The sequence below is a fragment of the Streptococcus parasanguinis genome, from assembly GCF_000963275.1.
Taxonomy (GTDB): domain Bacteria; phylum Bacillota; class Bacilli; order Lactobacillales; family Streptococcaceae; genus Streptococcus; species Streptococcus parasanguinis_B.
The window spans coordinates 1-90668 of record NZ_JYOW01000002.1 but is presented as its reverse complement, the minus strand read 5'-3'; the positions used below and the strand labels follow the sequence as shown (position 1 = coordinate 90668).

83 protein-coding genes, 1 tRNA gene, 3 rRNA genes, 1 other RNA gene and 3 pseudogenes are annotated in these 90668 nt (G+C 41.3%); 16 read left to right on the top strand and 75 right to left on the bottom strand.

Annotated features, from left to right (window positions below; all coding sequences use genetic code 11):
• The 4 genes from TZ97_RS10030 to TZ97_RS10015 all read right to left on the bottom strand — a co-directional run.
• Window positions 1–347: ribosomal RNA gene (locus TZ97_RS10030) — 16S ribosomal RNA — on the bottom strand; the annotation flags it as partial.
• A gap of 301 nt (window positions 348–648) precedes the next feature.
• Window positions 649–1191 carry a ribosome hibernation-promoting factor, HPF/YfiA family gene (gene hpf, locus TZ97_RS10025; RefSeq protein ID WP_003010301.1) on the bottom strand — a complete coding sequence of 181 codons (543 nt, stop codon included), beginning with the start codon at window positions 1189–1191 and terminating at the stop codon, window positions 649–651.
• Between the two features lie 81 nt (window positions 1192–1272).
• Window positions 1273–1938 (bottom strand): ComF family protein, encoded by a 666-nt coding sequence (locus tag TZ97_RS10020; RefSeq protein WP_045760280.1) that lies wholly within the window; start codon window positions 1936–1938, stop codon window positions 1273–1275.
• Window positions 1935–3233 carry a DEAD/DEAH box helicase gene (locus TZ97_RS10015; RefSeq protein ID WP_045760279.1) on the bottom strand — a complete coding sequence of 433 codons (1299 nt, stop codon included), beginning with the start codon at window positions 3231–3233 and terminating at the stop codon, window positions 1935–1937. Before TZ97_RS10015 ends, TZ97_RS10020 begins: the two co-directional genes overlap by 4 nt.
• A gap of 55 nt (window positions 3234–3288) precedes the next feature.
• Between TZ97_RS10015 and TZ97_RS10010 the strand changes: the two genes are divergently transcribed.
• Both TZ97_RS10010 and cysK read left to right on the top strand, forming a co-directional pair.
• Complete coding sequence (locus tag TZ97_RS10010) at window positions 3289–3930, top strand: YigZ family protein (RefSeq protein ID WP_045760278.1); 642 nt, start codon at window positions 3289–3291, stop codon at window positions 3928–3930.
• A 123-nt stretch (window positions 3931–4053) separates the two neighbouring features.
• Window positions 4054–4977 (top strand): cysteine synthase A, encoded by a 924-nt coding sequence (gene cysK / locus TZ97_RS10005; RefSeq protein ID WP_003004014.1) that lies wholly within the window; start codon window positions 4054–4056, stop codon window positions 4975–4977.
• Between the two features lie 50 nt (window positions 4978–5027).
• Here cysK and TZ97_RS10000 read toward each other — a convergent pair whose 3' ends face one another.
• From TZ97_RS10000 to TZ97_RS09940, 13 genes are all read right to left on the bottom strand, one after another.
• Window positions 5028–5393: a S1 RNA-binding domain-containing protein gene (locus TZ97_RS10000; RefSeq protein WP_003012561.1), complete on the bottom strand. Its 366-nt coding sequence runs from the start codon at window positions 5391–5393 to the stop codon at window positions 5028–5030.
• Window position 5394: 1 nt separating this feature from the next.
• The gene (locus TZ97_RS09995; RefSeq protein WP_045760277.1) at window positions 5395–6795 is read right to left on the bottom strand and encodes a bifunctional Cof-type HAD-IIB family hydrolase/peptidylprolyl isomerase; all 1401 of its coding nucleotides are present in this window, start codon (window positions 6793–6795) and stop codon (window positions 5395–5397) included.
• Window positions 6796–6839: 44 nt separating this feature from the next.
• Window positions 6840–7472, bottom strand: a complete 633-nt coding sequence (locus TZ97_RS09990; RefSeq protein ID WP_045760276.1) for a response regulator transcription factor — start codon at window positions 7470–7472, stop codon at window positions 6840–6842.
• Complete coding sequence (locus TZ97_RS09985) at window positions 7469–8485, bottom strand: envelope stress sensor histidine kinase LiaS (RefSeq protein ID WP_045760275.1); 1017 nt, start codon at window positions 8483–8485, stop codon at window positions 7469–7471. The genes TZ97_RS09990 and TZ97_RS09985 overlap by 4 nt, the downstream gene beginning before the upstream one ends.
• A complete protein-coding gene (gene liaF / locus TZ97_RS09980) occupies window positions 8482–9177 on the bottom strand; it encodes a cell wall-active antibiotics response protein LiaF (protein ID WP_003003865.1) in 696 nt (231 codons plus the stop codon). The genes TZ97_RS09985 and liaF overlap by 4 nt, the downstream gene beginning before the upstream one ends.
• A 119-nt stretch (window positions 9178–9296) precedes the next feature.
• Window positions 9297–11165 carry a Stk1 family PASTA domain-containing Ser/Thr kinase gene (gene pknB, locus TZ97_RS09975; protein ID WP_045760274.1) on the bottom strand — a complete coding sequence of 623 codons (1869 nt, stop codon included), beginning with the start codon at window positions 11163–11165 and terminating at the stop codon, window positions 9297–9299.
• Window positions 11162–11902 carry a Stp1/IreP family PP2C-type Ser/Thr phosphatase gene (locus tag TZ97_RS09970; protein ID WP_021154558.1) on the bottom strand — a complete coding sequence of 247 codons (741 nt, stop codon included), beginning with the start codon at window positions 11900–11902 and terminating at the stop codon, window positions 11162–11164. Before TZ97_RS09970 ends, pknB begins: the two co-directional genes overlap by 4 nt.
• A gap of 21 nt (window positions 11903–11923) precedes the next feature.
• Window positions 11924–13237, bottom strand: a complete 1314-nt coding sequence (gene rsmB, locus TZ97_RS09965; RefSeq protein WP_042759762.1) for a 16S rRNA (cytosine(967)-C(5))-methyltransferase RsmB — start codon at window positions 13235–13237, stop codon at window positions 11924–11926.
• Complete coding sequence (fmt, locus tag TZ97_RS09960; protein ID WP_045760273.1) at window positions 13227–14162, bottom strand: methionyl-tRNA formyltransferase; 936 nt, start codon at window positions 14160–14162, stop codon at window positions 13227–13229. The genes rsmB and fmt overlap by 11 nt, the downstream gene beginning before the upstream one ends.
• 11 nt (window positions 14163–14173) lie before the next feature.
• Complete coding sequence (locus TZ97_RS09955; RefSeq protein ID WP_045760272.1) at window positions 14174–16582, bottom strand: primosomal protein N'; 2409 nt, start codon at window positions 16580–16582, stop codon at window positions 14174–14176.
• Window positions 16583–16646: 64 nt separating this feature from the next.
• Window positions 16647–16961 (bottom strand): DNA-directed RNA polymerase subunit omega, encoded by a 315-nt coding sequence (rpoZ, locus tag TZ97_RS09950; RefSeq protein WP_003010339.1) that lies wholly within the window; start codon window positions 16959–16961, stop codon window positions 16647–16649.
• Window positions 16962–16986: 25 nt separating this feature from the next.
• A complete protein-coding gene (gmk, locus tag TZ97_RS09945; RefSeq protein WP_045760271.1) occupies window positions 16987–17619 on the bottom strand; it encodes a guanylate kinase in 633 nt (210 codons plus the stop codon).
• A 107-nt stretch (window positions 17620–17726) separates the two neighbouring features.
• Window positions 17727–19334 carry a ribonuclease Y gene (locus TZ97_RS09940; protein WP_045760270.1) on the bottom strand — a complete coding sequence of 536 codons (1608 nt, stop codon included), beginning with the start codon at window positions 19332–19334 and terminating at the stop codon, window positions 17727–17729.
• A gap of 234 nt (window positions 19335–19568) precedes the next feature.
• Between TZ97_RS09940 and TZ97_RS09935 the strand changes: the two genes are divergently transcribed.
• Entirely contained in the window at window positions 19569–20051 is a 483-nt protein-coding gene (locus TZ97_RS09935; RefSeq protein ID WP_045760269.1) for an S-ribosylhomocysteine lyase, read from the top strand.
• 231 nt (window positions 20052–20282) lie between these two features.
• Here TZ97_RS09935 and TZ97_RS09930 read toward each other — a convergent pair whose 3' ends face one another.
• From TZ97_RS09930 to TZ97_RS09915, 5 genes are all read right to left on the bottom strand, one after another.
• Window positions 20283–21707, bottom strand: coding sequence for a cell division site-positioning protein MapZ family protein (locus TZ97_RS09930; RefSeq protein WP_045760268.1), 1425 nt, complete (start codon window positions 21705–21707; stop codon window positions 20283–20285).
• Window positions 21708–21718: 11 nt separating this feature from the next.
• Window positions 21719–22876, bottom strand: coding sequence for a THUMP domain-containing class I SAM-dependent RNA methyltransferase (locus TZ97_RS09925; protein WP_045760267.1), 1158 nt, complete (start codon window positions 22874–22876; stop codon window positions 21719–21721).
• 66 nt (window positions 22877–22942) lie between these two features.
• Window positions 22943–23308: RNase P RNA component class B (rnpB, locus tag TZ97_RS10385), an RNA gene on the bottom strand.
• A 19-nt stretch (window positions 23309–23327) separates the two neighbouring features.
• Entirely contained in the window at window positions 23328–23666 is a 339-nt protein-coding gene (gpsB, locus tag TZ97_RS09920) for a cell division regulator GpsB (RefSeq protein WP_045760266.1), read from the bottom strand.
• 69 nt (window positions 23667–23735) lie between these two features.
• Window positions 23736–24263, bottom strand: a complete 528-nt coding sequence (locus tag TZ97_RS09915; RefSeq protein WP_023920293.1) for an SLOG family protein — start codon at window positions 24261–24263, stop codon at window positions 23736–23738.
• 64 nt (window positions 24264–24327) lie between these two features.
• On the opposite strand from TZ97_RS09915, the gene recU reads away from it, so the two are divergent.
• Together recU and pbp1a are read left to right on the top strand one after the other, a co-directional pair.
• Window positions 24328–24921, top strand: a complete 594-nt coding sequence (recU, locus tag TZ97_RS09910) for a Holliday junction resolvase RecU (protein ID WP_045760265.1) — start codon at window positions 24328–24330, stop codon at window positions 24919–24921.
• On the top strand, window positions 24922–27036 hold the full coding sequence (gene pbp1a / locus TZ97_RS09905; RefSeq protein WP_021154545.1) for a penicillin-binding protein PBP1A: 2115 nt from the start codon (window positions 24922–24924) through the stop codon (window positions 27034–27036).
• A gap of 434 nt (window positions 27037–27470) precedes the next feature.
• Here the strand turns inward: pbp1a and pepC are convergent, their stop codons facing one another.
• The 13 genes from pepC to rsmH form a co-directional block, all read right to left on the bottom strand.
• Window positions 27471–28805 carry an aminopeptidase C gene (gene pepC, locus TZ97_RS09900; RefSeq protein ID WP_045760264.1) on the bottom strand — a complete coding sequence of 445 codons (1335 nt, stop codon included), beginning with the start codon at window positions 28803–28805 and terminating at the stop codon, window positions 27471–27473.
• Between the two features lie 67 nt (window positions 28806–28872).
• Entirely contained in the window at window positions 28873–29424 is a 552-nt protein-coding gene (locus TZ97_RS09895; RefSeq protein ID WP_031575284.1) for a GNAT family N-acetyltransferase, read from the bottom strand.
• Between the two features lie 209 nt (window positions 29425–29633).
• Window positions 29634–30458: an ammonia-dependent NAD(+) synthetase gene (gene nadE / locus TZ97_RS09890; protein ID WP_031575281.1), complete on the bottom strand. Its 825-nt coding sequence runs from the start codon at window positions 30456–30458 to the stop codon at window positions 29634–29636.
• The gene (locus TZ97_RS09885) at window positions 30455–31915 is read right to left on the bottom strand and encodes a nicotinate phosphoribosyltransferase (protein ID WP_045760263.1); all 1461 of its coding nucleotides are present in this window, start codon (window positions 31913–31915) and stop codon (window positions 30455–30457) included. The genes nadE and TZ97_RS09885 overlap by 4 nt, the downstream gene beginning before the upstream one ends.
• Before the next feature lie 140 nt (window positions 31916–32055).
• Window positions 32056–32967, bottom strand: a complete 912-nt coding sequence (trxB, locus tag TZ97_RS09880; protein WP_045760262.1) for a thioredoxin-disulfide reductase — start codon at window positions 32965–32967, stop codon at window positions 32056–32058.
• 58 nt (window positions 32968–33025) lie between these two features.
• Complete coding sequence (locus tag TZ97_RS09875; protein ID WP_003003995.1) at window positions 33026–33253, bottom strand: DUF4059 family protein; 228 nt, start codon at window positions 33251–33253, stop codon at window positions 33026–33028.
• Window positions 33254–33334: 81 nt separating this feature from the next.
• A complete protein-coding gene (locus TZ97_RS09870; RefSeq protein WP_003003991.1) occupies window positions 33335–34078 on the bottom strand; it encodes an amino acid ABC transporter ATP-binding protein in 744 nt (247 codons plus the stop codon).
• Window positions 34078–34878 (bottom strand): amino acid ABC transporter permease, encoded by an 801-nt coding sequence (locus TZ97_RS09865; RefSeq protein WP_024054761.1) that lies wholly within the window; start codon window positions 34876–34878, stop codon window positions 34078–34080. Before TZ97_RS09865 ends, TZ97_RS09870 begins: the two co-directional genes overlap by 1 nt.
• 196 nt (window positions 34879–35074) lie before the next feature.
• Complete coding sequence (locus TZ97_RS09860) at window positions 35075–36418, bottom strand: DEAD/DEAH box helicase (protein WP_045760261.1); 1344 nt, start codon at window positions 36416–36418, stop codon at window positions 35075–35077.
• Between the two features lie 134 nt (window positions 36419–36552).
• Complete coding sequence (gene mraY, locus TZ97_RS09855) at window positions 36553–37545, bottom strand: phospho-N-acetylmuramoyl-pentapeptide-transferase (RefSeq protein WP_003014926.1); 993 nt, start codon at window positions 37543–37545, stop codon at window positions 36553–36555.
• A 1-nt stretch (window position 37546) separates the two neighbouring features.
• Window positions 37547–39829 carry a penicillin-binding protein PBP2X gene (gene pbp2x, locus TZ97_RS09850; RefSeq protein WP_045760260.1) on the bottom strand — a complete coding sequence of 761 codons (2283 nt, stop codon included), beginning with the start codon at window positions 39827–39829 and terminating at the stop codon, window positions 37547–37549.
• A complete protein-coding gene (ftsL, locus tag TZ97_RS09845; RefSeq protein ID WP_003010374.1) occupies window positions 39822–40157 on the bottom strand; it encodes a cell division protein FtsL in 336 nt (111 codons plus the stop codon). The genes pbp2x and ftsL overlap by 8 nt, the downstream gene beginning before the upstream one ends.
• An 11-nt stretch (window positions 40158–40168) precedes the next feature.
• Window positions 40169–41119 carry a 16S rRNA (cytosine(1402)-N(4))-methyltransferase RsmH gene (rsmH, locus tag TZ97_RS09840; protein WP_045760259.1) on the bottom strand — a complete coding sequence of 317 codons (951 nt, stop codon included), beginning with the start codon at window positions 41117–41119 and terminating at the stop codon, window positions 40169–40171.
• Between the two features lie 150 nt (window positions 41120–41269).
• On the opposite strand from rsmH, the gene TZ97_RS09835 reads away from it, so the two are divergent.
• A complete protein-coding gene (locus TZ97_RS09835; protein WP_003014929.1) occupies window positions 41270–41449 on the top strand; it encodes a hypothetical protein in 180 nt (59 codons plus the stop codon).
• Window positions 41450–41553: 104 nt separating this feature from the next.
• Here TZ97_RS09835 and TZ97_RS09830 read toward each other — a convergent pair whose 3' ends face one another.
• The 20 genes and pseudogenes from TZ97_RS09830 to TZ97_RS09740 form a co-directional block, all read right to left on the bottom strand.
• On the bottom strand, window positions 41554–42936 hold the full coding sequence (locus tag TZ97_RS09830; protein ID WP_045760258.1) for an amino acid permease: 1383 nt from the start codon (window positions 42934–42936) through the stop codon (window positions 41554–41556).
• Window positions 42937–43100: 164 nt separating this feature from the next.
• Window positions 43101–43358 carry a DUF896 family protein gene (locus TZ97_RS09825; protein WP_003012632.1) on the bottom strand — a complete coding sequence of 86 codons (258 nt, stop codon included), beginning with the start codon at window positions 43356–43358 and terminating at the stop codon, window positions 43101–43103.
• 33 nt (window positions 43359–43391) lie between these two features.
• The gene (glyS, locus tag TZ97_RS09820) at window positions 43392–45428 is read right to left on the bottom strand and encodes a glycine--tRNA ligase subunit beta (RefSeq protein ID WP_045760257.1); all 2037 of its coding nucleotides are present in this window, start codon (window positions 45426–45428) and stop codon (window positions 43392–43394) included.
• A 207-nt stretch (window positions 45429–45635) separates the two neighbouring features.
• Window positions 45636–46553 (bottom strand): glycine--tRNA ligase subunit alpha, encoded by a 918-nt coding sequence (gene glyQ, locus TZ97_RS09815; RefSeq protein WP_002886077.1) that lies wholly within the window; start codon window positions 46551–46553, stop codon window positions 45636–45638.
• A gap of 511 nt (window positions 46554–47064) precedes the next feature.
• On the bottom strand, window positions 47065–51483 hold the full coding sequence (locus tag TZ97_RS09810) for a S8 family serine peptidase (protein WP_045760256.1): 4419 nt from the start codon (window positions 51481–51483) through the stop codon (window positions 47065–47067).
• 269 nt (window positions 51484–51752) lie between these two features.
• A complete protein-coding gene (locus TZ97_RS09805; protein ID WP_045760255.1) occupies window positions 51753–52595 on the bottom strand; it encodes an aldo/keto reductase in 843 nt (280 codons plus the stop codon).
• The gene (locus TZ97_RS09800; protein ID WP_003018530.1) at window positions 52592–52810 is read right to left on the bottom strand and encodes a hypothetical protein; all 219 of its coding nucleotides are present in this window, start codon (window positions 52808–52810) and stop codon (window positions 52592–52594) included. The genes TZ97_RS09805 and TZ97_RS09800 overlap by 4 nt, the downstream gene beginning before the upstream one ends.
• 131 nt (window positions 52811–52941) lie before the next feature.
• On the bottom strand, window positions 52942–54099 hold the full coding sequence (nagA, locus tag TZ97_RS09795; protein WP_042760248.1) for an N-acetylglucosamine-6-phosphate deacetylase: 1158 nt from the start codon (window positions 54097–54099) through the stop codon (window positions 52942–52944).
• Between the two features lie 153 nt (window positions 54100–54252).
• On the bottom strand, window positions 54253–55884 hold the full coding sequence (locus tag TZ97_RS09790) for a Na/Pi cotransporter family protein (RefSeq protein WP_037608308.1): 1632 nt from the start codon (window positions 55882–55884) through the stop codon (window positions 54253–54255).
• Between the two features lie 449 nt (window positions 55885–56333).
• The gene (rbfA, locus tag TZ97_RS09785; RefSeq protein WP_003003976.1) at window positions 56334–56684 is read right to left on the bottom strand and encodes a 30S ribosome-binding factor RbfA; all 351 of its coding nucleotides are present in this window, start codon (window positions 56682–56684) and stop codon (window positions 56334–56336) included.
• Window positions 56685–56757: 73 nt separating this feature from the next.
• Window positions 56758–59253 (bottom strand): annotated as a pseudogene (gene infB / locus TZ97_RS09780) (translation initiation factor IF-2); the annotation flags it as partial.
• Between the two features lie 95 nt (window positions 59254–59348).
• Window positions 59349–59472, bottom strand: a pseudogene (locus tag TZ97_RS11090) (translation initiation factor IF-2 N-terminal domain-containing protein); the annotation flags it as partial.
• A gap of 16 nt (window positions 59473–59488) precedes the next feature.
• Window positions 59489–59788, bottom strand: coding sequence for a YlxQ-related RNA-binding protein (locus TZ97_RS09775; protein ID WP_045760253.1), 300 nt, complete (start codon window positions 59786–59788; stop codon window positions 59489–59491).
• Window positions 59781–60077: an RNase P modulator RnpM gene (gene rnpM / locus TZ97_RS09770; protein WP_003010401.1), complete on the bottom strand. Its 297-nt coding sequence runs from the start codon at window positions 60075–60077 to the stop codon at window positions 59781–59783. Before rnpM ends, TZ97_RS09775 begins: the two co-directional genes overlap by 8 nt.
• Window positions 60078–60091: 14 nt before the next feature.
• On the bottom strand, window positions 60092–61234 hold the full coding sequence (gene nusA, locus TZ97_RS09765; RefSeq protein ID WP_003010402.1) for a transcription termination factor NusA: 1143 nt from the start codon (window positions 61232–61234) through the stop codon (window positions 60092–60094).
• 44 nt (window positions 61235–61278) lie between these two features.
• Entirely contained in the window at window positions 61279–61758 is a 480-nt protein-coding gene (gene rimP / locus TZ97_RS09760) for a ribosome maturation factor RimP (protein ID WP_023920253.1), read from the bottom strand.
• A 97-nt stretch (window positions 61759–61855) separates the two neighbouring features.
• Entirely contained in the window at window positions 61856–62491 is a 636-nt protein-coding gene (gene trmB / locus TZ97_RS09755; RefSeq protein ID WP_024056398.1) for a tRNA (guanosine(46)-N7)-methyltransferase TrmB, read from the bottom strand.
• Window positions 62488–63282 (bottom strand): cell cycle regulator CcrZ, encoded by a 795-nt coding sequence (ccrZ, locus tag TZ97_RS09750; protein ID WP_003003852.1) that lies wholly within the window; start codon window positions 63280–63282, stop codon window positions 62488–62490. Before ccrZ ends, trmB begins: the two co-directional genes overlap by 4 nt.
• A gap of 40 nt (window positions 63283–63322) precedes the next feature.
• Complete coding sequence (locus tag TZ97_RS09745) at window positions 63323–64378, bottom strand: ABC transporter permease (RefSeq protein ID WP_045760252.1); 1056 nt, start codon at window positions 64376–64378, stop codon at window positions 63323–63325.
• On the bottom strand, window positions 64375–65106 hold the full coding sequence (locus TZ97_RS09740; RefSeq protein WP_045760251.1) for an ABC transporter ATP-binding protein: 732 nt from the start codon (window positions 65104–65106) through the stop codon (window positions 64375–64377). Before TZ97_RS09740 ends, TZ97_RS09745 begins: the two co-directional genes overlap by 4 nt.
• 67 nt (window positions 65107–65173) lie before the next feature.
• On the opposite strand from TZ97_RS09740, the gene TZ97_RS09735 reads away from it, so the two are divergent.
• Both TZ97_RS09735 and TZ97_RS09730 read left to right on the top strand, forming a co-directional pair.
• A complete protein-coding gene (locus TZ97_RS09735) occupies window positions 65174–65587 on the top strand; it encodes an HIT family protein (protein ID WP_003012582.1) in 414 nt (137 codons plus the stop codon).
• A gap of 12 nt (window positions 65588–65599) precedes the next feature.
• Entirely contained in the window at window positions 65600–65890 is a 291-nt protein-coding gene (locus TZ97_RS09730; protein WP_003012641.1) for a hypothetical protein, read from the top strand.
• A 21-nt stretch (window positions 65891–65911) separates the two neighbouring features.
• Here the strand turns inward: TZ97_RS09730 and lytR are convergent, their stop codons facing one another.
• The 4 genes from lytR to TZ97_RS09710 form a co-directional block, all read right to left on the bottom strand.
• Window positions 65912–67105 (bottom strand): glycopolymer--peptidoglycan transferase LytR, encoded by a 1194-nt coding sequence (gene lytR / locus TZ97_RS09725; RefSeq protein ID WP_045760250.1) that lies wholly within the window; start codon window positions 67103–67105, stop codon window positions 65912–65914.
• 13 nt (window positions 67106–67118) lie between these two features.
• Window positions 67119–67649 (bottom strand): GNAT family N-acetyltransferase, encoded by a 531-nt coding sequence (locus TZ97_RS09720; RefSeq protein WP_045760249.1) that lies wholly within the window; start codon window positions 67647–67649, stop codon window positions 67119–67121.
• On the bottom strand, window positions 67642–68097 hold the full coding sequence (gene tsaE, locus TZ97_RS09715; RefSeq protein WP_045760248.1) for a tRNA (adenosine(37)-N6)-threonylcarbamoyltransferase complex ATPase subunit type 1 TsaE: 456 nt from the start codon (window positions 68095–68097) through the stop codon (window positions 67642–67644). The genes TZ97_RS09720 and tsaE overlap by 8 nt, the downstream gene beginning before the upstream one ends.
• Window positions 68098–68273: 176 nt before the next feature.
• Window positions 68274–69695 carry an NCS2 family permease gene (locus tag TZ97_RS09710; RefSeq protein WP_045760247.1) on the bottom strand — a complete coding sequence of 474 codons (1422 nt, stop codon included), beginning with the start codon at window positions 69693–69695 and terminating at the stop codon, window positions 68274–68276.
• Between the two features lie 175 nt (window positions 69696–69870).
• Between TZ97_RS09710 and TZ97_RS09705 the strand changes: the two genes are divergently transcribed.
• The 7 genes and pseudogenes from TZ97_RS09705 to serS all read left to right on the top strand — a co-directional run bounded on the left by TZ97_RS09705 (window position 69871) and on the right by serS (window position 76964).
• Complete coding sequence (locus tag TZ97_RS09705; RefSeq protein WP_045760246.1) at window positions 69871–70683, top strand: Cof-type HAD-IIB family hydrolase; 813 nt, start codon at window positions 69871–69873, stop codon at window positions 70681–70683.
• A 189-nt stretch (window positions 70684–70872) separates the two neighbouring features.
• On the top strand, window positions 70873–71895 hold the full coding sequence (adhP, locus tag TZ97_RS09700; RefSeq protein ID WP_045760245.1) for an alcohol dehydrogenase AdhP: 1023 nt from the start codon (window positions 70873–70875) through the stop codon (window positions 71893–71895).
• A 373-nt stretch (window positions 71896–72268) separates the two neighbouring features.
• A complete protein-coding gene (locus TZ97_RS09695) occupies window positions 72269–73258 on the top strand; it encodes a PTS sugar transporter subunit IIB (protein ID WP_003010431.1) in 990 nt (329 codons plus the stop codon).
• 27 nt (window positions 73259–73285) lie between these two features.
• Window positions 73286–74089: a PTS mannose/fructose/sorbose transporter subunit IIC gene (locus TZ97_RS09690; protein WP_045760244.1), complete on the top strand. Its 804-nt coding sequence runs from the start codon at window positions 73286–73288 to the stop codon at window positions 74087–74089.
• Window positions 74090–74107: 18 nt separating this feature from the next.
• Window positions 74108–75020, top strand: a pseudogene (locus TZ97_RS09685) (PTS system mannose/fructose/sorbose family transporter subunit IID).
• 80 nt (window positions 75021–75100) lie between these two features.
• Window positions 75101–75469, top strand: a complete 369-nt coding sequence (locus TZ97_RS09680) for a DUF956 family protein (protein ID WP_023920226.1) — start codon at window positions 75101–75103, stop codon at window positions 75467–75469.
• A 217-nt stretch (window positions 75470–75686) separates the two neighbouring features.
• On the top strand, window positions 75687–76964 hold the full coding sequence (gene serS / locus TZ97_RS09675) for a serine--tRNA ligase (RefSeq protein ID WP_045760243.1): 1278 nt from the start codon (window positions 75687–75689) through the stop codon (window positions 76962–76964).
• 42 nt (window positions 76965–77006) lie between these two features.
• On the opposite strand, the gene TZ97_RS09670 is transcribed toward serS, so the two are convergent.
• From TZ97_RS09670 to fabM, 13 genes are all read right to left on the bottom strand, one after another.
• A complete protein-coding gene (locus tag TZ97_RS09670; RefSeq protein ID WP_023920222.1) occupies window positions 77007–77777 on the bottom strand; it encodes an acetyl-CoA carboxylase carboxyl transferase subunit alpha in 771 nt (256 codons plus the stop codon).
• Window positions 77770–78636: an acetyl-CoA carboxylase, carboxyltransferase subunit beta gene (gene accD / locus TZ97_RS09665; protein WP_045760242.1), complete on the bottom strand. Its 867-nt coding sequence runs from the start codon at window positions 78634–78636 to the stop codon at window positions 77770–77772. Before accD ends, TZ97_RS09670 begins: the two co-directional genes overlap by 8 nt.
• Window positions 78637–78739: 103 nt before the next feature.
• Window positions 78740–80104 (bottom strand): acetyl-CoA carboxylase biotin carboxylase subunit, encoded by a 1365-nt coding sequence (locus TZ97_RS09660; RefSeq protein ID WP_045760281.1) that lies wholly within the window; start codon window positions 80102–80104, stop codon window positions 78740–78742.
• 13 nt (window positions 80105–80117) lie between these two features.
• Entirely contained in the window at window positions 80118–80543 is a 426-nt protein-coding gene (gene fabZ, locus TZ97_RS09655) for a 3-hydroxyacyl-ACP dehydratase FabZ (RefSeq protein WP_003004019.1), read from the bottom strand.
• Window positions 80540–81028, bottom strand: a complete 489-nt coding sequence (gene accB, locus TZ97_RS09650; protein ID WP_045760241.1) for an acetyl-CoA carboxylase biotin carboxyl carrier protein — start codon at window positions 81026–81028, stop codon at window positions 80540–80542. The genes fabZ and accB overlap by 4 nt, the downstream gene beginning before the upstream one ends.
• A gap of 3 nt (window positions 81029–81031) precedes the next feature.
• Complete coding sequence (gene fabF / locus TZ97_RS09645; protein WP_003010454.1) at window positions 81032–82264, bottom strand: beta-ketoacyl-ACP synthase II; 1233 nt, start codon at window positions 82262–82264, stop codon at window positions 81032–81034.
• Window positions 82265–82325: 61 nt separating this feature from the next.
• A complete protein-coding gene (gene fabG / locus TZ97_RS09640) occupies window positions 82326–83060 on the bottom strand; it encodes a 3-oxoacyl-[acyl-carrier-protein] reductase (protein ID WP_003010456.1) in 735 nt (244 codons plus the stop codon).
• Between the two features lie 12 nt (window positions 83061–83072).
• Window positions 83073–83993, bottom strand: a complete 921-nt coding sequence (fabD, locus tag TZ97_RS09635; RefSeq protein ID WP_045760240.1) for an ACP S-malonyltransferase — start codon at window positions 83991–83993, stop codon at window positions 83073–83075.
• A gap of 22 nt (window positions 83994–84015) precedes the next feature.
• Window positions 84016–84981 carry an enoyl-[acyl-carrier-protein] reductase FabK gene (gene fabK / locus TZ97_RS09630; protein WP_045760239.1) on the bottom strand — a complete coding sequence of 322 codons (966 nt, stop codon included), beginning with the start codon at window positions 84979–84981 and terminating at the stop codon, window positions 84016–84018.
• 114 nt (window positions 84982–85095) lie between these two features.
• The gene (locus TZ97_RS09625) at window positions 85096–85320 is read right to left on the bottom strand and encodes an acyl carrier protein (RefSeq protein WP_003003892.1); all 225 of its coding nucleotides are present in this window, start codon (window positions 85318–85320) and stop codon (window positions 85096–85098) included.
• A gap of 58 nt (window positions 85321–85378) precedes the next feature.
• Window positions 85379–86353: a beta-ketoacyl-ACP synthase III gene (locus TZ97_RS09620; protein WP_045760238.1), complete on the bottom strand. Its 975-nt coding sequence runs from the start codon at window positions 86351–86353 to the stop codon at window positions 85379–85381.
• Window positions 86353–86787: a fatty acid biosynthesis transcriptional regulator FabT gene (gene fabT, locus TZ97_RS09615; protein WP_003003993.1), complete on the bottom strand. Its 435-nt coding sequence runs from the start codon at window positions 86785–86787 to the stop codon at window positions 86353–86355. The genes TZ97_RS09620 and fabT overlap by 1 nt, the downstream gene beginning before the upstream one ends.
• Before the next feature lie 96 nt (window positions 86788–86883).
• A complete protein-coding gene (gene fabM / locus TZ97_RS09610; protein ID WP_045760237.1) occupies window positions 86884–87675 on the bottom strand; it encodes a trans-2-decenoyl-ACP isomerase in 792 nt (263 codons plus the stop codon).
• A gap of 240 nt (window positions 87676–87915) precedes the next feature.
• Here fabM and TZ97_RS09605 point away from each other — a divergent pair, with 240 nt between their 5' ends.
• A complete protein-coding gene (locus tag TZ97_RS09605) occupies window positions 87916–89271 on the top strand; it encodes an aspartate kinase (RefSeq protein WP_045760236.1) in 1356 nt (451 codons plus the stop codon).
• A gap of 95 nt (window positions 89272–89366) precedes the next feature.
• Here the strand turns inward: TZ97_RS09605 and TZ97_RS09600 are convergent.
• From TZ97_RS09600 to TZ97_RS09590, 3 genes are all read right to left on the bottom strand, one after another.
• Window positions 89367–89440: transfer RNA gene (locus tag TZ97_RS09600), tRNA-Asn, on the bottom strand.
• Window positions 89441–89445: 5 nt separating this feature from the next.
• Window positions 89446–89561, bottom strand: a 5S ribosomal RNA gene (gene rrf / locus TZ97_RS09595).
• Window positions 89562–89640: 79 nt separating this feature from the next.
• A 23S ribosomal RNA gene (locus tag TZ97_RS09590) occupies window positions 89641–90668 on the bottom strand; the annotation flags it as partial.

The following is a 90668-nucleotide window of genomic DNA, read 5'->3' as shown; positions in this document are numbered from 1 at the left end:
GAGTCTGGGCCGTGTCTCAGTCCCAGTGTGGCCGATCACCCTCTCAGGTCGGCTATGTATCGTCGCCTTGGTGAGCCGTTACCTCACCAACTAGCTAATACAACGCAGGTCCATCTCTTAGTGATGCAATTGCACCTTTCAAATCAATATCATGCGATATCGACTTTTATGCGGTATTAGCTATCGTTTCCAATAGTTATCCCCCGCTAAGAGGCAGGTTACCTACGCGTTACTCACCCGTTCGCAACTCATCCGCTCGGTGCAAGCACCAAGCTTCAGCGTTCTACTTGCATGTATTAGGCACGCCGCCAGCGTTCATCCTGAGCCAGGATCAAACTCTCATTAAAATAATTGTTTGTCTTAAACTCATTCTGTCACTGACAGATTTATTGTTTTTTCATTGTTCAGTTACTATAACCTTAGTTATAGCGCCCTGCACATTGGTTCGTCTTGTTCAGTTTTCAAAGGTCTTTGTCGCTCTCGCGCGACAACTATATTAGTATATCATGACCTACCCTTACTGTCAACACTTTTTTCCAAAAAATTTTATTTTTTTGAAAGTTTTTAAGTTATATAAAAAATCAGGAGCACAGATGCTCCTGATTCTTCTATAATTTATTTGATGTTTTCAATCTCTTTTTTTGATCTCTATTCTTTTACTTCCAATAGACCGATGTCTCCATCTTCTCTACGGTAGATCACATTTGTTGTGTTATCCTCTGCATCACGATAAATGAAGAAATCGTGTGCTAATAGATCCATTTGAAGGATCGCTTCATCTAAATCCATTGGTTCTAGATCAATTGTTTTTGAGCGAACAACTTTTTCTGTGGTTGCTGCTTCTTCTACAACTGCATCGGTAAACAATTTACCTGCACCAGATTTAATACGATTTTTCTTTTCGATTTTTGTTTTATTCTTACGAATTTGACGTTCAATTTTATCTACAACTAGATCAATTGAACCGTACATATCTTGAGAGACATCTTCTGCGCGCAGTGTGATAGATCCAAGCGGAATGGTTACTTCTACTTTTGCGGTCTTTTCACGGTAAACTTTTAAGTTTACTCGAGCGTCTAGCTCTTGATCTGCCTGAAAATATTTTTCAATCTTTTCGAGTTTAGAAACGACATAGTCGCGAATGGCTTCTGTTACTTCTAGGTTTTCACCACGGATACTATATTTAATCATATTAGTACCTACTTTCTAAACATTATGTTTTTATTTATATGTATATTATAACGCTTTCATAAACTTTTTGCAAATCTTTTTTTACCTTGCGATTGAAAATGTCTTTATTTCTTTCACACCTTTTTCAATTAGTAGGCGCTTCATTAATTCGATTGTTTTGCCCGTTGTGTAGATATCATCGAATATAAGATATTTCTGCTTTTTTGAAACTTCTCCTTTTAATTGAAAGTGTTGAGAGGTTTTTAATCTTTCTTCTCTTGTTTTTTTTGATTGAGCTAAAGTGTCTTCTTTTTGGAATAGACTGTTGTATTTTATCTCTGCAAAATCTAGTATAGTCGAGACTTGATTGAATCCTCTCTCCTTCTTTTTTTCGTGGCTGATTGGAGTCGGTATTATCGTATAGCTTTTATACTTTTTCAAGGCTTTTTTGATATCACATGCAAATACCATTCCTAATAAACGATCGCCTTCAAATTTATATCGCTTGAAATAGTCCTTCATTGCTGCATTATATTTATATAATGCTTCATGTTCTACTATATTCCCCTTTTGTATCCAGTATTCGCAATCTTTACATACTTTCTCCTCCTTATCTTTATAACATCTAGGACAATGGATTTCGCCAATTTGTTCGAAGTCTTCTTTGCATTCTTTACAAATCCATTCTTCTTGTTGTTTCATAAAAATAAGGTCTGTAAAATGTTCACCAGTTTTCAACTCTTTAGTACAAAGCAGACATTCTTTCAAAATCCAGCCTCCTGATTCATTTCCTTTATTTCTTTGATCGCTTTCTTCATTTCTCGTGTTATACCATCTGATAGAAAAAGTAGTTTACCTGTTGGTCTTTCTTTACTTCGACCGACCCTTCCTGAAATTTGTACGAGGGCACTTTTAGTAAATAATTTGTGATTACTTTCTAAAACAAAGACATCTACAAATGGAAAAGTCACTCCTCTTTCTAAAATTGTTGTCGAGACTAGCATGGTTATGGCTTTGTTTCTAAACTCTTCTACCATTCGTAGGCGGTCTGTTGTCTGTGAGGATACAAAACCTACTGTTTCTTTGGGAAAGTATTTTTTTAAGTTCTCAGTGAATTGTTGTCCTAATTCTATTTCAGATACAAAGATTAACAATGGGTAGTGAGTCTGTCTTTGTTTCTTGATCAGTTGCAATAGTTCGTAAGGGATTCTTCCTTTTTCTATTTTTTCTCTCATTTTCGGCACCCATTTTATTTCAGGGACCACTAGTGGGTTCCCATGAAATCTTCTTGGAAGACTATAACGAATGATTTCTTTTTTCTTAACCTTTTTATCTAGCTCATCTGTAGAGGTTGCTGTCAAATATAGGGTATTCCCCTCTTTTTTTATTGCATTCTGAGCTGCTTTATATAAGATTGGATTATCCACATAGGGAAAAGCATCTACCTCATCTATAATAAGGAGATCAAAGGCCTGATAAAACTTTAGCAATTGGTGGGTTGTAGCGATCACTAAAGGCGTTCTAAAATAGGGCTCTGATTCTCCATGAAGCAAAGAGATGGGGCAGGAAAAATCTTCCTTCATTCTTCCGTACAATTCTATACAGACATCGATTCTTGGAGTAGCAATACAGACTGCTTTTCCTGCCTTGATCGCTGTTGCTACAACCTGGTACATCATTTCCGTTTTCCCAGCGCCTGTCACAGCATGTACCAAGGCATGTTTTCCTGCTTTAACTGCTTGGATAAGCCCTTCAGATACCTCTTGTTGATAGGAAGTCAAGGTTCCTTTCCAGTTTAGCACCTCTTGTCCTTCAAATTCTTGCTGTGCAATAGCATAAAGTTTTTGATCACTCCGGATCCTTCCCAATTGGATACAGGCTCTACAATACAGTACCTCCTCACTCAACTTCCAAAGCTTTTGATCAATCAAACTGCCACATCGAAAGCATTGGTACCTTCCATTCTGTTTTTCTATAGCGGGAAGTTCTTGGGCAATTTCTTTTAAATCATTTGTCATTTGACTCTCCGTTAAGAGTCTTCCATAAGATTCTTCTATCTTCATACTTATTAATTCGCAAAAGTTGGAGAAAATCATTCTTTTTTTGTAAAATAAGAATATGGAATATGTTACATTTAAAGAGAACGGCACTGTTCAAGAAGAAATCAAAAAATCAAAATTCATTTGTCATGTAAAGCGAGTCTCCTCTGAAGAGGAAGCTAGAGATTTTATCAATGCCATCAAAAAGGAACACTATAAGGCTACACATAACTGCTCTGCTTTCATCATTGGGGAACAAAGTGACATCAAACGGACCAGTGACGATGGAGAGCCTAGTGGAACCGCTGGGGTACCGATGTTAGGAGTTTTGGAGAATCATCGCATCACTAATAGTTGTGTCGTGGTTACCCGCTATTTCGGAGGTATTAAATTAGGCGCTGGCGGTCTGATTCGTGCTTATGCTGGAAGTGTGGCACAAGCAGTTCGAGAAATTGGACTGGTAGAAATCAAAGAGCAAGTGATTCTTGGGATCACACTTTCTTACTCCCAATACCAAGAATTTGCTAATTTCTTAAAAGACCATCAATTGGCGGAACAAGATCCGATGTTCACAGATCAGGTGATGACAACTATTTTTGTGGATAAAGAAAACACAAACTCTATCACAGCAGCTTTAGTCGAATTTTACAATGGCAAAGTCATTATTGAGGATCAAGGAATTCGTGAGGTTGAAGTACCCCTACTTTCTGTAGAAAAATAACCAAAGAAGCTATCGGCAACGATAGTTTTTTTTTATCACACCCATAAAATTTCTATATTTTACATTCTTCCCGCAAGGGACTATACTTGTTAGTATCAAGAAAACCTAGAACTGAGGTATATTATGGCTATTTATGAAAATATTACAGAATTAATTGGGAACACTCCGATTGTCAAATTGAACCGTCTTGTTCCTGAAGGAGCTGCAGACGTCTATGTCAAACTCGAAGCTTTCAATCCTGGATCATCTGTTAAAGACCGGATTGCTTTGAGCATGATTGAAAAAGCTGAAGCGGATGGCTTGATCAAACCAGGTGATACCATTGTCGAAGCAACTAGTGGGAACACAGGGATTGGCTTGTCATGGGTTGGCGCAGCTAAAGGCTACAAAGTTGTGATTGTCATGCCTGAAACCATGAGTGTGGAACGTCGTAAAATCATTCAAGCCTATGGAGCTGAACTCGTTTTGACTCCTGGAAGTGAAGGAATGAAAGGCGCTATCGCTAAAGCTGAAGCAATCGCTGCAGAAAGAAATGGCTTCCTTCCTCTTCAATTTGAAAACCCTGCTAACCCAGAGGTACATGAAAGAACAACAGGACAAGAAATCGTTGATGCCTTTGGAAAAGATGGTTTAGATGCTTTTGTCGCAGGTGTTGGTACTGGTGGTACTGTTTCTGGTATTTCTCATACTTTGAAAAAGAATAATCCTGCTGTCAAAGTCTATGCCGTTGAGGCCAATGAATCTGCAGTCCTTTCTGGTGAAAAACCTGGACCACATAAAATCCAAGGGATTTCAGCAGGCTTTATCCCAAATACTTTAGACACTAATGCATATGATGGTGTTCGTCGCGTATCTTCAGAAGAAGCTTTCGAACTTGCACGCGCTATCGGTGGAGCTGAAGGATTCTTAGTCGGAATCTCAAGCGCAGCTGCTATCTATGCTGCTATTGAAGTCGCAAAAGAATTGGGTAGCGGTAAAAAAGTTCTTGCTCTTGCACCAGATAATGGAGAACGTTACCTTTCTACTACCCTTTACGAATTTGAATAATTCTCTATATTAAAAAAACTTCGGTAGGTTTCATCAACCTATCGAAGTTTTTATTTTTTTTCTTGTTTGCTAAAGAATACCTTTCCTTCTTTGACCCAGGTCGGCATCTGTTGAGCTAAGGGCGCAAAACCACTCTTGTGGCGGTCATTTGAAAAACGATGGTGTCGAATACTTCGTTGTGGTGTTTCTTCTAGTGTTCTCAGAGAGAGGCTAGCTTTCTTAGAATATTCATCAACATCGATGACTTGAACAAAGACCTTCTCCCCAATCGACAGAATATCCTGAATATTACTTACATAACCACTTCTAATCTCTGAGATATGAATCAAGCCCGTCACACCCGACTCCAGTTCGACAAAAGCGCCGTAAGGTTGAATTCCTGTGATGGTTCCTTCTAACTTATCTCCAATTTTCATATTAGTCCTCAATTTCGATGGTTTCAATCACGACATCTTCTACTGGCTTATCCATCATCCCTGTCTCAACAGCCGCGATCTCATCCAACACAGCAAAAGAAGCTTCATCCATCAATTGTCCAAATACTGTATGACGTTGATCTAGGTGAGGAGTTCCCCCTTCTGTCGTATAGATTTCTGCAATTTTTTCAGGCCAGCCACCGCGGACCAATTCCTTTTTCGAATATGGAAGATGTTGATTTTGTACAATAAAGAATTGGCTGCCATTTGTGTTTGGTCCAGCATTTGCCATTGAAAGGGCTCCGCGAATATTGTACAATTCTTTTGAAAACTCGTCTTCGAAGCTCTCCCCATAGATGGATTCACCACCCATACCTGTGCCTGTTGGATCTCCCCCTTGGATCATAAAATCTTTAATAATCCGGTGGAAAATGACACCATCATAATAGCCGGATTTAGCAAGAGCTACAAAGTTTGCAACTGTTTTTGGCGCTTGATCCGGGAACAATTGAATGTTCATCTCACCGTGATTGGTTTTGATCACAGCGACAGGACCGTCAACCGTAGCAAGTTCTAACTGTGGTAATGTCAATTCTTTTTCAACCATATTTAACTCCTCTAAGGCATAGAATATGCCATCTTCTTCTAAATTCTTAGTGATATAATCAGCTTTTTCTTGTAACTCTGGGGCAGATTTTCCCATTGCGATACTAATTCCAGCATAATCAAACAGTTCTAGATCATTTAATCCATCCCCAAATACTAAAACATTCTCTGGCTTCAAGCCCAAATGATTTACAAGATGAGAAACTCCTGAAGCTTTTGAAGCTTCAAAACGAACAACATCTGACGAATGGGGATGCCACGAAACTAGGCGCAAGTCCTCTTGCAAAGAAGGGGGCAACTCTAGCTCACTATCCTGTTCATCAAAGGTCCACATTTGGAAAATAGGTTCTTTCAAATGCAGATCTGGATCTACGGGTAAGTTAGGATAAATGATGTCAATAGCATCACTGATCAAGGGTGTCCGATTAGACAGGGCAGCTTGATGACTAGCCACTAACCCATAATCAATCTCGGATTCTTTGGCCCAATCTACAAAAGAAGAAACGATTGCTTCATTGATTGGTGATTGGTAGATCACAGTTCCTTTTGTATCTTCTATATAGGCACCGTTTAAGGTTACTAGAAAATCAGGCTTTAAGTCCATGATTTCAGGAACAACCCCAAAAATCCCTCTGCCGGTTGCAATCCCTGTTCGGATTCCTTTTTCTTTCAACTGATGAAAGACGTCTTTGACAGATTCTGGGATCAATCCTGTTTCTTTTGCACGTAATGTATCATCAATATCAAAAAAGACGATTTTAACTTTTTTGGCTTTATAACGTAATTTTGCGTCCACTTGTCTCCCCCTTATGATCACGCTCTATTATAGCATGTTTCCTTTTAAAAATCTTCTTGATTCACCAGATGGTGTCGAAAGGCATAGACGACTGCTTGCGTCCGATCACTGACTTCTAATTTCGATAAGATGTTGGAGACATGGGTCTTCACTGTTTTTAAAGAAATGAAGAGTTCATCTGCTATTCGTTGATTTTCATATCCTTTCGTCAATAAAGCCAGAATATCTCGTTCTCTAGCTGTCAAATCATCATGCAATTCAGCATGGTTCTTTCGTGACTCAACTTTTTGACTAACTTCTGTCTCAATTGCAAATTCTCCCTTTGCAACCTTTCTGACAGCCTGTAAGATCTCAGTTGCTGACGAGGTCTTTAAAATATACCCTTTTGCACCGGCATCTAAGACAGGGTAAATCTTTTCGTTATCTAAATAAGACGTCAAAATGACAATTTTAGCTTCCGGCCACTCTTTTAGGATGGCTAGAGTCGCATCGATTCCATTTAGCTCTGGCATCACAATATCCATGATGATGACGTCTGGTCTTTCTTTCAGCGCCAACTCCACCCCTTCATGCCCATTTTGTGCCTCTAAGACTTGCTCAATATCGGTTTGCATGGACAAAAAGCTTTTCAATCCCAATCGGACCATTTCATGATCATCTACTAATAATACTTTCATACAGTTTCCTTTTCATTTTTATCTTTTACAAGGAGGGGAACGCGAATATCTACAGCCACTCCCTTTTGAGGACTTGTTCTTATTTTAATGGTTCCCGCCATGTCTTCTACACGTTCTTGAATATTTTTCAACCCATAACTCAATCGTTCCAATTTTTCCTGCTCAAAGCCGATTCCATCATCTACCATCCGTAAATGAAGTTGTTTTCCTTCCTGATGCAAAAAGACATCCATTTGTTGAGCTCTAGCGTGTTTCAAGGTATTGCTGACAATTTCTTGGACGATTCGAAATAGATGTTCTTCCATTTCTTTTGGAATGCTCACGTCATTATGATGGAAGACAACTGTTAGGTCACTCTTTTCCTTCAATTCTCTAAAAATCATCTCCATCCCTTCTACCAAACTTTTTCCTTCCAATTCTGTAGGACGAAGATGTAGGAGCAAGACGCGTAAATCATTTTGGGCTGTACCCAGAATATCTGATACACCATTAAGTTGCTGCTGGATCTGACTTTTCTCTAACTCAAGGGCCTGGGCTGCCACTCCAGATAAAATCATATTGGCTGCAAACAATTCTTGACTAACCGTGTCATGTAGATCACGCGCAATTCTCTTACGCTCGATTTCCACAATTTCTTCCTCATTTCGCATCACACGATTTTCACTTTTTTGTAAATTTTCTTCTAGTCGAAGCAATTTGCTGTCCAATAAATCTAACTGTTGATTCAATTCTTTGGGGGCAATTTCTTTTCGCTGTGAAGCAGTCAGGATCGCTTCTACCTTTTGTTGTACTGCATGAACCGTTACAAATTGCGTGATTTTAATAATTAAGACAACCAAAGCCGTCAATGCAAGCGTCAGACTAAAAACCAAAAATAGGAATGACTGAAGCAAGGAAAGATCTGAAAGAAGTTTGCCCCACTGAAAACCAACAAAATGGAAAATGGTATGACAAATGACCGCAACCACCATTAGGGAATAGAAATACAATAGGAGATAGTCTAATTTCTTCATGCGCGAATCACCTCAACATCCCCAACAATACCAACTAACACAATTTTTATAGAACGGTGCGATCTCCGATAATGTGCCGTTTCAATGTCTATGGTTTCATTCCTCATTTTACGGACAGGAAGATCCAAAAACTTCAGATCTCCATACAGGGTGTTAATTTGTAAATGCAATTCCAAATCAATCGGTAAGATAATTTTTGTATTTCCAAACCCTTTCCGAATGATCACTACATTGTCCCAATTGCAAATGGCTACCTCCTCTAAATGGAGGGTGTCATTCCCAAAAACTCGGATCACATTCAGATCTCGATACCCTCGACTTTGCTTTGAAAAATGTTGTAAATCACCAATCCATCGAGTTTTTTCCTGACGAATTTTCGTATCCTCTTCAACATCAAACACAACGGCTTCATTTTCCTTATACATATAAGGGTAGGCAATCAATAAACCATAAACCACCGCAAATAAAATGGCTGCAATCACAAAAGGATTCAGCATCACGATAAAAAACAATAGCACACTCAGCGCGATTAATAGAAAATTCGCTTTTTGTTTGCCAAAATAGTAATACAAAAGGAGCAAAAAGAGAACCATCAAGACAACAAATCTGGAAAAATCGATTGATAAAATGGTGATCGCTGCTAATGTTAACAAAACGGCTTCAACGAAAATAAAAATTTGTATTTTCCACATAGTCTACCTCATCTTTTCCTATTTTATCAAATTTTTCCTCATTTGACTTCCGTCTGTGGTTGGATAATAGCAGACAATCAAAAAGACCCAGAAATCCATCTGAGTCTTAGACTGATTTATTAATCTCCACTAGTTGCACTACTGCTTGAACTTTCTGTATCTGATCGTTCACCAGAGGATGAACTAGATGTATCAGAACTTGATGAGGCTTTCGTACTTGAAGAAGCTGTCACTTTAGGCTCATATACAGTCAAAACAATTCGTGTTCGGTTAATATCCACCGTACTCGAAACTTCTGGAGTTTGACTGACAATTTGACCTGCAGAAACAGATACCCCATCAGGGAGATGTTCTGTTTTTCTTAATTCGATATTGGCTTCTTTAATACCATAGATCTCAATCAAATTACTTCTAGCAAAATCATAAGTTGATCCAACATAGTTTGGCATTTCAATTGAAGTCGTTTCTTTCGCTACTTTCAAAACAATCTTAGTTTTTGAATTCAGAGAATATTGCTCTCCTGGAGCTGGAGTTTGTTCAAGAACTGTCCCTGCAGCATAATCGAAGGTCTCAACTTCTTCAATCGTGATCATTTTGCTTGATACTTTATAAGTATTTTTCAAATCTTCTTCTGCTTTTGCCCGTGTTTCACCCACGTAATTTGGCATTTCAAAGCTGTTTGGTCCTTTTGAAACAATCAAATCAATTCGACTTTGTTCTTTCTTTTGGGCCCCTGCATTTGGATTGGTTCGAATGACATAGCCTTCTGCAACCGAATCACTGTACTCTTCTTTCTCTTCACCGACTTGAAGGTCTTGTCCCTCAATAACCGCTCTAGCTTCGGCAATGGTTTTGCCGGAAACATCTGGAACGGTTTTATTGGCTGGGCTCATATACAACAAGAAAGTAAAGGCAGCAAGAACTAGGGCAATAGCAACAAACAAGACCTTGTAGCGCGCCCGCAAGCGTCTTCTTGGCTTTTTACTTGGTGCCATGGTCTGCTGGTCAGATAATGGTCGATTAGGATCTACCGAACTGATTTCACTGCGTACCTCAGAGATTGGAACAGGAGCCGTCTTTGGAGTTGGACTCACTTTTGGAAGAGTCTTTGTATCAGCTTTCGCTTGGTCTTCAAAAATCAGTTTTTTCTCATTTCTTCTCTCGTAGGACAAGCAACTTGAAAGGTCCACATACATCTCTGCCACTGATTTATAGCGATCCGTCAGTTTTTTAGCTGTCGCTTTGATCACCACATTTTCTAAAGCTTGTGGAACATTCTTATTTTCTTCACGAATAGATGGGAGTGGCTTTTGAAAATGCTGCAAAGCAATTGTGACTGCACTATCTCCATCATAAGGAATGTGTCCTGTCAACATCTCATAGAAAATGATCCCCATAGCGTAGATGTCACTTTGCACTGTAGCTTTTGAACCACGCGCCTGCTCAGGGGACAAATAATGAACCGACCCCAACATCGAGTTGGTCTGGGTCAAGCTAGTCTCTGCAAAGGCCACTGCAATCCCAAAGTCTGAAACTTTTGCTGTTCCATCTGGTGTCAAGAGGACATTCTGTGGTTTTAAATCTCTATGGATAATGCCACGCGTATGGGCAAGACGCATAGCTAGAAGGATCTGCCCCATCAAACGAACAGCTTCTTCATTTGATAAAGGAGCATTTTCTTTGATATAGCGTTTCAAGTCTAAACCTGCAACATATTCCATTGCAAGGTATTGTTGTCCTTCTTCTTCGCCAATATCTGTAATCCGAACGATATTTGGATGGTCCAGCTCTGCCATCGCCTTTGCTTCACGCTGAAAACGCGCAACTGCAATGGGATCCGTCTGGTAATTCGTACGCAGTACCTTGACTGCAACTTCTTCCCCATCTAAAATCAAATCACGCGCAAGATAAACATCTGCCATCCCGCCGCGTCCAATTTGTTGGATGATTTTATATCGCCCGGCAAAAATTTTGCCGATTTGAATCATGCTGCGTCCTCCTCAGTAAAGTGGAGCAGTACAACAGTGATATTATCCAAGCCTCCAGCATTATTGGCAAAACGAATCAAGGTTTGAGCTTTTTCTTCCAGTGAAACATCACTCAAGACAATATCTCTGATTTCATCCGGACCAATCATATTAGTTAAACCGTCACTATTGATCAAAATATAATCATCTGCTTCAACCGTCACCAAACCATAATCCGGCTCCAACTCATCTTTTTGGCCAATGGACTGAGTGATGATGTTACGTTGAGGATGATGGGCTGCTTCTTCCTCTGTGATTTGACCTGCTCGCAAAAGAGCATTTACAAGAGAATGATCACTGGTCAACTGCTGATATTCGCCCTGACGAATGAGGCCAATCCGCGAATCTCCAACATGGGCATAAATCACTTGCCCTTCTACAAAAGCCAAGGCTTCCAATGTCGTTCCCATTCCTTTGTGCTCATCATCTTGCCCAGCTAAATGGATCCGACGGTTCACAGCTTCTAAATGTTCTGCAAACCATTCCCGTACTTGATTAACCGTCTCGATCTCAGAAGAAACCCAAGCCGCACCTAAGTCTGTGACTGCCATTTCACTAGCAATATTTCCGGCACGGTGTCCTCCCATACCATCAGCAAGTAAAACCATAGATTTTCCTGCCTTGTTTTTATATTGATTTGCATAGTCTTGGTTATTTGTCCGTCTTTGACCTACATCGGTTAAGATCGTAATATCCATACTGTCAGTTTCCTCCTGATATTATGAGATTCTCTTAAAACGACTGATAAAGAAGCCGTCGCTTCCATATAATTCGGGTGTAATAAGGATACAATCATTTTTAAGAATATCTTTTCTTTCGTGATCCAATGGGACTTGTTCGAAATTTGGATGGTTTTTCAAAAATTGGTCCACCACTTCAAAATTCTCTTTACCCATAATTGTACACGTACTGTACACTATTATACCACCTTTACGCACACTTTGACAAACACTATCCAGAATGTCCAATTGAATAGCTTGTAAAGATACAAAATCTGCACTCTCTTTATTGTACTTGATATCAGGCTTTCTCCGTATCAAACCAATCCCTGAACAAGGCGCATCCACCAAAATTTTATCGAAAGCATCAGGTCCAAATGTTTCAAAGACTTTTGTCGCATCTAACTTCTTTGTCAAAATTTTGTCCGCAACATGGAGCCGATTAGCATTTTCTTGAATCAATTTGAGCTTATGGTCATAGAGATCCAAGGCTGTGACTTTCCCAGTTGTGAGATAAGAAGCCAGGTGAGTCGTCTTTCCACCTGGCGCCGCACAGGCATCTAAAACCCACTCATCTCCTTGCAAATCCAAAGCCGGTGCCACCAATTGACTGGACTCGTCTTGAATAGTAATGCGCCCTTCTTTGAACAAGGAATGCGCTGCAAAATGTCCCTGTTCTTTCACGAGAGCGGACGGAGCAAGTAGAGAGGAGGTTGCTTCGAGTAGCTGAGCCAACTCTTCTTTTTCGTCTAGATCAATCACACGAATACTGGATTTATTACGCTGATAGAGACTCTTAAAAATAGCGCAAGCACGTTCCTCACCGTATTCTTCGATCAATGCTTTGACCAACCATACAGGTAGGGAATACTCTACCGAATAACGTTTATTCTTTCGCTTGATCGTATCAATAGCTGGTAGTCCCTCGCGGAGGAGCTTTCTAAGAATAGCATTGACAAACTTCTCACTGCCTTCTTTTCGACGTTTTGCTATCCGGACAGCTTCATTGACGATGGCATGATCAGGAATGCGGTCTAAATAGACAAGTTGATACAAGCTCATCATCAAAAGATAATAGAGCCAAGGATCCAATTTCGTCCGGTCTTCAATCACGTGGGCGAGATACCACTCGAGCGTTATCTTCCGTGCTACAGTACCGTATACAACTTCCGTGACAAAGCTTCTATCTTTATCTGAAAGTTGAGAGTGTTCTAGCGCTTGATTTAGGGCAATATTAGAATAAGCCCCCTGTTCAAAAACCTCTTCTAATACTCGAACGATCTGTTCACGCGCATTCATTTGTTTAACTTCCAAAGTGATCTCCTACTTTCAATTGACGGCCAGCGCCATTCAAAAAGTCTGTGATGGACATTTTGGGTTTTCCTGCCGGCTGCACAACTTTGAGGGACAGCGCTCCTTCTCCTGCAGCGACCACCAACTCTTTTTTAGTCAAAGCAATCACTTCTCCTGGATTTCCATTTCCTTCGCATAGCTCTGCTTCATAAACTTTAAAGCGCTGACCATTTAATAACGTATGAGCGACTGGCCAAGGATTCATCCCCCGGATCTGGTTAAAGACTTGGCGATTGGTTTTGGTCCAGTCCAAAACCTCTTCTTCCGGTAAAATATTCGGTGAAAATGTGACCAAACTTGGATCTTGTGGACTTGGCTTGATCTCCCCTGCCAGGTAAGCTGGCAAAGTATCTAGGAGTAAGTCACGTCCAAGAACAGCCAATTTTTCAAACAAAGTTCCCACATTGTCCTCATCTAAAATTGGGAGAGAACGAGCTGCAATCATGTCTCCGGCATCCATTTCCTTGACCATTTCCATAATTGTAACTCCAGCTTCTTCATCACCATTGATCAGGGCATAGTGAATGGGAGCTCCACCTCTATATTTAGGCAATAAAGACGCGTGGATATTCACCGCAAATTGGAAGTTCTCCAACAATTTTGTCGGTAAAAATTGTCCAAAAGCAGCGGTCACAATTCCATCTGCATCTAGGGATAAGAGAGTTTCCATTTCTGGACTACCCGATAATTTCTCCGGCTGAAGAACCGGTAGTTGATGTTCCAAAGCTACCTGCTTCACTGGGGTCATTCGAATCTCTTTTTTGCGACCTACTTTGCGGTCCGGTTGCGTCACAACTGCCAAAATTTCATAGCGCGAATCTGCTAACAATCCCTTTAAAACCGTCGCTGAAAAATCAGGCGTTCCCATAAAAATTAATTTTGTCATTTCTTTCTTCCTTACATAAAACTTTGAGGTTCATTATCAATACTGACACGGAGATCTTGGTTGCCTCTTTCTTGTGTAAATTCTAAGATTTGATTCAAGACCTGAGTCATGCCTTCTTCAAAACGATATTTCACAATGATTTGATAATGATACAAATTATGTGTGCGTGCAATTGGTTTAGGAGTTGGTCCTAAGATTTGGACCTGATCGGATAAGCCAGAACGGAGGATTTCCATAACCTGATGTGACTTCTCCATCACAATTTCCTCACTCTTATGGGATAGGGTTAACCCAACTGTGAAGTAATAAGGCGTATAGCCTAACTGCCGGCGAATTTGCATTTCATAGGCAAAAAAGCCTTCATAATCTTGGTCTTTGGCAAATCGAATCGCATAATGATTGGGGTTGTAGCTCTGAATGATAACCTCTCCTTCTTTCTCTGCTCGTCCGGCCCTTCCTGCCACCTGAGTCAAGAGTTGAAAGGTTCGCTCTGAGGATCGATAATCCGGTAAATTTAAAGAAGTATCCGCATTCAAGACACCCACTAACGTCACATTTGGAAAATCCAAGCCCTTCGCAATCATTTGCGTCCCTAATAAAATATCCGCTTCTCCATTCCCGAAAGCATCTAATATTGCTGCGTGGCTCCCTTTTTTTCGGGTAGTATCCACATCCATACGCAAAATTTTAGCCTCAGGAAAGATCTCTTGTAATTCATCATAGGCTTTTTGTGTTCCTGTCCCGTAATAACGAATGGAAGGACTTTGGCAATTTGGACAGTGTCGAGGAATCGCTTTGCTATAGCCACAATAATGACAGTTCATGGTTTTAGTATCCATGTGGAGGGTCAGTGAGATATCACAATTGGGACAAGTATCCACAGTTCCACACTCGCGACACATGACAAAGCTGGAATAACCACGGCGGTTCAACATCAAGACGACCTGCTCTTTTTTCTGCAAGCGATCAGCAATAGCTTCCACTAGAACCGGAGTGAAGTTACCAGCTTCATTTTGGCCAATATAATCACGGAAATCAACGACTTTAACTTCTGGAATTTTGGCTGCCGGATTGGCCCGTTGGGTGAGACGAATTAATTCATAAACCCCTTTTGTTGCACGAGCCCTCGATTCTAAACTTGGTGTAGCAGATCCAAGAAGCAAGACTGCTTGATTGTACTGAGCCCTTAGGACTGCGACTTCCCTTGCGTGGTAGCGTGGATTACTATCTTGTTTGTAGGAAGCCTCATGCTCCTCATCAATGATGATGGCTCCGATGTTTTTTAAAGGGGCAAAGATGGCTGAGCGCGCTCCAACGACTACCTTGGCCTCCCCACGTTCAACTTTTCGCCATTGATCATACTTCTCACCATTTGATAAGCCCGAGTGCAGAATAGCTACTTCCTGGCCAAAACGCGAGATAAAACGATCCGTCATCTGTGGCGTCAGGGAAATCTCAGGAACCAACATAATAGCCGTTTTCCCCTTATTTAGAACTTCTTGAATAATCTGCAGATAAACTTCTGTTTTCCCACTTCCAGTCACACCTTCTAGTAAAAAAGGTTTTGATGTTTTCCCAATTTGAGAAACTACTGTTTCGACAGCTTTTGCTTGCTCTGAATTTAAAAGCAGAGCCTGGGTCTGTTCTTTGCCTTCATAATATGCAGCCGCCCGATTCACTTCTCGTTCTGTAATTTCTAAAACACCCTGTTCGATAAAATAAGCTACCACTTCTCGTGAAAAATCCTGATACAATCCTGCTAAGGGTTGCTCCCCTTGCTCTAGTAACAGGCGCTCTTTCAATGCTAGCCTTTTTTTAGCTCTTCCTGATGGTTGAAGTTCTTTTAATCCTTCCTGGTTAACGCGATACCATTTTTCTGTTTTAATTTGTTTCCTATCCTTGGCCTTGTATTCAAGTACCAAATCTCCTTTTCTGACCAACCGCATCACTTGGGCTTGATCGGCCGCATCTAGAGAAGAAAAAGAAACTTCATTTTTTTCACCAAAAAGTTTCACTTTGAGAGTTGGATCTAAAGAAGGTTGAGGATACAAAATCTTATCATAACTCGAATTGAGGAGAGAAGGAAGCATGGTTTTTAAAATCGTGATCTTATAAGAAAAAACACTTTTTCGTAATTGATCTGCCAACCAGAACTGCTCTTGGTTTAAGACAGGAGTGTAGTCTAATACCTCTCCAATCGCCTTCAATTCCTCGCTTGTATCTGCCTCTTCTACAACGTCTACCACAATCCCTTGAATGAGGCGATTCCCTTTACCAAAGGGGACATGAACTCGCATTCCCGCCTCAACCATATCTTCAAATTCTGATGGAATCTGATAGGAATAGGGTTTATCCGTCTGCATCAATGGAACATCTACGATGACTTTTGCTATCACTTTTTCACCTCCAGCCTCTATCATATGAGCCTTACTTTATCACGGAACCCTTTAAATAGCAAAAAATAAGATTGAGAAGCCCCCAACCTTAAATTTTTTCACCATCTTCTTTTTCTTTGGCAATTTGTTCCTTAATTTTGCGCTCTTCTTCTTCTTTGCGGATTCGCTCTGCTTCAATCCGACGACGAAGCGCTTCACGTTTTGCTTCTGGATCCGGGTGAACAACTACGTTTCCTGACTCGATTTCTTCAAGCGCTTGTAATGTTGATTTGACCGATTGGAATTCTTGAGTTGGCACTGCACCACTTTCCAATTCGTGGGCCCGTTTTGCCTCAAGAATGACCAATGAGTATTTTGAGGGTACTTTGTCAAGCAATGTATCAATAGAAGGTTTTAACATCATATTCCTATACCTAATTTCTAATTATTTATCTCTTCACAATAGTTTGTGCTTTTGGTAACATATCCAGATAATGGCCAATGACACGGTCTACACGGAAATGTTCTGCTTCGATCACACGTTTGACACGTTCAGCAGCAAGAGGAACTTCATCGTTCACAATTGCGTAGTCATATTCACGCATCATGGCGATTTCTTCTTTTGCTTTTTCAATCCGTTGCGCAATGACTTCTGCACTATCTGTTCCGCGTCCCACTAATCGATCTTGTAATTCATCCAAATCAGGCGGGGTTAAGAAGATAAAAACTGCATCTGGCACTTTTTTCTTTACTTGAAGAGCCCCCTGAACTTCAATTTCAAGGAATACATCGATTCCCTTGTCCAAGGTTTCATTCACATAGGTTAAAGGAGTCCCATAGTAATTTCCAACGTACTCAGCATACTCTAACATTTGCCCTTGACGGATCAAATCTTCAAATTCTTCACGTGTACGGAAAAAATAATCGACACCATCCACTTCACCTGGACGTTGTGCACGCGTCGTCATCGATACAGAATACTGAAACTGATTGTCCGAGTTTTCAAAAATTTCTCGTCTGACCGTTCCTTTTCCAACCCCTGAAGGGCCAGAAAATACAATTAATAAGCCACGATCCGCCATGATTTCTCCTTCAATGTCTTTCTATCTAGTGTAACAAAAAACGGCCTAATTTTCAACTGATTTTTTTCATTCAAAAAGCTTGAGATGCTAGATCTCAAGCTTTTCGTTTATTTTGCGTAATCGACTGCACGCAATTCTCGAATAACGGTAACCTTAATGTTTCCAGGATATTCAAGATTGGACTCGATCTTCTCACGAATATCATGAGCTAAGATCGTCACTTTATCATCCTTGATTGCCTCAGGGCTAACCATAATACGGATTTCACGTCCTGCTTGAAGGGCGAAACTTGTCTTAACTCCTTCAAAGCTGTTTGCAATTTCTTCAAGATCTTGCAAACGTTTGATGTAACTTTCAAGTGACTCACTTCGTGCTCCAGGTCGAGCTGCACTCAAGGCATCCGCTGCAGCGACAATGACTGCGATAACACTTTCAGGTTCCACATCTCCATGGTGACTGGCAATAGTATTGACAACCACTGGGTGTTCCTTGTACTTCCGTGCCAATTCAGTTCCAATTTCAACGTGACTTCCTTCCACTTCACGGTCAATCGCTTTACCGATATCATGCAAGAACCCTGCACGTCGTGCCAAAGTAGCATTTTCACCCAACTCACTGGCAATAATACCAGAAAGTTTGGCAACTTCAATGGAGTGACGCAAAACGTTTTGACCATAAGATGTACGGAATTGCAACCGTCCCATGATTTTCATCAAATCTGGATGGAGGTTTGGCGCACCGATTTCATAGGCAGCTGCCTCACCGTATTCACGAATCCGGTTGTCAATTTCCTGACGGTTCTTCTCAACCAGCTCTTCGATGCGGGCTGGATGGATGCGACCATCTTTGAGAAGGCTCTCCATTGTCATACGGGCAATTTCACGACGAATCGGATCAAACCCTGACAAGGTCACCACCTCTGGCGTATCATCGATAATCACATCGACACCTGTCAAGCTCTCAAAGGTACGAATATTGCGCCCTTCACGACCGATAATACGGCCCTTCATGCTATCATCTGGCAAATGAACGGTTGAGTTTGTTTGCTCTGCAACAAAATCACCTGCCATCCGTTGCATGGCTTGGACAAGAATGTCTTTAGCCATCTTATCAGAACGTTCCTTCACTTCCAACTCAGCATCACGAATTCGCGATGCAATTTCTTTTGAAAGATGCTCTTCCGTCTGATTCAAAATAATGTCACGCGCTTCTCCTTGACTTAGAGCAGCGACACGTTCCAGTTCTTCTACTTTCTTGTGTTCAAGCTCTTCCAGCTGTTGTTCACGCGTATCAATGTGTTTAGTTCTATCTGTAAGACTTTGCTCTTTGTGTTCAAGAGACTGTTCTTTGCTTGTTAAAATGTCGTCTTTACGATCAAGATTGCTAGCACGTTCTGCCAAACGGCTTTCTAATTGCTTCAATTCTTGTCGTTCTGACTTAAACTCAGCATCGACCTCTTCACGATATTTTCTGGCTTCTTCCTTTGCCTCCAAAAGTGCTTCTTTTTTAAGTGAACTTGACTCATGCTTCGCCTCTTTTAAAATCAAATCGGCTTCGCGTTCAGCCTGTCCACGTAAATTCGTTGCTTCTTGTTCAGCATTCAAAAGGGTGAGTTCCGCAGCTTCTTTTGAAGCTTTCATTTTAAGAGCAGTTCCCACATATCCAATGACTAAACCAATGACCGCGGCAAAAACACCTGTAATAACAAAATTCATGCTTTTACCCCAAATCTATTTAATTAGTTGAATTAAAAATTCTTTTACATTTTACCATAAATTACTAAAATTAACAATCTAAAAAAACAGGAAAAACCTTTTATATTTTTGCTTAACCCTTGTTCTTTTATCGACTTTTCTTTCATGGAACATCTGTGAGATATTCATTTATTTCCACTTTGTTGAATCTGCTTTTTTATGCTATAATCAAGAAAAACAAAGAAGGATTTGAGTATGACAAAAGAAGTAATTGTTGAAAGTTTTGAATTGGACCACACAGCTGTAAAGGCTCCCTATGTACGCTTGATTGGTGAGGAAACTGGACCCAAAGGAGACATCATCTCTAATTTTGACATTCGTTTGGTGCAGCCCAATGAAAATGCGATTCCAACAGCAGGGCTCCACACGATCGAGCATCTTCTTGCGATGCTCATTCGCAAACGCATCGATGGTATGATTGATTGTTCCCCATTTGGATGTCGCACCGGTTTTCATATGATCATGTGGGGACAACATTCGAGTACGGAAATTGCTAAAGTAATCAAAGATTCTTTAGAAGAAATTGCATCTGTCAGCACTTGGGAGGATGTCCCAGGTACAACTATTGAGTCTTGTGGAAATTACAAGGACCACAGCCTCTTTTCAGCAAAAGAATGGTGTCGCCTGATTCTAGATCAAGGAATCTCAGATAATCCCTTTGAACGTCATCTTGTTTAATACGAAAAAGAGGCTGGGACAAAATTCCTAGCCTCTCAATTATTTTTGGATTGTCGAGCAAGACGCAGTGGTTGAGTGGGCTCTACTACGCTGATTTCATCAGCTTTTACAGCCCTACTCAACTGTGCGGAGGTGGGACAACGAAATCGAATTCTAACGAATGACCGATTTCTGTCCCACTCTCTTTTTTTATTGTCATTTTTCCCAAAAAGGGGGATGTCTGATCAAGCATTAATAATCCAGAGCATCTGAATGACCTTTTCCGTTCCCTACGAAATAACCAGTCTTGGCATTGATACTAAAGAGATAGGTTCCATCTGGTTTGAAGAGGTTGTAATAGCCATTACCGTTAATGATATTGACACGCTCTAAAATGTATTGATTGCCAGTGATATGCCCACGTTTACGAGCAATGTTCAATACTTTTTCAAGGATCCCATCACCAAACACCCAAGCCGGGTTATTGACATCATTGATAGCTGCTTGGTTATATGGCACACGGCTCAAGTTCCGTTGAAGTGGGACACCATCGCTTGGAAGACCGTACCCTGAATAGCCTGGGTTTGCCGTTCCTGCACCACCTGTAGCAGCATTGACAGCTGGGGCCGTAGGCGTTGCTGCTTGAGCTGGGGCTGGAGTTGCATTAGAAGTATCTGTACCACCTGTCCCTGTCACTGGTGCCGGTGTCGCAACTTGTTGTGAACGTCCTTGCGCAACCGCCTCATTCAATAAGCTATCTAATTTTTCATTGCCTGTCTTTGTTTCTGCAAAGGTCGCATCACTTTTCGCTTTGGCAGTTGCATCAAGAACTCCATCTTTGATGACTGGAGAACTAAATTGAGAATTCACTTTTTGAATGGCAGAAACTTGCTTCACAAGGTCTTCATATTTTGTTTTAGCCGCATTATAATCACTGCTTCCTTCTAATTTGTCCAGCAGTTTCTTCAGATTTTCCAAGTCTCCGAATTTATCATTTTTAAGAGCACTTTTTGATTCATCTACAAAAAAGGCATCGTAGGCTTTGGTAAACTCTTCCAATTTTTGAGCCTGTGTTTCACTGCTACTTGATTTAGAAGTAGAAGATGACTTGCTAGATGAAGACGATACAACAGTTGTACCACCAGATTTTCCACGACTGTGCATCCAGTTATAGGTCACAAAAATGGCCGAACCGACAATCGCAAGACCTAAGGCAGAGTATAGAACCGCTTTGATTCGTTTGCCCGCATTGCTTGGTGTTTCCTCAGGAAGGTCCTCTGCTTCTACAACTGGTTCAGTTGGTGTGGGTCCAAATTTAATCTTAGCAGGTAATTCTGTTGAGATAGCATCCATTTCAGGTCTTTGTTCCAAGACCGTTTCCGTTACTTCCGGTGCCTCCACTGCTTCAGCTACTTCAGCAACTGTTTCTGAAGCTGCCAACTCTTCAGCTTTAGCCAACTCTTCTTTGGCCAAAATTTTTGTATCGTATTTTTCAGCTTCAATTTCTGCTCGGTGTTGTTTGATGTATTTGTCTAAGACATTATCACCTTCCGTTACACCTGCTTCGATTTCTTCTGCCTTTCGATTGGCTTGCCCAATCGTCATCTCTTTAGCATCTTCAAACTCTAAAATTGATTCTGTTTCTTGCTCTAATGGTTTATTATCCTTCTCTGTCATAAAAATCCTTTCTATGCCTTTATCTGCCGTTTTACTCGTTCCCCAAAATATTGGTAGAGATCAACTTTTAGGGTTCCGTTATAAAGTTTTCGTTTTTTATCTGCTTTACTACCGAATTTAGATTCAAAACCTTCATCACTGGTTAGGATGAATTTACTCCAGGTTTTGAGAGGTGCAAATACGTGCCCCATTTCAGTATACAATTTCGTCACACCTTCATCATCAGATAAGCGTTCTCCATATGGAGGATTGGAGATAATCACCCCGTTGATCTTATCTGAGTGAAGATCCTGGACTCGCATTTGTTTAAAAGTAATGTCACTGCTAACGCCCGCTTTCTGGGCATTTTCTTTGGCAATCTCAACCATCCGCGCATCGATATCAGTTCCCATAATATCCAATTCGATCTCGCGATTGATTCTTCTGCTTGCTTCTTGACGGACTTCATGAATCAAGCGATCATCCATCCAGTTCCATTCTTCAAAAGAAAAGGTCCGACGTAAACCAGGTGCCATATTTCTCGCAATCATCGCTGCCTCAATACAAAACGTTCCAGAACCACATGTCGGGTCAATCAAGGGCTTATCTGGATACCAGTTTGACAGCAGAAGAATTGCCGCTGCCATATTTTCCTTAATAGGGGCTCCCCCTTTTTCAGTCCGATAACCACGTTTGAAGAGGCTACTACCAGTGGTGTCAATCAAGACAGTGGCTTGGTCTTTAAGGATCGATACTTCGATCTTGAACTCTGCCCCATTTTCCATGAGAGGAACACCTTCTGGTCGGGCATAGTGTTTTTGTAACTTTTTAACCACTGCTTTTTTCGAAATGGCCTGAACGCTAGGTTCATTATGGAGTTTTGATTTGACACATTTAGCCTTAGAAATAGGAAAACGTGCTCCTAAAGGCAAATAGTTTTCCCAATCCAAAGCAAAGACACCTTGAAAGAGTTCTTCAAAGGTTTTGGCTGGAAACGTCCCAACCACAATTTTCACTCGATCAGCCGCGCGCAACCAGAGATTGGTCTCTATGATTGCTCGACGGTCTCCTTGAAATCGAACCCGTCCATTTTCAACCTGGCAATCGTAGCCGAGATCGCGTAGTTCTCGACCAACAACAGCCTCTATACCAGCAGCGGCCGTTGCAATCAATTCAAATTGTTTTTTCATCTTATTCCTATCACTTTAAAAAAGGAGGTTGAGATCTCTCTCCACCTCATCAACCTATATGCAATTTTCTATAAGCCATGTTTTGTTCCAGAAATGACTAGGTACCATTTCTTTCGATAATCATCTGTCTACTGTTTCCAGTCAGAATGCTATGTTCGTTTCCACGCATTCCATGCCCCGACCAAAGTTTGGGTTGCTAGCTTGAGGGGTTTACCGCGTTCCACTTTTTAGGTTTCCCTAAAAACTACGTCACTGTGGCACTTTCAGAGTTACTAGAGCTTATCCTTAGACTTAGCTCCTTCACTCGCCGTAACTTGAATACCAAGTCCCTAGGCTTATGGATTCACCTAGCACAAACACTACAGGCATCACAGCCTGTGCTAGCATGGACTTTCCTCATGAGAGTATTTTCTCACGCGATTATCCAAAAATTGCACAATCTATGGGATTACTAATCGCGATCTACGATCTGTTTCCCAAAAACTTCTTTTTCCAAACGATTGAGACGTTTGAGTATATCAAAGTTCGTCGCTGTTGTCACTTGCGGAAATTCTTGCGTAGCGGTGCTAGCAATCGGAGATGTTTGTGGTGTTTCCTGTGCTTTTTGGGCAAGATCTTCACGAAGGCGGGCGTTTTCTTCACGCAATTCCTTCACCAAAGCAGCATAGGTTTCATAGTCTTTTATGACATCATCCAAAAATTCATTTACTTCATCTTTATTATAACCACGAACTTCTCGTTTGAAATCTTGATCAAAAATATCTTTCGCAGTAAAAATAATACTCGCCATTACTCTCTCCAATCTAGTTCATCATCTCAATTATATAAAAAAATGGTAAGAAAAATCAAGGTATAACACTTAGTTTTCGTAAAAATTTTCAGCAAGTTCATTTAAGTCATCAAAACTTAATTGTTTGACATAAAATGGTTCTTTTTCTACCATCATTTTGTAAAGATATTTTAAATTGGTTTCATTTTCTGGATCATAAAAAACATAAGCTCCATCCGCGTTATCTATCAAAAACTGATTGTATTCTTTTAGTTGACCCGGATTGCTATAGTGGGGATAGGCATATTTCACGAAATCCACCTGTTTGAAGCGTGCTAATAATTCCTGATTGCTTTCATTCCAATTTTCACCAACATTCTCAAATAGGAAGATCGTCGCCATTTGAAAATCGTAATCTTTTTTTAATGCAAAGGCGACCTCTAGTACCCAAGCCTCAAATCCCAAATTACCAGAAAAGACCAGCCATTTCACTCCTTCTTCAAATAGACGACGAAGATCTCTTTCAATGGCTTTTTTGATAATGGTCAGTCGAGGGTCTTTATTGGAAAAGACTCCCACATCAAAACTCTTATAACCTGCAACAAGTATGGTATTCATTTTTTCCTCATTATTCTAATTTATGATATAATAGAGTGATGTAATTGTACCAATAAGGAGAACTATGGTCAACTATCCACATAAAGTAACCAAAAAAACCTTGGTCTCTACACAAAGGAAACATCCAGTCGACTTTGCGAATCGTGGGATGACATTTGAAAAAATGATCAATGAAAGTAATCAATACTATCTTTCTCGAGGTCTGGCAGTCATCCATAAAAAACCAACACCGATTCAAATCGTGAAAGTGGATTATCCACGTCGCAGTCGGGCAAAGATTGTTGAAGCCTATTTCAGGCAAGCCTCAACGACGGACTATTCTGGAGTATACAAGGGACGCTATATCGATTTTGAAGCTAAGGAAACACAGCAAAAGCAATCCATGCCGATGAAAAATTTTCATCAACATCAAATCGATCATATGGAGGCGGTTGTCCAGCAAGGCGGCATCTGTTTCGTTCTCTTGCATTTTGCAAAGTTGAGTGAAACCTACCTACTACCTGCTCCTGCATTAATTCACTATTACAACATCGATCATGGTAGTAAATCCATGCCCCTCTCCTATATTCAGGAGCACGGCTTTCTAGTAGATGAGAATCGACTTCCGAGCGTTCCTTATCTTGATATTATCGAACAGAAACTTCTAGGCGGTATTTAAATGAATAAACAAACAGTCATTCAATGGTTGAAATATGTTGCGATTGCAGCCATTTCATTTTTCTTACTTTTATTTGTCCTTGGTGGACTGATATTTAGTTACTATGCTATGAAAGCACCAACCTTGTCTGAAAAAGATTTGGTTGCAACAACATCTAGTAAGATCTATGATAACCAAAACAATCTGATCGCAGATTTGGGGGCTGAGAAACGAATCAATGTCACAGCCAATGAAATCCCTACTGATTTGGTCAATGCTATCGTAGCGATTGAAGACCACCGTTTCTTCAATCACCGTGGGGTCGACATCATTCGGATCGGCGGTTCCTTCCTTCACAACTTACGAGGAGGAAGTCAAGGTGGGTCAACCTTGACGCAACAATTGATCAAATTAACTTATTTCTCCACTTCGGCCTCAGACCGTACCCTCTCTCGTAAGATCCAAGAAGCTTGGTTAGCAACCCAACTAGAAAAGAAAGCAACTAAACAAGAAATCTTGACCTATTACGTCAATAAAGTATTTATGGCGAATGGGAACTACGGAATGCAGACAGCTGCGAAAAGTTATTACGGAAAAGATCTAAAAGATCTTTCGCTCCCTCAATTGGCACTCCTTGCGGGGATGCCCCAAGCACCAAACCAATACGATCCATACTCCCATCCTGAAGCAGCGCAACAGCGCCGAAACTTAGTATTAAAAGAAATGCTTGATATGAAGACCATTTCTAACAAACAATACGAAGCAGCGGTCAATACACCTGTTACAGATGGTCTGCAAAGTCTTAGTTCTTCAAGCAGTTACCCAGCCTATATGGATAATTACCTGAAAGAAGTGATCGAGCAGGTCGAAGAAGAAACAGGCTACAATTTGTTGACAACCGGAATGGATGTCTATACAAACGTGGATACAGAAGCTCAAAAGAAACTATGGGATATCTACAATACAGATGAATATGTCAATTACCCGGATGATGAAATGCAAGTAGCTTCTACCGTTATTGATGTCAATACTGGTAAAGTCATTGCTCAGCTGGGTTCTCGTCACCAATCCAGCAATGTTTCCTTTGGTACAAACCAAGCGGTTGAAACGAACCGTGACTGGGGTTCAACAATGAAACCAATCACAGATTACGCACCAGCTCTTGAACATGAGGAATATACCTCTACAGCAGCTACTACAACAGATGCGCCATACAACTTCCCTCATTCATCAACGCCTGTCTACAACTGGGACCGTTCATACTATGGTAGCATGTCCATTACCTACGCAATTCAACAATCTCGTAACGTGCCTGCGGTGAAGGCCCTGGAAAAAGTTGGTCTTAAACAAGCTAAGAAATTCCTCAATGGATTAGGGATCGATTACCCAGAAATGGTTTACGCCAACGCTATCTCGAGTAACACTAGCGATTCTAGCAACAAATACGGAGCCAGCAGTGAGAAAATGGCAGCTGCCTATGCTGCTTTTGCCAATGGCGGTACCTATTACAAACCATCCTATGTTAGTCGGGTTGTCTTTAGTGATGGCACAACCAAGGAATTTGAGTCCGAAGGAACTCGTGCAATGAAAGCAACAACTGCCTACATGATGACAGATATGATGAAGACAGTTCTCTTGTCTGGTACCGGTACAAATGCTGCCATTTCGGGAATCTACCAAGCTGGTAAGACAGGTACATCAAACTATGCTGATAACGAAATCGGTAAATTGACAAAAAATGCTTATTCAAATATTGTAACACCGGATGAATTGTTTGTAGGCTACACTCCTGAATATGCCATGGCAGTATGGACAGGTTATTCCAATCGCTTTACACCAGTATTGGATAATGGAATACAGGTCGCAACGGATGTCTACCGTCAAATGATGCTCTATCTTGCTAATAATAATAACTCTGGTCATACGGATTGGACGCAACCAAGTGGACTGTATCGAAGTGGTTCTTATCTCTACTTAAACAATGGTAAGAACAACTACAATAACTACTACTATGAGCCAAGTTATTCCACTGATCAGTATTCGTATGAAGAACCATCGTCTAGCTCTTCGAACGAAGAAAATCAATCTAAACCATCTGAGCCTTCTTCGCAAGACTCTAACAATCATAACGAATAATAGAATGGAGAAGTCGGGCTTTTGCCCGGCTTTTTTTAAAACAATGGTTAAAAAACCAGAACGAATAAAATCTGATTTATTTAGTTAGACTTCCCAGCTTTTTTATTTTTGAGTATATAAAAAAAAAAGAGCCTTTCGGCTCTTATTAGAATGTAGACAAACTATTTTAAAGCAAAATAAGTTAAGTGATTCTGCAAAAAACAAAATTGAGTTCCAATATTTAAATCGATTTAAGAAAATACTGAAACTTTCCGCTGTGAGAAAAGTGCTTGAAACGTTATTGTTTCAGGCACTCGGAATTATTGAGACCTTAGACTCAATAATTAGTCATGGAACTTTAAAGAAGTTCGCTGACGTCCGTACTCACCTAAGGAAAGTTTTTAAGATATTTTGTCTTCAATCTGAAAAGAGCCTTTCGGCTCTTTTCTATATCATTATTTTGCTAAAGCTCCCATTGGATCCCACGGTGCTAGGACAATTGGTTCTGCTTCATAGGCTGCTAATTCGTCTGCTGTTAGGAATTCTTTACGAACCACGATTTGATAGGTATATTCATCCATCCAAGCATCAGAAGCCACAAAGTAACCATCTGTACCGACCTTGTCTCCCCATGAATTTTCAACCTTCCATTTACGAGGCTGACCTGCTTCGTCTAAATCAACCCCTGTCAAGACCATAGCGTGTGTCATGAGACTTTCTGCATAGTCCAAGCGACCCGCCTTGTCTTGTGTCAAATGAATGTCCATGCCTGCTTCAAAATCGTAGACATCTGTTGCCAGGATTCCGGCTTTACGGTTGCTGACTTGGCCTACATCTGAACCAAACCAGACAGTTTCCCCTGCTTTCATTTGAGCAATGGCTAATTCTTTCAATCGATCCATTGGAACATTTAGGTAGCGGACTGGACGGCTACCAACAACATTGCCCAGCATATCTACGGTGTAAGAATTTCCATATGGCTTGTCTGTAGTTGGGGCATTGATAATAGAGACGTAATCGTCTAATTGAAGGTCTACATATTTTTTGTAGAAGCTTTGTGGAGTTAAGCCACTTTCACTATGGAATTGGTTGTCCTTATCACGGTATGAAAAGTCAAATTCACGTGGAGGCAATCCTAAAGACATAGCCAAGAAGTTAAAAATTTCTTGCAACAGCGCTTGTTTCTTGCTCGCAACTGCCTCACTATCTGCGCCTGAGTGAATCAAATCACGCAAGATTTGCGCATCTTGACGCAAGAGTTTATTGAGGTAGGTGTTCAATTCCCGGCTATTGCTTGAAGAAATCGATTCTGGATAAACTGATTTTGGAACCACTCCGTATTTCTCAAAGAGAGATACCACCATATCCCATTGACCGCCATCTTGTTGTGGGGTTTGTAGGAGAAAAGTCACCTTACGGCTGGTCAATTCTTGGTCTGCTGTAGCAATCACTTGCTCCAAAAACCAGTTTGATTTTTCATACTTATCCCAAAAGAAAGTATGTGCTTGAGACAATTCAAAATCCTCCAATTGGAAGCTTGAAATCATCTTGTGACGGAAGGTATTTAAAGCAGCAAACATCCAACAACGTCCAGATGCTTTTTGGTTTGTCACCTTATCCTTGGTCAAATCAAGTGAAAAAACTGGTGTATTTTCTACTGCACTCTTGCGCGTTTCAAGCGATGCATGGATCCCATTGTGGGTAACAGCATTTTCAAGAGCCGCATATTTCACATTTGCTTCATAATTAGCATAGAGCTGGTCTGTAAATTCTTTCGTTAATTCTGACATAGCAATCTCCTTTTTTCATTATTTACTATTATAATCCTTTGAGCAGAATCTTCAAGTAAAAATCACCCTATAGAGAGGGATTCTGTTTAGAATAGATGATTTTATCCCCGCAATATCCTTTGCGTTGAATGGCATGAGGGATGGTTTCTACATACTGCATTCCTGCCTTTTCCATGACTTTCCCTGAAGCAGGATTTAAACTGACATAAGTGGCTTTGATTTCTTTAAATCCGACTTTGTTCAATAAGAAATCCAAAACAGCTATGACGGCTTCTGTCATGAATCCCCGCCCCCAGAATTTCTTGCCAAGGATATAACCTAGCTCGCATGATTGACTTTCCTGGTCTTGAGAAACCACACTAATATCTCCAATTACCTGATCCAGTGATGTTTTCAAACAAAGCGCCCATTTATAAGTATCTGGTTTACGATACTGTTCGATCCATCTTTTGATCGATTCTCTGGTTCTCTCAGTAGATGCATGGGCATCCCAAGTGACATATTTCAGGGTTTCAGGATCCGAAGCCCAATTTTCAAACATCGCTGGTGCATCTTCCAAAACGAAAGGCCTCAAGTATAAATGCTCTGTCTCTATGACAAGACTTCCAAGATGATTCATAGATTGTCTCCCTTCATTTTTTCATGCAACTTGAACGTTGCAAGTTGGTTACTTTAATCTAGAAGAAAAGGACGGATGAAATCGCCCTTCTTTTTGATGCTTTTCACAATATTGTATGGTGAGACTACGAAATCGAACTCTGCGAGTTACCGATTTCTGTCTCGTTTTCCTATTTTAAGACTCGGGCTAAAAAGGTCCAGTGGACCTTTTTACTCCCAGAAATGATCAAATACTGTGATTGGCAGGTGGCGTTTGTGTTGGCCTTTGTACCACCATTTTTCAATAGTGGCTTGAGCTTCTGGGCTCACTTGTTTGCCTTCTAGGTAATCATCGATTTCATTATAGGTGACACCCAGCGCTACTTCGTCTGCTATTCCTGGTTTTTCTTCTTCCAAATCTGCAGTTGGGATTTTCTCATAGAGAGCAGGATCAGCTCCCAAGGCTTTAAGCAATTGTTTTCCTTGGCGCTTGTTCAAACGGAAAAGGGGTAAAATATCTGCACCACCATCTCCAAATTTTGTGAAGAAACCTGTAATATTTTCCGCTGCATGGTCCGTCCCAATAACGGCTCCACTCCGCGCACCTGCTAAAGCATACTGAGCAATCATGCGACTGCGAGCCTTGATATTGCCCTTGTTGAAGTCGGAGATATCCGTTCCTGTTGCTTCGACAGCGCGTTCCATGGCATCAACTGATTCCTTGATGTTAACGACTAGGCTGACATCTGGCTGGATAAAGGTCAAAGCTTTTTGAGCATCTTCTTCATCTGTCTGTACCCCATAAGGAAGGCGAACAGCAATAAATTGATAGGAGGCATCTCCTGTCTCTGAGCGCATTTCTTCCATGGCTAATTGAGCTAATCGCCCAGCAAGAGTCGAATCTTGTCCTCCTGAGATCCCTAATACAAATGTTTTCAAGAAGGGATGTTTTTTTAGATATCTTTTTAAGAAATCAACCGAGCGGCGAATCTCTTCCTGAGGATCAATGCTTGGCTTGACACCCAATTGTTGGATAATCTCTTCTTGCAAACTCATTTTGCTTCTCCTTCTCCATTGGCCTTGTTACGCATTTCCTCGATCAGATCCATCTTATCCTGCCAAATATCTTTGGCCAAGTCAACTGGGTAATGCTGTGGATTGAGGACGCGCTTGTATTCATCCCATAATTGATCGTAATTTTTACGAGCATATTCTTGAATTTCTGATAATGTTGGCAGTTGATAAACCAATTGACCCTCTTTAAAAATATCCACTAAAAGAGGAATGGCCTCAAAATTTCGGACCGTTTTATTAATGTAGGTATAAGTCGGATGGAACATTTTAAGTTCAGTCAGTTGTGAAACATCTACTCCATCATAAGTGATGTAGTCCCCTTCTGACTTACCTTTTTCACGGCTGGTAATCCGCCAGACTTGCTTTTTACCAGGAGTAGAAACTTTCTCTGCATTATTGGAAAGCTTGATGGTATTGATCATCTCTCCTGCTTCGTTTTCAACAGAGACAATTTTGTATACCGCTCCAAGCGCTGGTTGATCGTAAGCTGTAATTAACTTGGTTCCTACACCCCAAACATCAATTTTTGCTTTTTGCATTTTTAAGTTGAGGATGGTATTTTCATCCAAGTCATTAGAAGCGTAGATTTTAGCATTTGTAAACCCAGCCTCATCTAATTGCTGGCGAACCTTTTTAGAAATATAAGCAATATCTCCTGAGTCAATCCGGACGCCTAGGAAATTGATTTTATCTCCCATTTCACGCGCTACCTGAATAGCAGCAGGGACCCCAATACGCAGGGTATCATAAGTATCGACGAGGAAGACACAATCTTTATGGGTTTCCGCATAAGCCCTAAAGGCCTGGTAGTCATTCCCATAAACCTGTACAAGAGAATGGGCATGAGTTCCTAAAACTGGGATTCCAAAGAGTTTTCCTGCACGAACATTACTAGTTCCATTGGCACCTCCGATGACTGCTGCACGAGTTCCCCAAATGGCAGCATCCATTTCTTGCGCACGACGTGTTCCAAATTCCATCAAAGGCTCATCTTCAATGACTGAACGAATACGAGCAGCTTTTGTGGCTATCAAGGTCTGAAAGTTGACGATATTCAAAAGGGCTGTTTCCACCAATTGACACTGAGCTAGAGGGCCCTCTACCTGAACAATTGGTTCATTCGCAAAGACTAAGTCTCCTTCTTGAGCCGAGCGTACCGTCAATTCCAACTTGAGATCACGGAGATATTCCAAGAAGTCCCCATGATAACCAAGTGACTCTAAATAGGCAATATCGCTCTCAGAAAAACTCAAGTTTTCCAAGTATTTCACAATTCTCTCTAAGCCAGCAAATACTGCGTAGCCGTTTTTAAAAGGCTGTTGACGAAAATACACTTCAAATACGGCATGTTTATTGTGAATACCTTGATCAAAATAGACTTGCATCATGTTGATTTGGTATAAATCAGTATGCAACGTTAAACTGTCATCTGGATACATATGTATACCTCTTTTTTATTGATTTGTTCTATGAATTCCTACCATAAAATTAGTACCATTATAGCACATTTCAGCCCTATTGAATACTGAAAGGAAAGCATGAAAAAAATCTGAGACAGGAAGCTCAGATTTTTTTTTGATTAAAAGTTTTCTGTGATATATTTATAAACTTCTTGGCCAGCAATCGCACCGTCTCCGACGGCTGTCGTCACTTGACGCAAATCTTTTTGACGAACATCGCCAACTGCAAAAATACCAGGGACTGTGGTTCTCATATGATCATCCGTGATCACCCAGCCATTTTCATCTAAAATACCAAGTTCTGTCGCAAAATCACTGACAGGATCTAAACCAACATAGATAAAGACACCACCGAAGGCTTGCTCTCTAACCTCTCCTGTCTTCACATCTTTTAAAAGGACAGACGTTACTTTTTGTTCACCCTTAATTTCTTCAACAACCGTATTCCAAGCAAAGTGAATTTTATTATTGGCAAAGGCACGATCTTGAAGAACTTTTTGGGCACGCAATTGATCACGACGATGGGCAATGGTCACTGTTTTTGCAAACTGAGTCAAAAAGACAGCTTCTTCTACCGCAGAATCGCCACCACCAACGACCAAGAGATCCTCATCTCTAAAGAAAGCTCCATCACAAACAGCACAGTAGGAAACCCCTCTACTATTCAGCTCTTCTTCACCAGGGACATTCAATGAACGGTGGTTAGACCCTGTTGCAATCACCACGGTTTTAGCTTCAAATTCCCCATCATCTGTGACAATCTTTTTGGTTGCTCCGTGGTCTTCGATGCGCTCTACCTGACCAAACAAATGTTCTACACCAAGATTTTCTAAAGGCTCGAACATTTTTTCAGCCAAATCTGGGCCGCTAATATTCGCATAGCCAGGATAGTTTTCAATGTCAGACGTATTGTTCATTTGACCGCCTGGAATTCCTCTCTCAATCAATGCGACTTTTAAATTGCTTCGTGCTGCATAAAGGGCAGCAGTCATCCCTGCAGGACCTGCTCCAATAATCACTGTATCAAACATACTCAACCTCTTTCTGTTTTGTTGTAACCATTATAATTCTAACACAGTCTTTTTGCAATTATCGTGCTTGAAAGATAAACAAAATCCCTATGACCGCAAAGGTTAAAATAGGAATCGTCATGATATCAATTAAGAGGATATCATACAAATGGGCTTGTCGTTGCTTGGCTGTTTTATCTTTCTTCTTAAGGGCACGGTAGCCAATCCAAATACAAGAAGCGATCCCAACTAAAATCGTTGTCGTCACTAAACTTTGTAAATATAAGGACAATAATTTATTTAACATCACGTCTCCAAATATTTTTACATTTTCAGAAAACAAACCCAGCTAGCATCGCCAGCTGAGTCTTACCTCTCCTCTATTATATCAAACATAGGTCCGTTTGTAACTAGCAAAGAATTCTTTTGTCCGTTCTTCTTTTGGATGTTGCATGATTTCCTCTGGTGTTCCAGATTCAATAATCCGTCCTTTATCCAAAAATAAGACCTTATCTGCTACTTGCGCTACAAAAGACATATCATGGCTGACCAGTACCATGGTTTGTCCTGATTTTGCTGCATTGGCAATGGATTTTTCAACTTCTCCAACCAATTCTGGATCCAAGGCTGAAGTCGGTTCATCCAGCAAAAGAACCTCTGGTTTCATGGCCAAGGCACGGGCCAAAGCCACCCGTTGTTTTTGTCCACCTGAGAGGTGACGAGGATAGTGATTTTCACGATCCGATAAACCGACTTTTGCTAGTTCTTCTCGAGCAATTTTCGTTGCTTCTTGGTCGGATAAGCCCTTCACAACAATGAGCCCTTCTTTCACATTTTCAAGAGCTGTTTTTCTACCAAACAAATTAAACTGTTGGAACACCATGGCCAATTTTCTTCTTAAGGTCAAGATTTGATCTTGGGTAATGTGCTCAAAATCAACCTCGAAATCATCAATCTTAATTCTACCACTGTCTGGAGCTTCCAAATAGTTTAAACTGCGTAAGAAGGTTGATTTACCAGCTCCCGAAGACCCGATTAAGGCCACGACTTCCCCTTTTTGAATTTCCAAACTTAGATTATTTAAAACCTTTTGACCTGAAAATGTCTTTGATAATTCTGAAATATAAATCATTAGATCCGGACCTCCTGATCTGGTAAATCAATTGCTACGGGAGTCTCAATATCCAGTCGACGTTCAATGTGACGGCCTAGTATTTCAATGAGAATGTTCACAATCCAGTAAACAATCGATACCGTGATAAAGCGTTCAAAGTACTTCAAATCGCTCCCCCCAATAATCCGTGCTTGGGCAAAAATTTCAACTACACTGGCACTAAAGGCTAGCGAGGTCCCCTTGGTCAAGCCAATGAGAGAGTTGATTAAAGTAGGAGTTGCAACGACTGCTGCATTGGGAATAATAATCCGGCGATAAACTTGACGGTTGGTCATTCCAAGACTACGCGCTGCCTCAATTTCACCAGGATCCACTGATAAAATGGCTGCCCGGATGGTCTCACTCGCATAAGCCGCCTCATTAAAGGCAAGAGCCACAATTGCAAATAACTCAGCTGGAATGGCATTAATATTAAAAGCTGTTCCATAAGACTGATTGATCGCTTTTAAAATAAGAGGAATCCCATAATAGGTCAACATCAACTGAACCAACAAAGGAGTCCCCCGCAAAAAACTGACAAAAACAGCTTGAATCGGGTAAAGAATTCGTACACGATTAATTTTGACCAGAGCAAAAATCATGGCAAAAATAATCCCAAAAAATGCGCCTCCTAGGGCTAATAAAATCGTCACAGGCAATTTCCCAATGACTGCCGGAAATGCATCCAATACGGCTCTCAAACTAAACAGCTTGCTATCTGGAACGTGTTTTAAAAAGTCAGCATACCAGTTGGCAGCTAAAAGATTAGTTGTAAACATTTTTGTTACTTCCTTTCTCAAACATAAACATTCTATCACATTCACTATCGGAATTCCAAAAATTGCTACAGAAATAGAAAAATGATAGACTACTCAAATTTAGTCTATCATAATTTTAGACAAGTTCCTAATAGATTTTCTTTATGGAGTTCATAAAGAAAATCTATGTTTTCTTCTGAACATGTGAAAGAAGGGGTTAGAAAGTTTGACGTTTGTCCTTTCGTTCCGCCCGACCACGCGCACGGTTTTCAGCTCGCTTAGCTTTTCTCCTCTTTTCATCAACTGCCCATTTGATTTTTTTCTTGTAGCCTGGTTTGATTTTTTTCTTTTTCTTCTTCACCAGACCAATCATTTCGATATCGAGTTTCTCTTGCTTTTTCTCACGATTGGCCCGTCTATCCCGATCATAAGTATCTTCAATAACCCCATTTTTCAACACTTTCGGTACGAAACGAATTCCCATTTTTTCTAGTTCACGGATATCTGAATCATCACTCGGTTGATAAAGAGTAATAGCGACACCTGGTAGACCATTGCGCCCTGTCCGACCGACACGGTGGACAAAGAAAGAAAGATCTTGTGGAATAGCATCGTTGATGACATGACTCACCCCTTCGATATCAATTCCACGAGCCGCTAAATCTGTGGCCACAATATACTCAAAATCAAGATTTTTAACCTGATTCATGATCCGTTTCCGTTCACGTGGTGGGATATCTCCGTGAATCTTTGCCACTTTCAATCCCTGAGCCACCAAATAGGCATGGAGATCATCTGCTCTCGTTTTGGTATTAACGAAAATCATGGCCAAATAAGGTTGCAAGGTCTTGGTCAATTGGTAAATTTGCTCATTTTTATCCCGACCCTTGGTGGAAACCAGCCAATTATCGATGGTATCTGAAATCACCGTCTTAGTCTTAATTTGCTCCATGACTGGGTTTGAGAGATATTTTTTCAAGAAAGGCTGCAATTTTTGCGGAATGGTGGCTGAAAAAACTAAAAATTGCAGTTGTTGCGGAAGACTTGAAGCAATCTTATCCACAGTAGACAAGAATCCCATGTCCAGTGTCATATCTGCCTCATCCACCACAAAAGTATGGGCCTTATGAATAGCCAGATCACCCGATGCAACCAGATCATAAATCCGGCCTGGAGTTCCAATCACGATATGTGGTTGTTTGACCTGCAGTTTTTCAATCTGACGGCTTTTATCCGTTCCTCCAACATAATTTACAATCCGAATCTCTTTTTCAGAATGACTAGCGATTTGACGAGCAGCTTGGTAAATTTGCGTCGCCAACTCCCGACTAGGAGCCGTGATGACCGCTTCTACTTGTTGGCTGTCTTCATTTAAGGTTTGAAAAATCGGCAAGAGGAAAGTATGGGTTTTCCCAGAACCTGTCTTTGACTCTCCTACCAAATCATTTCCAGCTAGGACAATCGGAATTAGTTTTTCCTGTACTTCGGTTGCTTCTCTAAAATTGATTTCTTTCAGTGCCTCTTGAATATAGGGCTTAAAATTAAACTCTGTAAATTTCATTTTCTCAGTTCCTTTCATGATCTCTATTATTATATCAGAAAAGCTGTCTTCTTGCCTCTCTTATGGGTCATTTTTCCTAACCAGCGAAGTCTCTCTGAGTCAGCAAAAAAACGATGGGCAAGCCCACCGTCGTTTTATAGGTAGAGAAGGACTAGAGTCACGACACTTGTCACCAAGGCAATGCTCCACATAAAGGCATCCACTTTCCATTCTGACCAGTTTTGCCCATTGCCAGAAAGGCCACCCAGTTCTAAATGATGGTGGAAAGGAGTCATTCGGAAAATCCGACGTCCTTCCCCGTAACGTTTCTTGGTCCATTTGAAATAGGTCACTTGTAGCATCACTGAACCTGTTTCAATGACATAGACCAGACCAATCAAGAGCAGCGTCCACTCGACATGCAAAGCCATTGACAAGGCTGCAAGCATCCCTCCAAGAGCTAGACTACCGACATCGCCCATAAAGATTTTAGCCGGCTTGTGGTTGAAGACAAAGAATCCAAGCAAGGCCCCAATCATACTCAAAGTCACAAAGAGAATGTCCCATTTTCCTTGCATATAGGCAATAAAGGAATAGGCACTCAGGCTAATAGCAACGGAGATGCTGGCTAATCCATCAATCCCATCTGTCAAATTGACCGCGTTTGAAAATCCAACCAACCAAAACAAAGCAAAGAGAATGTAGAAATGACCCAAGTAAAGATCGTAACCAAAGACATTCAAAAGGCTTCCTGCACCGTGGCGTTCAGAAAAAATATAGAAGATGATTCCACCAACAAGTTGAAGGGCTAATTTTTGTTTTGGGTTGAGACCTTCATTAATCTTACGAAAGACTTTTAAAAAGTCATCCAAAAATCCAACAATTCCATATAGAATCAAGATAAATAGAATAAGTTGAACAGGGCGCGTGAAATTTCCAGTCAATACGGTAACGACAAAACTAACTAGAACGGCTGTAATGAGAAATACAACTCCACCCATTGTCGGAGTGCCAGCTTTCGCTTTGTGTTGTTTCACATCTTCGTGCATTTGTTGCCCGGAAATATGAGCACGATGGTAAAATCGAATAAAGGCTGGAATAGCAGCCACTGTTAATAGAAACGATACAAGGATCGTAGCAATATACATCTTAGTCTCCTAATGTTAACGTAATCTTTTTAGTTTTATTGAGTGAGGTGTTCATTTTGACACTTTGTTTGGTTACTTTCTTTCCACTACCTTTATAGGTAATCTCAATTCCAGTCCATTCTCCAAAGATGTCCGCATTTTTCTTTGTCCAACCATACATATCTGGAACCGCATCAAAGTCTTCTGTCAATAACAATACTTGCTGATTGGCTTTGACTTTAGAGCCTATATCCACAGACATTTTGCGGATATTTTTCCCGGTTCCTAGGACAATTGGTTGCACCAAATTGCGACGCAATTCCTCTGAATAAGCACCTGGGCTCAAATTTTGTTTCAGATTCAACTCCTTAGAGAGAGTTTCTACTGAAGGGATTTTGTAGGTCGTTTCTTTGGTCACACCATCCAACGTTGGTGCCTCTGATGTCAAATGCAATTCGTCTTTTAAAGCAACTGCATCTTCCAAAATAGGATTGACCAGCTCTTCCCAGCTGGTCGCTGAGAATTTCACTTCTGGTTGTTGGACCGTCACATACATGATGAATTCAGGATCTTCTGCAGGTGTCATGGCTACAACCGAGTTGATATAATCATTTTCTCCTTGTAAGTATCCTTGATCTGTCGCAATTTGGGCAGTCCCTGATTTCACTGCAACGTTTTGACCGGGTACCTGAATGATAGGTCCATCACTGTACAAAGTCCCATACTCTGGATCTGTTCCAACAGTGATCATATAGTTCCGTGTCTGTTGCGCAGCTGATCCTGAAACTGGTTTTCCAACAACTTCTTTTTTTGATTTGCGGGCTGTGTCTGATTTTTTATCGTAGATAGCACTAATAAACTTCGGCTCCAACATTTCCCCATCATTTGCAATGGCAGAAAATGCACGTAACATCTGCGTTTGGGTCACCGAAATCCCTTGACCGAAAGAAGACATGGCTTGAGTGACATAGTTATCACTTGGTAGACCTCCAAAACTTTCGTCTCCCATTCCAAAACGTGTAGAAAGTCCGAACTTAAAGAGTGTGAGGTAATTCATCCAGACATTATTGCCCATCTTCTGTTCAAGCTTGGTCATCCCAATGTTACTTGAATAGGCAAAAGCTTGGGCAATATTCATATAGCGACCTTCTGACAAGCCCATATTGACATCCCAGTCACGGATGGTCGCATCTTTTACTTGTAGTTCGTTATTGTAGTATCCCTCATTATAAGCTGGGAAGGTTCCATGATCAATCGCCGAAGCTAATAACATGACCTTCATCGTTGAACCCGGTTCATATTGATCTTGATAAAGGATGGTATTCCAGGTTTTCAAGTTTTTCAGATCCAGCCCTTGTTTGGTATCCGCATTATAGGAAGGACGTTGCGTTGTCGCAAGGATTTCTCCTGTTTTTGCACTCACAAGAGTCGCACTAACATACTTTCCTTTTACTTTTTCTTGGAAAACATCCATACGTGTCTCAAGGTAGGTCTGCAATTCTGCTGAGATGGTCGTATAAACATCTTTTCCATCTTCTGTTTTGACAGAAACCTTATCTGAACCAGGAACGATATTCCCGTTTCGGTCTTTGTCATAGGTGATGACTCCATTTTGACCAGCGAGAATACGATCGAGGGATTTCTCCATTCCTGATTGCCCCTTCAAGGTTTTATTCCCCTCTTTATCTTCTTGAAGAGAGGCCTGCCCTATAAATTGAGAGGCAAAAACTCCATTTTTATAGCTTCGATTTGGACTAGTTGTAAAGGCAACCCCTTCAATCTTCGCCGCTTCCATGGCCTCACGGATAGCCGTCATATTACTATAAGTAATGCCGTTTCCGTTCGATCCAAAAGAAACCTGTTTCAATTTCTTTTGCGACAACTGTTGAATGACGTAATCTTCATCCATCCCTAAGTACTGCTTAAAGATTTCTGCTACTTTTTTAAATTGGCTCTCTTCTACATAGAGGATTTTTCCAGTTGCTGATTTGTACTTTTTATCAATAACGGCATAAACGTTATAGGTCGTAGCATCTTCAGCAATTACTGCTCCATTTCGGTCATAGATCGTTCCACGTTTTGCAGGAACAATAACCGTCTGCTCATGGACTTTTTTTGCTTGATCCGATAAGGTCACACCGAATTTTTTGTCAGTCCCAATAATCATTGCAAAATTAATCAGAAAGAGAAAAAAGAGGAAAATCGCCAGTACACTGAGATTTTTCCCAACTTGTTTTCGATTCTGATCCGGCAAGCGACGTTTCTTTATCGAATACCTGATTAAAAATTTTTTAAATTTATTCATCACTACTTGCACTCACTGTTTTTCGATTTTCTTTTTGCAGCTTCATTCCTTGGGAGCTAGCCAACTGTGATAAGCGGTCATAACGTGTTAATTCATTGACCTCTTGACGAACATCTGCCAATTCCGTCTTTTTGGCTTCTAGTTCCGTATTCAAATCAGTCAACTCACTCTGTACTTGTAAAATTCGTGTCTGCATAAAGACGATACTTATGGCTAAAATCACAGCTGTTAAGACAATCGACCCATAAAAAGCCTTTTCTACTCTAGAGAAACGGCGAAAGTGGTCTTGCAATACCTGTGTTCTTGTTCTCTCATCTCTTGCTGCCATATCAATTCCTCTTACTTGTGTATTTTTCGAGCAACCCGTAATTTTGCTGAATGAGATCGATTATTTTCCTCAAGCTCTTCTTCACTTGGCAAAATAGGTTTCCGGTTGACTAACTCCATCTTTGGTTTCAAATCATCTGGAATAAAGGGAAGCCCCTTTGGAACCTCAACCGTCGAAGCTTCTTTAAACAATTGTTTGGTCAATCGATCCTCTAACGAATGAAAGGTAATCACAGAAATACGACCATCGAGGGCCAACAAATCCATGGCTTGCTGAATCGATTCATCCGCCGCTCCCAGTTCATCATTGACTTCGATACGAATGGCTTGGAAGATCTGTTTAGCAGGATGTCCCTTTTTCTTGAGCTCCTTAACTGGTTTAGCAGATTTAATAATCTCTGCTAATTCAGTCGTCGTTTCAATCGGTTTAATTGCTCGCGCTTGCTCAATTTTCCGCGCAATTTGCTTGGAAAATTTGTCCTCTCCATATTTGAAAAAAATGCGAACTAGATCATGGTAATCGTAGCTATTAACCACCTCATAGGCTGTTAAGGAAGCCTCTTGATTCATCCGCATGTCCAACGGCGCATCTTTCTTGTAAGAAAATCCACGTTCTCGTTCATCTAACTGAGGACTAGAGACACCTAAGTCATAACAGATTCCGTCAATTTCAGTCACACCCAATTCGTTAAGACGTTCCTTTAAATGACGAAAGTTATCCTTAATGAAGGTCACCATGCCTTTCTCGATGAATGGAGCTAAACGAATCTTAGCATTCTCAATCGCATGCTGATCTTGGTCAAAGGCATAGAGATGGCCTGATTCATTTAATTTTGTTAACAAATATTCGCTGTGGCCTGCTCCACCCAATGTGGCGTCTACATAGATCCCATCTGGCTTAACATCCAGCATATCGATCGTTTCATGAAGCAAAACCGTTACATGATGAAATTCTTTACTCATATCTTTACTATTTTACCACAAATGGGACCAAGATGCACTCCTGAAAGAAAATTCACTAACTAATCCTATCTGACCTTTTCGGATCCTACAAAATACCTAGAAAGGCTTGATTTCACTTGTTTCCTCTAGGATTTATGATACAATATTCTTATGAAAATAAGAAAACAGATTCTCATCCCACTTTTATTGGTCGATGCTATTGCTCTCTACTTTTTTCTAACCACTATTGAGGCTTGGATTTTTTGGCTTGCTGCCCTGATCCTAGTCGGCTCACTTTGGTGGCTCAAAAAAGCCATTCAAGGACAAAAAACAGAGATGGAAGAAAAATAATTTCTTCCATCTCTGTTTTTCTTTTGTTCCCTCCAAGTAATTCCTTAAAAGAAGTAACCGAGCTCTGAAATAGTAAAAACTCACCTAAGAGTGAGTTTTTCTATTTATTTATTATGTTTCCAATTGCTGTATATCCCAAAAAGAATGATCCAGATGGTTGCTCCAACCGCTCCAATGTATGTTGATTCTTGCAAGAAGAGACAAACGAATACAAAGAGGAAGAAAACAATGGTCAATGGATTCAACACTTTATAGGCCGGCATGACAAAACCATCTGGCATAAATTCTTTTGATTTACGGTACTTAAGATGGGATAACATGGTCAAAATATAAATAGCAATGTAGACACCAGAAGAAGATGCCGTAATCAAGGCAAAGGCATCTGATACACCTGGCAAGACATTGATAAAGGCTGAAACAGCAACTACAATCGCAGAAAAAATAATCGCGCGACTTGGAATCCCCATACGAGATAAGCTATTCAGTTTCAAACGATTCATCACTTTACTGTTTGGCGTTTCTTTTGCAATCTGGTACAAGTGACGCCCTGTTGAATAGAGGGTGGAATTCAAGGAAGATGCAGCAGCTGTCAGTACAACAAAATTAATCAATCCTGCTGCCCACTTGATTCCTACCATCTGAAAGACCGTTACAAACGGTGATTTATTGACGGGAAGCTGTTGCCAAGGGAAAATAGCCATGATCGCCAACAAAGCCCCTACATAAAAGATTACAATCCGAATCGGAATTTCTTTAATGGCTTTCGGTAAGACCTGACGGGGATTGGCTGTCTCTGATGTGGTAATTCCAACAAACTCAATCGCTTGATAAGCAAAGAAGACCATTTGAAAGGCCATCACAAACTTGACCCAACCATTTGGAAACATTTGAAAACCATTGGTAATATTGCTTAAGCTAGCATGTCCAGCTGGTGTTTCAAAATTCGTCGTCACCATAAAGATCCCTGTAGCGATCAGGGCTAAAATCGTGACGATCTTGATCATTCCAAACCAGAATTCAACCTCTCCAAAAACTTTCACAGCGATCAAGTTTACACAACTTAAAAGCGCTAAAAAGATAATTTGAATCTGCCAGGCTGGCCAATTAGGGAACCAGAGCTGAACATAGTTGGAAACGGCTGTAATTTCTGCCATCCCAAGAAATACCAAGGAAACCCAATAGGACCATCCTGAAAAATAGCCCCAACCCTTTCCTAAGTACTTGGTAATAAAGTTGATAAAGGTGTGTTGATCAGGGTCCATATAGAGCATTTCTCCGATTGCCCGCATCATCAAGTACATGAAAGCTCCAGTCAGCATATAGACTAAAATAATAGACGGACCTGTCAAAGAAAGGGAACGACCAGCTCCAAGAAAGAGCCCTGTTCCGATGGTTCCTGCAATAGCAATCAACTGAACATGGCGATTTTGCAGACCACGAACCATCCCATTTTCAGTTTCTTGACTAGGATGATGTTTTTTTGACATATGATTACTCCAATTCTTTTTTCTGTACTTTTTCAGAAAAGTATACTTCCAATTTTCACTCAATCTACTATACCACGTTTTAAAAAATTGGTCAATCTAGTCCAGAATGTTCTGAATTTTGAAGATACAAAAGAGTGCTGGAGTTTCTTCCAGCACTCTTTTGATTATGAATTGGGGTCATCGAGACTACGGCCATGCAAACCTTTTTCCCGTTGCACTTGGCGTAGTTTCTCAGGTGTCACATCATTTCCTTCTTCATCCACAATTTTGATTCCTTCGATGTGGTGACGAACGGAACGACGATAACCCTCAATGTATTCTTCACGAAGTTTTGCTTGTTCCACTGCTTCTTCTGGCGTCAAACCTTCTGTTTTTTTCTTTTTAGCAAGCTCATTGATCCGAGCAATTTTTTCAGGTGTCATAATAAGACCTACTTTCTACCTGCCATCAGGTACTTATTTTGTGTTCAATTGGTTAAAGGCTGCAACAGCATTGGCTTTAGACACTAGACCTGCAAGAAGGGCCAAACGGTTGTTTTTTACAGCCTCATCTTCTGCCATAACCATGGTATTGTCAAAGAAGGCATCGATGACTGGACTTAGAGCAAAGAGCTGTGCCAATTTATCACTAGCTGAACCAGTCAGTTCTAATTCTTCAATCGCCTTAGCAAGGGCCTTTTCTTGATCATTTTCAAAGAGACTAGCATCGACTGCTACTGAAGTATCTGCTTTTTCTGCCAAGTTAAAGGCACGTGAGAGTGATTCAACAGCTGCCTTGTAGCCATCAGTCTTAGCAGCTTCTGAGAGAGCATCTGCTGCTTCCAGCATATCCGCAACCACGAAGTTTGAACCAGCAAGTACAGCTTCCTTGATGTCTTTAGATGTGCGTCCCATCATCTTGTCTACACGCGCCTTGATGAAGTTGAGCACTTCTGCTTGATTGTCATAAGAAAGACTATCAAATGAAAGAGCGTAAAGGCTGTCAATCAACTCATCCATAGGAATATTCCATCCAAAGGCATCCAAGATACGAACAATTCCTTGTGTTGCACGACGAAGTGCATACGGGTCGTTGGAACCAGACGGAATCAAACCAACAGAGAAGAAAGAAAGGAGGGTATCTAATTTATCTGCAAGCGCAAGGATAGCACCAACCTTAGTCTCTGGAAGGGCTCCATCTGCTGAATCAGGAAGGTAGTGCTCACGGATAGCTGTCGCTACTGCAGGATCCTCACCAGCAAGGAGGGCGTATTTTTCACCCATGATTCCTTGCAATTCATCGAACTCTCCGACCATACCCATCAAGAGGTCAAATTTGTAGATTTCAGCTGCACGAGCTACGGCTGCCCTTTCTTCAGCAGTCAAACCAGCTTGTTCAGCTAATGATGCTGCAATGACACCGGCACGAGCCATGTGTTCTGAAAGAGAACCAATTTTTTCATGGAAGGTCACGTTCGCCAATTTAGCAACGAGATCTTCAATCTTAAGTTTTTGGTCTTCACGCCAGAAGAATTCACCATCTTCAAGACGTGCCACCAAGACTTTTTCATTTCCTCGGATAACATTTTCCAAGTGCTCAGCGTTCCCATTACGAACTGAGATGAAGTTTGGTTTCAGCTTACCATCAAGGTCACGTACAACAAAGTAACGTTGGTGCGTTTCCATTGAGGTCACCAAAACTTCTTCTGGAACATCCAAATATTTAGTGTCAAAACTTCCCATAAAGGCAGTTGGGTATTCGACCAAGTTCAAGACTTCATTCAAAAGTCCTTCTTCGATTTGGACTTGAACACCTTGTTCTGCTTCGATGGCTTTGATTTGCTCACGAATCATATTTTCACGTTCTTTGCTATCCGCAATCACGTAAACGGTACGAAGGTCTTCTTCATAAGAATCCGCATTAGTAATTTCCACTTCATGTCCAAGGAAACGGTGTCCACGGCTCACACGACCTGAGTGGATATCCAAGAAATCAAGGTCGAGCGCTTCGTCGCCCAAAAGAACTGTCAAGGTGTGAACTGGGCGAATGTATTCAAATGTGTTGTTAGCCCAGTGCATGCTGACAGGGAAGGTCAATGAAGCAAGCACTTCTGGAACGCCAGCCAAGACTTCTTTAGCTGGTTTTCCAGCTTCGTGCTTCGTAACATAAACGTACTCTTCACCTTTGACTTCACGAAATTCGATATCGTCAACCGTCAAGCCTTTTCCACGGACGAATCCTTGAGCCGCTTTTGAGAAGTTTCCATCTGCATCCAAGGCGATTTTCTTAGAAGGTCCTTTAAAATCTTCAGTCAAATCCGATTGTTGGTCAGCTAAACCAATCACACGGACTGCCAAACGACGTGGTGTTGAGAAGGTTTGAATGCTTTCGTATGAAAGACGGTTGTCATCCAAGAAGGCTGCCATTTTCTCACCCAGTTGTTTTTCACTTGGTGTGACAACGTAGGCTGGCAACTCTTCAAGTCCAAGTTCTACTAATAAGTTTTTTGTCATGTTTTTTCTCCGAAAAATATCTTTTTTTCCAGTTTGCCTTATGTGATTGGCACGCAGCAACCGACTTCGTCGTTTCATTGCTAAAATTGGAGCCTAAGGTCTCCAATTTTGCCTGGTATCGTTAGTTTCTCTAACGATACCTTTATCACTGCGGCAACTGGTTCTGTAGGATTGCTCTATCAGCCAATCCCATCTAATACGCTCTCTTTATTCTTCCTCTTCTGCTAGGAGTTTGGCGCGTGTTGCTTCGTCAAGAAGTGGGTAACCAAGTTTCTTGCGTTCTGCGACGAAGGTTTTGGCTACGACACGGGCCAAGTTACGGATGCGGGCAATGTAGCCGGCACGTTCTGTAACGGATACTGCTCCACGCGCGTCAAGCAAGTTGAAGGTGTGTGAACATTTCAAAACGTAGTCATAGGCTGGGTGAACAAGGCCTAATTCCAAAGCACGCCCTGCTTCTTTTTCAAATTTTTCGAAGTTTTCAAGAAGCATATCTTGGTCAGAAACTTCAAAGCTGTATTTTGAGTGTTCATATTCTGGTTGAAGGAAGATTTCTCCGTATTTAACGCCTGGAGCCCACTCAATATCGTAAACAGAATCAACTTCTTGGATGTAAGAAGCCAAACGTTCTAATCCGTAAGTGACCTCAGAAGTTACCGGACCAGTTGCCAATCCACCAACTTGTTGGAAGTAGGTGAACTGAGTGATTTCCATACCGTCCAACCAAACTTCCCAACCTAGACCAGCTGAACCAGTTGATGGGTTTTCCCAGTTATCTTCAACGAAACGAATATCGTGTTCCAAAGGATTGATACCCAACTTTTCCAAAGACTCAAGGTAGAGCTCTTGGATGTTTGATGGGGATGGTTTCATGACCACTTGGAATTGGTGGTGTTGGTAAAGACGGTTTGGGTTTTCTCCGTAACGACCGTCCGCTGGACGACGTGATGGCTCTACATAAGCCGCATTCCATGGCTCAGGACCAATGGCACGAAGGAAGGTGTAAGGACTCATGGTTCCCGCACCTTTTTCATTATCATAAGCCTGCATCAGCATACAACCCTGGTCATTCCAGTATTGTTGCAAAGTCAAAATAATTTCTTGAAATGTTAATTTCTTAGACATTAAATACTCCTTGATTTAAGTAATTTCTTGCGACACGAGTCTGCCTCGTCGATTATACGAGGCTAGACGAGTTAGTACTGCGTCTAGCTCAGGCACCCTAGTGCTGAGCGTGGGGCAGTCCGACTGTAAGGAGGTCTCTGCCACTAACGCAGTGAAAGGTTAGTTTTTTAGACATGTTTTACTCCTTATTCATAAAATTTCTTGTGACTCAAGATACAAAAAGAACCGTGTCTTCGCTCCTAAGTCTGTGACCTAGGGGCGTCAAAAACGCGGTTCCACCCTAATTTATTACTTCATTTTATTTTACTTTACTCAGCTTTTTACTGAGAGAAAGCGCCACTTGCTTACTTTGCTCTACTTGGCTCTCACTATCCCAAGCTCGCTAGAAAAACGCCGTAAGCCCTTCTTTCTTGACTAGTATTATAGCAGATTTTTAGTGACTTGTAAATTAAAATCCGCATGAAACAATCGTTTCATACGGATTTTAGGCTAACAAACAAGGTTGTTTTTCTTATGGACGTCTCGCAGCTTTTGGTTTTTTACCATGAAGTTTTTTCTTGGCATTCTTCAAGGCTGTCAAAGCATCTTTCACATCTTGTTGGCTTGCTCCTGGATTTGAAAGGATGGTTTGTGCATCCTTGAAGGCTGCTAGGTAAGCTTCTTTTTCTTCATTTCCAGCATAGATGAATTTCGCATTCTTTTCTTGGAACTTCAATTCTTCCTTGATGTATTTTTCAAGGCTTGAAAAATCAGTTGCTTTCCCGTTTAATTTTCCTTCCGCACGGCTAAGCTCAGCAAGTGCTTGATTGATTTGTTCTTGTTTCACAGTTGGATCAACTGCAAGCAAGGCTACTGTTTGGAAAGCACGATCGTAGTCGCGACGTACTTTTTCTTTGGCATTGGCATAACGACCAGTTTTAGTCGTAGCATCGTAAGCCTGCATCGCTTCTTTTAAGGCCGCAACGTTTGAAACTTTCCCATCCAAAGCTTGGCTAGCAGCTTCAAGACTAGCTAGAGCTTGGTTGACTTGCTCTTGACTAACCTTGTTGGTCAAGGCTGCTTGGGCAGCTTGCAAAGCTTGATCATAGGCTTCCTTCTTATCCGCACTGGCATTGAAGTATTGCGCTGTCTTTGTAACATCTGCTTGGTTGTTCAAAGCAGCCAAGAGATTCACTTTTGAGATTACTCCAATACGATAATTGTTGTTACGCCCTGCGACAACTGAGATCACTGGTGCTTCCTCAGCTAGTTCATAGCCTGTAGGAAGAGTTGCAACCAAGGTATATTGACCAGTTGCTACAGATTTACCAAAGCCATTTTTACCATATTTTTCAGCAGGCAAGACAAAGTTTTCACCATCTGCCCCTTTTAATACGATCGTAGCTGCTTTTGAAACCGGTTGATCAAAGTTGATGCTAACTGGTGCATATTCTAAAGTATTGGCAAGGAATGTGATCGTTTGGAAACTATTCTCTTCTGTCAAATCGAACTCTTGCGTCAAGCTGCTGACAAATTTCACTTCTGTACGATCATACGTAAAGATTTCTGCAGTATAATGACCAAAGTTCAAGAAGTTAATATCTTTTGTCTTATCAACTGATACGTATTGGCCATTGCTATCTTTGATTCGGTAAACATACATAGTATCCAAATCTTTGTTCGTTTTAACGTCACGAACTGCAATTTGAACCCGACCACTATTTTGATCCCGAACTAAATCTGCTAGTGAAACATAGTCTACGTTCCCCGCAAAGTCTTCTACATAGTAGTAGATATTCTTCTTATCGATGTTTTCAGGAAGATCGAAGCTACCATCTGCATTGGCCTTGATCACATGATAATTTTCAAGCGCACGTGTACCATTCTTATCTTCACTGGTTTGGACCATTGTCCCCTGATCATCAAATGGAGTCACATAGACGAGTTTTTCAGTTAAGATACCGCCATCGCCAACATCTTTGGCTTTACGTGCTACAAACTGTTGAGCCCCATCTTTGAAACGGATATATCCTGATGTGATCACTGGTTTTTGAGTATCGACTTGAACCTTGAAGGTTGTTGATTGCTCCTCAGCTCCAGGAACCATTGGGGTGTAACGAATGACATAATCATATACACCATCTGCTACTGCTTTCCCATTTGCATCGGTACCATTCCAAGCAGTGTTATCTAGTGTGTAGCTGCGTGGGTTCTTTTCATTGCCATCAAAGAAGTTCTTACGATGATCAGATGGAGTTCCTTCCCACAGTGGATTTTTATGTTCCGTATCACTTGCTGCATAGACAGTTGCATGTAGGTTTTCAATGTTTCGAAGAGCGACTGTCTTGTATTCAACAAGGTCTTTATTCCCATCTTCATTTGGTGAAATGGCAATGCGAACATTTCCATTCTCATCTAGTTGAAGAGAGTGAGTTCCTTCTGCATTTTCTTCAATACCAAGAACTGTAATCCGACGACCATCACGTTTCCCTTGTGTAAGGAGAAGGTCATTTTGAAGGGTGACGAGCGCAGAAACATTAGCACTAGATGAGATATTCAAATTTTTTGGAACATGATAGTAGAAGCCATCTTTTCCTTCACGAACCAAATCATAGATTGGTTTTTCAACAGCTGGAAGGTTTTGGAATTCTCCCTTGAATCCCATAAATGGTAAGCTAACTACATCTCCATCATCTGCTGGATCGACAAAACGAACAAATCCTTCAAGGAAATAACCATTTGGCATTTCTTTGCTTAATTCTTCTGTGAATTTGCTTGTGTCGACTTTCACTGTAACTGTTTCAGAACTATGTGCTTTCACGGTTACTTCAGGCCAAGCAGTTTCTGTTAATTTACGTGGACGAAGGGTAAATTTACCATCCTTCACTTCATCTGTGTCAGTATTCACCAACATTTTCAAGGTACGATCGGTATCTGAAATATTGTGGACTGTGACATCAAAGGTAAAGCTATCTCCAACATTTCCAAGAGTGACGCTTGGATAGTTGTTTTCACCAGTCACATACAAGTCTGTTGAAACGGCTGCGGCTGTGTCGACAACCCCTGCTCCTTGTTGGCGTGGAGACGTATAGACACCGGTTTCTTTGTTAACATGTGGTTTAGCCGTAGACATAATCAAGGCTTTGACAGTTGCAGAAACTTGTTCTGGAGTTAATTCTGGGTGATGCTTCACAAGGTATTCTTTGACCAAGGCGGCGACACCTGCCACGTGAGGTGAAGCCATACTAGTACCACTCATATCCCCGTAGGTATTGTCATTTAAAGAAGAGAAGATATTCCCACCAGGTGCTGTGACATCTGGTTTCAACTGACCATCGGTTGTCACTCCCCAGCTTGAGAAATCAGACAATTGGTCTGCTTCTGGAGATGGACGGTTGGCCATAGTATTGTTAAAGACAATTTTGTAGGAACCTGCCTTAAGAGCTTCCCCATAACGTTTTGAAATAAAGACAGATGGGATCTTTTTCGCATCTCCTTCAATTGCCATTCCAAGGTTCGATCCTTCCACATTATTGTAGACCAAAGCTCCTGCTGCACCATGATGGAAGGCATTCGCAATCTTTTCTGAGAATGGAATTTCCCCGCGTTGGATTAAGGCTAATTTACCGGTAAGATCCAGATCTTTGAAATCATCTTCTTTTCCAAGACCAACTGACACATATTCGTACTCTTTGCCTTTTTCAAAATCAGCGTCTGCAGCAGATTTACTGTAATCAAACTTACCGTTATCCGCTTCCGCATTGCCTTCAAGGCCTTTGACTTCAAACACTTCTGTCGTAATAACATTATTATTGATAGAAGCAACAGAGATGGAGTCCTCTACTGTTGAAGGATTTCCGACCAAACCATAATCTGGATTTTCAGCAGAAGGTCTTGAGTAACCATTTCCAAAGCTATTGCTATTTCCTGCAGAAATTAAGACAGATACGCCTTTAGCGCGCGCCCGTTTAATGGCATCCACAATATCTGAATCCGCATTGACCGTAGAACCAGTCGTAGAACCAAGACTCATGTTGATAGTATCTGCACCAAGAGCTACAGCATCATCAATTGCTTTTACATAAAGAGCAGATCCCGTTGTTTTTTGGCGATCTGAGAAGACACGCATAAACATAACTTGCGCTTCTGGTGCTACACCATAGATCTTTTCTCCGTTTCCTGCTGCTTTATCAGGATTCCCTGTTGCAATCCCTGTAACGTGCATCCCATGAGAATCTCTTTCGGCCTCTTTGATATTGTCGGTACCATCAAAGTAGTCATAGGCATAGACAACCTTGTCGTTGTACCATTTACCATAATCAATTCCTGCTGCTTTCTTAGCAGCTTCTATTTCTCCTTGGTTTTTAAACTTAGCTTTTGAAGGATCGGTAATCCGAAGAACCTCGTGGTTCACATCCAAACCAGAGTCGATGACGGCGACAACCATCCCTTCCCCTTTATAACCTTGCTTCCAGGTTTGGGGAACAGTAATAATTTCGTCACTTTCGATGCTTTGAGGTTTTTCAGCTGCCTCATGGCGATTCGTTGTTTCTGAACTTGTCGCAGTAGCCACTGCTGTTGCTTTTTCTACAGGTTTTTCCGCTACTTCCGGTTTTGTTTCTGGAACAGTAGCTGCCTCTTTAGGAGCTTCTGTTTTTTCAACAAGAGCTGCTTCTGTTGCATTCGTTGTCTTTGCAGCAACTGTTGCTTCTTTTGCAACTTCTACTTTCTCACTAGCAACTGCTGTACTTGCTTCTGTTGCTTGTGAATGCTCTTCTTCAGCAGGTGCCTGTTGAGTAGTGGCTACAAGCTGTGTTCCAGCACTCGTTTGGCTGGCCGCTTGTTCTTCAGCACTCGCTTGTGCAGATCCAAATACCAAAACAGCCCCTAATAAAACTGAGGCTACACCAAATTTGTATTTTCTTAATGAAAAACGTTCTTGTCTATTCATAGAAACTCCCCTTTTATTTTAATAGCAACTATTATAACGCAAAATTATCTGAAAATTCATTCAAAAAACAAATTGTAACACAAATGTAACATTCACGAATGTTACTAACTATTAATTTATTTTCGTTCGGAAAAATGTAAATTAGTATGGGAAGGTATTATAGAACATCTGTTTTTATTAGAGTTTTAAAATTATTTAATCATTGAAAGGATTTTAAAAACCGAGAACGAAACTGTCCTCGGTTTTCATTAATGAATAGATATTCTTTCTTAAAAATCTTTGGTGTCTGGATCTGGTGCACCTGCTTCAACCGGAAGATGGCGAAGGAGTTCCATATCATCTGCCGTCAATTCAAAATCAAAGCAATTTAAATTACTCGCAATCCGCTCAGGTGTAACCGATTTTGGCAGTGGAAGGAAACCTTCTTGCAAACTCCAAGCCAGGGCTAGTTGAGCGACCGTCTTTCCATATTTAGTAGCCATTTCTTTTACTTGTTCATTTTGGAACAATTCTCCTTGGCCAAAAGGTCCCCAAGCCTCTAGTAAAATGCCATGCTTACGACTCGCTGCGATGGCTTCGCTTTGGTAAACCCCAGGTGCTAGACGAATTTGGTTCACAGACGGAATGACCCGAGCTGTTTCAAGGAGGGCTTCCAAATGATGAGGCAGAAAATTGCTAATACCAATAGCTCGAACCTTGCCAGCAGCTAGCATATCTTCCATTGCCCGCCAAACCTCAGCATTTCGTTGTTTCCAAGCATCATTTTCTCGAAGAGGTTTTGGATTTGGCCAATGAATCAAATAAAGATCTACATAGTCCAAGCCTAGTTTCTCAAGAGACTCTTCCAAAGCAGCTTGAGCGTCTTCATAGGTGTGATGAGTATTCCAAAGTTTGGTGGTAATAAACAGGTCTTCGCGCGCAAGACCACTGTCTTTAATGGCCCGACCCACACTCTCTTCATTCTGATAAATCGCAGCTGTATCGATATGGCGGTAACCTGCTTTTAAAGCAGCTAAGACAGCTTGATAGGCTTCTTCTCCATCTGCTGCTTTCCAGGTTCCAAATCCTAATACAGGAATCTCCACCCCATTATTTAAACGATAATTGTTCATTTTTTCTTTCCTTTCTTCGATTTCGGTTTCTTAGGCCCTCGAAGCTTGAGCTCTGGCTTAAAAATATTCTTCTTGGTTGGCTCCATCTTCTTGCTATAAAAACTATAGAGTAAAAATGCCCCACCAACAATCACAATAAAGATATTTTTTCTTACAATCCCATAGAGCAAGAAAAAAATTCCCATCAATAAAAAACGTATATCAATTGCCTTCATAAGCTACCTCACATTTCAATTCCCATTATAGCATGAAAAGACAGCATTCACAAAATTGCACTACCATCGGTAAACAAAAACCTCTCTAGGTATGACTTAGAGAGGAAGTATTCTATCTTCGATTCTTGAATCTAATTGGTAGCTTGGTAACGTTTGACCCCATCGAGATAGGTCGCAACCAGATCCAAATTTTGATCAAGCACGATGAAGTCCGCGTCATATCCTTCTCGAATTTGACCACAAACATCATCAATATGGACTGATTTTGCCGGATTGAGGCTGGCCATCATCACTGCTTCGTGAGGGTTAGCAATCCCCCACTCTACAACATTTTTTAATCCATCTTTCAATTTCAAGATTGAGCCAGCTAGATTACCAGTTGATTTCAAGCGAGCAGTCCCTTCAGCAACCACGACTGGGAATTCCCCAAGCATGTAGTCCCCGTCTTCTAAGCCCCCAGCTGTCATACAGTCCGTAATCAAGGCAACATTTTCTTTGCCTTTTTGTTTCATCAGGATATCACACGCTAGTGGATCCACGTGATGGCCATCACAGATCAACTCTGCTGTAGTATGAGGCAACTCATACATGGCACCAACCATACCGAGTTCACGGTGCGTCAAACCACGCATACCATTGTAGGCATGTACCCAGACACTCGCACCTGCATCAACCGCTTTTTTAGCTTCTTCAAAAGTAGCATTGGAGTGTCCCAGAGCGACAGTCACTCCTTCTCCTGTAATGGTCCGAACAAATTCTTCCACCCCTTCACGCTCGGGAGCAAGGGCAATCTTATTCAACAGACCATTGGCAGCTTTTTGCCAAGCCCGGAATTCTTCCATACTTGGATCCTTCATATAAGATGGGTTTTGAGCTCCCTTGTATTTTTCTGTAAAATAAGGGCCTTCAAAATAAATCCCGCGAATCTTAGCTCCTGTTGCTTCTTTGTATCGTGCACCGATATTTTCAGTTACTGCCAAAAGTTGTTCGTAAGAGGAAGTCAAGGTCGTAGGCAAAAAGCTCGTAACCCCTGTACTCAAGAGCCCTTCACTCATGGTATGGAGAGTGCCTTCGATATTGTTATCCATCACATCTACCCCACCAAATCCGTGAATATGGGTATCTACGAGGCCAGGCGCAATGCTGTAACCAGAATAATCCAGCACATCCGCACCTTCTGGTAAGCTTTCCACATGTTTTCCAAACTTGCCATCAACAAGCTCCAAATAGCCTCCGCGGCGAACCCCATGTGGATAATAAAATTGATCTGCTTTAATATATGTAGACATAAAATCGTCCTTTCCATTGTAGGAACTGTGTTCCATTTATATTCATACATATTATAACGCTTTCACTTCCATTTGTAAATGGTCTAGACCTATTTTTGAATAGAATCCAACAAAAAACAGAGTAAGCTTCCTACTTACTCTGTTTGACGTTCCTTAAATTTGCTCGATTTGTACTTTTTCAGCGAGATTCATGGCATGGTCTGCAACACGTGTATAGTGAGAAATGATATCAATAAAGTTTACTCCGGCTTGAGGTGTACATTCGCCTTGGTTCAAACGACGAATATGGGTTTTCCGAAGTCTTTTCTCCAACTTTTCAATTGCCTCGTGACGTGCTACCAATTGGTTTGCAAGACTCACATCATTGTTCTCAACAGCTTTTAAGGCATCCTCTACAAATTGATGGGTTTGGTTGTAAATATCTTCCAATTCAGCCAAGGCCGCTTCTGAAAAGACCACTTTCTTACGAATTAAATAATCGGTCAGATTGATCAAGGCTTCCGCGTGATCTCCAATCCGCTCCAAATCCCGTGAAGAATCCAAGATATTGGTGAGAACTTCACTTTCTCTCGGACTCAAGGCTTCACTTGACAAACGAATCAGGTAGCGAGTCAAATCATCATCAATGGTATTGATGGCTTCTTCTGTCTTATGACCCTTTTCAGCTGTTTTCTCATTTTGATGAACAATATAATCATAAGAAAGATTAAAAGCTTTGTCTGCATATCCACCTAAATGAAGCAACTCTTTTTTCGCATTTCCAAGAGCAATCGAAGGCGCTTGGGTGATCAAGTTTTCATCCAAGTAGAGCGGTTCATATTTGACAACCTCATCCTCACCAGGAATCAGCTTGGTCACAAAGTATGCCAAAGCTCCAATGAATGGGAACTGGATGATGGTATTGGTTATATTAAAGGTTCCGTGAGCAAAGGCTATGGTCATTTCTGGGGATAAATGAAGAGTCGTTTCAAACCATTGAATCAAAGAGGTAAACGGAACAAGGAAGACAAGACAGATAATGGTTCCGATAACATTAAAGGCTACATGGGCACCTGCCACACGTTTGGCCGCAATATTAGCTCCCAAGGAAGCAATGATAGCTGTAATGGTCGTTCCGATATTATCACCAAAGAGAACTGGGAGGGCTCCTTTCAGGTCAATCAAATGACTAGCATAGAGATTTTGCAAGATACCAATGGTTGCAGAAGAGGCCTGAATCAAAAGTGTTAAGCCTGATCCAACAAAGACACCCAAGATAGGACTTTTACTTAACTGCACCATATAGTCACGAAAGACTTGCAAATCTTTAAGAGGTTCCATAGCCCCACTCATCAAGTTGAGGGCAAAGAAGATACCACCGACACCAAAAACGATTCGTCCAACATTATTAACCAAACGATTTTTGGTAAAGAAGAGACAAACCGCTCCGATAAAGAGCATGGGAAGAGCGTAGTCTCCTAATTTAAAACCAATGATAAAGGAGGTAATAGTCGTTCCAATATTGGCCCCCATAACAATACCAATAGCTTGACGGAGGGTTAGAAGTCCTGCACTCACCAGACCGACCGTAATCACTGTAACCCCTGAACTCGACTGAATCAAGGCAGTCATCCCAATCCCTACTAGAACCCCTAGAAAGGGATTACTCGTATATTTATCAATATAGTATCGAAGTCGATCTCCTGCAGCCTGTTGCAAGCCTTCTCCCATGGTTTTAATACTATAGAGAAAGAGCCCCAGGCCTCCCAAAAAGTTAAATACAATTTCCTGCCAGTTAATCGACATGTTCATTCCTCCAAATTTGAGATCAGAAATAAAACTCCTCTCCTATTGTAAAGGATAATTTCCAATCACACAAGAGATTTCTGTAAATTTCTATTATTTTTTGAAACCGTTTTTCCTTCTGTTTTATTTTCCTCGTTTTAAGAGCCAAAAAAAGAGGGTGGAAAATTTCCAACCCGAGACTGTAGACAAACTATTCTTTTTTATAAATCTAATAAATTCTATAAAAAGAAATGTTACTCGTTAGAGTGATTCAATCATCTACTGAAACTTTTCGTCGTGAGAAAAGTACCTGAAACTTAATAGTTTCAGGTACTCGGAATTATTGAGACCTTAGGCTCAATAATTAGTCATGGAACTTCGAAGAAGTTCGCTGACGTCCGTACTCACCTAAGGAAAGTTTCTAAGAAGACTTTGTCTTTCAATCTGGGCGTGGAAAATTTCCAACCTCTCTAGTCTTTGTTCAAATTGCGTAACATCTCATCGATCTTGTTACCGTATTCGATAGACTCGTCTTTGACAAAAGTAAGATCCGGAATCTTGTACAGTTTCAAATTCCGACCTAATTCACGCTTGATGGTTCCTGTTGCTTTTTCAAGGCCTGTCTGAGCCTTTTGATTGTCTGAAGCCAAATCACTCATAATTGAATAATACACTTTGGCCATAGACAAATCACCTAGCATTTGAACATCCGTAATAGTAACGCCTTGAACACGCGGGTCACGGACTTTCTTTTGTAAAATCTCATTGACTTCACGCTTGATTTCCATCCCTACTCGATCTGTCCGAAAATGACTTGCCATAGGAACTCCTTTCTGCTTTGTGTTTAAAAACTAGGAAATCAGAGAAAATTCCTCTTTTTTCCTAGTCAGCCTCTTATTTTTTAATTTCTTCCATGATGTAGGCTTCAATGGTATCGTCTGTCTTGATATCATTGTAGCCTTCAATCATCAATCCACCTTCACGACCATTTGTGATCTCTTTGACATCATCTTTGAAGTGTTTCAAGCTTGCAAGAGCTCCGTCATAGATCACGACACCGTCACGAATGACACGGACTTTGGAATCACGTGTAACCTTACCACTAAGGACCATAAATCCACCAATGGTACCCACTTTTGAGACTTTAAAGGTTTCACGAATAACTGCTTCCCCGATCACTTTCTCTTCGAACTCAGGATCCAACATACCCTTCATGGCATCTTCCATTTCTTCAATCACTTTGTAGATGATTGAGTGAAGACGGATTTCCACCTCGTCAGCTTCAGCTTGTTGACGTGCTTGTGGAGTAGGACGGACGTTAAATCCGATGATGAAGGCATTTGAAGCTTCTGCAAGGGTCACGTCTGATTCGTTGATCGCACCAACTGCTGAGTGAACGATGGTCACTTTCACACCTTCTACTTCAATCTTTTGAAGGGAAGCAGCAAGAGCTTCAACCGAACCTTGTACATCGGCTTTAATGATGACATTAACGGATTTCACTTCCCCAGCCTTCAAGGTATCAAAGAGATTTTCAAGGCTGACGCGGTTGGTTGCTTGACGTTGTTTCATCAGAGCACGTTTGGCACGTTCTTCACCCGCTGCACGCGCTGATTTTTCATCTTCATAAACCGCAAAGTGGTCACCCGCCATTGGCGCTTCGTTCAAACCAGTGATAGAAACCGGAGTAGATGGTCCTGCAACCTTCACACGACGTCCAAGGTCATTGGTCATGGCACGGACACGTCCAAAGGTATTTCCGACAACGATTGGGTCTTGAACATTCAAGGTACCTTGTTGAACAAGGAGGGTTGCCACTGCACCTTTTCCTTTATCCAAACGCGCTTCGATAACGGTACCGATGGCACGAACAGTTGGATCTGCCTTGAGTTCTTGGATTTCAGCCACAAGAAGGACCGTTTCCAAGAGTTCATCGATATTTTGGTTGAACTTAGCTGAGATTTCTACAAACTCAGAATCGCCACCCCAGGCAGTTGACATAACCCCATGTTCCGCCAATTCACCGATGACACGTTCTGGGTTGGCACCTGGTTTATCAATCTTGTTAATAGCCACAATGATTGGGACATTCGCCGCTTTTGAGTGGTTAATAGCTTCGATAGTCTGAGGCATCACCCCGTCATCTGCCGCTACGACCAAGATGGTAATATCCGTAACAGATGCACCACGCGCCCGCATAGAAGTAAAGGCCGCGTGTCCAGGTGTATCCAAGAAGGTAATCTTCTTACCATTTTCCACGATTTGGTAGGCACCGATGTGCTGGGTGATTCCTCCCGCTTCACCTGTTGCTACACGTGAATTACGAAGAGTATCCAAAAGGGTAGTTTTACCGTGGTCAACGTGTCCCATGATGGTGACAACTGGTGGACGCTCTACCAACTCATCTGGATTCAAATAACCATCTTCAACGAAGAAGCGTTCGATATCGGCATTGTCCACTTCAACCTTTTTCTTGGCTTCAATTCCATAATCCACCATCAAGAGTTCAATCGTATCTCCATCCAGCGATTGATTTTGAGTCGCCATGACTCCCATCATAAAGAGTTTCTTGACGATTTCAGCCGGTTCACGCTTGATGCGTTTTGCGATTTCGGCAACCGTCATTCCATCCGTATACTCAAATTCACTTGGTAATTCATGGAATTTACGCTCTGTTACTGGTTTTGGAGCATCATTACGGTTGTTCTTTCCTTTTTTATTTTTCTTATTGTTATTCCAGTTACTATTTCTCTGATTTCTCACTTGATTTTGACTATTTCGATTCCTTTGTTGTTTTCTTGGACCATCTTCTTCACGATCAAAATCATCGCGTTTCTTATCTGGTCGCGCTTGTTTCTTCCGACGTGTATCGACTTGAGCTGGAGCAGCAGCAACAGCTGGTTTTGTATGGTTCTCAACAGCTGGCTCCTGTACAGGTGCTTTCACTTCTGGTGCTTCTACCCGTTTCCGGCGCTGTTGACGTTCTTGTTCTGCTTTTGCAGCTTGTTGTTTGTAGCGATCTTCACTTCCACGTGCGTATTCAGCATTTTGTTCAGCTTTCAGTGCTGCTGCACGCGCTTTGAAATCAACTTTTGGTGCCACTTGGGGTTGTGCACTACGTCTTTGATCTGGTCGGTTATTACGACGCTCAGAACCTTGATTTCGCTGTTCATTTCGCTCTTGTGGTCGTTGATTTCGGTTGTCACCATGACGCTGATTATCTTTGCGATCACGTTTTGGACGATTGTCTTGTTGTTTCCTACGTTCAGCCTGTTCTTTTGCACGCGCTTCTCGTTCCGCTTTAAAGTTACGACTCTTTGGTTTAGCAGCTGGCGTTACTGATTTTGTCTCAGTTGCTCCTTCTTTTTTGACAGGCGCTGCTTCTTTTTTCTCTGCGACAGCCGTTGTCTTGGCAGCCACTTCTGCTACTTTCTTTTCGACTGTTTCTTTTTTCGCTGCAAAGCTCTTGATCAGCTTTTCAGCAACATCAGTATCGACACTAGATGCATGACTCTTGACGTCAAAACCTAATTCTTTCGCACGAGTGACGACTTCCTTACTTTCCTTGCCCAATTCTTTGGCAATTTCGTATAATCTTTTCTTAGACAATTGCTGTCCTCCTCTTCTATTCCATAAGAGACCTCATTTTCTTTGAAAATCCAGCATCTACAACAGCGACGACCTTACGAGAACGTCCAATTGCAGTGCTTAATTCTAGTGTTGAAAACACGGTAGATACTTGAACCTCATAATAGTGACCCTTATCCGTCACCTTTTTTGTCAGGTTACTAGCTGCATCATTTGCCAGAAAAACTAATTTTGCTTTTTCTTCCTGGATTGCTTTGATCACGAGTTCTTCTCCAGAAATGAGTTTTCCTGCTCTTTGCGCCAAGCCCAACAAATTACTTATCTTTTGCTTATTCAAGGCCTAACTCTCTTCTCTTCACCTTATGATCTACATAAGCGATCAATTCATCATAGAAAGCTTCTTCCACTTCCATATTAAAGCTACGATTAAAAACTTTCTTTTTCTTAGCAAGTGCCGCTTCTTCATTGTCTAGCTTGATGTAAGCACCTCGACCATTGGCCTTGCCAGTTGGATCGATAAAGACTTGTCCTTCTTTATTTTTGACAATGCGGAGCAAATCGCGCTTATCAATAATTTCATTTGAAACGACAGATTTTCTTAAAGGGATTTTTCTTGTTTTTACCATTTTCCCTCCCTCACTTAGTCGACTTGCTCTTCGCCACTTTCTACTTGGTCTTCAAAAGTTTCTTGAGCTGCTTCCATTTCTTCGAACTCACTTGCAGATTTGATATCGATGCGGTAACCAGTCAAATGAGCCGCCAAACGAACGTTTTGACCACGACGACCAATAGCAAGAGATAATTTGTTGTCTGGAACCACAACGAGAGCATGTTTGCTATCTTCATCATCAAAAATAACTTGGTCCACTTCTGCAGGAGCGATCGCATTGTAGATAAATTCAGCTGGATCTGGAACCCACTCGATGACATCGATGTTTTCTTCTGTCGGAACCATACGGTCTAATTTTTGATCGTATCGAGCTGGGTGGAACTTGCTGGTAATCTTTTTAATGTTCGATCCACCACGACCAACGATAGTCCCAATCGCATCTACGTTTGGATTATGGCTACGAACCGCAACTTTTGTACGATCTCCAGCTTCACGCGCTACACTCATAATCTCAACAGTTCCATCATAAACTTCAGGAATTTCTTGTTCCATCAAACGTTTGATCATTTCAGGATGGCTTCGGCTAACAAAGACATTGACACCACGTGGATTATCTTCTACCTTGTAGACAAAGACTTCAATCCGGTCATGAGATTGGAACACTTCTCCTGGAATTTGGTCTTGCTTAGACAATTGAGCTTCGATTGAGCCAAGATTGACATAGATAAAACGATTGTCAAAGCGCTCCACCGTTCCACTCATGATTTCATTTTCATGTTCTTTATAAGTGTTATAGGTGATGGTGCGCGTTTGCTTACGCATTTTTTCCATGATGGTTTGTTTGGCAGATTGAGCTGCTACACGACCAAATTCAGCTGGTGCTTCTTCAAACTTGATCTTATCCCCCAACTCATAAGCAGAGCTAATGGCCAAGGCATCCTTCAAGCTGATTTCTAAACGGCTATCAAAGACTTCATCCACCACTTCACGAACCGTATAAACACGGAAATCTCCAGTTTTTTCATTGAATTCAATCGCTGCACTTTCTGATTGTCCATAACGACGGCGATAAGCTGAACGCAATGATTCTGTGACTGCTTCGATGATATCTTCTTTTTTGATCCCTTTGTCTTCTTCCAAAATGCGGAAGGCTTCTAGCATTTCTTTACTCATGTTTTTCTTGCCTCTACTATAAAGGCATCCTTTCTTTCATTCTGTTACAATTTTACAGCCAACCTTGCTTTGGACACAAGGTTATAAGGAATTTCTACAGTTTTCTTTCGTGTTTTATCCATATACTCAATGGTCAAAACATCCTCTTCAAAACCTACCAAGTTTCCCTCAAAGACCTTTTGCTTTTCAACAGCCTTATACAAGCTGATATTGACATACTTGCCAACAGCTCCTTCGAGTGCTTCCTTGGTTTTCAATGGTCTCTCCAAGCCAGGACTGGTAACTTCTAAAAAGTACTGTTCTGGAAATGGGTCTGGTTTGATTTGATCCAATAGCGGGCTAATGATTTCTGTCAAATCCGCTGTATCATTCAGTGTGATCCCTTCTGGTTTGTCTACGAAAATGCTTAAGACGTAGTCACCACCCATTTTGCCATATTCAACATCGACCAATTCAAATGGTTCCTGGATGGCAGGCTGAATCACTTCTGTTACTAAGTCAACAATCGTTGCGATGGTTGCCACCTCCTCATAGATAAGAGGCGAAGATATTTCCCCGCCTCTCCTTTTCTATTCATTTAAGGTATTATAACACGATTCCCCAATGATTGCAAGGAATATGCTAAAACTGTGCTTCTACACGGTAAATGACCTGTCCTTTACTTGAGAACTTTTTCTCATATTCCGTCATGACATTCCCCTCAAAATCACTAGCATGAAGGTCTAGCCAGACTCCCTTCAAAGTCATACCATACTGTGAAAAGCTCACCAAACTGTATTCAAACAGACCTCGATTATCTGTTTTAAAGTGAATCTCCCCATGTTCTGGAAGAATTTGCTTGAAGGTATCCAAGAAAGTCTTGTAAGTCAAGCGACGCTTCTCATGACGTTTCTTTGGCCATGGATCTGAAAAATTCAGATAGAGTTGATCAATTTCCCCATCTTCAAAATAGTTGGTCAAGCTATCTCCGTCTACCCAAAGCAATTTAATGTTAGGAACATCAGCTTCTAAGACCTTATCTAAAGCATAACTCAAGACCGATTTTTGAATATCAATTCCGATGTAGTTGATCTCTGGATTGGCCTTGGCCATTCCAGTAATAAAGGCCCCTTTTCCGCTACCCACTTCGATATGAATAGGATGGTCATTCCCGAAAATTTCATGCCATTTTCCCTTGGCATCTTCTGGATTTAGGACCACATATTGCGGGTTCGCTTCTAATAATTCAGTCGCTCCCTTGCGATTTCTAACTCTCATATTTCCTTTCCATATTTCAACCGGAAATTGCGCAGAGCATAGATCTCGCGATTGACATTTTCTAAATCATTATTTTCATAGTATTTAGCAATTTGGCACAAGAAAGAGTATTGACCAAACCAATAGAGTTTATCAAATACTTTTTGATTGTACTTGTAGCCATAATAGCCTAACCAATCGCGCCAATTAGAATCTGGGATATAGTGACTCAAGATATGCGCCACATCCAACATCCGGTCTGTCAAACGAACAGAGTCCCAATCGACTAGATAAATCAAGCCGCTCTCTGTCTCAATCCAGTTACTATGACGGACATCCCCGTGGACGATCGTCGCATAATCCTCCCGAAAGGCAGGCACTGTCTTCCGTAAATTCTTTACGACTGATTGGATATAGTGGTTCTGACGTAGGGCAATTGGCAACCGGTTGCTCCAAGAATTGAGCAATTCTAATGGAGATTCCACAGGATAGCCAAGTTTTTTCAATTGGGTCATCAAAGGTCTAGAACGGTGCAATCTCGTTAAAATATTGACCACTTGTTTTTTCGACATCCCATTTGGCGTGAGAATTTCCCCATTCAACCATTCTTGGGCACTCATCACATTTCCATCTGGCAATCGTCGACTCCATAACAATTGAGGAGCAATCTGTTCTTTTGCTAGACCCGCAAGGATTGGGGTCGTATTCATTTTTACAAAAACGCGCCCACCATCTGGGTAGGTCCCCATGTAGGCCTTCCCACTCTTCCCAGGAATTGGGGTGAGGCTTAGCTCTTTTTCATTCGAGTCCATCTTTTCCTCCGTAAAAAGTTTCCAATCTATTTTACTAATTTTAACGACTTTCGTCAACCAAGCGCGCCATCTTAAATGGAAGATAGAGTAGGATTAAAGCAACTGTATAAGCCAATAAGCCTAACAACAGGACTTTATCTGAAATAAAGACCAGGCCAATTCCCCCTTCTATCACCGTTATCATCCCCATGACCAGCTGAATCGTTTTGTTCAACCCTGCCTTTTTACTGCCCTTTTTCATCGGGAAAAGGAGGGTCAAGGGTTGGTAATCAAAAGCACTGTAAAGCCCCAGTAATTGAAAAATAACCAAGTAATTGAGCAAGGCTACAAGGGCAATCACTACGAGGGGTTGGGGAATAAAGATGATAGCGAGAATGGAAAGAGCCAAGAGTCGTAGAGTCATAGAGAAAAGATCTCCATTCCGTAGGAAGGAGCGCATATATAAGTGAAGCCAAGTATTGCTATGTGTTTTGGGAAGAAGCCCTAAGAAACCATCCAAGTACGCTCTTCTTTTGACACTGTTAGTAATACCTTTCACCGTTGTAAACAAGGCAAAGAAGCGAAGAATCAATTGTTTCCTTGCATTCTCACGAGCAATAGCCAAGGGCCAATTTAAATTTTCATCCTGGTAGAAACGCGCTTCCTTCCAGCTAAAAACAGCCCCTTTAGCCACCCCTAAGACAAGGATATAAGCTACAATAGCAAGTTTATCCAGCCCTGTTGCCAGAAGAAGAGGCACAAATAATAGAAGGACAAAACTTTGAATCAAAAACCAAAACACAAAAGACTTCTTGGCCTGCCCTTTGACATAACGTTTCACTTCCTCTTCCTTTACCAAAAGGAATAAAGCATCGGGCTTCTCTAAGTAGGTCGCAATGGAGCCAATCGGAACCAAGAGGAGCAAGCCAATCATGAGACTCCAGCGGATCAGGCTTGTATCTTTGGGTAGATCTTGCAAGAATTGGCTGTATTGAACCGCCAAAAATCCTATGAAAATCAACATAAAGAGAACGAAATGATCATTGAGAACATAGCGGCTATATTTTACACATTGAGTTCGAAACGTTTCTTGCCGTTTTTTCATCAACTCTTTCATGCTGTTTCCTCTTCTGTCAAGGTCATGTAGATATCATTTAGACTTGCTTTCTCATCCCCAAAAGTTGAACGCAGCTCGTCCAAGGTCCCTTTTGCTCGGACCTGACCCTTATGGAGGATCACAAAACCATCACACATCTTTTCAGCCGAATCCAGAACGTGGGTACTCATCAAAATCGATTTTCCTTTTGCTTTCTCATCTGCCAATAACTGAATCAAATCTGCAATCGCAACAGGATCCAATCCCAAAAAGGGTTCATCGACAATATAAAGACTTGGATCCACTGCATAGGCGCAAATAATCATGACCTTTTGCTTCATCCCTTTTGAAAACTGGGTCGGGAACCAATCTAATTTTTCAGCCAAACGAAATCGTTCCAACAAAGGCTGGACGCGCACCATGACCTGATCCATGTCTAAATCATAGGCCATAGCTACGGTTTCGATATGCTCTCTCAAGGTTAATTCTTCATATAGGCTAGGGGTTTCTGGAATATAGCCAATTTTTTTACGATAGTCAGTTGGAGCTTCTGGAAGACTCAAGCCGTCAATCCGTACTTCCCCAGCATAAGGATGCAGGAGACCAATAATTTCATTAATCGTGGTTGACTTCCCAGCTCCATTTAGTCCAATCAAACCAATCAGTTGGCCATCCGGAACTGAAAAACTCACCTCTTTCAGGACAGGGATGTTGACATAGCCCCCTGTCAACTTGTTGATTTCTAACATATTTTCTCCGATTTCTGGTATAATGTTCTTATATTATAACAAAATTTAGTCTAAAAGAGGTGTATTTATGGTTGACGATTGTATTTTTTGTAAGATTATAGCTGGCGACATTCCTTCCTCCAAAGTCTATGAGGACGAGGAAGTCCTCGCATTTTTGGACATCTCTCAGGTTACACCAGGTCATACGTTAGTGGTTCCAAAAAAACACGCTCGCAACCTCTTAGAGATGGACGAAACCGCCACAGCTCAACTATTTGCACGTGTTTCTAAAGTTGCAAAAAAAGTAGAAGCTGCTACCCAAGCTAAGGGAATGAATATCATCAGCAACATGGAAGAAGTTTCTGGACAAACCGTATTTCACACACATGTCCACATTATCCCCCGCTATTCCGATCAAGATGAGCTTGCCATTTCATTTACTGAACACGAGCCTAATTTTGAACAACTAGCAGTTCTCGCAGAAACCATCAAAAACAGTTAAAAAGGAGGCCATATGAAACTCAAAAATCTCTTTTGGTTTGCAACAGGAGCTAGCATTAGCTACCACCTAGTAAAAAACCGCAAAGAAATTAAAACAGAGGTGACTGAATCCAGCCAATTGGTCAAGGGAATTCAAGATAACCTAGCAAAAATCCAACGCAATCTGGATATTATCCAAGACCAAAAGACCAATCTTCAAGAATTGGTAACGGATTTCCAATACAAGACCAAACTATTTAGTCAACAAGCAACAGCCTCTCTAAAAGAAATTCAAGACATCTGGCAACCAAGTAAAAACGATTGAGAAAACTCAATCGTTTTTTTCTTATTCTGAAGGTACCGTAGGTGTCACACTGCTCGACTCTGTAGCTACAGGAGCAACTGGTGTCACTGGTGCAACAGAACTTTGAGGCGTCACCACTCCCGTATCCTGGGTCGATGGTACAACTGGTAATTGATTAAACTCTTGGTAAACAGGCGCTTCCCCAGATGCTGGAACTGGATTTTCAGTTTGAGAAGAAGAAGACTTCAAATCTTCATCTCCATCTAATAGGTAAGCATTGGTTTTCAATGTTTTGATTTCTTTTAGTCCCAAAGCTTTGCGGATGATATTTTGAATTTTCAAGAGATGTTTTGAAGTGACAATCTGATAACTTCCGCCATCTGCTAAGGTGGCATCTTCTCCTTTCAACTGGTACTGATGAATCGTTGAAAGGGCATCTTTATATCCTAACAATTGAAGAAGACTGTTGCTATCAAGTGAAATGTTGGTTTGCATATTGTCACTAACAGACTCAATGATTCCTTTGTAGTGACTCAAACTATTGAGGCTTAGAACTTTCTCAACAATCTTTTTGATCACTTCACGTTGGCGTTTTTGACGTCCGTAGTCTCCTTCTGGGTCTTGGTAGCGCATCCGTGAATAAACGAGAGCTTGGTCCCCATTAATCTCCTGACGTCCTGGTGCGATCTTAGCCGTATATTCTGGCTCATTTTCCTCGATCGAGATATCGAAGTCAAATGGATTGTTAACCGTGATGCCACCAACCTTATCCACTAATTGAACCAATCCCTTCATATTGATCATGACATAGCGGTCAATATGGATATTCAAAAGATCTTGAATGGTCTTAATGGCTAACTTGGCACCACCTTGAGCATAAGCCGAATTCAATTTTGCTTGGACCGTTTCGCCATCTGAAGTAATATTGGTTAGGATATCTCTTTCCAAGCTCGTCATGGTTGTTTCTTTTGTTTGAGGATTGACAGTCACCAAAATCATGGTATCACTATTTCCGGCCCAAGGATCTTCCCGAGAACCGCTACCTGTATCAACCCCCATCAAAAGGATGGTCATCGGCTTGTTTTCTGCAATAACATTGGTCTCATTCCCAAAGCCTTTATAGGTCTTACTGAGAGTCCCAGTCGTTTGGTTTAGGATGGTAAGGCCATAGGCCCCAATCCCAATCACTGTTACCGTCAATAAGCTCAAAAACATCAAAATAATTTTTTTAACCATATAGAATCTCTCTCTAATCTATCAGTTTCCCCATAAGGTAAACATCTAAGAATTCTCCTTCAGCTGAACAAGCTCCACGAGCTTGGCAACCTTCGATCTCAAAACCTAACTTTTTATACAGGTGAACTGCTCGTTTATTGCGCACTTGGACATTCAAGACTAGTTTGCGAAGAACACCGGTCGAGTGCGCCCACTCGATCCCTTCTTCCAACAAGATCTGTCCAAGTCCTTGATTCCAATAAGCTTTTTGAACCACAATAAAGACATCACCAATATGCCGAATGGACCGTTGAGAAGCTGCAGTGATATTTAACAAAGCTGCCAGTTCCTGATCTAGAAATAGCAAGAGGCAAATCCGGTTTTCCGCCATCTCTTGCACCATCAGAAATTGCTCCATGTCTGCTGGAGACATGCCAATCCCAGCTTCATCTAGCGTCATGTAATCTGACTCTTTCCCAACTTGATTTAAGAAATCAACGACAAGAGCCGCATCTGCACTGTCAGCTTGCCGAATTTCTACTGTTACTTCCTTTTCCTTAGTCATCCGTTTTTTCCACCTGCTCAAAGGATGCTAGCAAAGCTTTTGCACGCGCTCCATGAGCTTCAAAAGCTAACTCTCGCCCATCTTCTAATTTTCGGATAAAAATTTTAAGATAAGCATCCGAGAGACTCGGCTCAATCAGCTCTCCCCATTCAATAATGGTAGCACCATTTCCAAATAGAAAATCATCTAAATCAATAGAATCTGGATCATTCCCAATCCGGTAAACATCCAAATGGTATAAAGGCAAGCGACCTTCGTATTCACGAACAATGGTATAGGTCGGGCTTTTAATCATCTGATCAATCCCTAACCCCTTTGCAATTCCTTTGGTAAAGGTCGTTTTTCCTGCCCCTAGATCACCTGATAAGATAATCACGTCTTGCTTTTCTAAGAGTTTTCCTAGCTGTTTTCCTAGAGCGATCAGCTCCGTTTCATTGTGACTAATCATTTCTCTATTATACCAAACTTTTTAAAAATCTGCTCTTTCTTTTAGAAATTGTTCGACTCCGGTTTGTTTTTGAGAAAAAAATCAGGAAATACAGGAAATTCTCCCATTCATTCCCTCAATCCATCTAAAAAGGAATGGGAGACAACTCCCATTCCTTTTTGGTACCTTCCTGATGCTTAATTCAAAGCCATGCTAACGTAGTTTAAAATAAAGAGAACATCTAAAATCCAAATCATGCTGTGCACTTCTTTGGCTTGTCCTTTAACCACTTTCACCAAGCTATAGGTGATAAATCCAGCAGCGATCCCTTGTGTAATCGAGTAGCTGAAGCCCATAAAGATAGAGGTGAAGAAAGCAGGAACTGCTTCTGACATATCTTCCCAATGGATATTTTTCAAGCCACTCAACATCATGATCCCAACAACAATCAAAATTGGGGCTGTAGCAGCGGTCGGTACAATCGCCAACAAAGGACTAAAGAGACTTGAAATAGCAAAACAGATCGCTACAACCAAGGCTGTCAAACCAGTGCGTCCACCAGCTCCAATACCAGCTGCAGATTCAACATACGTCGTTACGTTTGAAGTTCCTGCAATAGCTCCGACTGAAGTCGCTACAAGGTCTGAATAGAGGGCCTTATCTAATTTCGCTGATTGATGGTTTTCCCCATTTGTCGCAACAATCCCAACTTTTTCACCCGTACCGATCAAAGTTCCGATTGTATCAAAAATATCAGTCAAGGAGAAGGCTAAGATGGCCATTAAGGTCTCAGGCAAACGAGACGTATTGGAAATCAAAGAACCCAATCCTTTCGATCCTAAAGCTTGACCAAAGATCGTGCCTAAATCATTAAAGGCAGCTCCTAGATGGTTACTTGCAAAGTCGATTTTACTGATATCAACAACATGGATGAGAATTCCAAGAACAGTCGTTGCTAAGATGGAAAGGATAATCCCACCTTTAATCCCTTTGACAACAAAGAAAATAGTAATCGCAAGACCAACAAGAGCCAAGAGGACAGCTGGATTGTTAAAATCAACCAATCCAGGAACAGCAGATGCATTTGCTGAGATCGTTGCATTCGCCTTATCTGCTCCTTCTCCGACCACTGTATAGGTATGAGGGTCAATCGTGAATTTCAAAAATCCTGCATTCTTAATTCCAACATAGGCCAAGAAAATCCCGATCCCCGCTGAAATAGCAGAGCGAAGAGCTGTCGGAATCGATTCGATGATCATCTTCCGAACATTTGTCAATGTGATAATCAATGAAATCACTCCACAAATGAAGACCATCCCCAAAGCTTCCTGCCATGAGTAGCCCATACCAAATACAACGGTAAAGGTAAAGAAGGCATTCAAGCCCATCCCAGGTGCTTGTGCATAAGGTAAATTGGCATAAAAAGCCATCATCAAGGTCCCGACAACGGATCCAATAATCGTTGCAAGGAAGACTCCTTGAGCTGGCATACCTGTTTGTGACAACATTTGAGGGTTTACGAAGAGGATATAACTCATCGCAAAAAAGGTTGTCAAACCAGCAAGAACCTCTGTTCGAACAGTGGTTCCATGTTCTGAAAGTTTAAAAAACTTATCCATTTCAGAATAAACTCCTTTTTCATCATTCTCGCTCCCAATCAATTTGCGAACGTTATTTCTATTTTACCAAAAGATCTTTCGCCTTTCAAGAAATCCTACTTCTCTTCTCGATTTTTGAGCGCTTTTCCGATTTTTCTGATATAATGGTCTCATTCTTCTCGAAAGGAACTGAAATATGCATAAAAAGATGATCGCTCTAGATCTAGACGGCACTCTCTTAAATTCCGAAAGCAAATTGAGCGACTTTACCATTGATACGATAAAAAAAATTAGTGCTCTTGGCCATAAAGTCATTATTACAACAGGCCGCCCCTACCGTATGGCACATACCTATTACAAACAACTAGAGCTAGATACTCCGATGATCAATTTTAACGGCTCCCTTACGCATCTACCTGAGAAAAAATGGGGGGATGAACAATGTTTGACTTTAGATAAAAAATACCTGCTAGATATGGTCGCTAACCGGGATACCATCCAAGCGGACTTTATAGCAGGCGAATACCGCAATAAATTCTTTATTACCGATCCAAATGAGCACGTTGCAGACCCTAAATTATTCGGTATTGAATCTTTCCAACCAGAAAATCAATTCAATCCCGAGCGGGTAACGAGCGACCCAAACTGTATCCTCTTTCAAACGAAAGCGGAAGACAAATATGCTCTGGCAGATGAAATGAATCGGCATTATGACTACAATCTGTCTATAAATACTTGGGGGGGTCCCTTAAATATTCTGGAATGCAATCCCAAAAATGTGACCAAAGCATCTGCTCTGACCTACCTTCTAGATAAACTCAATATGGATCAGAAGGATTTGATTGCCTTTGGAGACGAGCACAACGATACCGACATGCTAACTCTCGCTGGTCATGGATACGCCATGAAAAATGCTAGCTCCGTCCTTCTCCCTTACGCGGATTCCGTCACAGATTTCACAAATAACGAAGATGGTGTCGCGCGCCAACTCATTCAATTATTCTTATAATAGGAACAGACATGAGTTATCCCCTCATGTCTTTTTCTATCCTAAATACTTAATCGGTTAATCAATACCCTCCTATTTTTATATTTTTTTCATTGCCTTGCCATCTAGTTTGTGATATTATTAACATAGTTATTAAAGAAGCGCTTTCAAAAAACTAAATCGCTTCTCGTTCACTTAAGGAGGAACAAAATGAAAGCTGTTGTTGTAAATCCAGAAGGTACTGGTGTTGAAATCGTTGCAAACAAAGACATGCGTCCACTTGAAACAGGGGAAGCTCTTGTTCAAATCGAATACTGTGGTGTCTGCCACACTGACTTGCACGTTGCTCACGGAGACTTTGGTAAAGTTCCAGGCCGTGTTCTTGGACACGAAGGAATCGGTATTGTTAAAGAAGTTGCTCCAGATGTTAAGAGCCTAAAGGTTGGGGATCGTGTCAGTGTCGCATGGTTCTTCGAAGGATGTGGAACTTGTGAATACTGTACAACTGGTCGTGAAACTCTCTGTCGTACTGTAAAAAATGCTGGTTACTCTGTTGATGGAGGAATGGCTGAACAATGTATCGTTACTGCAGATTACGCAGTGAAAGTACCTGAAGGATTAGATCCAGCCCAAGCTTCTTCTATTACGTGTGCAGGTGTTACCACTTACAAAGCTATCAAAGAAGCCAAAGCTGAACCAGGACAATGGATCGTTATCTATGGAGCTGGTGGACTAGGAAACTTGGCTGTTCAATATGCTAAGAAAGTCTTCAACGCACATGTCATCGCTGTCGATATCAACAATGATAAACTAGAATTGGCGAAAGAAGTTGGTGCAGATTTTGTCATCAACGGTCGTGAAGTCGAAGATGTTCCAGGATTGATCCAAGAAAAAACAAATGGTGGAGCTCACTCTGCTGTCGTAACAGCTGTTTCTAAAGTAGCTTTCAACCAAGCAGTAGATTCTGTTCGTGCAGGTGGCCGCGTGGTCGCAGTTGGTCTTCCTTCTGAAATGATGGACCTCAGCATTGTGAAAACTGTATTAGATGGTATCCAAGTCATTGGTTCTCTTGTAGGAACTCGTAAAGATTTGGAAGAAGCTTTCCAATTTGGTGCAGAAGGCCTGGTAGTCCCTGTCGTTCAAAAACGTCCAGTAGAAGATGCTGTCAAAGTCTTTGATGAAATGGAAGCTGGAACCATTCAAGGACGTATGGTACTTGACTTTACAAACTAAACAACTGAACCTACAGGACTAGCCCAACTGGGCTAGTCTTTTTGAGTGCTCTCAATCACTCTTATATACAATTTGTTATATATTTATTTTTGTTTTCGAGAATATCGTTTGATTCTCGGAATCTTTTCATTGAGAACAAAATCCTATAAAACATATCTATTATTGATTTTTTAAGCATCAACAAGTAATAAACAAAATTCATTCAAGAGCATTCTTTTTCTATCTAACGATAATTTAATATAATAAATCAATGTTTTTACATCGAGATTTTGATAGAAAAATTGACTTAAGTGTGGAAACGATTTATAATAAAGTAGCTTAAAGTTTTCTTAAACTGAAAGTCAAACAAATTTTATAAGGAGGAATGTCAATAATGAGTATTGGTATCATTATTGCTAGCCACGGTGAATTTGCAGCTGGAATCCACCAATCCGGCTCGATGATCTTTGGAGATCAAGAGAAAGTTCAAGTGGTTACGTTCATGCCAAGTGAAGGCCCGGATGATCTCTATGCTAAATTTAATGCAGCTGTTGCCGCATTTGATGCAGAAGATGAAGTCTTGGTTTTGGCTGACCTTTGGAGTGGTTCTCCATTTAACCAAGCAAGTCGCGTCATGGGAGAAAATCCAGATCGTAAATTTGCGATCATCACAGGATTAAACCTTCCGATGTTGATTCAAGCTTATACAGAACGTTTGATGGATGCAAATGCCGGCGTTGATCAAGTCGCTGCAAACATCATCAAGGAAGCAAAAGACGGTGTCAAAGCCCTTCCAGAAGAATTAAACCCTGTTGAAGAAGCTAGTACAGCCGCTGCTGCTCCTGTAGCCCAAGCTGCTATTCCAGAAGGAACAGTTATCGGAGATGGAAAACTCAAGATTAACCTTGCCCGCTTAGATACACGTCTTCTTCATGGACAAGTCGCAACTGCTTGGACACCTGATTCAAAAGCCGACCGGATCATTGTTGCTTCAGATTCTGTTGCCAAAGATGAACTCCGTAAGGAATTGATCAAACAAGCGGCACCAAATGGTGTGAAAGCAAACGTTGTCCCAATTCAAAAATTGATCGACGTTGCTAAAGATCCACGTTTTGGAAATACCCATGCTTTGATCTTATTTGAAACACCTCAAGATGCTCTTCGCGCCATCGAAGGTGGTGTTCCGATTAAAACCTTGAACGTTGGTTCAATGGCCCACTCAACTGGTAAAACCATGGTGAACAATGTGTTATCAATGGATAAAGATGATGTGGCTACATTTGAAAAAATGCGTGATCTTGGAGTTGAATTTGACGTCCGTAAAGTGCCAAATGACTCTAAGAAAGATTTGTTTGACTTAATTAACAAAGCTAACGTTCAATAATCGATTACTTACGAAAGGATTTTAAACATGTCTATTATTTCTATGGTATTAGTGGTCGTTGTTGCCTTCTTAGCAGGTCTTGAAGGTATCCTTGACCAATTCCAATTCCACCAACCCCTTGTTGCTTGTACCTTAATCGGTTTGGTAACAGGTAACTTGACTGCTGGCATTATGCTTGGTGGTTCACTTCAATTTATTGCACTTGGCTGGGCAAACATTGGTGCCGCAGTTGCACCCGATGCTGCCCTTGCATCTGTCGCTGCTGCCATCATCATGGTACTTGGGGGAGACTTCAGTACAAAAGGAATCGCTGTCGCTCAAGGTGTCGGTATTCCACTTGCAGTTGCTGGTCTTTTCTTGACCATGATCGTCCGTACCCTTTCCGTTGGTTTGGTTCACACTGCCGACGCTGCTGCTAGAAAAGGGGATATCAAAGGTGTAGAACGCGCTCACTTTGTGGCCCTTCTTCTTCAAGGTCTTCGTATCGCCATTCCTGCAGCCCTCTTGTTGATGATTCCTGCTGAAACTGTCAAAACTGCTCTTGAACAAATGCCAAAATGGCTCTCTGATGGAATGCAAATCGGTGGTGGTATGGTTGTAGCCGTTGGTTATGCCATGGTTATCAACATGATGGCGAGCCGTGAAGTATGGCCATTCTTTGCCATCGGTTTTGCTCTTGCAGCCGTTAGCCAATTAACTTTGATCGCTCTTGGAGCAATTGGTGTTGCCCTTGCCTTGATCTACCTTACTCTTTCTAAGAAAGGTGGCAATGGAGGTGGCGGTGCCGCTACTTCTAACGATCCAATTGGCGACATTCTCGAAGACTATTAAGAAAGGTGTGACACTATCATGACTGAAAAATTACAATTATCTAAATCAGATCGTCAAAAAGTTTGGTGGCGTTCAACCTTCTTGCAAGGTTCTTGGAACTATGAACGGATGCAAAACTTGGGTTGGGCATACTCATTGATCCCAGCTATCAAAAAAACTCTACACAAAGAAAGAAGACCAAGCGGCTGCTCTTGAGCGTCACATGGAATTCTTTAACACTCACCCATACGTTGCCGCTCCTATCATCGGGGTAACGCTTGCTCTTGAAGAAGAAAGAGCAAACGGTGCTGCTATTGACGATGCTGCTATCCAAGGGGTTAAAATTGGTATGATGGGTCCTTTGGCGGGTATCGGAGATCCAGTCTTCTGGTTTACAGTACGTCCAATTCTTGGGGCTCTTGGTGCATCACTTGCTGCGTCTGGTAACATCCTTGGCCCACTCATCTTCTTTATCGCATGGAATGCGATTCGTATGGCCTTCTTGTGGTACACGCAAGAACTTGGCTACAAAGCAGGTTCTGAAATTACCAAAGATATGTCTGGTGGGATCTTGCAAGACATCACTAAAGGGGCTTCTATCCTTGGGATGTTCATCCTCGCTGTCTTGGTAGAACGTTGGGTATCTATTAAATTCGTCTTCAATGTTTCTTCTGTCAAATTAGACGACAAAGCTTATATCCACTGGGATAAACTTCCTGAAGGATACAAGGGTATCCAAGAAGCCTTCGCTCAAGTTGGTTCAGGCCTATCTCAAACACCTGAAAAAGTTACAACTTTCCAACAAAACTTGGATTCATTGATTCCTGGTTTGATGGGATTACTTCTTACTTTTGCTTGTATGTGGTTGTTGAAGAAAAAAGTATCTCCAATCACCATCATCATCGCTCTCTTTGTAATCGGTGTACTAGCACACGTTGCTGGCTTGATGTAAGCAAAGATCAACTAAAAAGAAGGTTTCGGCCTTCTTTTTATTATGATATAATGGAGTGAACAGCAATACAGGAGGATCTCATGGCTCAATCATTGAATAAAACCGTTGAATTCCATACTACAGGGGTTTCTTACCTTGGAGTGGGGGGAAAGGTTGGAAAAATCCTAGTCGGGAATGCCGCTTTTGAATTTTATGCGGATGCAAATGTAGAAGACTACATCCAAATTCCCTGGCAAGAAATCGAGCGAATCGGAGCCAATGTATCCGGACGTAAAATTAGCCGCCATTTTGAAATCTATACCAGAGAATCAAAATTTCTCTTTGCTTCAAAAGACTCTGGAAAAATTTTAAAGATTGCTCGGGAACATCTAGGAAATGATAAAATTGTCAAACTTCCTACGTTGATCCAAATCATCACGGCTAAAATTAAAAATCTATTTGCAAAATAGAATCTTTTCTTGTATAATAGACGCAAACGGATAAGTAAGTTAAGAGTCTCTTTCAGAAAGTCTGCGGTTGCTGCGAGCAGATAGAAATCTTAATTGAAATTCTACCGTTTCTTTAAAATACAATATCGAATCAAGTGCACACCTGTGAAGTTGGATGGAACCGTGGCTCTGCCACTCCAACACTCTAACAGGTGTGTTTTTTGTTAAAGGAGAAGCTATGTTAGATATTAAACGGATTCGTACAGACTTTGATGCGGTTGCTAAAAAATTGGCAACACGTGGCGTAGATGCAGCTATTTTGAATGAAATGAAAGAAATCGATGCCAAACGTCGAGATATCTTAGTCAAAGTAGAAAATCTCAAAGCAGAGCGCAACACCGTATCTGCTGAAATCGCACAAGCTAAGCGCAACAAGGAAAATGCAGATGATAAGATTGCTGCCATGCAAACCCTCTCTGCAGAAGTCAAAGCATTGGATACAGAATTGGCTGAAATCGATGCCAAATTAACTGAATTCACTACTACCCTTCCAAATATCCCTGCTGATAGTGTCCCTGTTGGAGCAGATGAGGATGACAACGTTGAAGTTCGCCGTTGGGGAACTCCTCGCGAGTTTGACTTCGAACCAAAAGCTCACTGGGATTTAGGTGAAGACCTTGATATCCTTGACTGGGAACGCGGAGCTAAAGTTACTGGTGCTCGTTTCCTCTTTTACAAAGGACTTGGAGCTCGCTTAGAACGCGCTATCTACAACTTCATGTTGGACGAACATGGCAAGGAAGGCTACACTGAAGTCATCCCTCCTTACATGGTCAACCATGATTCTATGTTTGGTACTGGACAATATCCAAAATTCAAGGAAGATACTTTTGAACTTAGCGATACTAATTATGTCCTCATTCCAACTGCTGAAGTTCCTTTGACAAACTACTACCGCGATGAAATTCTTGATGGGAAAGACCTTCCAATCTACTTCACCGCTATGAGTCCATCATTCCGTTCAGAAGCTGGTTCAGCTGGTCGTGATACTCGTGGATTGATCCGTTTGCACCAATTCCATAAGGTTGAAATGGTGAAATTTGCCAAACCAGAAGATTCATATGGTGAATTGGAAAAAATGGTTGTCAATGCTGAAAATATCCTTCAAAAACTGAACCTTCCATACCGTGTAGTAGCTCTCTCAACGGGAGACATGGGCTTCTCAGCTGCCAAGACTTACGACTTAGAAGTATGGATTCCAGCGCAAAACACCTACCGTGAAATCTCAAGCTGTTCCAATACAGAAGATTTCCAAGCTCGCCGTGCGCAAATCCGCTACCGTGATGAAGCAGATGGCAAGGTAAAACTCCTTCACACTTTGAACGGTTCTGGGTTGGCTGTCGGACGTACCGTTGCTGCTATTCTTGAAAACTATCAAAACGAAGACGGTTCTGTGACCATTCCAGAAGTCCTTCGCCCATACATGGGTGGCGCAGAAGTCATCGCACCAAAATAAAGTTTAAAAAAACTGAGTCTTGCAAATTGCAAGCTCAGTTTTTTAATATTTACGAAAACGTTGGTAGCGTTGCTCCAAAAGATCTTCGAGAGGCAAGGCTTGTAAAACCTTTAACTCTTCCTGTAATTCCTTCTTCACTTGAGCCAGTAGTTCTCCATTTGAAAATCCATGCTCGGGAATCACCTTATCGACAATTTCCATATTTAACAATTCGTGAGAAGTAATCTTCATCAACTCTGCTGCTTCCATTGCACGGCTTCCATCTTTCCAAAGAATAGAGGCAAAACCTTCTGGACTCAAGACCGCATAGATGGAGTTCTCAAGCATCCAGACCTTATCTGCTACAGCAAGAGCCAAGGCACCACCAGAACCACCTTCTCCGATGATAATCGCGATAATTGGAACTTTTAGATCACTCATTTCCATGAGGTTGCGGGCAATGGCTTCCCCTTGTCCTCGTTCTTCAGCACCAACACCGGGATAAGCACCCGCTGTATTGATAAAGGTCACAACTGGACGGCCAAATTTCTCCGCTTGCTTCATGAGACGCAAAGCTTTTCGATAACCTTCTGGATGGGGTTGCCCAAAATTACGCTTTAGGTTATCCTGAAGATTTTTCCCTTTTTGGATCCCGACGACTGTAACGGTTTGATCACCTAAGCGTCCAATCCCACCAATCACTGCACCATCATCACGGAAGTTTCGATCTCCATGTAATTCGATAAAATCATCAAAGATTCCTTGAGCAAAATCAAGCGCAGTCAACCTTCCTTGATCACGTGCCTCTTTTATAATCTGTGTTATTTTACTCATGTTTACCTCCATGAAGGGCCAATAATTGTCCAACTGTTGCTCGGATTTGGCTTCTCTCCACGATCAAGTCAACAAATCCATGTTCTTGTAGAAATTCTGCTTTTTGGAAATCATCTGGCAATTTTTCACGCACAGTTGATTCAATCACGCGCCGACCGGCAAACCCAACCAAGGCTTGACTCTCTGCCATGATAATATCACCTTCCATAGCAAATGAAGCCGTTACCCCACCGGTTGTCGGATCTGTCAATACCGTCAAATAGAATAATTTTTCTTTAGAATGACGTTGAACAGCCGCAGAAATTTTTGCCATTTGCATCAAACTCACGATTCCTTCTTGCATCCGAGCACCACCGGAAGCGGTAAAAAGAACAACTGGCAATTTTTCTTTTGTCGCAAATTCAAATAAACGAGTAATTTTTTCGCCTACTACAGAACCCATTGAAGCCATGATAAAGTTGGAATCCATGATCCCAAGCGCAACTTTTTGCCCTTTAATCAAGGCAGCTCCAGTCAGGACAGCTTCATCCAGTCCTGTCATTTCCCGCACTGCTGCTAATTTCTTCTTATAATTTGGGAAATTCAAAGGATCTGTCGTTTCGATTCCTGTAAACATTTCTTCAAAGCTAGCTGGATCCACTGTCAACGCCAAGCGTTCTTTAGCAGAAATACGGAAGGTATAGCCACAATTCGGGCATACTCGTTCACTACCTAAATCCTTTTGGTAAATGGTATGTTTACAACCTGGGCATTGTGAAAATAGTTCATCAGGAACTTCAGGTTTTGGCTGAGGCTCCTTCCAGGCTGACCTATTCGGATTGATCCGAATATATTTATCTTTTTTAGAAAATAATGCCATTACTTACTCCTTATAATATGCTACAGTATCTGAAGCATTACTATAAAAGCCTGAAACTGTGAAGATGATGTTCATACTTCCCTCACAAGTCCAGGCTTTTTCATCATTCCTTATTATAATTTGGAAGGAATTGTTCCATCAAAAATGCAGTGTCATAATCACCAGCGATCACATGTGAATCTGAAATCAAATCCAACTGGAAACTGCTATTGGTGGTGACACCATCGATTTCCAACTCATAAAGAGCACGCTGCATTTTCATCAGTGCATCAAAGCGATTTTCCCCATGGACAATGATCTTGGCAATCATACTATCATAGTATGGTGGAATCGTATACCCAGGATACACAGCAGAATCCACACGCAAGCCAACCCCACCACTTGGAAGATAGAGATTAGTGATCTTACCAGGGCTAGGTGCAAAGTTGAAGGAAGGATTTTCCGCATTGATCCGGCATTCAATCGCATGGCCTTTAATGACAATATCCTCTTGAGTAACGGATAATTCTTGGCCAGCTGCGATTTTAATCTGTTCCTTAACGATATCAACTCCTGTTACAAATTCCGTGACAGGATGCTCTACTTGGACACGGGTATTCATTTCCATAAAGTAGAACTCACCCTTGCCTTCATCATACAAGAATTCAATCGTTCCAGCATTCTCGTACCCAACTGATTCAGCTGCACGAACAGCTGCAGAACCAATCCGATCACGAAGCGTTTTTCCAATAGCAATCGAAGGGGATTCTTCTAGAACTTTTTGGTTATTTCGTTGAAGAGAACAATCGCGTTCACCTAAGTGAATAACATGTCCATGCTGATCCGCTAAAATCTGTACTTCAATGTGGCGTGCCGGATAAATCACCCGTTCCATATACATGGCACCATTTCCAAAAGCAGCTTGAGCTTCTGAGGAAGCAGATTCAAAAGCAGCAACCAAATCTTCTGGTTTTTCAACCTTCCGAATTCCTTTACCACCGCCTCCTGCAGATGCTTTCAACATCACAGGGTAACCAATACGCTCTGCAATCTCGAGGGCTTCTTCAGCAGTATACACTTCACCATCTGATCCAGGAATAACAGGTACTCCTGCTTTGATCATCTGTTTACGAGCATTAATCTTATCCCCCATCAAATCCATGACTTTAGCAGAAGGACCAATAAATTTAATGCCCACTTCCTCACACATGGTCGCAAATTTTGAGTTTTCACTTAAAAATCCAAAACCAGGGTGGATAGCTTCTGCTCCTGTTAGAACAGCTGCAGACAAGACAGCACTCATATTCAAATAAGATTCTGTTGATTTAGCAGGGCCAATACAGACTGCTTCATCCGCTAGTAAGGTATGCAAGGCTTCTTTATCAGCAGTAGAATACACCGCAACCGTCTCGATGCCAAGTTCACGAGCCGCACGAATAATGCGCACTGCAATCTCACCACGATTGGCGATTAAGATCTTACGAAACATAGATAGGCCTTTCTTAATTTCCAATTGCAAAAGTAAGCGTTCCTGAAGCTGCAAGCTTACCGTCTACCTCTGCTTTCGCTTCAACAACAGCAATGGTTCCACGACGTTTGACAAAAGTAGCTGTCATCACCAGTTGATCTCCTGGAACGACTTGTTTTTTAAACTTCACCTTGTCCATCCCTGCATAAAAGACTAATTTCCCTTTATTTTCAGGTTTTGACAACTCTAGTACACCTGCTGTTTGTGCCAAAGCTTCCATGATAAGAACACCTGGCATAACAGGATATTGTGGAAAATGTCCATTAAAAAATGGTTCATTAATTGTCACATTTTTAATGGCAACAATCGTATCTTCGCTTGTTTCCAATACGCGATCCACCAAAAGCATTGGGTAACGATGTGGCAAAGCCTCACGAATAGCATTAATATCAATTGTCATTTGATTCGAACCAATCCTTTTCCAAATTCAACCATTTCTTCATTCGTTACCAAAATTTCAGTGACTACCCCATCTTTAGGCGCTGGGACTTCATTCATCACTTTCATGGCTTCGATAATCAAGAGTGTTTGACCCTTAGTAACTTTGTCTCCTACAGATACAAAGGCTGGTTTATCCGGAGCTGGCGACAAGTAAGCCACCCCAACCAATGGACTTTCAACCACATCACCTTCTGCAGCCTGAGCTGGAGCAGCAACTGGTTCAGCCGCTACAGCTGGAGTTGCTGGTGCTTCAACAACAGGGGTTACTACAGGAGTTTGAGGAGTTGCTACCACTTCAACTGCAGGAGCAACCGGTGTAGCCACAACTGAACTCGTTTGGTTTTTACTCAAATTCAATTCTTCGCCATTATTTTTATATGAGAATTCACGCAAAGTTGACGCATCAAATTGAGCCAACAAATCTTTGATTTCAGAAATATTCATGAATTAACCCTCCCAACGTTTAAAGGCCAGAACAGCATTGTGTCCTCCAAAACCAAAGGTATTTGAGATAGCGTACTGAATATCCGCTTCTTGACCTTCACCATAAACAACGTTTGCTTCGATATAGTCAGACAATTCTTTAGTACCAGCAGTTTTTGGTACAAAGCTGTGACGAATCGCTTCGATAGTAGCAATCGCTTCAACTGCACCAGCAGCACCTAACAAGTGTCCTGTAAATGATTTAGTAGATGATACAGGAACTTCTTTACCAAGTACAGAAACAATAGCTCCGCTTTCACCTTTTTCATTAGCAGGTGTAGAGGTACCATGTGCATTGACATAATCGACATCCTCAGGTTTGATACCCGCTTCATTGATCGCCAATTTAATCGCTTTAGCCGCACCTGAACCATCTGGGGTTGGTGTTGTCATATGATAAGCATCACAGTTTGATCCGTAACCAACAATCTCAGCCAAGATGTTAGCACCACGTTTTTGAGCATGTTCCAAGCTTTCAATAACGAGAACCCCTGCACCTTCACCCATCACAAAACCATTACGGTCTTTGTCAAATGGGATAGATGAACGTTCTGGGTCTTCCGTTGTTGAAAGGGCCGTAAGAGCATTGAAACCACCGATACCAATCTTAGTAATCGAAGCTTCAGCACCACCTGCCAAAACAACATCATGCATACCAAATTTAATCTCACGGAAAGCTTCACCAATTGCATCATTAGCAGAAGCACAAGCTGTTGTCACGGATTTACATACCCCTTGAGCCCCAATCTTAAGTGCGATGTTTCCAGCACCCATGTTTGAAAGAGCTTTTGGAATAAACATTGGTTGGATTCTCTTCATCCCACGTTCATGCATCCGGATAATTTGATCTTCCAATTCTTGCAAACCACCGATACCAGATGATACAATCACGCCTACACGATCACGGTCTTCTTCTTCCATATTCAAGCCTGAATTTTCAATAGCTTCCATCGCAGCATAGATTGCATACAATGAGTATGTATCCATACGATTTTGATCTTTTTTCACAAAATATTTATCGAATGGGAAATCTTGAATTTCACCAGCATTAAAGACTGGAATTTCAGAAGCATCAAATTTCGTAATGGGCTTGATTCCAATTTTTCCTTCATGAAGGCTATTCCAGAACTCCTCTGGTGTATTTCCGATTGGTGAGGTTACACCGTAACCTGTAACAACAACACGATTTGTAGACATATATATTCTCCTTTTGTCGGATGGATATTTAAGTAAGTGATTTTCGATCAGTGAGCATTCATTATTGCATAGTCATGCCGCCATCAATGGCAATTGTTTGACCAGTTAAATATTCTTGACCTGCCAAGAAAGCCGCAACTTCTGCCACTTCTTCAGCTTGACCAATTCGTTTCATTGGCACTTGCGCTAGCATGGCATCTTTCATTTTCTCTGGAATAGCGTCTGTCATATCTGATTCAATGAAACCAGGTGCAATGGCATTCACACGAACACCACGGGCCGCAACTTCACGCGCTACTGATTTAGTGAAACCGATCAAACCAGCTTTTGAAGCCGCATAGTTAGCTTGACCGATATTCCCCATGAGACCTACAACAGATGACATATTGATGATGGCCCCTTGACGCGCCTTAGACATTGGTTTCAAGACAGCTTGTGTCATATTGAAGGCACCAGTCAAGTTGATTTTCAAAACCCGTTCAAAATCTTCTTCAGTCATCTTCAACATCAACTTGTCGTTTGTAATCCCAGCGTTATTGACCAAAACATCAACACTACCAAGCTTTTCAATAGCTTCAGCAACCATACGTTGCGCATCTTCGCCATTCGAAATATCCCCAGAAATACCAACAACAGTCACACCATAGTCAGCAAACTGTGCAAGCAAGTCCTCAGAAATTTCAGAACGTCCATTTAGGACAACGTTGGCACCGAGACTCGCAAATTTATGAGCCACAGCCAATCCAATTCCGCGTGTTGAACCTGTTACAAAAACATTTTTATTTTTAAGTTCCATCTTTACCTCGTTTTAAGCATTCAGAAGTGCATCTAGACTAGCCTGATCTTCGACGTTATAAGTTGGAAGAGTTTTATCAATTTTCTTCAAGAATCCTGACAAGACTTTTCCAGGTCCGATCTCGATGACCTCATCTACACCAAAGTCTTGAATCGTAGCAATTGAATCATAGAAACGAACCGGTTCTTTTACTTGACGGGCCAAAAGTGCTTTCACATCTTCCGACTTCATGATAGTAGCTTCTGTATTCCCAACTAAAGGAAGATTAAAATCATTAAATGATACTTTTTCTAGTTCAGCCGCCAATTTTTGACTAGCAGATTCCAGTAAGGCTGTGTGGAATGGACCTGACACATTCAAAGGGATCAAGCGTTTGGCCCCTGCTTCCTGCAATAGTTCCACAGCATAGTCCACAGCTGCAACCTCACCACCAATCACAATTTGTGCTGGTGTATTGTAGTTAGCTGGTGTTACTACACCCTTTTCAGATGCTTGTTGACAAATCTCTTCGATCAAACTTGGATCTGTATTCATAACAGCAACCATTTTCCCACTTCCAGCGGGAGCTGCCGTTTCCATGAATTCACCTCGTTTCGCAACCAAAGCTACTGCATCTTCAAACGAAAGAGCTCCAGCCGCAACCAGGGCAGAATATTCCCCCAAAGAGAGGCCGGCAACAATATCAGGAGTGATACCATTTTCTACTAAGAGACGATAAATGGCTACTGACGTTGTCAAAATAGCTGGTTGAGTATAGCGTGTCTGATTCAGTTTTTCTTCGTTAGAATCAATCAATTCACGCAAATCATAACCTAGAATACGACTAGCCGTATCAAATGTCTCTTTAACAACGGGATAAGCCGCATACAAATCGCTCGCCATGCCCAATTTCTGAGCCCCTTGACCAGCAAATAAGAACGCACGTTTTGTCACTATCCTAATCCTTTCGACGTTTTTAGACGTTTACATCTGCCCAACGAGCAGCCTCTTTTTGAATCACCTTGGCTGCACCATAATAGATATCTTCTAGAATTTCAGCACAGGTTTCTTCCTTGCTGACAAGTCCAGCAATTTGACCTGCCATTACAGATCCATTGTCAACATCTCCATCAACAACGGCATTGCGAAGGGCACCTGCTCCTAATTCTTCAATTTCTTCTTGAGTCTTCTTACCAGCCAAGAAATCTTTTTCAGCTTGGTTATATTCTGTAGCCAATTTATTCTTAATCGCACGAACTGGGTGTCCAACAACTGAGGCTGAAATAACAGTATCAATATCTTTAGCCTTCAAAATCTTATCTTTGAAGTTTTGGTGTGCATTAGATTCCTTAGCAACAGCGAAACGAGTACCAACCTGAACAGCTTCTGCTCCAAGCATAAGAACAGCAGCCATACCACGTCCATCTGCAACACCACCAGCACCAATAACTGGGATAGATACCGCATCCGCAACCTGGCGAACAAGTGCCATGGTTGTCAATTTACCAATGTGACCACCAGCTTCCATACCTTCTGCGACAACAGCATCAGCTCCAAGTTTTTCCATACGTTTAGCAAGTGCTACCGATGGAATAACTGGGATTACTGTAATTCCAGCTTCGTGGAAACGCTCCATATATTTACCTGGGTTTCCGGCACCTGTTGTAACAACCTTAACACCCTCTTCGATAACGAGGTCGACGATGTCATCTGCAAATGGTGACAAAAGCATGATATTAACACCGAATGGTTTGTCAGTGATTTGTTTTACTCTATCAATATTAGCTTTTACCACTTCTTTAGGGGCATTACCACCACCAATAATTCCGAGTCCACCAGCATTTGAAACGGCTCCAGCCAAGTCTCCATCAGCAACCCAGGCCATACCACCTTGGAAGATTGGATATTTAATATTCAATAGTTCAGTAATTCGTGTTTGCATTATACCTACCTCTTTTTTCACTTAAGTAATAGTTTGAGTTTAAAAGATTGTTTCTTTGAGCCTCAAACTATTACCTAAACAAGAGAGAATATCTTTCGATACTCTCATCTATCATTATTTTGTTTTTTCTTCTACGTAAGCGACAAGGTCACCAACTGTAGACAATCCTTCTTCAGTTTCGATTTGGATGTCAAAAGCATCTTCAATTTCAGAGATAACTTGGAACAAATCCAATGAATCTGCTTCTAAATCTTCGAATGTAGATTCAAGAGTTACTTCTGATGGTTCTTTACCAAGTTCTTCAACGATAATTTCTTGTACTTTTTCAAATACTGCCATGATAGGCCTCCTTAAAAAATAATATATAAATTTTTAAAATGTGTTTCCACATGTTTAACTAGATTGTAACAAGAAGTGTGCCCCATGTCAAACCTCCACCGAATCCTGTTAGAAGAATTTTTTGACTTCCATCCATCTTGATTCGATGATTCTCGACACACTCCGATAATAGAATGGGGATACTAGCAGCACTAGTGTTCCCATATTCCATCATATTTGCTGGGATTTTCTCTCTAGAGACACCCAGTTTTTTTGACATCTTATCTAACATTCGGTCATTCGCCTGGTGTAACAGAAAATAGTCAATCTCTTCTGCTTCCATAGAGGCGTCTGCTATAATTTTTTGAATACTTTTCGTGACATCACGAATGGCAAAATCAAAAACTGCCCGTCCATCCATTGTCAGATATCTTCGATCGGAAACTTCATCTGAATAAGGGGAAGACAGCCCCAAATAGCAAGACTCAAGACTAGCACCTCGGCTACCATCTGTAAAAAGATTCTCAGCCAAAAACGATTTTTGATCGCTTGCTTCAAGCAAGACACCACCAGCTCCATCTCCAAAAAGGACTGAAGTGGAACGGTCTGACCAGTCTAATACTTTTGAAAGCGTCTCACTACCGATCACAATTCCTCGCCGATACATACCTGAAGAAATGTATTTTTCAGCAGTGGCTAATGCAAATACAAATCCGCTACATGCTGCAGTCAGATCAAAGGCAAAAGCTCGAGTAGCTCCAATATTAGCTTGTACCCGGGCTGCAGTTGATGGCATTAAGCTATCTGGTGTAATCGTAGCGACAACGATAAAATCAATTTCCTCAGCGTCTAAGTTTGCTTTTGCTAATAATCTTTGTGCAACAATTGTTGCTAGATCACTTGTCGTCTCATCTTTTGAAATGTGACGCCGAAGGATACCTGTCCGACTACTGATCCATTCATCACTTGTATCCATGATCTCAGCCAAATCATCATTTGATACGACTTGGTCAGGTGCATAATGAGCAACTTGACTAATTTTAGCAAAGACCATTATTTAATTTCCTCCAAGAAACGATACAGATTTTGCAATCCTTTTTGCATCACTTTCTTCTCTTCGGGACTCATATCTCCAATAATCTGGTTGACCATCCGTTTATGGAATTGCTGATGAAGACGATAAAGTAGACGACCGTTCTTCGTTAAACTCAAGTGTACAACCCGGCGATCAACTTCCGATCTTCTTCTTTCGATATACCCTTTGCGCTCAAGATTATTCAAACTTGTCGTGACAGTCCCCAAAGTCACCATCAACTCCCGTGAAATATCACTCGGGGTTGCATTCGGTGTCGAACCAATCACATCGATCGTATGCATTTCTTTAATAGAAACATCTTTGAATCGACTTGCTCTTAGGCTCGACTCCTCAATAACCAAAACATTATTAAAGATGGATGTTAAATAGTCGTTAACTAATTGGTAATTCAAAACTCCACCTCCTAATTTTACTTTGATAGTCAAATTTTATCAAAAATGAAAATAATTTGCAAGCATTTTTTCACAAAACATAGAAAAATTACAAATTTATTTTCCTTTAAATTGTGGCCGACGTTTCTCAGAGTAGGCAATAACCCCTTCCTTGAAATCTTCTGTAAATGCTAGTTTCTTTTGCAAATCCAATTCAAGACCCGCATATTGGTCCCATTCTTTCAAGAATGCTTCCCAAACCATTTCTTTCATGGCAGCATAAGAATTTGAAGATCCTCTTCTTAATTTTTTAAGCAATTGCTCAACTGTTTTATCGAGTCTTTCAGATTCACAAACACGATAAGCTAGGCCATAATCAAATGCCTTTTCAGCAGTCAAGGCTTCACCCGTCATTACTAAATGAGTAGCCCGAGACATGCCAATGGCTTTTCCTAACAAGAATAACCCACCCGCATCCGGTGCTAAACCAACCCCAACAAAGGCTTGGATAAATTTAGTACGATCACTAATAATACAAAAATCAACAGCTACTGCAATGTTAGCAGCTGCTCCAGCAACCGCTCCATCTGCCATCATAATAACCGGTTTTGGCAATTGCTTGATTTTCTTTGAAATCGTATTAACTAATTCGGCAATTAAAACAAGAGACTCGATGTCATCCGCATCGACTGCGCGTTTCATTTCGCTTAAATCTCCACCAACTGAAAAGATTTTCCCTTCTGCTGATAGAATAATGAATTTTACTTCCTCATTTTTTTCTGCATCTTCCAGGGCAGCTAAAATTTCCTGACACATTGGAATGTTAAAACCATTGGATACTTCAGGACGATTTAAAGAGATTGTCGCGAGGTCGTTTTCGACAGAATACAAAATTGTTTCAAACATCACAGACTCCTTTTATTTAAATATAAAATATTTTGATATTAAAACTTTTTAATTATAACATATCATACCATAAAAAATAAGAATAGTAAAATATATCTATAAGATGTAACAAAATTGTAAAATTTGAATCATGACAATTTCTAGCCTCTTAAGATCCACCTATTTTATGCCCTATTTATAAATACATTGTATCAACAACTGAAGTTTGGTATAATGTACTAATGAAACTATTAAGGAGAAAAAATGAAAGTAACTAAATTCGGTGGAAGTTCTCTAGCATCAGCTCCACAATTAAAAAAAGTACTTGATATCATTAAAGATGATCCAGAAAGAAAATTTGTAGTTGTATCAGCTCCTGGTAAGCGAAATGCAGAAGATACAAAAGTAACAGATGCACTGATCCGCTATTATAAAGAATTTACTTCAGATAAGGATGTCACACAAACACAACAGTGGATTATTGAACGTTATCGTGCCATTACAGAAGAATTGGGTCTCAAAGATTCCATTATTCAAGAAATTGCTGAAGATATCTATGATTTAACAAATTTACCTAAAAAAGGGAATCCATTCACATACGATGCATTCCTAGCAGCAGGCGAAAATAACAATGCTAAACTCATTGCTGCTTATTTCAATCAAAATGGATTAGAAGCAAGATACATCCATCCAAAAGAGGCAGGAATTACAGTCACTGCAGAACCTTCCAACGCTCGTATATTACCATCTAGTTACGATAAAATTGAAGAACTAAAAGACTCAAGTGAAGTGATTGTCATTCCAGGTTTCTTTGGTGTTACTCAAGATGGTGACATTTGTACATTTTCTCGTGGTGGATCTGACATTACAGGATCGATCATTGCAGCAGGTGTAAAAGCAGACTTATACGAAAACTTTACAGACGTAAATGGTATCTTTGCAGCACATCCAGGTATTATTAAACACCCACATTCTATTCCTGAATTAACCTACAAAGAAATGCGTGAATTGGCCTACGCTGGTTTTTCAGTATTGCATGATGAAGCACTCGTTCCAGCATACAGAGGTAAAATTCCATTAGTCATTAAAAATACTAATAATCCAGACCACCCTGGAACCCGCATTGTTTTGGAACATTCAAATGATCATGTGACTGTTGTAGGGATTGCAGGTGATTCAGGATTCGTTAGTATTAACACTACAAAATACCTTATGAACCGCGAAGTCGGTTTTGGTCGAAAAGTCCTTCAAATTTTAGAAGATCTCAATATCAGTTGGGAACATATGCCAACAGGAATCGATGACTTGTCCATCATTTTGCGTTCACGTGAACTGACTCCAATCAAAGAACAAGAAATTTTAAAACAATTAACGCAAAAGCTCGAAGTTGACACAGCCGAAATTGAACATGATCTTTCCATCATTATGATTGTTGGTGAGAAAATGAAGAGTCAGGTAGGGGTTACTGCCACTGCAGCCAAAGCACTATCAGAAAATGAAGTGAATATTCAAATGATCTCTCAAGGTTCTAGTGAAGTTTCCATTATGTTCGTTGTAAGTAAAGATCAAGAAGAAAAAGCAATTAAAGCCTTATATCAAGCATTTTTCCCAAATAACTAAATAGAGAAAAGCTCCGTTAACTAAACGGAGCTTTAATTAACATTAAAATGAAAAGTAAAAAAAGAGATCAATTACTTGATCTCTTTTTTTCTATACTCCGCCAGTAGGACTCGAACCTACGACATCATGATTAACAGTCATGCGCTACTACCAACTGAGCTATGGCGGAATCAAGCTAAGCGACTACCTTATCTCACAGGGGGCAACCCCCAACTACTTCCGGCGTTCTAGGGCTTAACTGCTGTGTTCGGCATGGGTACAGGTGTATCTCCTAGGCTATCGTCACTTAACTCTGAATGATTAAACATTCAAAATTGAACATCTATATTCTAACAAGTTAACCTTACGTTGTCAATATCTTTTGACTCTTTGGATAAGTCCTCGAGCTATTAGTATTAGTCCGCTCCATTGCTCGCACAACTTCCACTCCTAACCTATCTACCTGATCTTCTCTCAGGGCTCTTACTGATATAAAATCATGGGAAATCTCATCTTGAGGTGGGTTTCACACTTAGATGCTTTCAGCGTTTATCCCTTCCCTACATAGCTACCCAGCGATGCCTCTGGCGAGACAACTGGTACACCAGCGGTAAGTCCACTCTGGTCCTCTCGTACTAGGAGCAGATCCTCTCAAATTTCCTACGCCCGCGACGGATAGGGACCGAACTGTCTCACGACGTTCTGAACCCAGCTCGCGTGCCGCTTTAATGGGCGAACAGCCCAACCCTTGGGACCGACTACAGCCCCAGGATGCGACGAGCCGACATCGAGGTGCCAAACCTCCCCGTCGATGTGAACTCTTGGGGGAGATAAGCCTGTTATCCCCAGGGTAGCTTTTATCCGTTGAGCGATGGCCCTTCCATACGGAACCACCGGATCACTAAGCCCGACTTTCGTCCCTGCTCGAGTTGTAGCTCTCGCAGTCAAGCTCCCTTATACCTTTACACTCTGCGAATGATTTCCAACCATTCTGAGGGAACCTTTGGGCGCCTCCGTTACCTTTTAGGAGGCGACCGCCCCAGTCAAACTGCCCGTCAGACACTGTCTCCGTAGATGATTAACCTACCGGGTTAGAGTGGCCATAACACAAGGGTAGTATCCCAACATCGCCTCCATCGAAACTGGCGTCCCGATCTCAATGGCTCCTACCTATCCTGTACATGTGGCACAGACACTCAATATCAAACTGCAGTAAAGCTCCATGGGGTCTTTCCGTCCTGTCGCGGGTAACCTGCATCTTCACAGGTACTAAAATTTCACCGAGTCTCTCGTTGAGACAGTGCCCAAATCATTACGCCTTTCGTGCGGGTCGGAACTTACCCGACAAGGAATTTCGCTACCTTAGGACCGTTATAGTTACGGCCGCCGTTTACTGGGGCTTCAATTCATACCTTCGC

What these genes read in the sequence shown, in the direction of transcription:
- glyQ (WP_002886077.1), bottom strand. Translation starts at nt 46,553, where the DNA reads ATGTCTAAGAAATTAACATTTCAAGAAATTATTTTGACTTTGCAACAA.
- TZ97_RS09990 (WP_045760276.1), bottom strand. Translation starts at nt 7,472, where the DNA reads ATGAAAGTATTATTAGTAGATGATCATGAAATGGTCCGATTGGGATTG.
- TZ97_RS10010 (WP_045760278.1), top strand. Translation starts at nt 3,289, where the DNA reads ATGGAATATGTTACATTTAAAGAGAACGGCACTGTTCAAGAAGAAATC.
- TZ97_RS09730 (WP_003012641.1), top strand. Translation starts at nt 65,600, where the DNA reads ATGAAACTCAAAAATCTCTTTTGGTTTGCAACAGGAGCTAGCATTAGC.
- TZ97_RS09710 (WP_045760247.1), bottom strand. Translation starts at nt 69,695, where the DNA reads ATGGATAAGTTTTTTAAACTTTCAGAACATGGAACCACTGTTCGAACA.
- TZ97_RS09870 (WP_003003991.1), bottom strand. Translation starts at nt 34,078, where the DNA reads ATGATTTATATTTCAGAATTATCAAAGACATTTTCAGGTCAAAAGGTT.
- TZ97_RS09660 (WP_045760281.1), bottom strand. Translation starts at nt 80,104, where the DNA reads ATGTTTCGTAAGATCTTAATCGCCAATCGTGGTGAGATTGCAGTGCGC.
- fabF (WP_003010454.1), bottom strand. Translation starts at nt 82,264, where the DNA reads ATGTCTACAAATCGTGTTGTTGTTACAGGTTACGGTGTAACCTCACCA.
- TZ97_RS09895 (WP_031575284.1), bottom strand. Translation starts at nt 29,424, where the DNA reads ATGAATCATCTTGGAAGTCTTGTCATAGAGACAGAGCATTTATACTTG.
- mraY (WP_003014926.1), bottom strand. Translation starts at nt 37,545, where the DNA reads ATGTATATTGCTACGATCCTTGTATCGTTTCTATTAACAGTGGCTGCT.
- TZ97_RS09745 (WP_045760252.1), bottom strand. Translation starts at nt 64,378, where the DNA reads ATGAAAGAGTTGATGAAAAAACGGCAAGAAACGTTTCGAACTCAATGT.
- TZ97_RS09955 (WP_045760272.1), bottom strand. Translation starts at nt 16,582, where the DNA reads ATGATAGAGGCTGGAGGTGAAAAAGTGATAGCAAAAGTCATCGTAGAT.
- pbp1a (WP_021154545.1), top strand. Translation starts at nt 24,922, where the DNA reads ATGAATAAACAAACAGTCATTCAATGGTTGAAATATGTTGCGATTGCA.
- accD (WP_045760242.1), bottom strand. Translation starts at nt 78,636, where the DNA reads ATGGCATTATTTTCTAAAAAAGATAAATATATTCGGATCAATCCGAAT.
- recU (WP_045760265.1), top strand. Translation starts at nt 24,328, where the DNA reads ATGGTCAACTATCCACATAAAGTAACCAAAAAAACCTTGGTCTCTACA.
- TZ97_RS09605 (WP_045760236.1), top strand. Translation starts at nt 87,916, where the DNA reads ATGAAAGTAACTAAATTCGGTGGAAGTTCTCTAGCATCAGCTCCACAA.
- TZ97_RS09885 (WP_045760263.1), bottom strand. Translation starts at nt 31,915, where the DNA reads ATGTATCCAGATGACAGTTTAACGTTGCATACTGATTTATACCAAATC.
- TZ97_RS09970 (WP_021154558.1), bottom strand. Translation starts at nt 11,902, where the DNA reads ATGGATATTACGATCTTAACCGATGTAGGTCAAAGACGGACAAATAAC.
- TZ97_RS09875 (WP_003003995.1), bottom strand. Translation starts at nt 33,253, where the DNA reads ATGTTAAATAAATTATTGTCCTTATATTTACAAAGTTTAGTGACGACA.
- ftsL (WP_003010374.1), bottom strand. Translation starts at nt 40,157, where the DNA reads ATGGCAGCAAGAGATGAGAGAACAAGAACACAGGTATTGCAAGACCAC.
- lytR (WP_045760250.1), bottom strand. Translation starts at nt 67,105, where the DNA reads ATGGTTAAAAAAATTATTTTGATGTTTTTGAGCTTATTGACGGTAACA.
- tsaE (WP_045760248.1), bottom strand. Translation starts at nt 68,097, where the DNA reads ATGATTAGTCACAATGAAACGGAGCTGATCGCTCTAGGAAAACAGCTA.
- nusA (WP_003010402.1), bottom strand. Translation starts at nt 61,234, where the DNA reads ATGAGTAAAGAAATGCTAGAAGCCTTCCGCATTTTGGAAGAAGACAAA.
- serS (WP_045760243.1), top strand. Translation starts at nt 75,687, where the DNA reads ATGTTAGATATTAAACGGATTCGTACAGACTTTGATGCGGTTGCTAAA.
- TZ97_RS09835 (WP_003014929.1), top strand. Translation starts at nt 41,270, where the DNA reads ATGAAAATAAGAAAACAGATTCTCATCCCACTTTTATTGGTCGATGCT.
- hpf (WP_003010301.1), bottom strand. Translation starts at nt 1,191, where the DNA reads ATGATTAAATATAGTATCCGTGGTGAAAACCTAGAAGTAACAGAAGCC.
- TZ97_RS10015 (WP_045760279.1), bottom strand. Translation starts at nt 3,233, where the DNA reads ATGAAGATAGAAGAATCTTATGGAAGACTCTTAACGGAGAGTCAAATG.
- TZ97_RS09930 (WP_045760268.1), bottom strand. Translation starts at nt 21,707, where the DNA reads ATGACAGAGAAGGATAATAAACCATTAGAGCAAGAAACAGAATCAATT.
- fabG (WP_003010456.1), bottom strand. Translation starts at nt 83,060, where the DNA reads ATGGAACTTAAAAATAAAAATGTTTTTGTAACAGGTTCAACACGCGGA.
- TZ97_RS09695 (WP_003010431.1), top strand. Translation starts at nt 72,269, where the DNA reads ATGAGTATTGGTATCATTATTGCTAGCCACGGTGAATTTGCAGCTGGA.
- ccrZ (WP_003003852.1), bottom strand. Translation starts at nt 63,282, where the DNA reads ATGGACTCGAATGAAAAAGAGCTAAGCCTCACCCCAATTCCTGGGAAG.
- trmB (WP_024056398.1), bottom strand. Translation starts at nt 62,491, where the DNA reads ATGAGAGTTAGAAATCGCAAGGGAGCGACTGAATTATTAGAAGCGAAC.
- pbp2x (WP_045760260.1), bottom strand. Translation starts at nt 39,829, where the DNA reads ATGAATAAATTTAAAAAATTTTTAATCAGGTATTCGATAAAGAAACGT.
- fabZ (WP_003004019.1), bottom strand. Translation starts at nt 80,543, where the DNA reads ATGACAATTGATATTAATGCTATTCGTGAGGCTTTGCCACATCGTTAC.
- TZ97_RS09825 (WP_003012632.1), bottom strand. Translation starts at nt 43,358, where the DNA reads ATGACACCTGAAAAAATTGCTCGGATCAATGAGCTTGCTAAAAAGAAA.
- TZ97_RS09985 (WP_045760275.1), bottom strand. Translation starts at nt 8,485, where the DNA reads ATGAAGAAATTAGACTATCTCCTATTGTATTTCTATTCCCTAATGGTG.
- TZ97_RS09670 (WP_023920222.1), bottom strand. Translation starts at nt 77,777, where the DNA reads ATGAGTAAAATAACACAGATTATAAAAGAGGCACGTGATCAAGGAAGG.
- cysK (WP_003004014.1), top strand. Translation starts at nt 4,054, where the DNA reads ATGGCTATTTATGAAAATATTACAGAATTAATTGGGAACACTCCGATT.
- TZ97_RS09935 (WP_045760269.1), top strand. Translation starts at nt 19,569, where the DNA reads ATGACAAAAGAAGTAATTGTTGAAAGTTTTGAATTGGACCACACAGCT.
- TZ97_RS09810 (WP_045760256.1), bottom strand. Translation starts at nt 51,483, where the DNA reads ATGAATAGACAAGAACGTTTTTCATTAAGAAAATACAAATTTGGTGTA.
- TZ97_RS09705 (WP_045760246.1), top strand. Translation starts at nt 69,871, where the DNA reads ATGCATAAAAAGATGATCGCTCTAGATCTAGACGGCACTCTCTTAAAT.
- rbfA (WP_003003976.1), bottom strand. Translation starts at nt 56,684, where the DNA reads ATGGCAAGTCATTTTCGGACAGATCGAGTAGGGATGGAAATCAAGCGT.
- rpoZ (WP_003010339.1), bottom strand. Translation starts at nt 16,961, where the DNA reads ATGATGTTAAAACCTTCTATTGATACATTGCTTGACAAAGTACCCTCA.
- TZ97_RS09720 (WP_045760249.1), bottom strand. Translation starts at nt 67,649, where the DNA reads ATGACTAAGGAAAAGGAAGTAACAGTAGAAATTCGGCAAGCTGACAGT.
- TZ97_RS09690 (WP_045760244.1), top strand. Translation starts at nt 73,286, where the DNA reads ATGTCTATTATTTCTATGGTATTAGTGGTCGTTGTTGCCTTCTTAGCA.
- fmt (WP_045760273.1), bottom strand. Translation starts at nt 14,162, where the DNA reads ATGACAAAATTAATTTTTATGGGAACGCCTGATTTTTCAGCGACGGTT.
- liaF (WP_003003865.1), bottom strand. Translation starts at nt 9,177, where the DNA reads ATGTGGAAAATACAAATTTTTATTTTCGTTGAAGCCGTTTTGTTAACA.
- rsmH (WP_045760259.1), bottom strand. Translation starts at nt 41,119, where the DNA reads ATGAGTAAAGAATTTCATCATGTAACGGTTTTGCTTCATGAAACGATC.
- TZ97_RS09680 (WP_023920226.1), top strand. Translation starts at nt 75,101, where the DNA reads ATGGCTCAATCATTGAATAAAACCGTTGAATTCCATACTACAGGGGTT.
- TZ97_RS09740 (WP_045760251.1), bottom strand. Translation starts at nt 65,106, where the DNA reads ATGTTAGAAATCAACAAGTTGACAGGGGGCTATGTCAACATCCCTGTC.
- TZ97_RS09915 (WP_023920293.1), bottom strand. Translation starts at nt 24,263, where the DNA reads ATGAATACCATACTTGTTGCAGGTTATAAGAGTTTTGATGTGGGAGTC.
- adhP (WP_045760245.1), top strand. Translation starts at nt 70,873, where the DNA reads ATGAAAGCTGTTGTTGTAAATCCAGAAGGTACTGGTGTTGAAATCGTT.
- TZ97_RS09805 (WP_045760255.1), bottom strand. Translation starts at nt 52,595, where the DNA reads ATGAACAATTATCGTTTAAATAATGGGGTGGAGATTCCTGTATTAGGA.
- glyS (WP_045760257.1), bottom strand. Translation starts at nt 45,428, where the DNA reads ATGACAAAAAACTTATTAGTAGAACTTGGACTTGAAGAGTTGCCAGCC.
- TZ97_RS09860 (WP_045760261.1), bottom strand. Translation starts at nt 36,418, where the DNA reads ATGAAATTTACAGAGTTTAATTTTAAGCCCTATATTCAAGAGGCACTG.
- TZ97_RS09865 (WP_024054761.1), bottom strand. Translation starts at nt 34,878, where the DNA reads ATGTTTACAACTAATCTTTTAGCTGCCAACTGGTATGCTGACTTTTTA.
- TZ97_RS09800 (WP_003018530.1), bottom strand. Translation starts at nt 52,810, where the DNA reads ATGAAGGCAATTGATATACGTTTTTTATTGATGGGAATTTTTTTCTTG.
- TZ97_RS09625 (WP_003003892.1), bottom strand. Translation starts at nt 85,320, where the DNA reads ATGGCAGTATTTGAAAAAGTACAAGAAATTATCGTTGAAGAACTTGGT.
- rnpM (WP_003010401.1), bottom strand. Translation starts at nt 60,077, where the DNA reads ATGGTAAAAACAAGAAAAATCCCTTTAAGAAAATCTGTCGTTTCAAAT.
- pknB (WP_045760274.1), bottom strand. Translation starts at nt 11,165, where the DNA reads ATGATTCAAATCGGCAAAATTTTTGCCGGGCGATATAAAATCATCCAA.
- nadE (WP_031575281.1), bottom strand. Translation starts at nt 30,458, where the DNA reads ATGAGTTTGCAAGAAGAGATTATCCAACAATTGGGTGTCAAGCCAAGC.
- TZ97_RS09620 (WP_045760238.1), bottom strand. Translation starts at nt 86,353, where the DNA reads ATGGTCTTTGCTAAAATTAGTCAAGTTGCTCATTATGCACCTGACCAA.
- TZ97_RS09790 (WP_037608308.1), bottom strand. Translation starts at nt 55,884, where the DNA reads ATGTCGATTAACTGGCAGGAAATTGTATTTAACTTTTTGGGAGGCCTG.
- gpsB (WP_045760266.1), bottom strand. Translation starts at nt 23,666, where the DNA reads ATGGCGAGTATTATTTTTACTGCGAAAGATATTTTTGATCAAGATTTC.
- pepC (WP_045760264.1), bottom strand. Translation starts at nt 28,805, where the DNA reads ATGTCAGAATTAACGAAAGAATTTACAGACCAGCTCTATGCTAATTAT.
- TZ97_RS09735 (WP_003012582.1), top strand. Translation starts at nt 65,174, where the DNA reads ATGGTTGACGATTGTATTTTTTGTAAGATTATAGCTGGCGACATTCCT.
- gmk (WP_045760271.1), bottom strand. Translation starts at nt 17,619, where the DNA reads ATGGCGGATCGTGGCTTATTAATTGTATTTTCTGGCCCTTCAGGGGTT.
- nagA (WP_042760248.1), bottom strand. Translation starts at nt 54,099, where the DNA reads ATGTCTACATATATTAAAGCAGATCAATTTTATTATCCACATGGGGTT.
- accB (WP_045760241.1), bottom strand. Translation starts at nt 81,028, where the DNA reads ATGAATATTTCTGAAATCAAAGATTTGTTGGCTCAATTTGATGCGTCA.
- TZ97_RS09925 (WP_045760267.1), bottom strand. Translation starts at nt 22,876, where the DNA reads ATGAAAAAACAATTTGAATTGATTGCAACGGCCGCTGCTGGTATAGAG.
- TZ97_RS10000 (WP_003012561.1), bottom strand. Translation starts at nt 5,393, where the DNA reads ATGAAAATTGGAGATAAGTTAGAAGGAACCATCACAGGAATTCAACCT.
- trxB (WP_045760262.1), bottom strand. Translation starts at nt 32,967, where the DNA reads ATGTTTGATACAGTGATTATTGGAGCAGGTCCTGCAGGGATGACTGCT.
- fabK (WP_045760239.1), bottom strand. Translation starts at nt 84,981, where the DNA reads ATGCAAACACGAATTACTGAACTATTGAATATTAAATATCCAATCTTC.
- TZ97_RS09830 (WP_045760258.1), bottom strand. Translation starts at nt 42,936, where the DNA reads ATGTCAAAAAAACATCATCCTAGTCAAGAAACTGAAAATGGGATGGTT.
- TZ97_RS09940 (WP_045760270.1), bottom strand. Translation starts at nt 19,334, where the DNA reads ATGAATTTTGTTATTACAGGTGTTTTTGCCGCGGTCATTGGTTTAGTC.